This is a genomic window from Achromobacter sp. CF-sbj1-Ac2-l, assembly GCF_052698165.1.
The window spans coordinates 6184169-6299138 of record NZ_CP199855.1 but is presented as its reverse complement, the minus strand read 5'-3'; the positions used below and the strand labels follow the sequence as shown (position 1 = coordinate 6299138).

The following is a 114970-nucleotide window of genomic DNA, read 5'->3' as shown; positions in this document are numbered from 1 at the left end:
ATCGGCGGACGACAGCTCGCGGCCCAGGTCCAGGCCGATGAGCTCGGCGCCCACGGGGCCCGCCAGCGGCCGCAGCTCGAACGCCTGCGCGGCCGGGGGCGGCGGGACGGGGGCGGCCTCTTCGCGCCGCACGGCGTTGCTCTGGGACATCGGTCACTCCGGTTGGCGTGGCGGCGTTGCCGCCGGCGCTGAGATCCATCCGCGGATGGATCAGGAATGACCGATTATGGAAAGCGCGCCTTGTATCTCAAACGAAGTTATCGGCGTTTGAACAAAGCCTGGCGTCATATAGAAAAACCGCCCGGGGCAAGCGGGCGGTTTGTGGCGGCAAGGCGCATAAGCAAATAACCGCAATGCCTGAAGCGCCATGGCGCGCTACTTGTGCTTGGGCAGGTAGGCCTCGACCAGCTTGACCCAATACGTCGCGCCGACCGGCAGGAGCGCGTCATTGAAGTCGTAGTTCGGATTGTGCAACTGGCACGGCCCCATGCCGTGATAGCTCTCCATGCGATGGTCGCCGTCGCCGTTGCCCAGGAACAGATAGGTGCCGGGCAGGGCTTCCAGGAAAAAGGAAAAGTCCTCGGCGCCCATGAAGGGCGGCATGTCGCGCACCACGTTCTCGGCGCCGAAGGTGTCCTCGGCCACCTGCGCGGCAAACGCGGTTTCCTTGTCCCAGTTCACCAGCGGCGGATAGGCGCGCACGAAGTCCAGCGTGCCGGTGCCGCCATACACCTGCGGCAGCGTGGTGGCGATGCGGCGCATGTCTTCCTCGATCTTGTCGAGCACCTCGACCGAATAGGTGCGCACCGTGCCGCGCAGCACCGCTTCGCCGGGAATCACGTTGTAGGCGTCGCCGGCATGGATTTGCGTGATCGACAGCACCGCTTGCTCCAGCGGATTCTTGCTGCGCGAGATCACCGTCTGCAGCGCATGCACCATGTCGGCCGCGACGATGATCGGGTCGACCGACGCATGCGGCTGCGCGGCGTGGCCGCCCACGCCCTTGATGACGATGTCCCAGCGGTTGCTCGACGCCATGGTGGGACCGGCGCGAAAGCCGAACTGGTTGACCGGCATGCCGGGCATGTTGTGGATGCCGAACACCGCGTCACAGGGGAATTTCTCGAACAGTCCATCCTGCATCATGGCGCGCGCGCCGGCGTTGCCGCCTTCCTCGGCCGGCTGGAAGATGAACACCACGGTGCCGTCGAAATCGCGATGCGTGGACAGGTATTGCGCCGCGCCCAGCAGCATCGTGGTGTGGCCATCGTGGCCACAGCCGTGCATGCGGCCGCTGATGGTGGACTTGTGCGCGAAGCGGTTGTGCTCGGGCATGGGCAGCGCGTCCATGTCGGCGCGCAGGCCGATGGTCTTGCCGCCGCTGCCGCCGCGCAGCACGCCGACCACGCCGGTTTTCCCCAGCCCCGTGTGGACTTCCAGCCCCCATTGGCGCAGGCGCTCGGCTACCAGGTTGGAGGTGCGCGTTTCCTGGAAGGCCAGTTCGGGATGGGCGTGGATGTCACGGCGCAGTTCGGTCAGTTCACCGTGGGCGCGTTCGATTTCGGCTAGGGTTTTCATGGCGGTGGATAGGCGGAAGGGAGAGAAGAGAACGGATGTCGTATGACAGGGTATCGGAAAATTCTCGCGCCCGTCGCCGGCCGCGTCCAGCGTTGTTACGGATTGGCGCTAGCGCGCGTCGTTCAGGTGGCAGGCGCTGAACTGCATTGGCGCCACCTCGCGCAGCAGCGGCCGTTCGGTCTTGCAGCGCGGCATCGCCTGGGGACAACGCGGATGGAAGGCGCAGCCGCCCGGCGGATCCAGCGGCGACGGCAGCTCGCCCTTGATCGGCTGGTAGCTGCGGCGCCCCGGCGTGAGCGTCGGCAATTCCTTGAGCAGCGCCTGCGTGTAAGGATGGTTGGCGCGCTGGAACACGGTGTCGGTCGGCGCCAGCTCGACCACGCGGCCCAGGTACATAATGGCGACGCGATCCGAGATGTGGCTGACCACGCTCAGGTTGTGGCTGATGAACAGATACGTCAGGTCCAGCTCGTCGCGCAGTTGCTCGAACAGGTTCAGCACCTGCGCCTGGATCGACACGTCCAGCGCCGCCACGGCCTCGTCGCACACGATCACCGAAGGCTTGAGCGCCAGCGCCCGCGCGATGCCGATGCGCTGGCGCTGGCCGCCCGAGAACTGGTGTGGATAACGCTGCGCGAACGCCGGGTCCAGCCCCACCTGGCGCATCAGGCCGGCGACGTACTCGGCCTTGTCGCGCGCGCGGATCAGGCCGTGCGCCACCGGCGCCTCGCCGATGATCTCGCGCACCCGCATGCGCGGATTTAGTGAGGCGTAAGGGTCCTGGAAGATCATCTGCACGCCCAGCTCGTAAGCGCGCCGCTGCGGGCCCGCCATGGCCTTCACCGCCTGGCCCTGGTAGTGCACCTCACCGGAAGAGGGCGGCAGGATGCCCGAGACGATGCGACCCAGCGTCGATTTGCCGCAGCCGGATTCGCCGACAATGCCGATGACCTCGCCCGGCTGCACGTCCAGGTCCACGCCGGCCACGGCGTGCACCACCTGCGTCTTCAAACCCGCGCCCAGCAGGTTGGCGATGCGGCCGGCCAGGTCCACGTGTTGCGTGAAGCGCAGCTCCACGCCGCGCAGCGACAGGATGGGGGCGGCGTTGCGATCGGCGGCGTTCATTGGACCTCCGGCGCGCCGGCATGCCAGCAGCGCACCCATTGCGACGGGCGCACTTCCACGGGCTGCGGTTCGGTCAGACAGGCCTCGCTGGCGCGCGGGCAACGCCCGCGGAACGCACAGCCCTGCGGCAGATTGAGCAACGACGGCGTCATGCCGGGAATCGGCACCAGCGGCCGGCCGCGCGATTCCGGCGTCGGAATCGAGGCAATCAGGCCGTGGGTGTAGGGATGCATCGGATGGCTGATGACGTCGCGCGTGCTGCCGGTCTCGACCACGCGGCCGGCGTACATCACCGACACGCGGTCGGCCAGGCCCGCCACCACCGCCAGGTCGTGGGTGATCCACACCAGGCCGGTGCCGGTCTCGCGGCACAGCTTCTGCACTTCGAACAGGATCTGCCCCTGGATGGTCACGTCCAGCGCCGTGGTGGGCTCATCGGCGATGATGACGCGCGGCGAATTCAGCAGCGCGATCGCGATCGCCACGCGTTGCCGCATGCCGCCGGACAACTGATGCGGATAGGTGCGCAGGCGTTCCTGCGGCGACGGAATGCCGACCATCGTCAACGTCTGCAGGGCGCGTTCACGCGCCTGTTCGCGCGATACCTTGCGATGCGCCTGTACCGCTTCGATCATCTGCGTATCGACGCGCAGCACCGGGTTCAGCGTCATCATCGGGTCCTGGAAGATCATGGCGATCTCCTGGCCCCGCAGTTGCCGCCAGCGCGCCGGCGACGCGCCGCGCAGGTCCTCGCCGTTCAGGCGCAGTTCGCCCTCGACGATGCGGCCGGGCTCGTCCAGCAGGCCCATCAGCGAGAAGCCGGTGATGCTCTTGCCCGAGCCGGATTCACCCACCAGTCCCAGGATCTCGCCCTCGGCCAGCGTCAGGTCGACGCCATCGACTGCCTTGACCACGCCGTTGCGGGTGAAGAAATGCGTCTTCAGTCCGCGCACATCGAGGACCGGCGACTTTTCCACAGCTTGTATCTGCATCGCGTCCGCCCTCAGTTCGCGTGGCGCGGGTTGAGCACATCGCGCAGGTGGTCCCCCACCAGGTTGATGGCGATGATGGCCAGCGCCAGCGCGATGCCGGGGAAGAACGAGATCCAGTACTGGCCCGACAGCAGGTACTCGAAGCCGTTGTAGATCAGCATGCCGAGCGACGGCTCGGTCACCGGCACGCCCACGCCCAGGAACGATAGCGTGGCTTCCAGCGCGATGGCGTGCGCCAGGTCGATGGTGGCGATCACGATCAGCGGCGGCATGCAGTTGGGCAGCACGTGGCGGAACAGTACCCGCCCCCACGACAGCGACATGCAGCGCGCCGCCTCGACGTATTCCTTGCCGCGTTCGACCAATGCGGCGCCGCGCGCGGCGCGGGCGAAATAGGCCCACTGCACCACGATCAGCGCGATGATCACCTTATCCACACCCTTGCCCAGGATCGCCAGCAGCATCAACGCCACCAGGATCGCCGGGAACGACAACTGGATATCCACAATGCGCATCAGCAGCGCATCGATGCGCCCGCCGAAGTACGCCGCGATCAGCCCGACGGTGGCGCCGATGCCGAACGCCGCCAGCACCGACACGGTGGCCACCAGCAGGCTGGTGCGCATGCCGTACAGGATCGCCGACAACAGGTCGCGCGCCTGGCCATCGGTGCCCAGCCAGTAATGCATGCTGCCGTCGCCGCTTTCGCTGCCGGGCTTGAGCTTGGAATCCATGATGTCCAGCGATGCCAGGTCATACGGATTCTGCGGCGCGATCCACGGCGCCAGCAAGGCGGCGCCGACGATCAGCACCAGCATCACCAGGCCCAGCGTGGCCAGCTTGCTGGCGAAGAAATCGCCCACGAAACGGCGCCACGGCGTCTGTTCCCTGGCGGCGGCGGGTACGGCAGCAGTCACGGGGGCGGTCATCGGCGGCTATCCAGGCGTACGCGGGGATCCAGCACCGTATAGATGATGTCCACCACGAGGTTCAGCATCACAAGGAAGAACACGATCAGCAGCAGGTACGCCACCACCACCGGCCGGTCCAGGTTGATGATGGAATCGATCAGCAGCTTGCCCATGCCGGGCCACGAGAACACCGTCTCGGTCACCACCGCGAAGGCCATCACCTGGCCGAACTCCAGGCCCGCCACTGTCACCACGGGGATCAGGATGTTCTTGAGCAGGTGCACCCCCAGCACGCGCTTTTCCGACAGGCCCTTGGCGCGCGCGAACTTGATGTAGTCCATCGGCAGCGCCTCGCGCGTGGCGGCGCGGGTCACGCGGATGATCATGGCGCACTTGGCGAAGGCGATGGTGGCGGCCGGCAGCGCCAGGCTCAGCCAGCCGTCCAGCGTCAGCACGCTCAACTGCAGCGAACCGATGCTGACGGTCTGGCCGCGGCCGCCGGCAGGCACCCAGCCCAGCATCACCGCGAACACCATGATGAGCATCAGGCCCACCCAGAAATTGGGCAGCGAGAATCCCAGCACCGATCCCGTCATGATGGCGCGCGAGCCGGCCGCCTTGGGCTTGAGTCCTGCGATGATGCCCAGCGGCACCCCGATCAGCACCGACAGCAGCATGGCCACACAGGCCAGCTCGACGGTGGCCGGCATGCGCTCCAGGATCAGGCGCATGGCCGGCTCGCCGGTCAGGAAGCTATTGCCGAAATCGCCGCGCACCGCCTGGCCCATGAAGATCAGGTACTGCCGCCACAGCGGCAGGTCCAGGCCAAGCGAGGCGCGGATGGCCGCGCGCTGCGCCTCGGTGGCCTCCGGACTGGCCAGCATCGATACCGGATCGCCGACCATGTAGATGCCGGCGAAGACCAGCGCCGACATGACCAGCATGACGACGATGGTTTGCAGCAGTCTTCGTACGATTGTCGCTAGCACTGGATACCGCCCGCGACGCGCGTCACTTCTTCAGCGTTGCGAACTGAGCCAGCGTGACCTGGTCGGGACGGCCCTGGTAGCGAATGTCGTTCTTCATCGCCCACACCGACAGCTCGAAGTGCACCGGCAGCATCGCGAAATCATCCATGGCGATGTTGCTGGCCTTGGACAGCAGTTCGGCGCGCTTGGCGTCATCCATGGTGGACGAGGCTTCCTTGACCAGCTCGTCCATCTTGGGATTCGAGTAGCGGCTGCGGTTGGTGGTGCCCAGGCCGGCTTCCGGATTGCGCGTCACCAGGAGCGAAGTCAGCGCGTTCGACATCTCGCCGCTGGTCACCGACCAGCCGGCGAGATAGGCCGAGAACGCATAGCTGTCGCGGTTCTTGAAGAACACCGGCGGCGCCATGGCGTCGACGCTGGTCTTCACGCCCACGCGCGTCCACATCGAGGCGATCGCCTGCGCCACCTTGGAGTCGTTGACGTAGCGGCCCGAGGGCGAGCCCAGCGTGATCGAGAAACCGTTGGGATAGCCCGCTTCCTTCAACAGCGCCTTGGCCTTTTCGACATCGGCCTTGGGCGCCTTGGAGTGTTCCTTGCTGGAACCGAACATGGGGTAGGGCAGCAGGTTGCCGGCGGGCAGCGCCACGCCTCCCATCACGCGCTCGACCAGCGCATCGCGGTTGATCGCCAGCGACAGCGCTTCGCGCACGCGCTTGTCTTTCAACGGATTCTTGTCGGTGCCCTGGATGCCGGGCGAGGGCTCCGCGTACTGGTCCAGCGCCACGTACACCACGCGCACCGACGGCGTCTCTTCGACGTACAGCTTCTTGTCGCCCTTGAGCTTGGGCAGGTCATCGGTCGGGGGATCCTCGATCATGTCGACATCGCCGGCCAGCAGGGCGGCCACACGCGCCGCGGCATTGCTGATCGGGCGATAGATCACCTTGTCCCACACGGGCTTCTTGCCCCAGTAGTTTTCATTGCGCGCCAGCACGAATTCGGCGCCGCGCTTCCACGACACGAACTTGTAGGGACCGGTGCCGATGAGGCCGTCGCCACTGTTCAATTCGGTGGTGGTCTTGCCTTCGGCCGCGGGGCCGGAGGCCGCCTTCTTCGACATGATGGGCAGTTGCGCCAGGTTCACCAGCAGGTTCGGCGCCACTTCCTTGGTGGTGATGCGCAGGGTCATCGGATCCACCGCCTCGGCCTTGGCTACCGAGCCCAGATACAGCGTGAACGGCGAGGGGCTGTTCGGCACCTTGGGCACGCGGTCGTAGGTGAAGACCACGTCGTCGGCCGTGAACGGCGACCCATCGGAGAACTTGACGCCAGGCCGCAGCTTGAAGGTCCACACCTTGCCATCGACGGTCCAGGATTCGGCCAGCGCCGGCACCGGCTTGAGCTGCGCGTCGGTGGCCACCAGCGTATCGAAGATGGTCTGGGAGATCTGGGTGTTCGGCGTCAGCGCGTGATACTGCGGATCCATCGACGATGGCTCGGTCTTCAGCCCGATCACCAGATCGCGCGCCAGCGCCGAATTGAGGGTGCCGAAGGCCAATAGAACCGCTACCGAACCACAGGCCAACGCACGCGAAAACCGAGATGCCATCATGATCTCCCAGGGATGTTTCGGGTTTTAAACCTCTGGCGCACCTTAACCAGCAAACAAGGCCCCGCGCAACAGTTATATTCCCCTATTGTCCTTGCTTCGCGTTATCCCCGATATGTCCACCCACGCCCCCATCGCCGCCATTGCCACCGCCCCCGGAAGAGGCGGCATCGGCGTCGTGCGCGTTTCTGGTGCGGACCTGTCCGAATTGGTGCGTCGCCTGTTCCAGCGCGAACTCACGCCGCGCCATGCGCACTATCTGCCGTTCAAGGCGGTCGATGGCGAGCTGCTCGACGAAGGCATCGCGCTGTACTTCAAGGGGCCGCATTCCTACACCGGCGAAGACGTGCTCGAACTGCAAGGCCACGGCGGCCCCGCGGTGCTGCGACGCGTGCTCGACAGTTGCCTGGCGGCGGGCCGCGACCTCGGGCTGCGGCTGGCCGAACCGGGTGAGTTCACCCGCCGCGCGTTCCTCAATGACCGCATGGATCTGGCGCAGGCCGAAGCGGTCGCCGACCTGATCGAGGCCTCTTCGGTGGCGGCCGCGCGCGGCGCCATGGCCTCGTTGTCGGGCGACTTCTCGGCGCGCGTCAACGACCTGTCCGACCGCATCATCCACCTGCGCATGCTGGTCGAGGCCACGCTCGATTTCCCCGAAGAGGAAATCGACTTTCTCGAGAAATACCAGGCGCGCCCCACGCTGGAAAAGCTGGCCGGCGACCTCGGTCATCTCATCGCCCAGGCACGCCAGGGCGTGATCCTGCGCGAAGGCCTGCACGTGGTGCTGGCGGGCCAGCCCAACGTCGGCAAGTCGAGCCTGCTGAACGCGCTGGCCGGCGACGATGTCGCCATCGTCACGCCGATTGCGGGCACCACGCGCGACAAAGTGGTGCAGCAGATCCATATCGACGGCGTGCCGCTGCACATCGTCGACACCGCCGGCCTGCGCGAAACCGAAGACACGGTGGAGAGCATCGGCATCGCCCGCAGTTGGCAGGAAATCGAACGCGCCGACGTCATCCTGCACCTGCAGGACGCCACCCAGCCGGGCGACGAACTGGACGCGCAGATCACCGCGCGCCTGCCGCCGCGCACGCCGGTGTTGAAGGTTTTCAACAAGGTGGACCTGTTATCCACAGCATTTACCGCGGGCCCCGGCGAACTCGGCATTTCCGCCAAGCGCGGCGCCGGCCTGGACGCGCTGCGCGCCGAATTGCTGCGCATCGCCGGCTGGAACCCCGGCGCCGAATCGCCCTGGCTGGCGCGCGAACGGCACCTGCACGCGCTGCAGGACGCCGCCGATCACCTGGCGCTGGCGGCCGAGCACGCCGAACAGGACGACCGCGTGCTGGACCTGTTCGCCGAGGAATTGCGGCTGGCGCATGACAGCCTGTCGAGCATCACCGGGAAGTTCACCAGCGACGATTTGCTGGGCGAGATCTTCTCGAGCTTCTGCATCGGGAAGTAGCGCTCATGGCCGCTCCCGCCAGCACACCTCACCGGATCCGCCTGGCGACGGTCGATGATCTGGCGGCGGTCGAACGCATCGTCCACGACGCCTACCGTCATTACGTGGCGCGCATCGGCGCCACGCCGGGACCGATGCGCGACGATTACCACCTGCGCATCGCGCAGGGCCAGACGCAGGTGCTGGAAGACGAGACCGGCATCCAGGCCGTGCTGGTCCTGGTGCGCGAAGCGGATTGCCTGTTGCTCGACAATGTGGCGGTGTCGCCTGGCGCGCAAGGGCGCGGCTATGGCCGCGCGTTGATGCAATGGGCGGAAATCGCGGCGCGGCGGGCCGGGTATCGCCGCATCCGGCTCTACACGCAGGAGGCGATGAGCGAGAACATCGCCATCTATCACCGCTACGGCTATGTCGAAACGCATCGCGCCGAAGAGATCGGCCTGAAGCGCGTATTCATGACTAAAAGCCTGGATTGACCGATCCACAATAAGCGAGCAATAGCTCACTTATTTGAAAAATCCCAACCCGCCTCTCGCGATCAATCCGGGCCCCTTCCTTCCCGACTGGTCGAAGCCGTTCCTCACGGCCATTCCTTTCGATTTCAATGACATCCAGGCAAACCAGCTTCCTTCAAGAACGCCACTCCGCACGTCATTGAAGAACATCGATAAAAAACATGAGCTTTTGCTCACCCCTTATTTCCAAGGGGTTTTTGTCGAAAATTCCGGTCAGGAATCCCGCGCATTGTCCGCCGTCGGCACCGGCGCCGCCTTCAACGTCTCGCGCGCAATGCGATTGCTGGCCAGCGATTTCGCGTACACCGAATCCGGCCGGATGCGTTGCGCGATCACGAAGCCGGTGATGCACGCCAGCATCAACGGCAACATCACCTCGTAGCTCAACGTCATCTCGAAGATCATCAATATCGACATCAGCGGCGCGTAGGTCGTGGCCGCCAGCAGCGCCCCCATGCCCACCACCGCGTAGCTGGACACGGCCGACAGATCGCCGGCGGGAAACAGCGCGTGCAGGCCGGACCCATACAACGCGCCCACTGCCGCGCCCACAAACAAGGTCGGCGTGAACACGCCGCCGATCGCGCCGGAACCGACGCTGGCGCCGGTGGCCACGATCTTGAACAGCAGGATCGCCGCCACGGCCTGCCAGGCCCATTCCGTGTGCAACATGCTGTTGACCACGCTGTAGCCATTGCCCCAGACCTCGGGTTTGAAGACCGACAGGGCGCCGACCACCAGTCCGCCCAGCGCCATTTTGGCCCACAACGGCAGGGCCTGGCGGCGGAACAACGCCTTCGACCCGTCGAGAAACCGCAGGAACTGCGGCGCCACCACCCCGGCGATCAGGCCCAGCCCCAGGTAATTGGCCACCTCCCAGCCGGACACGAACTCGAACGGCGGCATGTGGAACACCGCGTCGTAGTGCAGGATCTGGCGCGTCACGATATTGGCGACCACCGACGACACCACCAGGGGCACCAGCGTCGCCGAGGAAATGGCGCCGTACACGATCTCGGAAATGAACAGCGCGCCGGCGATCGGCGCGTTGTAGGCGGCGGTGATCCCGGCGGTGGCGCCGCAGGCCACCAGCAGCCGCAGATGGCGAGGCGGCAGGACGAGATAGCGGCCCGACAGCGACGAGAACATCGCCGCCAACTGCACCATCGGTCCCTCGCGGCCAATCGATGCGCCCGAACCGATTGAAAACAAAGAAGAAATGCTGCGCGCCACGGTCTGGCGAAAGCCGATCACGCCGCGGCCGATGGCGATCGCTTCCATATAGTCGGCTGCCCCGCGCGGCGGCAGGCGCCGGGCAGCCGCCTGCAGAATCAACCCCGCGATCGCGCCTCCGGCCGCCGGCAGCAGCAGCCGTTCCCAGGGCGACATTCCGCGCGCCAGCGAGACCATCCCGTGCGGTGAATCGACCCCGCCCAGGACCATCTGGATCCCGCCGAGCAGTTCGCGAAAGATCACCGTCGCCAGCGCGCCGGCCAGTCCCATCAGCGCGGCCGCGCACAAGGTCGCGGGCAGGTTGTCGGCCAGCAAACGGCCCCTCAGCCAGGTCGCCCAGGCCGGTTTCTTGATTCTGAGTTGTCGTGCCATGGGCGGGATTCTACGGCGGAAATCTGCTCACTTTTTGTTCAGCCCAACGTCAACCGCACGGGGACGCCACCCCTCACATGGCCGATTCCCGCAACGCCTCCAAAGGCCTTTACGCGCCTGGAAAGGGGCGAAAACCAGGGTAGGCAAGGGGCGTTTTTTCGGGGTAAAAGTGCCGCTTCCCGACCCGGTTGGGCAGAAAAGGGCTGTGGATAACTCCTAGGGCGGCAGGTTGTGCACATTGTGTGGAGGCAAGTTGAACAAGCGGGGGTTTTTGGTCCACTCCCAAATCTTGTCCAACTTCGGCTCTTTTTCCACACAGAGTTCTTGCACAGCCAAAAACGCTCGCAACCTGATGAAAAAAAACAGGTTTCCAAGGTTAAGGTAGTTATCCACAGGCCTTATTAATCATTAGTCTTTATATAAAGAGAAATACAGGGAAAAGACAAACATGCTTTCTCTCACCTCCCAGCCACGCCCCCCCGGACTCCGTCCATGCGCATCCTTCTCATAGAAGACGAAGCCGAACTTGCTCGCTGGCTCTCCAGAAGCCTGGCCCGGCACGCGGGCTTCGTGGTCGACTGGGCTGATGACGGTCTGGTCGCCGAAAGAAGACTGGCGGTCGAAGAATTCGATGCGGTCATCCTCGACCTGGGACTGCCCGGCATGGATGGCCATACCTTGCTGGCGAAGATCCGCGCGCGCGACGACCGTACGCCGGTGCTGGTCTTGACCGCGCGCGATTCGCTGGCCGAAAAAATCGGGACACTTCACGAAGGCGCGGACGATTTCCTGCCGAAACCGTTTGTCGTGGAAGAATTGGAAGCGCGCTTGATCGCACTGGTACGCCGCAGCCGTGGCCGCGACCATCCGCGACTCACCCTGGGAAACCTGGTTTTCGAGACTTCCGCGCAAAAATTCACGGTCTCCGGACAGGCTTTGCAGTTATCCCCACGGGAACACGCGGTCCTGCGAGTGTTGATCCAGAAAAGCGGCGAACCGATCAACAAGCAGCAGATCCTGGATCGCATCGTGACCGACGATGCCGACATCAACCTCGAAGCCATCGAGGTGCTGGTGCACCGGTTGCGCAAAAAATTGGCGGAAACCGGCGTCCAGATCACCACCATGCGCGGCATGGGCTACTGCCTGGAGAACGCTGTTGACAACTAGTTTTCCGGAAAAAACCCCGGTTTCCAGGAAAAAAAACCGCAACCGGACCCTGAAAACGCAGTTGCTCTGGTGGTTGATCCCGACCCTGGTACTGGTGATGGTCGGCGCGCTCTGGCTGTCCAACCACCAGTTGCGCAACCAGGTCGATATCGCCTATGACCGATCGCTCGCTGGCGCGCTGCGCGCGATCGACCACAACATATCCACAGCCAGCGGTGGATTAGCCATGGAGCAGCCATACCTGATGCTGGAATTTTTCGAGCTGACGGCCAATGGCAGCGTGTTCTACCGCGTGGCCACCGAGGATGGGCTGGCCGAAATCGGTCATCCCGGGCTGCCGATGCCGCCCCAGCCGCTGGAATCCGGCGAAGCCCAGTTTTTCTACGCGACCTACCTGGGCACCCCTGTACGGGTCGCCGCCCTGGCCAGGCCGATGAACCCGCCGCTCTACGCGAACAAAGGGGGACGGGTTATAGTCCAGGTCGCCGAAGGCCTGGAGAGCCGCCAGGCCTTCCTGCACCAGGTGCTGGTGCGCTCCGTCGAGCGGGATCTGGCCGTGATCCTGATCAGCGTCCTGGTGATCGTCCTGGGGGTTTTCATGGCCTTGCGCCCCCTGCAGCGCCTGAAGCAGGAAGTGGAGAGGCGTTCCGCGGACGATTTAAGCCCCGTCAGCGCGTCGGAGATGCCAGGTGAGGTCCTACCCCTGGTGGCGGCCGTAAACCTCCACATGGCCCGCTACGCGGCTCAGGCGAGGGTCCAGAGCCAGTTCCTGGACGACGCCTCGCACCAGTTGCGCACGCCTTTGTCGGTTTTGCGCACCCAGACGGCTTATGCCTTGCGCGAAACATGCCCCCAGGAGGTCCGTACAGCCCTTCTGGCGATGCAGGACGGGTTGGACAGGGCGGTACGCACCACCAACCAGATGCTCGCCCTGGCGCGCGCCAAAGACGCCTCGCTGGCCGAAGGCGGCCTGGCGGCCGAGCCGGTCGACCTGGTGGGACTGGCCCATGGCGTCATCCGGGCCCTGCTGCCGACCGCCCGATCGCGGCAGATCGACATCGGCCTGGACGCCGCCGACGACCCGGTCGTGGTCCAGGGCGTGGACTGGCTGTTGCGCGAGGCGGTCAGCAACCTGGTCGACAATGCCATCCGCTACACCGCCCCCGGCGGCGTGGTCACGGTGGTGGTGCGCGGCGATTCCGGCCAGGCCAGCCTGGCCGTGGAAGACAGCGGTCCCGGCATGTCAGCCGAAGACATCGCCCGGGCCGGCATCCGCTTTCGCCGCGGCGCGGCCGGCAAGAACAAGCCCGGCGCCGGCCTCGGACTGGCCATCGTCGACACCATTGCCGGGCTGCTGGGGGCCCGCCTGGTGCTGGAGAACCGGACGCCCTTGCCCGGCCTGCGCGCCGCGTTGGTGTTTTCCCTGGAAATGGCGTCTGATGTTGCGCCGCACCAGGAAAATAGCGGTTTTTGAAAGGTATTGGAAAGCTTCGATTTTGTACGGTTGCATCCGCTGGAGTCCGACCAGGCGGCAGACCGCCCCGATCGCCAGCCATGCCTAGACCTATAAATTCGGAGACGCAAGAATGCAGACCAGCCTCAAGCTGCGCCTGGCCGCCGTCGCGGCGCTCGGCGCGATCACCCTTTCACTGGGCGCCGCCCATGCCGCCGACGAACCGCGCCGCCCCGAGTGCATTGCGCCGGCCCAGCCCGGCGGCGGCTTCGACCTGACCTGCCGCCTGGCCACCGAGGGCCTCAAGCAGAGCGGGGCGCTCAAGAGCGCCATGCGCATCGTCTACATGCCGGGTGGCATCGGCGCCGTGGCCTACAACAACATCGTGGCCCAGCATCCCAACGAGCCCGGCACCATCGTGGCGTTCTCGGGCGGTTCGTTGCTGAACCTGGCGCAAGGCAAGTTCGGCAAGTACAACGTCGACGACGTGCGCTGGCTGGCGGCTATCGGCACCGATTACGGCGTGGCCGTGGTGCGCAACGATTCGCCGTACACCGACCTCAAGAGCCTGATGGACGCCTTCAAGCAGGATCCAACCAAGATCGTGCTGGGCGCCGGCGGCACCGTGGGCAGCCAGGACTGGATGAAGGCCGCGCTGACCGCCAAGGCGGCCGGGGTCGATTTCAAAAAGATGCGCTTCGTGGCCTTTGAAGGCGGCGGCGAGGCCGTGACGGCGCTGCGTGGCGGCCATATCCAGGCTTACATGGGCGATGCCGCGGAAGCCTTCACCATGCTCGAGGGCGGCGCACCGATCCGCGTGCTGGCTGTGTTCAACGATCAGCGCCTGCCGGGCAAGCTCGGCACGGTGCCGACCGCGAAGGAGCAGGGCTACGACATCGTCTGGCCCATCATCCGCGGTTTCTACGTCGGCCCGAAGGTGTCGGATGCCGACTACCAGTTCTGGGTCAACGCCTTCAACCGCGTCACCGAAGCGCCCGAGTTCGCCAAGCTGCGCGAACAGCAGGGCCTGTTCCCCTTCAACAAGACCGGCGCCGACCTGGACGCCTACGTGAAACAGCAGGTCAAGCAGTACGCCGAACTGGCCGGCTCCTTCGGCCTGGTCAAGAAGTAAGCCGCAGGGCGTTCTCCCATCCCGCCGCGCGCATCCAGCGCGCCCGCAGCGCCGCCGGCCTGGAGCCGGCGGCCAGGGCGGGCTCGCGCCGCGCGGTCCTTCAACCAACGGAAAGCTGATCATGAACGATCGAATCCTGGGCATCGCGGCGTTGCTGCTGGCGGCCTTCATGACCTGGGCGGGGTGGGGCATCGAAGCCCCATTCGCCTACGAACCCGTGGGACCACGCGCCTTCCCGCTGCTGCTGGCGTTGATCATCGGCCTGTGCGGATTGCGGCTGGCCTACAAGGGCGGCAACCCGGTCGAACCCAATCCCGCCGGCGCCAATGGCCGTATTGCGCTGATGGTGGTGTTCGCCGCCGCCTACGCCTTTCTGTTCCAGTGGCTCGGTTTCGTCATCGCGACGGCGTTGATGACGGTCTTCGTCGGCCGCCTGTTCGGCGGCGGCTGGGCCAAGTGCGCGCTTGGCGGCGTGGTCATGAGCGTTTTCTTTTTCGTGCTGTTCGACAAGGTGCTGGATGTCGTCCTGCCCGGTGGCTTGCTGGAGAACCTGATATGAGCGGAATCCTCGATCATCTGTCGATCGGCTTTGGCGTTGCGTTCTCATGGACCAACATCCTGGTGGCCGCGATCGGCTCGTTCTTCGGCACCATGGTGGGCGTGCTGCCGGGCCTGGGGCCCATCAACGGCGTGGCGATGCTGATTCCGATCGCGTTCGCCATGAACCTGCCGCCCGAGACCGCGCTGATCCTGCTGGCGGCGGTTTACGTGGGCGCGGAATATGGCGGCCGCATTACCTCGATCCTGCTCAACGTGCCGGGCGAGGCCAGCGCCATCATGACGACGCTGGACGGTTATCCATTGGCGCGCCAGGGCCTGGCCAACGTCGCGTTGTCGCTGTCGGCGTGGTCCGCCTTCTTCGGCGCGATCGTGTCGGTAGTGGGCATCATCCTGCTGGCGCCGCTGCTGGCCAAATGGGCATTGGCGTTCGGTCCGGCCGAGTATTTCGTGCTGATGATCTTCGCCTTCTGCTGCCTCACCAGCCTGCTCGGCAAGCAACCCATCAAGGGCGTGCTGGCGGCCATGATCGGCCTGTCGATCTCGGTCATCGGTGTGGATGCGAACTCGGGCGTATACCGCTATACCTTCGACTCCGTGCACCTGGCCGATGGCATCGATTTCGTGGTGGTCGTGATTGCGCTGTTCGCGGTCAGCGAGATGCTGGAAATGCTCGAGAAGGTGATGGCGGGCCACAGCGTCGAGGTCAAGCCCAGCGGCCGCAAGCTGTTCAACCTGCAGGAGCTGGCGTTCACCTGGTGGAGCGTGGTGCGCAGCGCGCTGGTGGGCTTCGGCGTCGGCGTGCTGCCGGGCGCTGGAGCCAGCGTGGCCGCGGCCGTCGCCTACTCGCAGGAAAAGCGCATCATCGAAGCCAAGGATCCGAACGCCAAGTTCGGCAAGGGCGACATGCGCGGCCTGGTTGCGCCGGAAGCCGCCGCCACCTCGTCGGCGATCGGCTCGTTCGTGCCGATGCTGACGCTGGGCGTGCCGGGCTCGGGCACCACCGCGGTGATGATGGGGGCGCTGACGCTCTACAACATCACGCCCGGTCCGGTGCTGTTCGACACCAAGCCGGAACTGGTGTGGGGGCTGATCGCTTCGCTGTTCGTGGCCAACGTGCTGCTGTTCGTCATGAACGTGCCGATGGTGCGGCTGTTCTCGAAAGTGCTGTCGGTGCCGGGCTGGCTGATGGTGCCGGGCATCCTGTGCATCAGCTATATCGGCGTGTATGCCATCAACGCCGGCACGTTCGATCTGCTGCTGGTGACGGGCATTGGTGCGCTCGGCTATTTCCTGCGCAAGTTCGGCGTGCCGATGGCGCCGCTGGTGCTCGGCGTGGTGCTGGGCAACATGATGGAGCAGAACCTGCGCCGGGCCTTGTCGATGACCGATGGCAACGTGTCGGTGCTGTTCGCCAGCCCTGTCGCCATCACGTTATGGACCGCCGCCATCGCCGTGGTGGTGGTGCCGCAGATCCTGCGCCGCGTGCGCCGGGCCAGGAAGGTTGCCGCCGAACCGGTGTGACGGGTTCCGCGCCGCGGCCCCGCCGGCACGGGGCCGCGCGGCGTCGGAGCGGGTCACGCCGGAGGTAGTTCAGGAGCGCCGCGGCGCTCCTTTTTTTCATCTCTACATTTGTGGTCGAGACAAAAGGAAAGCGCCCCAAGGGGGCGCTTCGTCTTGATGCGCGCGGCGCGTCTTCAGACCCGCGCCAGGCGCTCCAGCGCGGCATCGAGCGTGGCGTCTTTCTTGGCGAAGCAGAAGCGCACGATGCGATGGTTCGACTCAGCCGCGTCGGGCTTCTGGTAGAACGCCGAAACGGGAATCACCGTGACGCCGTGGCGCACCGTCAGGTCGCGCGCGAAGTCCGCCTCGTTCTGCCTGGAGATCTCGCTGTAGTCGGCCAGCAGGAAGAACGTGCCGGGGCTGGGCAGCGGCTTGAAACGTGTCTTGGCCAAGCCTTGCGACAGGCGGTCGCGCTTGGCCTGGTAGAACGCGGGCAGGTCCAGGTAGGGCTTGGGATCGCGCATGAATTCGGCCAGCGCGAACTGCATCGGCGATGGCACCGTGAACACCATGAACTGGTGCACTTTGCGCAGCTCGGCGCTGAGCTGGCGCGGCGCGCAGCAGTAGCCGATCTTCCAGCCGGTGGTGTGATAGGTCTTGCCGAACGACGAGATCACGAACGCATGTTCGGCCAGCAGTGGGCGGCGCGCGATGCTGGAATGAGGCTTGCCATCGAACACGATGTGTTCATAGACCTCGTCCGACACCAACAGCACGCCGGTGTCGCGCACGATGGCCTCGAGCGCATCGAGATCGCTGTCGTCCAGCACGGCCCCGGTGGGGTTGTGCGGGAAGTTCAGCATCAGCAGGCGGGTCTTGGACGTGATGGCGTCGCGTACGCGCTGCCAGTCGATGCGGTAGTAAGGATCCTCGGCGGTGGGGGCGCGCAGCGGCACCGGCACCGCGGTGCCGCCGGCCAGGCGGATGGCCGGCAGGTAGGAGTCGTAGCAGGGCTCGATGACGACGACTTCGTCGCCGCTGTTGACCGCGGCCAGCACGGTGGCCATCAGCGCCTCGGTGGCGCCGCTGGTGACGGTGATCTCGGTTTCCGGGTCGTAGGCGCGGCCATACAGGGCCTGGGTCTTGGCGGCGATGGCTTCGCGCAGCGGCGCCACGCCGGGCATGTAGGGGTATTGGTTATGGCCGTCGGCCATGGCCTTGCTGACCAGCGCGCACAGCGCGGGATCGGGATCGAAATCCGGAAAGCCCTGGCCCAGGTTGATGGCCTTGTGCTCAATGGCCAGGCGGCTCATGACGGTAAAGATGGTGGTGCCGACGTCGGGAAGTTTGGATCGGATCATGGTGGACGCGAAGTGGAACGCTGGGTGTGCAAGAGAGTTTTCGTAAGTATCCCACTAACTCATAATTCGGGTTTCTCATGAGCTTATAGGCGCGGGCGGTATCGTGGTTCAAAACATGTTGTGGAGGGTCCTCGGCGGCCTGGCGATCGCGTTGACCGGCGCCTTGCTGGCGCTGTGGATGCATTTGCCGTTGCCATGGATGCTGGGGGCCTTGCTGTTGACAGCGGCGGTGCGCATCGCGGGCGGCGGCACCGTATGCCCGCGGCCGGCGCGCAACGCCGGCCAATGGGTCATCGGCACGTCGCTAGGCCTGTATTTCACGCCGCAGGTGATCGGACACATAGGCAGCAATGCCGGCCCCATCATCGTCGGCATGCTGTTCGCGTTGGGGCTGGCGTTCATCGGCACCGCCATTTTGCGGCGCTACACCGATGCTGATTTCAAGACGGCGTGGTTTTCGTCGGCCATGGGCGGGGCCAGCGAAATGGCGAGCCTGGCGGAGCGACACGGCGCCCGCATCGACCGCGTGGCGACCGCGCATAGCGTGCGCGTGCTGCTGGTCGTGGTCACAGTGCCGTTCATTTTCCAGTGGTGGGGGGTGGCCGGTATCGACCCCACCGTGCCCGGGCCCAGGACCGTGCATGGCGCCGGCCTGGCCGCGCTGGTGGCGCTGACCTGCGTTGGCGGGCTGTGTTTCATGAAGCTGCGCCTGCCGAATCCATGGGTGCTGGGGCCGATGCTGGTGGCGATGATCCTGACGGCAAGTAGCATCGAGTTGTCCGCGTTGCCGGATTTCGTGCCCAAGATCGGACAGCTCTTCATCGGCTGGTCGCTGGGGGATCGTTATCGCCCGGATTTCTTCCGCGCGGCGCCGCGATTTATCGCAGCGGTGGCGGTGTTCACGGTCATCGCGTTGGCACTGGCGTTCGGCCTGGGGGCGTTATTGTCATTGTGGTCCGCGGCGCCGGTGCCGACGTTGATCCTGGGCACCACGCCGGGGGGCATCGCCGAGATGGCGATTACCGCCAAGGTGCTGCAGTTGGGCGTGCCGGTGGTGACCGCATTCCATGTCTCGCGGATGGTGTTCGTGGTGATCGTGACCGGTCCGATGTACGCGTTCCTGGCGCGGCGGCAGGCAAATTCCGCGTAGCGGTATTGGCGTTCCAGTCAGAAAAATACGACATTGGGGAAAACAACTATATGAGTCTGTAATGCGGGGTGGGTATGCTGGTTCCGCAGTTGATTCAAGCAGCGCGCGGACTTGTTCTGCCGCTTTTGCGGCAAGCGAGAACGCAGCAGCAACGCAGGTATCCCTACCGGTCGTTCAGTTCTCACGGCGTCCTTGATTCATTGCATTTCGTTAATTACAGGACGCTAGGAAAATGGCTCAGAAGGGCAAAGTCAAGTGGTTCAACGCTGACAAGGGTTACGGTTTCATTACGCCGGATGCCGGTGGCACCGATGTTTTCGCACACTTTTCCGCCATCCAGGGCCGCGGCTATCGCAGCCTGAACGAAGGGCAGGAAGTCGAATTCGAAGTCAAGGATGGTCCGAAAGGACCTCAAGCGGCCGAAATTCGCCCGCTCTAAATCGGGAAATCCCAATTTCCCGTCCGCCAGGCCTGGCCTGGCTGCAACGCCCCAGAACCTCGCGGTCTGGGGCGTTGTTTCATTTGCGGCAGCCGTGTCCGCAGCCTGCTCATACCGTGATGTTAGTGGTTACTAACATATCCTCGAGCGTTGGATAAGTTTGTGGATAATTATTCCCGGGCATGTGCATTGCGCTGCGCAGTAATGAAGCACACCGCCTTTTCGCGCCGTAGTTTTGCACAATTCCTGGAAAGATCTGTCGAGGCGGAAGGGCGATTTTCCCATTGGCTGCGCCGCTGCGCCGGACCGGGCGGGCGTCGAGGGAAATAGTGCATTTCCCTAGGAAAAGCGGGCATTTACGGCTTTTTTTGCCTGTCTCGCGGCATGGCATTCGTCGTTGCCAGGCCATCAGTGATGCCCGCCACGACCCTTTTTTTGTCCATCCGCGCCGCGGTTGTGCACAAAGATATCCCCATCCGGGTTATGCACAGAATGACACCTCGAATAGCCAAAAGGTGGGGGTTCAGCCTGTGGATAGAAATGGGGATAGTGGATCAAAAATCGTCTTCCACGATTGGCCGGTGGCCTGCTGCCGTCCGGTTTTGCATCGCGACCCCGTACTTGTGGATTTCATGTGAAGGAAAATTCAGGCGGAAATTTTCGCCAATGAGTTTTCCACAGTTAGCGCCCAGATTGGCCATTGCGGGAACACGTGTCAGCCGAAAGGATGATGGCGCGAAACTCCGCGGACGGGCAAGATGATTGTGCGATCGAGCGTCCTGCATGAGTTGCGCACCGCCCGCCGATGCGGTCCAGCGGCGTGGGATAAATATGTGAATAAGATGCTGGCGCCAGCTTAAGGCGCGGTTGGACTTTTGACCGGGTGTGAAGTTCCCCGTGAAGTCGAAGGCGATATCTCAACTGCGCGGCCGGAGCGGGACCAACTTGTTTTCCGCAGCGGGGGCCTATTTTGGCAACGCTTATCGCGCCGATAGCGGCGGCTTATCCACAATCTTTTCCACTGCTGTTTTCCCGTCTCGCCGTATCGTCCCGGGTATACCTGCAGGCCGGATCGCAGACGTTGCAGGCATGGCAATTTTGCGCTTGTAGCCAGGTTTTCCGCCGGGTGGCGCGTTGCGAATTTGTGCGCTTTCCGCAATCTGGGTAATTCTCCTTCGATCGCTTCAGGTCCGCGTTGTCGACTTCTTGCTGTGGCGCATCTTCGAGTTATCCCCAAAGTTGTTCCACGTGAAACCAAGGTCCCGGGAGCATTCCTGGCTGTGGATGGGTTTGTGCACAACGCGCCGGCGGCGTTGCGTCGGTTTTCCGGTTTAGCCCAAGAATCCACTCACGCCATTTCCGGACGATGTGCTTCGGCGCGTCGGCTTGTGGCATTGTCGTTCGGCTGTTGAAGAAGCGAACGGTGCCGGGCGTCCGCTCCCGGTGTGGCGGATTTGTCATAGGGCCTTGGTGTTTCAGATGAATGACGAGAGACATTCAAGATGAATGACCGCGAATGCGATGGTGAAGATTGTGAGATTCGGGGCGCCCACGTTGGACGGACTGGACTTGCTGTTCCACGTGAAACACTAGAAAAGATGATTTTTTAGGGGTAGGGGTGGGATAGGGGAAGATAAAACGCTTTTTTTCTTTAGATGCCCGACTGCCCGATCACTAAGCGAGGAACCGTTGTTCCTGCATTATTTGTTTGGCTTGTAGGGACGCTGGAGCCATGAAGCGCCCGGGCTCGTCGCATTGTCAATGCGACAGGCGCTCAGGGGTCGATGTGCTTTTCTCTATGTTCCACGTGGAACAACTATTCAGTGGTGATCGACTAGCGGATTGCCGCCCCAACTCCAACCGCAAGGTGCGGCATGTTTCACGTGAAACATCAAACGCAGGCATCTGCAATTGATGAGGAATATTTATCGGCTGGCAGTACGGCTTGGGTGGATCCGTGGTGAATGGCCCCATGTACGGCGATGTTCCACGTGAAACATCGGTGTCCAGTATCGGTGAAACGGGTTGGCCGATACGTCTGGGTTATCGATATATTGACGGTGGCCAGGTCGGAATCGATGTGGAGGTCGATCCGGAAAACTCCTTCTATCGCTGGATCCACTACATGTTCCACGTGAAACATCGGCCGGCCATAACGCGAGGCGTAGAGGAGGGGAGTCGCTGGCGGGGAAGGCCGATCTCTGCCTCATGCCGCGATGCCAGCGATGAACAGTATTGGACACTCCGTTGTCCTCCGCAGCACCCCATGTTTCACGTGAAACATCGCCTCGTTTCACGGCGGGCACAAGATGTTCCCATGGAGCCTCACCGCTCTAACAGCGGCAGATGCCGACATATTCAAACGCCGATCGACGGTTTCTCGTTGTCAATCTGCACACGAGTAGCAGTGTTACTGCCTCCATTGCTGCAGCGAACCATGTTTCACGTGAAACATGCACCCCCTGCCTCTATAATGAGCACCGAACGCTCTCTTATCTCCCCATCATGGATTATCCCCGCGAATTCGATGTCATCGTCGTCGGTGGCGGCCACGCCGGTACCGAAGCGGCGCTGGCTGCGGCACGCACCGGTGCCCAGACGCTGCTGCTGACTCACAACATCGAGACCCTAGGCCAAATGTCCTGCAATCCCTCCATCGGCGGGATTGGCAAGGGTCATCTCGTCAAAGAAGTCGACGCCCTCGGCGGCGCCATGGCGCTGGCGACGGACGAGGCGGGGATTCAATTCCGTATCCTGAATGGCTCCAAGGGGCCGGCCGTGCGCGCTACCCGCGCGCAGGCGGACCGGGTGCTGTACCGCAAGGCCATCCGGGGCCGCCTGGAAAACCAGCCCAATCTCTGGTTGTTCCAGCAAGCCGTGGAAGACCTGATGGTGGAGGGCGACCGCGTGGTCGGCGCCGTTACCCAGGTCGGCCTGAAGTTCCGGGCGAAGACGGTGGTCCTGACCGCCGGCACGTTCCTGAATGGCCTGATCCACGTGGGACTGCAGAACTATTCGGGCGGCCGCGCTGGTGACCCCCCGGCAATTTCCCTGGGACAACGCCTCAAGGAACTGCAACTGCCGCAAGGCCGCTTGAAGACCGGCACGCCGCCGCGCATCGACGGTCGCAGCATCAACTACAGCATCCTGGAAGAGCAGCCGGGCGACCTGGATCCGATCCCTGTGTTTTCTTACATGGGTAACGTGGCCATGCACCCGCGGCAACTGCCGTGCTGGATCACTCATACCAATGCCCGGACCCACGACATCATCCGCGGCGGCCTGGACCGCTCGCCGATGTATAGCGGCGTCATCGAAGGCGTCGGCCCGCGCTACTGCCCGTCGATCGAAGACAAGATCCACCGCTTCGCCGACAAGGAATCGCACCAGGTTTTCCTGGAACCCGAAGGGCTGGACACGCACGAGGTCTATCCGAACGGCGTCTCCACCAGCCTGCCGTTCGATGTGCAGTTGGACCTGATCCATTCCTTGCCCGGCCTGGAGAACGCGCACATCCTGCGCCCCGGCTACGCCATCGAATACGACTACTTCGATCCACGTGGATTGAAGAGCACGCTGGAAACCAAGGCAATTGCTGGCCTGTATTTCGCGGGCCAGATCAATGGCACCACCGGCTACGAAGAAGCCGCCGCCCAAGGCCTGCTGGCTGGCGTCAACGCCGCCCTGTCCGCACTGGATCGCGAGCAGTGGACGCCGCGCCGCGACGAGGCCTATCTCGGCGTGCTGGTAGACGATCTGGTCACGCGCGGCGTGACCGAGCCCTATCGCATGTTCACCTCGCGTGCGGAATATCGCTTGAGCCTGCGCGAAGACAACGCCGACCTGCGCCTGACCGAAATCGGGCGCCAGCTCGGCATCGTCGACGATGTCCGCTGGGACGCATTCAACCGCAAGCGCGACGCCGTCGCCGCCGAAGTCGAACGCCTGAAGTCGTCGTGGGTCAATCCCCGCGTGCTGCCGCAGGAAGTGGCGGAACCGCTGCTGGGCAAGGCAATTGAACGTGAGTACTCACTAGCAGACCTGCTGAAAAGGCCCAACGTTTCCTATGAAGCGCTGATGACCGCCCGGAATGTCGACGGCACGCTGCTGGCCGGCCCGGGGGTGGTTGAGGACGAAGTCCTGGCCGAGCAGGTCGAGATCCAGGTGAAGTACGCCGGCTACATCGCCCGCCAGCAGGACGAAGTACAGAAGCAGATCGCGCACGAACAACAGCCCATTCCGGCCGACGTCGACTACGACGCCGTGACCAGCCTGTCGTTCGAAGTGCGCCAGAAACTCAAGACGCATCGCCCCGAGACCATCGGCCAGGCCGGCCGTATTTCGGGCGTGACGCCGGCGGCGATCTCGCTGCTGCTGATTCACCTGAAGCGCCTGCACTACGGCTCGCGCAAGCAAGCCGCATGAGCGCCCATCCCCACCCGGCCGGCGCGGACATGGCCGGCCGCCTCGCGCATGCCTTCGAGCAGCTCGGACTGCAGGCGGACGCCGCGGCGTCCGCCAAGCTGCTCGACTACCTGGCGCAGATGCAGCGCTGGAACCGGACCTACAACCTGACCGCCATTCGCGATCCGCAGCAGATGCTGGTGCAGCACCTGTTCGACAGCCTCGCTGCCGTGGGACCGTTCAGCGACATCCTGGGCGCGCCCGGCACGCCGGCCAAGGTCTACGATGTCGGCTCGGGCGGCGGGCTGCCGGGTGTCGTCCTGGCGGTAATGCGGCCCGAATGGTCGGTGACCTGCATCGACGCCGTTGAAAAGAAAACCGCATTCGTCCGGCAGATGAGCGGCGCGCTGGCGCTGCCGAACCTGCAGGCGCGCCACGCGCGCATCGAAACGCTGGAACCCGCCGGCTGCAACATTGTGACGTCGCGCGCCTTCGCATCCTTGGAGGATTTTGCGATGCTCGCGGGCAGACATGTGGGCAACGGTGGTACCCTCGTCGCCATGAAGGGCAAGGTCCCGGATGATGAGATCCAGGCGCTGCACGCGCGTGGGGAATGGCAAGTCGACCATATTCAGCCGCTCCGGGTGCCGGAGCTGCAAGCAGAACGCTGCCTGATCTGGATGCGCCGCAGTCAAGGAACCCTATGAAGAACTTACCCCCCAGCTCGACCGCCCGCGTTTTCTGCATCGCCAACCAGAAGGGCGGTGTCGGCAAGACGACCACCGCCATCAACCTGGCGGCCGGGCTGGCCACGCACAAGCAACGTGTGCTGCTGGTGGACCTGGACCCGCAGGGCAACGCCACCATGGGCAGCGGCATCGACAAGAATTCGCTCGAGTCGAATCTGTACCAGGTGTTGATCGGCGAAGCCACCATCGAGCAGGCGCGCGTGCGCTCGGAATCGGGCGGCTACGACGTGCTGCCCGCCAACCGCGAGCTGTCCGGCGCCGAGATCGACCTGGTGCAGATGGATGAACGCGAGCGCCAGCTCAAGGCCGCCATCGACACCGTCGCCAGCCAGTACGACTTCGTCCTGATCGACTGCCCGCCGACGCTGTCGCTGCTGACGCTGAACGGCCTGGCCGCGGCGCATGGCGTCATCATCCCGATGCAATGCGAGTACTTCGCGCTCGAAGGCCTGTCGGATCTGGTCAACACCATCAAGCGCGTGCATCGCAACATCAACGACGACCTGCGGGTCATCGGCCTGCTGCGCGTGATGTTCGATCCGCGCATGACGCTGCAACAACAGGTGTCGGCGCAGCTCGAATCGCACTTCGGCGACAAGGTCTTCAAGACCGTGGTGCCGCGCAACGTGCGCCTGGCCGAAGCGCCCAGCTACGGTATGCCCGGGGTGGTGTACGACCGTGCCTCGCGTGGCGCGCAGGCGTACATCTCTTTTGGCGCCGAGATGATCGAGCGCGTCCGCGAACTCAACAAATAAGCTGTCCGCATCATGTCCGCCGTCATCCGCCTGTCCCCGGACGCCACCCACACGCCGCCTGCCGACGTGCGGGACGGGCTGCGCGTGCGGCTGGAAGAGGCCGCGCTCAACGCCACGGCAGTGCGCGCGCAGGTGCTCTACGATGGCTGGCTGGTGCGCTTTGCGCCGTCGTCCGCCAAACGGGTACGCAGCATCAATGTGCTGGGGTTATCCACACGTCCGCTCGATGAGCGGCTGGCGTATTGTTCAACGTTGTACGCGCGTCATGGCCTGCCCATGGTGGTGCGCCTGACCTCCATCGGCCCCGATTTCGCCCTGGATGCCGAACTGGCGTCGCGGGGCTTCCTCCTTACCGAAGAGACCCGAGTCATGAGCATGCCGCTCGCCCCCAGGCTGGCCGCCCGGGGCGATCTGCTTTTCAGGACAGTGGACGCCACCCGTTTCGCGGCGGCGGTCGGACGCATGCGCGATTCCCGGCCAGAGCACATCGCCGAGCATCAGGCGCGCCTGGAAGGACTGGCTGTGGATATCTTGCCGGTGCTGGCGTTCGACGCCGCCGGCGCATGCGTGGCGGGGGGCATGGCCGTGCGGGATGGCGACCTCGCGGGACTGTTCGATATCGTGACGGACCCCGCGCAGCGGCGCAAGGGACATGCCGCGATGTTGGTTGAGCATCTGCTGGCCGCATGCGTCGAAGACGGCGCCACCACGGCCTATCTGCAGGTGGAGCCGCAAAACACCGCCGCGCGCGCTTTGTATGGCCGCTACGGTTTCAAAGACTGTTACGCGTATTGGTACCGCCTGCCCGCCGAGCAGGCGGCCGCCTGAGCCCGGCTCGGGATACCAAGAACAGAAGGAAAGAGGATTTAACTATGGCCACCAAGAAACCCAAGGGATTGGGTCGCGGACTTGACGCTTTGCTGGGCGCCGACGCGCCTGCCATCGACAATATCGGCAAGGCCCCGGCCAAGCCCGAGGGTCTGCCGTCCACCTTGCCTGTTTCGAAGATGCGGGCCGGCAAGTACCAGCCGCGAACCCGCATGGACGAGGGCGCGTTGGGCGAGCTGGCCGAGTCGATTCGCACACAAGGCATCATGCAACCCATTCTTGTGCGCGCGCTGAGCGATGCGCCCGGCCACTACGAGATCATCGCGGGCGAACGCCGGTTCCGCGCCGCGCAACTGGCCGGCCTCAAGGAAGTGCCGGTGCTGGTGCGCGATGTCGCCGACGAGAACGCGGCCGTCATGGCGCTGATTGAGAACATCCAGCGCGAAGACCTCAATCCGCTCGAAGAGGCGCATGGCGTGCGCCGCCTGCTGGACGAATTCGGCCTGACCCACGAGCAGGCCGCCCAGGCCATCGGCCGCTCGCGTTCGGCCACCAGCAACCTGCTGCGCCTGTTGAACCTGGCTTCCGCGGTGCAGACCATGCTGCTGGCCGGCGATGTCGACATGGGCCATGCGCGCGCGCTGCTGGCGGTCGACGCGGCCACGCAGATCCAACTGGCCAACCAGATCATCGCGCGTCGCCTGTCGGTGCGCGAAGCCGAAAAGCTGGTCGCAAAGACCGCCAAGGAAGCCGAGAGCGCCGCCTCGCCCAAGAAAAAGGCCAACGGCGCGTCGCGCGACCTGACGCGCCTGGAAGAAGCGCTGTCCGACCATCTGGGCACGCGCGTGGCGCTCAAGGTCGGCGCCAAGGAAAAAGGCCAGATCGTCATCGACTTCCATGGCTGGGAACACCTGAATTCGCTGCTGGAACGGCAAGGCCTGTCGGGAGTCGTCGATGCCTGAGCAGGCATTGCCCGTCGTCGCAGTCCTGGCCACCGGCGGCACCATCGCCGGCGCGCAGGCCGATGCCACCTCCGCCGGCTACAAGGCGGGATCCTTCTCGGTGGGCGACCTGCTGGCCGCCGTGCCGCAACTGTCCACGCTGGCCGATATCCGCGCCGAACAGGTCGCCAATGTCGGCAGCCAGAACATGACGCACGACGTCTGGCGCGCGCTGGCGCTCCGTGTCGATGCGCTGTGCGCCGATCCGTCGGTGGCCGGCATCGTCATTACGCACGGCACCGATACGCTTGAAGAGACTGCGTACTTCCTCAGCCTGGTGATCCGGCACGACAAGCCGGTGGTGCTGGTGGGCGCGATGCGTCCGGCGACCGCCCTGGGCGCCGAAGGCCCGGCGAACCTGTACAACGCCGTCGCGTTGGCGCGCCATCCCGATGCCCGCGGTCGCGGTCCGCTGGTCGTCATGAACGAGGACGTGCACTACGCCCGCGAACTGCAAAAAATCGCCAGCGCCGGCATCAACGCCTTCGCCTCGCCCAACCGCGGCCGCGCCGGCGTCATGCACGGCGGCACGCCGTGCTTCTATTCGCGCAACACCACCACGCACAGCACGCAAAGCGAGTTTTCACTTGCATTGTTGGAAAAGGCAGGCTGGCCGCGCGTGGACATCGTTTATGCGCACGCCGACCTGCAGGGCGACGTCATCGATTTCGTCGCGCGCCAGGCCGACGGCATCGTGCTGGCGGGCGTGGGCGACGGCAACGCCACCGATCTGGCTATCGAAGCCCTGACCCGCGCCGCCGCCAACGGCGTCGCGGTGGCGCGATCCAGTCGCACCGGCAGCGGTTTCGTCGCGCGCGACGTCGAACTGGATGACGCGGCGCTGGGGTTCGTCGCCGCCGGCGACTTGAATCCGCAGAAGGCCCGCGTGCTGCTGATGCTGGCGTTATGCGTCACGCGTGAGCCCGCGGCGTTGCAGCGCTGCTTCGATCGCTACTGAGCGACGCCTGCGGCGGCGCGCGGCGGGCCATTGCGTTGACCGCCGCTGTCAGGGATTGGGTGGCGCGTCGGCGCCATGCGCCAATCCCAGGCTGGTGCGCAGCATGTCGTAGACTTGCCGCGTCAGCGGATTGATCAGGTCGCGCCTTATCCACAGGAAGTACGTCACGTCCGGCAACGGCGGCAGGCCTTCCTTTTCGCCCAGCACCCGCATCTCCGGCGCCAGCAGTTCGACGCTGCGCGCCGTCACGCCCAGGCCGGCCCGCAACGCGGCCTTGATGCCGACCAGGTTGGGCGCCACGTAGTTGGTGTGCCAACGCACCTGCGCCTGCTCCAGCGCGGTCAATGCCAGGCGGCGAAAGATGCTGGGCTCGTCGGCCAGCACCAGCGGCACCGGCGCGCTGACGTCATGCACATAGTCGGCCGAGGCCAGCCATACCGTGGGCGAGGTGCGCAGCGCCACGCCCTCGAATTCCTGGTCGAAGCGGGTCGAGATGGTCAGGTCCAGTTCGCCGGCGCGCAACGCGTCCATCAGGAACGGGCTCCGATCGGTGCGGATCTCCAGTTTCACGCGCGGAGCCGACCGCGCGATATGGGTCAGCAGGGTCGGCAGAATGGTGTCGGCCACGTCCAGCGGCGCGCCCAGCCGCAGGTCGCCTTCCAGCGGCGCATCCTGCAGCGCGCGCAGCGCTTCATCGTTGATGGCCAGCATGTGGCGCGCGTATTCGACCAGGCGCCGTCCATGTGTGGACAGCGCCTTGTTGCGCCCCTGTTTCTCGAACAGCGGCAAACCGATGGCCGCTTCCAGCCGCTGCATCTGCTGCGTCACCGCCGATTGGGTCTTGTGCAGCCGGTTGGCCGCTTCGGAAAATGTTTCGTAACGCGCGATCGCGGTCAGCGTGCGTAGCAGGTCCAGATCGAGATTGCGCATGGGGGCGGTGGGTCTAAAGTATTAGCAGTGCTTATGGAATATTAAGGCAATTTAAATTGTTGGCGCCCCGGCGCGGCGATACAGTGACCGTAATAACTCATGAAAAACGAGGGAAAGTCACTGTGAGCACCACGCACCCCCAGCAACAGGGCATCGATAGCGCCATCGGAAATATTAAAAATACTTTAGGAAATAAGGGCCTGAACCGCGACAGCCTGAAGGCCGTGCTGGACGAGCTGATCGGCCTGGCCAGCCACACCGACTGGTGGGCCCAGGACCGCTATCCGGCGCCGGAAGAGGGCGAGCGCCAGGCGCGCTACCTGATCGGCGAAGACGCCGACAAGAGCTACGCGCTCTACCTGAACGTGATGCGCCCCGGCAAGCAGATCGTGCCGCACAACCACACCACCTGGGCCTGTATCGCCGCCGTGGAAGGCGTGGAATACAACTACGTCTACGACCGCACCGACGACGGGTCGGTGCCGGGCGTGGGCCGCCTGGAAAAGACCGGCACCGTGGTGGTGGGACCCGGCAGCGGCATCGCGCTGATGCCCGATGACATCCACGCCGTGGAGATCCAGGGCGACAGCGTCATCCGCCACCTGCACATGTATGGCCGCGCCCTGGAGACGCTGACCGAACGACTCGCTTTCGACCTGGCGGCAGGCACCTGCAAGGTCATGCCGATCGGCGTGCAGACCCGCCGCTGAACATCATGAACAAGCCCCTGCGGCCCGCGACGCGCCTGCTGCGCGCCGGGCGTCCCCATGCCGGCTGGGTCAATACCCCGGTCACGCGCGCCAGCACCTATGTGTTCGACAGCGTCGCGGCCTGGCGTGACACCCGCGCGCGCCGCGAACAGGAACGCCTGCCGTCATACGGCGCGCGCGGCACCGACAGCACGCACGCGCTGGAAGACGCGCTGGTCGAGCTGGAGCAGGGTCATCGCGCCCAGCTCTATCCGACGGGCCAGGCCGCGATCGCCGTCGTGCTGCTGGCCTATCTGCGCGCCGGCGACCATGTGCTGGTGACCGACGCGGTCTATGAGCCGGTGCGCCGCTTCTGCGCCGAGCACCTGGCGCGGCTGGGCATCGAATTCACCTTCTATCGGCCGGACGGCGCCGGCCTGGCGCAGTTGCTGCGTCCCAACACGCGCATGATCTATGCCGAGTCGCCCGGCTCGCTGACCTACGAGATGCCGGACCTGCGGCAACTGGCCGAGTTGGCGCGGCGCCACGATTGCTGGCTGGCTGTGGATAACACCTGGGCCTCGGGATTGCTGTGCCAGCCGCTGGCGCTGGGCGCGGATATCTCGATCCTCGCCGCCACCAAATACCTGGGCGGCCATGCCGACGTGATGATGGGGGCGGTGGTGACCAATGCCCGCGCCTGGCGCGCGTTGGAACGCGCCAGCATCGACTTCGGCCAGACCGTCGGCGCCGACGACGCCTTCCTGGTGCTGCGCGGCATGCGCTCGCTGCCGCTGCGCATGGCGCAGCACGCCCGCAGCGCCCTGCGCGTGGCCCAGTGGCTGCAGGGCAGGGCGGAAGTGGCGCGCGTGCTGTGCCCGGCCTTGCCCGACGATCCCGCGCATGCGGTCTGGCGGCGCGAATGCTCGGGCGCCAACGGCCTGCTGACGCTTGAGTTCGCCGCCGGCATCACCGACGCCGACATGGAACGCGCCATCGACGCGCTACGCCTGTTCGGCATCGGCGCTTCCTGGGGCGGCTTCGAAAGCCTGGTGATTCCCGTCAATCTGTCCAAAGCGCGTTCCCTGCCCGTCGCCCCGCACGGCGCCATGCTGCGCCTGCATATCGGTCTGGAGGAGCCGGACGACCTGATCGCCGACCTCGACCAGGCATTCGGCCAATTGCGGCCCGGCCTGCAGACCCAGAACGCCCCTTCCTCCGATTCCCTGCGGATTTAACGATGCATTCCCATTCCCACCTGACACTGGCCGATATCGACTCGCACACCCTCAAAGGCTGGCTGCATGACGGCGGCGAGATTGCGCTGCTGGACGTGCGCGAGCATGGCCAGTACGGCGAGTCCCATCTGTTCTATGCGGCGCCCGTGCCGTTCAGCCGGCTCGAGGCCGACATCGCGCGCCTGGCGCCGCGTCGCGACGTGCGCCTGGTGGTTTATGACGAAGGTGGCGACGACGACGTCGCCGCGCGTTCGGCGACAGCGTTGCGCGCCCTGGGCTACACGCGGGTCTATCGCCTCGCCGGCGGCATCGCGCAATGGCAGCGCGACGGCTATGCCGCCTTCGCCGGGGTCAACGTGCCGAGCAAGACCTTTGGCGAACTGGCCGAAGAGGTTTTCCACACCCCGCGCATCAGCGCCGCCGACCTGGCCGAGCGCCAGCGCCGCGGCGACGACCTGATCGTGCTGGACGGCCGGCCCTACAGCGAATACCAGAAGATGAGCATTCCCGGCGGCATCTGCTGCCCCAACGGCGAGCTGGCCCTGCGCGCCCACACGCTGGCGCGCGACCCGAGCACCACCATCGTGGTCAATTGCGCCGGCCGCACGCGCAGCATCATCGGCGCACAGACGCTTATCAATCTGGGCGTGCCCAACCCGGTCTATGCACTGGAGAACGGCACGCAGGGCTGGTATCTCGCTGATTTCAAGTTGGAGCATGGCGCCAGCCGCCGCTACGACGACACGGTGGCCGCCGCGGACCTGCCCGACCTGGCGCAGCGCTCGGCTGGCCTGGCCCGCCGTCACGGCGTGCCGGAAGTGAACGCCGCGCAGGTGCGCGCCTGGCTGAACGACGCCAGCCGCAGCACCTTCCTGTGCGACGTGCGCAGCGCCGAGGAATTCGCGCGCGGCTCGCTGCCGGGCGCCCAGCACACGCCCGGCGGCCAGTTGATCCAGGCCACCGACCAGTACCTGGCGGTGCGCGGCGCGCGCATCGTGGTGTTCGATGGCGAAGGCGTGCGCGCGCCGGTGGTGGCCAGTTGGCTGCGCCAGATGGGCTGGGACGCGAGCGTGTTGCGGGAAGGCGTGGCCGCCGACCTGCAAGCGCCTCTCGCCCCGGCGGCGGAGCCCGCGTTGACGCTGCTCGACGACGCGGCCCTGGCCGCCGCGCAGGCGCAAGGCGCCCAATTGCTCGACATACGTCCCAGCATGCGCTATCGCGCGCAGCACATCGACGGGGCGCGCTGGTCGGTGCGGCCGCGTTTCACCGACCTGGCGCTGGATCCCTCGCGTCCGCTGGTGCTGCTGGCCGAAGAACGCGCGGTGGCCGCCTGGGCCGCGGCGGACCTGCGCGCGCTCGGCGTGCGCGACGTCAAGGCCAACCTGGGCACGCCCGCGGGTTGGTCGGCTGCCGGCCTGGCGCTGGTGTCTACGCCGGCCGAGCCGGCCGACGCCGATTGCATCGACTACCTGTTCTTTGTGCACGACCGCCACGACGGCAACAAGGCCGCCGCGCGCCAGTACCTCGCCTGGGAGACCAACCTGGTCAAGCAGATCGACGCGCGCGAACGCGCCGCCTACCGCTTCCCGGCCGGGTGACCGCCGTGACTGCATGATCCTCGCGGCCGCCGTGGCGGCCGCGCCCAACGCTTCATCCGATCAGCACGCCCCGACGCTTTCGACGGCGGGGCGCGGACGGTTCATGGCGAACCGAAATGCAATGGACGGCCGAGCATCCGGCCGCCAACCACAAGGGGAAATACCGATGATCAAGCTCAATCTGCAGCATGCCTGCAAGACCGCCGCGGCCCTGGCCTGCCTCGCCTGGGGGATGAATGCCCACGCCCAGGCGCCGGCGCCATTGGCCGACTATCCCAAGCAGCCCATCACCGTGGTCTCGCCGTTCCCGCCGGGGGGCGGCAACGATGGCGTCGCGCGTCTCCTCGCGCAGGAACTGGGCGCCATCACCGGCCAGAGCGTGGTGGTGGAAAACCGCTCGGGCGCGGGCGGCAACGTTGGCACTTCGCAGGTCTCGCGCGCCAAGCCCGACGGCTATACGCTGGTGATGTCGCAGACCAGCGTGATGGCGGTCAACCCGCGCCTGTACAAGAACGTGGGCTTCGATCCGCTCAAGGATTTCGTGCCGATCTCGCAGATCACCTCGGCGCCGCTGGTGCTGGTGGCGCGCAGCGAAAGCGCCTACAAGTCGCTGGGCGACTACCTGGACGCCGCGCGCAAGCAGCCCGGCGTCATCACCTACGCCACGCCCGGCAACGGCACCATGAGCCACCTGATGGGGGCGCTGCTGTCGCAGAAGGCCAACGTCAAGCTGGTGCACGTGCCGTACCGTGGCGCCGCGCCCGCGATCACCGACCTGATGGGCGGCACGGTCGACATGCTGATCACCTCGCCGGCCTCGGCCGAGCCGATGGTGGCGGCCGGCAAGCTGCGCATCCTGGCGCTGAGCCATGAGAACGGCATCGGCATCTTCAAGGGCGCGCCCACGCTTGGCCAATCCGGCATGGACGGCATCACGGCCGACGATTGGTACGGCCTGTTCGCGCCGGCCGGCACGCCGCCCGAACGCGTCGCCTACCTGGCGCAGGCGGTGGCGCAGGCCATGAAGTCGCCTAACGTCATCGCCAAGATCCAGGCGGGCGGCAGCCAGCCCGTCGGCAGCGCGCCCGATGCGTTCGGCAAGCGGCTGCAACAGGACACCGCGTACTGGGCAGACATGGTGAAGGTGGCGGGGGTGTCGGTGGATTGAGGCGGCGCTACACCACCAGCATCTTGCCGACCGCGCTCTTCAGGGCCGCGAAGGCCGGCTGCTTCTGCGCATTGGTGTTGGTGACGAGGTGATCGATGCGGTTCACCTCGCAGTACGACACCCGGCTGCACAGGCCGATCTTGCTGAAGTCGGCCAGCAGGATGCGCTGCTTGGCGTTGGCCGCCATGGCGCGCGCCACCTCGGCTTCGCGCAGGTCGTAGCTGGTGGCGCCGCATTCGGCATCCACGCCCACGGGCGACAGCAACGCCACGTCGGCGCGGTAGCGATGGATCTCGGCGATGGTGATGTCGCCGGCGGTGGCGCACACCGGCCCGCCCACCGATCCGCCCAGCATGATGAGTTCATTGGCGCCGCTACCGGCGGCGCCGACCTTGAGCGCCACGTCGAACGAATTGGTGATGAGGGTCAGGCCGCTCAGCTTGGCCAGTTCGTCCGCCAGCATGCTGGTGGTGCTGCCGGCGTCCAGGAACAGCGTCTGGCCGCTCGTCACCAGGCCGGCGGCGGCGCGCGCGATGGCGCGCTTGTACTTGACGCGGGTGTGCACGCGCTCGGTGATCGGCGGCTCGCTGTGCACCGGCACCGCGCCGCCATGCACGCGGCGCAATTCGCCCATCGCCTCCAGTTCCAGCAGATCGCGCCGGACGGTCTCCCGCGATACCCCCAACTCGCCGACGATACGGTCGGTCGATACCTGCTGCAGCGAAGACAGCAGGGCGCGGATTCTCTGATACCGCTCTTCTTGCCACATATCGGATGCTTCCTAATCTATTTGCGGCGTCGCGCCGGCAGCGCGATCAACGCGCGCATCGCCAGCAGCGAACCGCCCACGACCAGCATGATAAGCGTCGAATAGGCCGCCGCCTGCGAGACGAACCCCGCTTCGTCCAGCCGCAGTACGGAAACCGGCGCGACGCTGACCGACGGCGTGACCAGGAAGATCACCGCCGACAGCGTCACCATGGAACGCATGAACAGGAAAAAGAACACGCCCAGCACCGTTGGGGCGATCTGCGGCAGCACCGCGTCGCGCAGCACCTGCAGGGTGCCGCCGCCCAGGCAGTTCACCGCCTCCTCCAGCGCCTGCGGCACCGCGCGCATGCCGGTCATCATCGTCAGGAAGCCCTGTGTGTGATAGTGGTAGAAGTTGCACAGCGCGATCAGCGCGGCGCTGCCATACAGCGCGTAGAGCGGATTGGCGGGCGAGTTGAAGGCGAAGATGTAGGACAGCCCCAGCACCAGCCCCGGCACGCCCACCGGCAGCACCGACACCAGGTACACCAGCTTGGCCCAGGCGCGCGGGATGCGGCAGACACCGAAGGTCAGGAAGAACAGCAGCAGCACCCCGCCGGCCGCGGCCGCCAGCGACAGGTACAGCGAGGTCCACAACGGCGCATAACCGCCGCTGACGGTGATGTCGTAGTGCTTCAGGGTCCACTCCATGCGGTAGGGCCACAGCCGCATGAAGCTCGCGAACACCACCGTGCCCACCGTCACCACGATGGCGCTGGCGCACAGCAATACGCCGGCCGTGAACGCCAGGTCGCGGCCGCGCGCCGGTTGCGGCGTGACGCGCAATCCGCTGGGCGAGGCGGCGCCGAACTGGCGCTGCGACGCCACCCGTTCGATCTGCACCGAGATCAGCGACGGCAGCAGCAGCAAAATGCCCACCACCGAGCCCATGCCGAAATTCATCTGCCCCGATACCTGGCTGTAGATCTCGGTGGCCAGCACGCGATAGTTGCCGCCGATCACCGCGGCGTTGCCGAAGTCGGTGATGGTGATGACGAACACGACGAACGCCGCGCTCAGCAGCCCGAATTTGCAGTTGGGCAGCGTGATGTCGAAGAACTGCCGCGCGCTCGACGCGCCCATCACCTCGGCCGCGTCGTAATAGCGCGCATCCGTGTTGCGCAGCGCCGCCTGCAGGATCAGCACGGCCTGGGGCAGGGCGTAGAACACGTTGGAGATCAGCAGGCCCCAGAACCCGTAGATATCGAATTCCCAGCCCGTCCAGCGATGCACCAGGCCGTTGCGTCCAAGGATGAAGATCAGCCCCAGCCCCTGCACCAGCGACGGCGCCAGCAGCGGCAGCACCAGCGCCAGCTTCACCAGCGCCTTGCCGCGCATGCGGCTGCGGTCCAGCCCGAAAGCGATGGCAAAGCCCAGCAGCAGGCTGACGGCGGTGGTGGCCGCGCTCATCGTCAGGCTGTTGGCGGTGGCGGTCAGGATGCCGCGGGTGGCGAACACCTCGGCGTAATTGCCCAGGCCGATAGCGCCGTCCTTTTCCACCAGGCTGCGCCAGCCGACCGTGGCCAATGGATACAGGAAGAACAATGCCAGCCCGGCCATCGGGATGCCGACGCAGGTCCAGAGCAACACCCGGTCCAGCGACACGGACGCGCGGCCGGCGCGGGACGACGCGGCGGCGCCGATACGAACCGTATTCATGCTCGGACTCCCGCGCGTGCCGGCGTGGCGGACTCAGTCATACGCGAACCCAGGCGCATTGTTCCGGCGCCATGTCCAGCCGCACGGGCGCGCCCTGCGACAAGCCCGCCGCACCCTGTTGTTCGACCAGCAACTCGCGGCCTCGCCAGTCCACCCGCACGCGCGTCAGGTTGCCCATGAAGGTCATTTCGCGCACCCGGCCCGGCCCGCGCTCGTCGGCGGCGATGCGCAGGCTTTCCGGCCGCAGGCAGGCCTCGAAACGCTCGCTGGCGCCATCGGGCCGGGTCGCCAGCAACGCCGGCATGGCCTCGCGCACCCAGTCGGTCGGCAGCAGGTTGCTCAGGCCGACGAAGTTGGCGACGAAGCGTGTGCTCGGCCGCAGATACAGATCGGAAGGCGAGCCCACCTGCTCGACGCGGCCGTCATTCATGCACACGATCTTGTCCGCCAGCGTCAGCGCTTCCTCCTGGTCGTGCGTCACCATGATGGTCGGAATCCGCAGGCGGCGCTGCACCTCGTGGATCTCGGCGCGCATGTCGGTGCGCACGCGCGCATCCAGCGCCGACAAGGGTTCGTCCAGCAGGATCAGCGCCGGGTCCACCGCCAGCGCCCGTGCCAGTGCCACGCGCTGTTGCTGGCCGCCGGACAACTGGTGGGGATAACGCTGTGCATAATCCGGCAGCTTGATCAGCGCCAGCAATTCACGCACTCGCGCGTCGATGCGCTCGCGGCTCTCGCCACGGATGCGCAAGCCGTAGCCGACGTTCTCGGCCACGGTCATGTTGGGAAACAGTGAATACGACTGGAACACGATGCCAAAGCCGCGCTTGCGCGCCGGCAGCGCCGACAGGTCGCGTCCGCCCAGCGTGATGGTGCCGCTGTCGAACGGCAGCAACCCGGCGACGATGCGCAGCAGGGTCGTCTTGCCGCAGCCGCTGGGTCCCAGCAGGCAGACGAATTCATGTTCGCCCACCGACAGGTCGATGCCTTCCAGCGCCACCGCGCCGTCGAAGGTCTTGCGGATCCCGCGCAATTCCAGGTACATGGCCGCTCCAGGCGGTGGCGTGGCGGCCGGCGGCGCCGGCCGCGCGCGCCGTCAGCGTTTGATGGTGTCCTGCCAGGTCTTGATGGTGGCGTCGCGTTCCGCCGCCGATTTCTGGAAGTCCACCGGATACAGCACGGCGGTCAGGTCCTTGGGCAAGCCCGCGGCTTCGGCCGCCTTGTTGGGGGCGGCGCCGGGAATCGTCACCAGTTCCTTGTACTTGCTGTACAGCCCGCCTGCCTGCGCCGACAGCGTCCAGTCGAGGAAGCGCTTGGCGTCCGCGGGATTCTTCGACGTCTTCATCAGGCCGGAGGCTTCGAGTTCGTAGCCCACCCATTTCGACGGGATCACCATCTTCACCGGAAAGCCTTCCTCGATCGATTGCATCGCCGGGAACGCGAACGACACGCCGATCGCATACTCGCCGGCGCGCGCCATCTTGCAGGGGCGGGAACCCGACGGCGTGTACTGCGCCACGTTCTTGTCCAGGTCCTTGAGCAGCGCCCAGCCTTTCTCGGCGCCCAGGCCCTGCAGCAGCGCCACGATCTGCAGATAACCGGTGCCGGATGCGGCCGGGCTGGGGATGACGATCTCGCCCTTGTAGACCGGCTTGGTCAGGTCTTCCCATGAGGTCGGCATCGGCAGGTTCTTGGACTTGAGCCGGTCGGTGTTGACACAGAACGCGGCCACGTAGCCGGTGGCGGCGAACCACTTGTTGTCGGCGGCCTTGTATTGCGCTGGCAGGGCGTCGATGCCCTTGGCCGCATAGGGCTCCAGCAGCTTCTGCAGGCGCGGATCCAGCATGTTGCTGACGGCAAATCCCCAGATCACGTCCTGCTGCGGATTGCCGGCCTCGGCGATCAGGCGCGCGCCCAGGTCGCCGGTGGACAGCCGCAGCACGTTCACCTTCACGTCCGGCAGCGCGGCATTGGCGGCCTTCAGGTAGGCGGCGATCTCGTCTTCCTCCAGCGCGGTGTAGACGGTGATGGCGCCAGCGTGGACGGCCTGGGTCAAACCTAGGGAAATCACTGCAACCACGAGACCAAGCTTCTTCTTACATTGCATGATGGGACTCCGGAAAGGAATACACGGCAACGGCGATGAGCTGCTTTTCTGCGAACGGCGACCTGCGGGGCGGGGCGGTAGGGTTGCGCGAGGAAACGTTGCGTTTCCCGAGTTGCGTTTTTAGGTATATTTGCAAATTTGTGGCAACGTGTCTAGACTGGAAAAACCCGAATCGCATGGGTCTTTCCGCGCCGCGTTACGCCTCGGAGCTCGTCATGCAAACTTCGCCGCCGCTTACCGCGCAGCAATTGGCCGCGTTTTCCTCGTTCGCCCAGACGCTGGCGGACCAGGTCCGGCCCTTGTCGCGCCAGTGGTTCCGCCACCCCCTGATGGTCGAAACCAAAGCGGATGAAAGTCCCGTCACCCGTGCCGACCGCGAGGTCGAGCAGGCGCTGCGCGAAGCCATCGCCCGCCAGTATCCGGATCACGGCATCTTCGGCGAGGAATACGGCGCCAGCCATGCGGAGGCCGAGTGGGTGTGGTCGCTCGATCCCATCGACGGCACCCGCGCCTTCATCTCCGGCAATCCCCTGTGGGGCACGCTGCTGGGCCTGCTGCACCGCGGCCGCCCGGTGCTGGGCCTGATCGACATTCCCATGATGGCCGAACGCTGGCTGGGCGTTGCCGGTTCGCCCGCGCGCCTGAATGGCGAACCCTGCCGCGCGCGCCCCTGCACCGAACTGGGCCAGGCGATTCTCTACGCCACCTCGCCCGACATCTTCGAAGGCGCCGACCTGGACGCGTTCGAGGCGCTGGCGCGCTCGGTGCGCATGCGCCGCTATGGCGGCGATTGCTACAGCTATGGCCTGCTGGCCAGCGGCCATGTCGACCTGGTGGTCGAGGCCGGCCTGCAGCCGTATGACTATCTGGCGCTGATGCCCGTGATCGAAGGCGCGGGCGGCGTCATTACCGATTGGTCGGGGCAGCCGTTAGGCCTCGCGTCGCAGGGCCGCGTGATCGCGGCCGCCACGCCGCAACTGCATCGCGAGGCGATGCGGATGCTGGGGGCGGCCGTGACCTGAAACACCGCGCCCCGCGACCCCGCACGTCAACGCAACGCTTCAGCCACGACAAGGTGAACGAGCCATGCATGCACTAGGGGTAGCAACGGTGGAAGACGCGGAGCGGCTGGTCCAGGCCAGCACGCTCTCGCATATCAAGATCGGCCTGTCCGACGTCGATGGCGTCATGCTGGGCAAGTATGTCAGGCGCGACAAATTCCTGGCCGCGCTGCGCGGCGGGCTGGCGTTCTGCGACGTGGTGTTCGGCTGGGACCTGGACGACCAGCTCTACGACAACACCAAGTACACCGGCTGGCACACGGCCTATCCCGATGCCAAGCTGCGCATCGTGCCCAGCACCTGCCGCCGGTTGCCGCTGGAGCAGGGCCCCGGGGGCGAGGACATGTTGCTGTTCCTGGCCGAGTTCGAAGGCCCCGCCGCCGACATCTGCCCGCGCCGCCTGCTGCACCGCACGCTGGACCGCGCCGCCGACATGGGCTTCGAGGTCTACGCCGCGCTCGAATACGAGTTCTTCATGTTCCGCGAAACGCCGCACTCGGTGCGCGCCAAGCACTACCGCGACATGGAGAACTGGACCCCAGGCAACTTCGGCTACTCGGTGCTGCGCAGCACGGTGCAGGGCGATTTCTACCGCAAGCTGCTCGACATGTGCGAGCGCATGGACATGCCGATCGAGGGCCTGCATACCGAGACCGGTCCCGGCGTGCTGGAGGCGGCCATCGCGGTCGACCAGGCCGCCGCCGCCGGCGACAAGGCCTTCCTCTTCAAGACCTTCACCAAGGCGCTGGCGCAGCAGAACGGCCTGATGGCCACCTTCATGGCGAAGTGGTCGCACGATCATCCCGGTCAGAGCGGTCACATCCACCTGTCGCTGCGCGACCGCACTAGCGGCCGCTCGGCGTTCCACGACGAGTCGCGCCCGCACGGCATGAGCGTGACGCAGGAAGCCTTCATGGCCGGCGTGCAACGCTACCTGCCCGAATTCATGGCGCTATACGCGCAGACCATCAACAGCTATTCGCGCCTGGTGCCGGGTTACTGGGCGCCGCTGGACGCGACCTGGGGCATGGAGAACCGCACCACCGCGCTGCGTCTCATCCCGGGCAGCGACAAGTCGCAGCGTGTCGAAGTGCGTATCGGCTCGGCCGACGCCAATCCGTATCTGGCGCTGTCGGCCGCGCTGGCGTCGGGCCTGCGCGGCATCGAACAGGGCCTGCAACCCGAACCGATGGTGCAGGGCAACGCCTACACGCAGCAGTTTCCCGAGCACCTGCGCCTGCCCACGACGTTGTGGGAAGCGGCGCAGCGCCTGCGCCAGTCCGAAGCCGCGCGCGAGCTGTTCGGCAATGCCTTCGTCGAGCATTACGCCGCCACGCGCGAATGGGAAGAACGCCAGTTCCGCCGTCACGTCACCGATTGGGAACTGGCTCGTTATTTCGAGATCATCTGAACGCCGCCGCTTCATCTTTTCACCACGCATGCACAGGGTCGCCATGACGCAGGAACTCATCACCATCAGTCCCATCGACGGCCGCGAAGTCGTGCGCCGTCCCTACGCCAGCGAGGCGCAGGTCGCGCAGGCGCTGGCCGACGCGCAGGCCGCGCAGGGCGCCTGGCACGCGCTCGGCATCGAGCAGCGCGGCCGCATCCTGTCCGATGCGGTGACGCGCTTCGTCGCGGGCAAGGCCGAGATCGCGCGGGCCATCACGATCCAGATGGGCCGTCCGCTGCGCTACACGCCGGGTGAGGTCGATGGCTTCGAGGCGCGCGCGCGCCACATGATCGGCATCGCCGCCGAAGCGCTGGCGCCGATCCAGGTGCCCGAGATCGCCGGCTTCACGCGCTTCATCAGCCGCGAGCCGATCGGCGTGGCGTTGACGATCGCGCCGTGGAACTATCCGCTGCTGACGGCCGTGAACAGCATCGTGCCGGCGCTGATGGCCGGCAACACTGTCATCCTCAAGCACTCCGACCAGACCCCGCTGTGCGCCGAACTCATCGGCCGCGCCTTCAGCGAAGCGGGCGTGCCGCATGGCGTGTTCCAGTACCTGCACGCGAACCACGACATCGCGCAACGCCTGATCCGCGCGCCCGAGATCGGCTATGTCTCCTTCACCGGTTCGGTGCGCGGCGGCCAGAGCGTGGAGCAGGCCGCCGCCGGCCGCTTCATCGGCGTGGGCCTGGAGCTGGGCGGCAACGACCCCGCGTATGTGCGCGCCGACGCCAACCTGGCGCACGCGGTCGAGACGCTGGTGGACGGCGCCTTCTTCAATTCCGGCCAGTCCTGCTGCGGCATCCAGCGCATCTACGTGGCGCGCGACCGCTACCAGGATTTCATCGATCGCGCCGCGGCGCTGACCCAGGAGTACGTGCTGGGCGATCCCCTGCAGCCGGACACCACGCTCGGTCCGGTGGTGCGCACGCGCGCCGCCGACGAGGTGCGCGAGGTGATCGCCGAAGCCGAAGCGCGCGGCGCCCGCAATCTGGTCGATGCCGCGCGTTTCGACGCCGCGCGCGCCGGCACGCCTTATGTGGCGCCGACGCTGCTGACGCAGGTGGATCACCGCATGCGCGTCATGAACGATGAATGCTTCGGCCCCGTGGTCGGCGTGATGCCGGTCGACAGCGACGAAGAGGCCGTCGCCTTGATGAACGACAGCCCCTATGGCCTGACCGCCGCCATCTTCACGCAGGATGAAGAGGCCGCATTGCATCTCGGCCGCCAGTTGCGCACGGGCACCGTCTTCATGAACCGCTGCGACTACCTCGATCCCGCGCTGGCGTGGACCGGCGTCAAGCACACCGGCCGCGGCGTTTCGTTGTCGCGCGTCGGCTACGAACAGCTCACCCAAGCCAAATCCTTCCATCTGCGCCGCAACGCCTGAGCGCGCGACCAGGAGCCGACATGACCGTCCCCAGCGTCAACTGGAACTATCCCACCGCCATCAAGGCCGGCCCCGGCCGCATCAAGGAGTTGCCCGACTGGTGCCGCGAACTCGGCATGGCGCGCCCCTTGTTGGTCACCGATCCCGGCCTGGCCGCGCTGCCCATGATCGCCGACGCGGTGCGCGGCTGCCGCCAGGCCGGACTCGAATGCGGCCTGTTCCACGAAGTGAAGGGCAACCCCACCGGCAGGAACGTGGACGATGGCGTGGCGCGCTATCGCGAAGGCCGCCACGACGGCGTGATCGCGTTCGGCGGCGGCTCGGCGCTGGACGCGGCCAAGGCCATCGCGCTGATGGCCGGACAGAAACGCCCGCTGTGGGATTTCGAAGACGTGGGCGACAACTACCTGCGCGTGAACGTGGCCGGCATGGCGCCAGTCGTCGCGGTGCCGACCACCGCGGGCACGGGCTCGGAAGTGGGGCGCGCCTCCGTCATCACCGACGAGGCGGCGCAGGTCAAGCGCATCATCTTCCACGCGCGCATGCTGCCCGCGATCGTCATCCTCGATCCCGAGCTTACCGTCGGCCTGCCGCCGCGCATCACCGCGGCCACCGGCATGGATGCGCTGTCGCACAACCTCGAAGCCTACTGTTCGCCGTTCTTCCATCCGATGGCCGCCGGCATCGCGCTGGAAGGCATGCGAATGATCAAGGAATACCTGCCGCAGGCCGTGGCCGATGGCGCCGACCTGCAGGCGCGCCAGCAGATGCTGGTGGCCTCCAGCATGGGCGCCACCGCATTCCAGCGCGGGCTCGGCGCGATGCACGCGCTGGCGCATCCGCTGGGGGCGTTGTACGACGCCCACCACGGCATGCTCAACGCCATCCTCATGCCCTACGTGCTCAAGGCCAACCAGCACGCGGTCGCGCCGCGGCTGCAGGCGCTGGCGCGCTATCTGGCGCTGCCGGACGACAGTCCCGGCGCCGTGCTCGACTGGGTCCTGGCGTTGCGCGAGACCGTCGGCATCCCGCACACCCTGGCCGACATCGGCATCGACGACGCGCAAGCCGAGCGGGTAGGGCGCATGGCCAGCGAGGATCCGTCCGGCGGCACCAACCCCGTCGTCTATACGTCAGACCAGTACGCCGAACTTTTTCGTGCAGCCGTTCGCGGAATCTTGTAAGCTTCGCCCCCTCTGCGCGGAAACGCGGCAGGCAGAACGAAAGTTTTGAATATTTTTCGTCCCAGGCGTTTGACAGCGGATTTGAAAGTGTTCATAATCTCAAGTTCTCCGCTGGAGGGGTGCCCGAGTGGTTAAAGGGGGCAGACTGTAAATCTGTTGGCCTTGCGCCTACGTTGGTTCGAATCCAACCTCCTCCACCAGAGACCCAAACCTGAATCCAGGCGATGTTTGCCTGGATTTTAAAATGTAGGCCTAGGGAACTGGGCGGCCTTCGCAACGAAGGTGGCTGGTTCTCCAAGGCCTTAGTTTTGAAAGTCTGGGATGGATAGTGAGGTGGTGAAAGGACAGCCGCGGGTGTAGCTCAATGGTAGAGCAGAAGCCTTCCAAGCTTACGACGAGGGTTCGATTCCCTTCACCCGCTCCAAGCAGTACACATGCCCATGTGGCTCAGTGGTAGAGCACTCCCTTGGTAAGGGAGAGGTCGCGCGTTCGATCCGCGCCATGGGCACCACAAATTCCAAAGTCTTATCTTCAGTCAGCAGCTTCAGTCAAAAGCGCAATCCAGGTCAGGAGTCAGCCATGGCAAAAGGCAAGTTTGAACGTACCAAGCCGCACGTGAACGTGGGTACGATTGGTCACGTTGACCACGGCAAAACGACGTTGACGGCGGCCATCACGACCGTTCTGTCGACCAAGTTCGGCGGCGAAGCCAAGGGCTACGACCAGATCGACGCGGCACCTGAAGAAAAGGCTCGCGGCATCACGATCAACACGGCCCACGTCGAGTACGAAACGGAAACGCGTCACTACGCGCACGTTGACTGCCCGGGCCACGCTGACTACGTCAAGAACATGATCACGGGCGCCGCCCAGATGGACGGCGCGATCCTGGTCGTGTCGGCCGCTGACGGCCCGATGCCGCAAACGCGCGAACACATCCTGCTGAGCCGCCAGGTTGGCGTGCCGTACATCATCGTCTTCCTGAACAAGGCCGACATGGTTGACGACGCCGAGCTGCTCGAGCTGGTGGAAATGGAAGTTCGCGAACTGCTGAGCAAGTACGACTTCCCGGGCGACGACACCCCGATCGTGAAGGGTTCGGCCAAGCTGGCGCTGGAAGGCGACAAGGGCGAACTGGGCGAGCAAGCGATCCTGTCGCTGGCCCAAGCCCTGGACACCTACATCCCGACGCCCGAGCGTGCCGTTGACGGCGCGTTCCTGATGCCGGTCGAAGACGTGTTCTCGATCTCGGGTCGCGGCACCGTGGTGACCGGCCGTATCGAGCGCGGCGTGATCAAGGTTGGCGAAGAAATCGAAATCGTCGGTATCACCCCGACGGTCAAGACGACCTGCACCGGCGTGGAAATGTTCCGCAAGCTGCTGGACCAAGGTCAAGCCGGCGACAACGTGGGCATCCTGCTGCGCGGCACCAAGCGTGAAGACGTCCAGCGCGGCCAGGTTCTGGCCAAGCCGGGCTCGATCACCCCGCACACGGACTTCACCTCCGAGGTGTACATCCTGTCCAAGGAAGAAGGCGGCCGCCACACCCCGTTCTTCAACGGCTATCGTCCCCAGTTCTACTTCCGCACGACGGACGTGACCGGCACGATCGACCTGCCGGCCGACAAGGAAATGGTCCTGCCGGGCGACAACGTGACGATGACCGTCAAGCTGCTGGCCCCGATCGCCATGGAAGAAGGCCTGCGTTTCGCCATCCGTGAAGGCGGTCGTACCGTCGGCGCCGGCGTCGTCGCCAAGATCCTGAAGTAAGCAATACCCGGATGGGTAGAGTGGGCTCTCAAGCCCCTCTATCCATCTTTGCTGTAAAAGTAGTATGATGTATGGTTCCGCAAGCCGCTACACATGGTAGTGGCTTGATAGATGAAGCGGAACGATGAAAGTGCAGTGCACGTGAGTGCGAATGTGAGTGTTTTAGGGGCATAGCTCAATTGGCAGAGCGTCGGTCTCCAAAACCGAAGGTTGTAGGTTCGATTCCTACTGCCCCTGCCACCGCCAGGATAAACCCGCGGGAGATCATCGCGAGTTACGCATTCACGGCGGCTCGCGTCGCAATATGTCTAATACCAGCGTAGAAACCGTAACCAGTACCGCCGACCGGGTCAAGCTCGGGCTGGCGGTTCTTGTCGTTATTGCTGGCATCGTCGGGTTTTCCGTGCTCAGCGCACAACCGATGCCTGCTCGTATCGGCGTCTTTGTCGGCGGCCTCGTGATCGCGGCCGTGATCGCCTGGTTCAGCGAGCCGGGGCGTCGCACGCTGAGCTTTGCCAGCGAGTCCTACAACGAAGTCAAGCGTGTCTCGTGGCCCACCCGCAAGGAAACGACCCAGATGACGGGCATCGTTTTCGCGTTCGTGGCGGTCATGGGCATTTTCATGTGGGTGCTCGACAAGGGCATCGAATGGATTCTCTACGGCCTGTTGTTGGGCTGGAAATAAGGACGGCGAATGAGTAAGCGTTGGTATGTCGTCCATGTGTACTCCGGCATGGAAAAAAGCGTACACAAGGCCCTGAACGAGCGTATCGAGCGCGCGGGCCTGCAAACGTCTTTTGGCCGCATTCTTGTGCCCTCCGAGGAAGTCGTCGAGGTCAAGGGTGGCCAGAAGTCGATCACCGAGCGCCGCATTTTCCCCGGTTACGTCCTGGTTGAAATGGACCTGACCGACGAAACGTGGCACCTGGTCAAGAACACCAACCGCGTCACCGGCTTTTTGGGTGGCTCGGGCAATCGTCCGACCCCGATTTCCGAAAAGGAAGTCGAAAAGATCCTCTCCCAGATGGAAGAGGGCGTCGAGAAACCCCGCCCCAAGATCCTGTTCGAAGTGGGCGAGATGGTTCGGGTCAAGGAAGGTCCGTTTGCGGACTTCAACGGCAACGTCGAAGAAGTCAACTACGAAAAGAGCAAGGTTCGCGTGTCTGTCACGATCTTCGGTCGTGCCACCCCCGTCGAACTGGATTTCAGCCAGGTCGAAAAGACCTGATTTCAACCCCCGGGGAGCCCTGGCCGCGCGCTAGGGCGATATAACCCGCAAGGAGCAAAGCATGGCGAAGAAGATCGTCGGCTTTATCAAGCTGCAAGTGCCGGCTGGTAAGGCTAACCCCTCCCCCCCGATTGGCCCGGCCCTGGGTCAGCGTGGCCTGAACATCATGGAATTCTGCAAGGCGTTCAACGCCAAGACCCAAGGCATGGAGCCTGGTCTGCCGATTCCGGTGGTGATCACCGCTTTCGCCGACAAGAGCTTCACCTTCATCATGAAGACCCCGCCCGCGACGGTCCTCATCAAGAAGGCCGCCGGCGTGCAGAAGGGTTCGTCCAAGCCGCATACCGACAAGGTCGGCACGCTGACCCGCGCGCAAGCTGAAGAAATCGCCAAGGCCAAGGGCCCCGATCTGACCGCCGCTGATCTGGACGCCGCCGTCCGCACGATCGCTGGCAGCGCCCGCAGCATGGGCATCACGGTTGAGGGGATCTAATCATGGCAAAACTGAGCAAGCGCGCCGCCGCCATTGCGCAAAAGATCGACCGCACCAAGCTGTACCCGGTCGCCGAAGCCCTGACCCTGGTCAAGGAAACCGCTGTCGCCAAGTTCAACGAATCGATTGACGTGGCCGTGCAACTGGGCATCGACCCGAAGAAGTCGGACCAACTGGTCCGCGGCTCGGTCGTGCTGCCCGCCGGTACCGGCAAGTCGGTCCGCGTCGCCGTGTTCGCCCAAGGCGACAAGGCTGAGGCCGCCAAGGCCGCTGGCGCCGACATCGTCGGCCTGGACGACCTGGCCGACCAGATCAAGGCCGGTCAGATGGACTTCGACGTGGTCATCGCCTCGCCCGACACGATGCGTGTTGTCGGCGCCCTGGGTCAGATCCTGGGCCCGCGTGGCCTGATGCCGAACCCGAAGGTCGGCACCGTGACCCCCGACGTCGCCACCGCCGTCAAGAACGCCAAGGCCGGTCAGGTTCAGTACCGCACCGACAAGGCCGGCATCATCCACGCCACGATCGGCCGCGCGTCGTTCGGCGTGGAACAGCTGCAAACCAACCTGGCCGCGCTGGTCGACGCCCTGCAAAAGGCTCGTCCCGCCGCTGCCAAGGGCATCTACCTGCGCAAGCTGGCCGTTTCGTCCACGATGGGCGGCGGTGCGCGCGTGGAAATTGCCTCGCTGTCGGCTACCAACTAAGCCAACAGTTGTAAACGTACTTTGGGCCGCATCCGGATTCCTCCGGATGCTGCTGTCAAAGACCGCTGGAGCAGGTCAGCGCGAAGGTTCTCCTTCCGCTGGAAGCAGTACCCTCGCTGCCCCGCTTAATCCCGAAGCTCGCAAAGTTCGGATCCAGCGTAGACGGCGTCCCCAGGAAGATTTCTTTACCCGAAGAACTCGACCAGGCGCCGCATTCGGTTGACGCGCAAGGCTCCGGCCCCAGGCGTCTTTTGATGGAGTGTTCAAACCGTGAGTCTCAATCGTCAAGAGAAAGCGGTGGTAATCGAGGAAGTCTCGGCCGAAGTGGCCAAGGCGCAATCGATTGTTATCGCCGAGTACCGTGGTCTGGACGTCGCCTCTGTCACCGTACTGCGCAAAACTGCGCGTGAATCGGGCGTGTATCTGCGAGTTCTGAAGAACTCGCTGGCCCGTCGTGCTGTTGCCGGCACGGCTTTCGAGCCGTTGGCCGAGCAACTGACCGGTCCGCTGATCTATGGCATCAGCGCTGATCCGGTTACGGCGGCCAAGGTCCTCGCAGGTTTCGCGAAAAGCAACGACAAGCTGGTCATCAAGGCGGGCGCTCTGCCCAACAGCCTGCTGAACCAAGAAGGCGTGAAGGCTCTGGCCACCATGCCCTCGCGCGAAGAGTTGCTGTCGAAACTGCTGGGCACCATGCAAGCCCCCATCGCGCAATTCGTGCGTACGCTCAACGAAGTTCCGACCAAGTTCGCCCGTGGCCTCGCCGCCGTGCGCGACCAGAAGGCCGCGGCTTAATCCCCGCCCTTCACGGAAATTCGCTGAACGACCGAGCGACACCCAAACCCTGGCATTACCCAATATTTGGAGTTCTTAAAAATGGCACTTAACAAAGCTGAAATCCTTGACGCCATCGCTGGCATGACCGTGCTCGAACTGTCCGAGCTGATCAAGGAAATGGAAGAGAAGTTCGGCGTGTCGGCTGCTGCCGCCGCTGTGGCCGTGGCCGCTCCGGCCGCCGGTGGCGCTGCCGCCGCTGCTGAAGAGCAGACCGAGTTCACCGTTGTCCTGGCTGAAGCCGGCGCCAACAAGGTTTCCGTCATCAAGGCCGTGCGCGAGCTGACCGGTCTGGGCCTGAAGGAAGCCAAGGACCTGGTCGACGGCGCGCCGAAGCCCGTCAAGGAAGGCGTTGCCAAGGCTGACGCCGAAGCCGCCAAGAAGAAGCTGGAAGAAGCTGGCGCCAAGGTCGAAGTCAAGTAAGACCTGCGTCAATTTGCCCGGGGACAGCGCAATTTGCCGTCCCCGGGCTTTTGCGTTTCCAGGAAACCCCTGCTGGGGTCATGCCCTTTCCAGAGGGGTTTCCTGGAGTCGTATCACCTGGGGCCGTGGTTGACGGCCCATGCAACCTCGAGTCGGAGTGCTCATGCCTTACTCGTACACCGAAAAAAAGCGCATCCGCAAAAGCTTCGCCAAGCGTGAAGACGTTCAAAACGTTCCCTTCCTTTTGGCGACTCAGCTTCAATCCTACCTAACTTTCCTGCAGGCGGATACCGCCCCGTCCGATCGCGTAGCCGACGGTTTGCAGGCGGCGTTTTCGTCGATTTTCCCGATCGTTAGTCACAACGGTATGGCGCGCTTGGAGTTCGTGAGCTATGTGCTCGGCGAACCGGTGTTCGATGTCAAGGAATGTCAGCAACGTGGCCTGACCTATGCCTCGCCCCTGCGAGCCAAGGTCCGCCTGGTGCTGCTTGACCGCGAAGTTAGCAAGCCCACCGTCAAGGAAGTGAAGGAACAGGAAGTCTACATGGGCGAAATTCCGCTCATGACGGGCACCGGTTCGTTCGTCATCAACGGCACCGAGCGTGTCATCGTCTCGCAGCTGCACCGCTCGCCTGGCGTGTTCTTCGAACACGACCGCGGCAAGACGCACAGCTCGGGCAAGCTGCTGTTCTCGGCCCGCGTGATTCCCTACCGCGGCTCGTGGCTGGACTTCGAATTCGACCCCAAGGACATCCTGTTCTTCCGCGTCGACCGTCGCCGCAAGATGCCTGTCACGATCCTGTGCAAGGCCATCGGCATGACGCCGGAGTCGATCCTGGCGAACTTCTTCGACTTCGACAACTTCGAGTTGAAGAGCGAAGGCGCCATGATGGAATTCGTGCCCGAGCGCTGGAAGGGCGAAATGGCCCGCTTCGACATCGCGGACCGCTCCGGCAAGGTCATCGTCGAAAAAGACAAGCGTATCAACGCCAAGCATCTGCGCGACCTGGCTGCCGGCGGCATCCAGCGCATCTCCGTGCCGGAAGACTTCCTGTACGGCCGCGTGCTGGCCAAGAACATCGTTGACGCCGATACCGGCGAAGTCATCGCCAACGCCAACGACGAGATCACCGAAAGCGTGCTGGGCGCCCTGCGCGCCGCCAACGTGCACGACATCCAGACGCTCTACACGAACGACCTGGATCGCGGCCCGTACATCTCGCAGACGCTGCGCACCGATGAAACCGCCGACCAGATGGCCGCGCGCGTTGCCATCTACCGCATGATGCGTCCTGGCGAACCGCCCACCGAAGAAGCGGTGGAAGCGCTGTTCCAGCGCCTGTTCTACAGCGAAGAAACGTACGATCTGTCGCGCGTCGGCCGCATGAAGGTCAACAGCCGTCTGGGCCGTGGTGAAGACATCACCGGTCCGATGACGCTGACCAACGAAGACATCCTTGAAACCATCAAGGTGCTGGTCGAGCTGCGTAACGGCCGTGGCCAGATCGACGACATCGATCACCTGGGCAACCGCCGCGTGCGTTGCGTCGGCGAACTGGCCGAGAACCAGTTCCGCGCCGGCCTCGTGCGCGTCGAACGCGCCGTCAAGGAACGTCTGGGCCAGGCCGAGACCGAAAACCTGATGCCGCACGACCTGATCAACTCCAAGCCGATCTCGGCCGCCATCAAGGAGTTCTTCGGTTCGAGCCAGCTTTCGCAGTTCATGGACCAGACCAACCCGCTGTCGGAAATCACGCACAAGCGTCGTGTTTCCGCACTGGGCCCGGGCGGTCTGACCCGCGAGCGCGCCGGCTTCGAAGTCCGTGACGTGCACCCGACCCACTACGGCCGCGTCTGCCCGATCGAAACGCCGGAAGGCCCGAACATCGGCCTGATCAACTCCATGGCGCTGTACGCTCGCCTGAACGAGTACGGCTTCCTGGAAACGCCTTACCGCAAGATCGTCGACGGCCGCGTCAGCGACCAGATCGACTACCTGTCGGCCATCGAAGAAAGCCACTACGTGATCGCGCAGGCCAACGCCGCGCTCGATGACGAAGGCAAGTTCGTGGACGACCTGGTGGCTTGCCGTGAAGCCGGCGAAACCATGCTGACCGCTCCGGCCAACGTGCACTACATGGACGTGGCCCCGTCGCAGATCGTGTCGGTCGCCGCTTCGCTGATTCCGTTCCTGGAGCACGACGACGCGAACCGCGCGCTGATGGGCGCCAACATGCAACGTCAGGCCGTGCCTTGCCTGCGTCCGGAAAAGCCGGTCGTGGGCACGGGTATCGAGCGCACCGTGGCCGTTGACTCGGGCACCACCGTGCAGGCGCTGCGTGGCGGCCTGGTCGACCACGTCGACGCCGAGCGCGTGGTTATTCGCGTGAACGACGAAGAAAACGTCGCCGGCGAAGTCGGTGTCGATATCTACAACCTGATCAAGTACACGCGTTCCAACCAGAACACGAACATCAACCAGCGTCCCATCGTCAAGCGCGGCGACCGTGTCGCCAAGGGTGACGTGCTGGCCGACGGCGCATCGACGGACCTGGGCGAACTCGCCCTGGGCCAGAACATGCTGATCGCGTTCATGCCCTGGAACGGCTACAACTTCGAAGACTCGATCCTGATCTCCGAAAAGGTCGTGGCCGATGACCGCTACACCTCGGTGCACATCGAGGAACTGACGGTCGTGGCCCGTGACACCAAGCTGGGTCCGGAAGAAATCACGCGCGACATCAGCAACCTGGCCGAGACGCAACTGAACCGCCTGGACGATTCCGGCATCACCTACATCGGCGCCGAAGTCAGCGCCGACGACGTGCTGGTCGGCAAGGTCACGCCCAAGGGCGAGACCCAACTGACGCCGGAAGAAAAGCTGCTGCGCGCCATTTTCGGTGAAAAGGCGTCCGACGTTAAGGACACCTCGCTGCGCGTGCCTTCGGGCATGACCGGCACCGTCATCGACGTGCAGGTGTTCACCCGCGAAGGCATCGTGCGCGACAAGCGCGCCCAGTCCATCATCGACGATGAACTGCGCCGCTATCGCCAGGACCTGAACGACCAGTTGCGCATCGTTGAAAACGACCAGTTCGACCGTATCGAGAAGATGCTGGTCGGCAAGACCGTCAACGGCGGCCCGCGCAAGCTGGCCAAGGGCGCGACGATCACCAAGGCCTACCTGGCCGACCTGGATCGCTGGCAGTGGTTCGACATCCGCCTGGCCGACGAGCCCCACGCCGTGGTGCTGGAGCAGGCCAAGGAATCGCTCGAGCAGAAGCGTCACCAGTTCGACCTGGCCTTCGAAGAGAAGCGCAAGAAGCTGACGCAGGGCGACGAGCTGCCCCCGGGCGTGCTGAAGATGATCAAGGTCTACCTGGCCGTGAAGCGTCGTCTGCAGCCTGGCGACAAGATGGCAGGCCGTCACGGCAACAAGGGCGTGGTCTCGCGCATCACCCCGGTGGAAGACATGCCGCACATGGCTGACGGCACGCCGGCCGACATCGTTCTGAACCCGCTGGGCGTGCCCTCGCGGATGAACGTGGGCCAGGTGCTGGAAGTGCACTTGGGCTGGGCTGCCAAGGGCGTGGGTCACCGCATCGCCGACATGCTGCGCGACGAGCGCACCGCGCAGGTCAAGAACGTCCGTGCTTACCTGGACAAGGTCTACAACACGACCGGCACCGGCGCGCGCATCGACGAGCTGACCGACGAAGAAGTCATGGAAATGGCCCAGAACCTCAAGAACGGCGTGCCGTTCGCGACGCCCGTCTTCGACGGCGCGACCGAAGAGGAAATCACCAAGATGCTGGAACTGGCCTATCCGGACGACGTCGCCAAGCGCATGGCCCTGACGCCCTCGCGCACGCAGGCGTGGCTGTACGACGGCCGCACCGGCGAGAAGTTCGAGCGTCCGGTCACCGTCGGCTACATGCACTACCTGAAGCTGCACCACTTGGTCGACGACAAGATGCACGCGCGTTCGACCGGCCCGTACTCGCTCGTGACCCAGCAGCCGCTGGGCGGCAAGGCGCAGTTCGGTGGCCAGCGTTTCGGGGAAATGGAAGTGTGGGCGCTGGAAGCCTACGGCGCCGCCTACACCCTGCAGGAAATGCTGACGGTGAAGTCCGACGACATCACCGGCCGCACCAAGGTATACGAAAACATCGTCAAGGGCGATCACGTCATCGATGCCGGCATGCCGGAATCGTTCAACGTGCTGGTCAAGGAAATCCGCTCGTTGGCCCTGGACATGGATTTGGAGCGTAACTAATGAAAGCGCTACTCGACCTCTTTAAGCAAGTCTCGCAAGACGAGCAATTCGATGCCATCAAGATCGGCATCGCCTCGCCCGAGAAGATCCGTTCGTGGTCCTACGGCGAAGTTCGCAAGCCCGAGACCATCAACTACCGCACGTTCAAGCCCGAGCGTGACGGTCTGTTCTGCTCCAAGATCTTCGGCCCGATCAAGGACTACGAGTGCCTGTGCGGCAAGTACAAGCGCCTGAAGCACCGTGGCGTGATCTGCGAGAAGTGCGGCGTTGAAGTTACCGTTGCCAAGGTTCGCCGTGAACGCATGGGCCACATCGAGCTGGCCAGCCCCGTCGCGCACATCTGGTTCCTGAAGAGCCTGCCGTCGCGTCTGGGCATGGTGCTCGACATGACCCTGCGCGACATCGAACGCGTCCTGTACTTCGAAGCCTGGTGCGTGATCGAACCCGGCATGACGCCGCTCAAGCGCGGCCAGATCATGTCGGATGACGATTTCCTGGCCAAGACCGAGGAATACGGCGACGACTTCCGTGCCCTGATGGGCGCCGAGGCCGTGCGCGAACTGCTGCGCACCATCGACATCGACCGCGAAGTGGAAACGCTGCGCGGCGAACTGAAGGCCACCAGCTCGGAAGCCAAGATCAAGAAGATCTCCAAGCGCCTGAAGGTGCTGGAAGGCTTCCAGAAGTCCGGCATCAAGGCCGAGTGGATGGTCATGGAAGTGCTGCCCGTGCTGCCGCCGGACCTGCGTCCGCTGGTGCCGCTGGACGGCGGCCGCTTCGCGACCTCCGACCTGAACGACCTGTACCGCCGCGTCATCAACCGCAACAATCGTCTGAAGCGCCTGCTGGAGCTGAAGGCTCCTGAAATCATCCTGCGCAACGAAAAGCGCATGCTGCAGGAAGCGGTCGACTCGCTGCTGGATAACGGTCGCCGCGGCAAGGCCATGACCGGCGCCAACAAGCGCCAGCTCAAGTCCCTGGCCGACATGATCAAGGGCAAGAGCGGTCGTTTCCGTCAGAACCTGCTGGGCAAGCGCGTCGACTACTCGGGCCGTTCGGTCATCGTGGTGGGTCCGCAGCTCAAGCTGCACCAGTGCGGCCTGCCCAAGCTGATGGCCCTGGAACTGTTCAAGCCGTTCATCTTCAATCGCCTGGAGATGATGGGCCTGGCCACGACCATCAAGGCCGCCAAGAAGCTGGTGGAAAGCCAGGAACCGGTGGTCTGGGACATCCTGGAAGAAGTCATCCGCGAACACCCGGTCATGCTGAACCGTGCGCCCACGCTGCACCGTTTGGGCATCCAGGCGTTCGAGCCGGTCCTGATCGAAGGCAAGGCCATCCAGTTGCACCCGCTGGTCTGCGCGGCGTTCAACGCCGACTTCGACGGTGACCAGATGGCCGTCCACGTGCCGCTGTCGCTGGAAGCCCAGCTCGAAGCGCGCACGCTGATGCTGGCGTCGAACAACGTGCTGTTCCCGGCCAACGGCGAACCGTCGATCGTGCCGTCCCAGGACATCGTGCTGGGTCTGTACTACACGACGCGCGAGCGCATCAACGGCAAGGGCGAAGGCATCTTCTTCACCGACGTCGCTGAAGTGCAACGCGCTTACGACAACGGCGAAGTGGAGCTGCAAAGCCGCATCACCGTGCGCCTGAAGGAACACGAGCGTGACGAGAATGGCGAATGGCAGCCGGTGATCCGCCGCCACGAAACCACCGTCGGCCGCGCGCTGCTGTCCGAGATCCTGCCCAAGGGCCTGCCCTTCACCGTGCTGAACAAGGCGCTGAAGAAGAAGGAAATCTCGCGCCTGATCAACCAGTCGTTCCGCCGTTGCGGCCTGCGCGACACGGTGATCTTCGCCGACAAGCTGATGCAGTCGGGCTTCCGCCTGGCCACCCGCGGCGGTATCTCCATCGCCATGGGCGACATGCTGATCCCGTCGGCCAAGGAAGGCATCCTGGCCGAAGCCAGCCGTGAAGTGAAGGAAATCGACAAGCAGTACTCGTCGGGTCTGGTCACGTCCCAGGAACGCTACAACAACGTGGTGGACATCTGGGGCAAGGCCGGCGACAAGGTCGGCAAGGCGATGATGGAGCAACTGGCCACCGAACCCGTGATCAACCGTCACGGCGAGGAAGTACGCCAGGAATCGTTCAACTCCATCTACATGATGGCTGACTCGGGCGCCCGCGGTTCGGCCGCCCAGATCCGCCAGTTGGCCGGCATGCGCGGCCTGATGGCCAAGCCGGACGGCTCGATCATCGAGACGCCCATTACCGCGAACTTCCGTGAAGGCCTGAACGTGCTTCAGTACTTCATCTCGACTCACGGCGCGCGTAAGGGTCTGGCCGACACGGCACTGAAGACCGCGAACTCGGGTTACCTGACCCGTCGTCTGGTCGACGTGACGCAGGACCTGGTGATCACCGAGGACGATTGCGGCACCTCGCAGGGCTACAACATGAAGGCCCTGGTGGAAGGCGGTGAAGTCATCGAGCCGCTGCGCGACCGCATCCTGGGCCGCGTGGCCGCCATCGACATCGTCAATCCGGACACGCAGGAAACGGCGATCACCGCCGGCACCCTGCTGGACGAAGACATGGTCGACATGATCGACCGCATCGGTGTGGACGAAGTCAAGGTCCGCACGCCGCTGACGTGCGAAACGCGCCATGGCCTGTGCGCGCACTGCTACGGCCGTGACCTCGGCCGCGGCACGCCGGTCAACCAGGGCGAAGCGGTCGGCGTCATCGCCGCCCAGTCCATCGGTGAACCGGGCACGCAGCTGACGATGCGTACGTTCCACATCGGTGGCGCGGCGTCGCGTTCGGCCCTGGCCAGCGCGGTGGAAACCAAGTCCAGCGGCGTGGTCGGCTTTGCCAGCACCATGCGCTACGTCACCAACGCCAAGGGCGAACGCGTCGCGATTTCGCGCTCGGGCGAACTGGCGATCTTCGACGACAACGGCCGCGAACGCGAACGCCACAAGATCCCGTACGGCGCGACCGTGCTGGTGGGCGATGGCGAGGCCGTGAAGGCCGGCGCGCGCCTGGCGACGTGGGATCCGCTGACCCGTCCGATCGTGTCGGAATACGGTGGCGCCGTCCGCTTCGAGAACATCGAAGAAGGCGTAACCGTGGCCAAGCAGGTGGACGAAGTCACCGGCCTGTCGACGCTCGTCGTCATCACGCCCAAGACCCGTGGCGGCAAGATCGTCATGCGTCCGCAGATCAAGCTGGTCAACGAGAACGGCGAAGACGTCAAGATCGCCGGCACCGATCACTCGGTGAACATCTCGTTCCCGGTCGGCGCGCTGATCACCGTGCGTGACGGCCAGCAGGTTGCCGTGGGTGAAGTCCTGGCGCGTATCCCGCAGGAATCGCAAAAGACCCGCGACATTACCGGCGGTCTGCCGCGCGTGGCCGAGCTGTTCGAAGCCCGTTCGCCCAAGGATGCCGGCATGCTCGCCGACGTCACCGGCACGGTCTCGTTCGGCAAGGACACCAAGGGCAAGCAGCGCCTGGTCATCACCGACCTGGAAGGCGTCAGCCACGAGTTCCTGATTCCGAAGGAAAAGCAGGTGCTGGTGCACGACGGCCAGGTGGTGAACAAGGGCGAAATGATCGTGGACGGCCCGGCCGATCCCCACGACATCCTGCGCCTGCAGGGCATCGAGAAGCTGGCGACCTACATCGTCGACGAAGTGCAGGACGTGTACCGTCTGCAGGGCGTGAAGATCAACGACAAGCACATCGAAGTGATTGTTCGTCAGATGCTGCGCCGTGTGAACATCGTCGATGCGGGCGATACCGAGTTCATCCCGGGCGAGCAGGTCGAGCGCTCCGAGCTGTTGAACGAGAACGACCGCGTCAACGCTGAAGACAAGCGTCCGGCCACGTACGAAAACGTGCTGCTGGGTATCACCAAGGCCTCGCTGTCGACCGACTCGTTCATCTCGGCCGCCTCGTTCCAGGAAACCACGCGTGTCCTGACCGAAGCCGCCATCATGGGCAAGCGCGACGACCTGCGTGGCCTGAAGGAAAACGTCATCGTCGGCCGCCTGATCCCGGCCGGTACCGGCCTGGCGTACCACCATGCCCGCAAGGACAAGGAAGCCCTGGAGGCCGCGGAACGCGAAGCCGCCCGCCAGTTGGCCAACCCGTTCGAAGACTCGCCGGTCACGGTGGGCTTGGACGCCGATGCCCCGTCGTCCGACCTGGGCAGCGAGGACGCCGCCGAATAAGGGCGACGTCCGGCGCACCCCCCCGCGCAGGCCCGGCGGGGGAGGCCAGAAGCAAAAAGGCCGCTGATGCGAATCAGCGGCCTTTTTTTGTCTGCGCGGCGGGGCGCTGACGCTACCTGGCGGCCTGGTTCTTGGCGCGCTGGAATACCGGGCCCCAGACCGGATGGCCGGCTTCGTTCGGCGCCAGTTCGAAGGCGGGATCCAGTTGCAGGATGCGGCTGAAGCTGTCTTCGCAAAGTTGCGGATACTTGCTGACGCAGTAGCTGAACGCCTGCAGCTTGTAGGCCTCGATGCGCACGGCCTTGCTGGAGCCGGCCAGCTCGTCGGACCTGGCCACCCGGCGGATGACCTCGCCGTAGTGCCCGGCGCTATATTGGTCACGAACCTGTTGCAACTGTTCCAGCGCCTCGGGCGTGGGCGGATGGTCGGGCTGGGCGACCGGAAGGCCGGAACAGCCGGCCAGGGCGAACGATAATCCGAGCAAACTGCCAAGCAGGCGAATTTTCATGGGCTTTCATCTAGGTGGGGGAATTTGACGATACGCTATCGTGCCACAGCCTGATGCGCTCCGACATTTTCGGCAATGTCCTGGCGTAACGGATTGGATAATATTCCGCCTATCTGCCCTTAACCCGTTTTCGCGCCCCTTGCGCAGTATGTTGAACATGTCCTCACCCGCCGGCCTGCACACGCCGCGCAGCCCTTTTTCAGGTGCCGCGCCGCTCGCGTTGCGCCCCTTGAGCGCCATCGCCGCCAGTGCGGCGGGCGGAGTGCCGGAAACCCGCATCAAGCGGTTGTTGTCGGATCTGCTGCCTTCGCTGATGGGCCTGCATGCACAAGGGGAAATATGCGGCGACATCTCGCTGGATACGGTGGGCATGGACGAAGGCGCGCGTGCGCACCTGTTGCCGGAGCTGTCGGTGCCCCGCTCGCGCCGCTCGGGGCTGACGCCCGTGCCGGGCTTTGCCCCGTTCGAGCTGTACACGGATTCGGCCGAATGGCCGCGCGGCCCGTGGACAGACGTCTACGCGCTCTGTGCGGTGATGCACGCACTGGTGATCGGGCTGCGCCCGCCGCCGGCGCCGGAGCGCCGCGCCACGGACAGTTACGAGCCCCTGGCATCGCTGGGCCTGACGAAATACAGCCCGGCGTTCCTGAACGCGATCGATCGTGGCCTGGCCATGCTGCCGGCCGACCGACCGCAGACCCTGGGGGAGCTGGCCGCCCTGCTGGACATCGCGGTCTACGTGGACGAGTCGCCCGCCGCGCCGGAAACGGCCGCGGCCGAGGTGGTGGCCGTGCTGGCCGCGCCTGCGGCAGTGGCCGCCAAGCCGCGCGGCGGCGGCCGGCCGCTGCTGTTTCTGCTGTTGTTGGTGGCGCTGATCGGGGCCGGCGCCTACGCCTGGATCCGCTCGGGGCTCGGCACCGGCAATGCCCTCATTACCCGTTCCGAAGTGGTGCAGCCGAATCCGCCGGCGGCGCCTGTTGCGCCACCCGCAGCCAGCCCCGCGGCTCCCGCCGCCGAACCGACGCCGCCACAGTCGGCTGCGCCCGCGCCGCAGGCCGTCCTGCCCGATACGCCCGCACCGGACGCGGGCGGCCCGGCGGCGACGCCGTCCGCCGTCCCACCGGCCGGACTTGGGGCGGCCGCGCCCTCCGCGCCGCCCGCCGCGTCGGAGCCGGACGCCAATGCCGCGCCACGCGTGCAGGAACCCGCCGCGTCGGCCGCGGCGCCGCAGGACGACGCGCCCAAACCCAAGCCCGTGCCCGTGCTGGTGCGCCTGGACATCCGGCCGTGGGGAGAAGTGTGGATCAATGGCGTGGCGCGCGGCATCAGTCCGCCGGTCAAGGAATTGCGGCTGATTCCCGGCAAATACCAAGTATTGCTTCGCAACGCCGACCTGCCGCCCTATCGGGCGACTCTGGAAGTCAAGCCGGGCAAGCCGGCCGTCATTTCGCACACCTTCCAGTGATGTGAACGCCGCCAGGTCCTAATGGGTCGTGGTGTCCTCGGGCGCCACCGGCAGGCACAGCGTAAACACCGAGCCGACGCCCGCCTGGCTGTTCACCTCGACCTCGCCGCCGTGGCGTTGCGCCACGGTGCGCACGAAGGCCAATCCCAATCCCGCGCCGCCTACGTCCCCGCGGGTGGCGACCCCGACGCGCGCGAACGGTTCGAACAGCCGCGCCAGATCCTGCGCCGCGATGCCTTGCCCCTGGTCGCGGATGTGCACGCGCCAGTAGCCGGCTGCCTGGTCGATGTCGCAGGTGATGCGGGTGTCGGGTGGGCTGTACTTGATGGCGTTGTCGATCAGGTTGCTCAAGGCCCGCATCAGCAGCGTCTGGTCGCCGAGTACGTAGGCGACCGGCAGCGAGGGCGCGACCGCCAGCGTGATGCCGCGCTTGTGCGCGGCCGCCCAGAATTCATCGACGCCGTCCTGCAGCAGGCTGCCCAGGTCGAGCTCGACCGCGTTGATGGCCATCGATTCGGCCCGCGTCAGGTGCACGAAGTCGTCGACCAGGTGCAGCGTGCGATTGGCCAGCGCGGCGATGCGGGTGAGGGTCTCGTCGCGGCCGTCCTGAGGCACGCCATCCTGCTTCATTTCCACCAGCGCCAGGATCGAGCTTTGCGGCGCGCGCATGTCGTGCGAGATGAAGCGCAGCGTTTCTTCGCGCTGCCGTTCGGCCTGGCGTATGCCGGAGATGTCGGTCAGGGTGGCGACGGTGCCGGCGAAGTTGCCCTCGGCCGTATGGATCGGCGCGCATTTCAGAATCAGGTCGCGGCCGGCGTGGTCGCGCACTTCCAGGTCGGCGCTCCAGGGCGATTGCTCGGCCGTGTGTCCCTGGCCGCTCAATACCTGCGCCACGCGTTGTCGCGTGGCGTCGTCGCCGATGGTCTTTTCCAGCAGGTGGATGGCCGGATGGCCGACCCGCGGCGGCCGCATGCCCAGCCGCTGGAAGTACATCACGGCGGCCTGGTTGCGAAATTGCATGCGGCCGTCCTGGTCGAACACCAGCGTTGCGTCGGGCATGCCATCCAGCCCGTCGGCCAGGAAGCGCCGCAGGTTGCGCACCCGCGCCAGCGCGCGCCGCAGTTCGCCGACGCGGCTTTCCAGCGAGGCGCTGGGGCCGCCCGATTGCGCCCGGGCTTCGTTCAGCACGGGCGGGTATTCGCGCTGCAGGCGGCGCAATTCGTTGTCCATGTAGCGCAGCGCGGCCTCCTGGCTGCGCCAGCTCCACAGGGGATAACACAGCGCCACGCCCACCAGCGCGGCGGTCGGCGCGAACCATTGATAACTGTGCCCCAGCAGCAGCAGGCTGGCCAGCAGCACCAGCGCCAGCAGCCCGATGTTGACGAGCAGCGCGAGGTTGGGCGACAGGCGCCACAGCGCCAGGCAGGCCAGCAGCACCGGCAGGGCCGAGAACAGGGCATTGAGCCAGGGCACGGGCGGCCGGAAGGCGATGTCGTCGTTGGCCGCCTGCAGCAGGTTGGCGATGATCTCCACGCCCGGCATGCCGCTCACCTCGTGCGAGACCGGGGTGGTGTAGGCGTCGCCCAGGCCCGTGGCCCAGGCGCCCACCAGCACATACTTGCCGCGCAACTGCTCGGGCGGCACGTCGCCGCGCAGGACCGACAGGTAGGACACCGCACGGGTGTGCGCCGCGGGGCCGGCGTAGGGGATCAGGATGCCGCCGTCCTTGCCCGCGCGGCGCAGTAGTCGCTCGGCCATCGCCGCCTGGCCGCCCACGTCCAGCATGCTCAACGCGAAATGCTGCCAGCGCTCGCCAGCGAAACGCGCCGTCAGTACCGCCGACCGCAGCACGCCGTCGGCATCGAGGTTGGCGTTGATGAAGCCGCTGCCCGCCGCGGCTTGCGCCAGGATCGGGATGGGCGTGCTGATGGAGGAGGGGTAGGCCAGGCGGTCCAACACCACCGGCAACACGGTGCGGCCGTTGCGGCGCAAGCTGTCGGCGAGGATCGCGTCGTCACCGGGATGAGTGGTGTCGGGCTCGGCGAAGATCAGGTCCAGGCCGACCGCGCGCGCGCCCTGCAGGCGGTCCAGCAACGCCGCGTGCACTGCTCGGCGCCAGGGCCAGCGGCCGAGCGCATCGATACTGGTATCGTCGATCGCCACGATCACGATGTCGGGCGACATGTCGCGCCCTGTCAGCGCGACGGCGCGGTCATACAGGATCTGATCGACGCGCCCCAGGCCATTGAAGGATCCGAGCAGCGCGGCCAGCAGCGCCAGCGCCACCGTCAACCACAGGCCTGATCGCGAGGCCCGGTCGTTGGGGTCGGCGGCATCTGCCATGGGCGTGGATCTAGTAATCGTTCAGTGTCACGAATCCGCCGAAGCCGGTGGCGACGCCCAGGCCGCTGTTGGTCATCAGCTGGTTCACCCCGGTGAAGGTGGCCGTGGCGTCCTGGCCGCCCAGGCCCAGTTCGTCGATGGCCCGCACCGAAACGTAGAAAGTGCCGGGACCGGGAGCGCTGAAGCGGATGTCCGGACCGGGAAAACGGGTGGAGGACACCGGTTGCGTGCCGTCGGCGTCGCGCGCCACGCGCACGACGTAGGCCTGTGCGCCAGGCACGGGGGGGAACGCGCTGGTCCAACTGCCACCGCCGGCGCGCACCGGCTCGCCGAGCTGGGGCGCGGCCAGCAAGGGCCGCACGCCCGCCACGCTGCCGTCGGCGCCGATGGCGGCGCCGTAGCCCCGGGCCACCGCCACCGGTTGCGCCGGGGCGGCGCCGGGGGCGTGCGGCTGCAGCCGCACACTGCCTTCCAGCACTTCGCTGCGCACGCCCTGGCTGCCGCTCTGCACACGGAAACGCGTGCCGCGCACGCCCGTCACGGCCACCGGCGTGCGGACCTCGAAACGGCCCACGCCCTGGCCGCCGGGCGCGACGCTGGATTCGACGCTGCCGCGTTCGACATGGATGACCGAGTCGGTCAGGTCGGTGCCTTCGAATTGTCGCAGTCGCGTCAGCTCGACGGCGCCGTCGGCCGGCAGCGTGAGCTTGGAGCCATCGGCCAGCTCGAGGGTCACGAAGCCGTTGGGGGCGGTCACGACCTTGCTGCCTTCTGCCACGTTGGCGCCCGGCTTGAGGGCCTGGCCGTCCAGGTTCGCCTGGCCGCTGACGTGGACCACGCGCGCATCGGCGGCGCGCTCCGGAATCATCGACAGGGGGATGCGCAGTTCAAGCCCGATGGGCAGGCGTTCGGGCGTGGCGACCTGGTTAAGCGATTGCAACGGGCTCCAGTTGGCCTGGTTGCGCGTGTAGGTCGCGGCGATGTTGATCAGCGTGTCGCCCTGGCGCACGCGGTAGATGAAGTTCTCTCCCAGCGCGCCCGCGGGTTGGCTGTGGGAGGAGGTTGCGAGCAGCAGGCCGGAAAGCAGGGCAAGCAAAGAAAGCGCGCGGCAGCGGCTCATGTCGTTCAAATCTCCAGGTAATGCCGCCGGGCGCTAGGGCGCGGGGGGCGGGCTATCTTCGGACGCGGATATCAATTCCAGCCGGTAGCCGAGCGCATAGGACGAGCTCAGGCGCACGCCGTGTTCCGGGCGCAGTTGCAGCTTCTGCCGGATGTTCGACAGGTGCGTGTCGAGCGTGCGCGAGGTGGCGGGGATCTCGCGGTTCCAGACGCATTCGGCCAGCACGTCGCGCGACATGAGGCGGCCGAGGTTGCGGAAAAAGAGCAGCGCCAGTTCGAATTCCTTGGGCGCCAGCGTGACCGCCGCGCCCTTGAGCAGGATCGTGCGCGCGGCGGGCTCGATGCGGTAGTCGGCCACGTCGAACGATTCATCGGCGGGCTCGGCGATCTGGCTGCGGCGCAGCAGCGCCGCGACGCGCGCCAGCAGCTCCAGCGGCCGCAGCGGCTTGACGATGTAATCGTCGGCGCCGGCGCGCAGGCCCTCGACCAGGTCGTCCTCGCTGGAACGGTTGGTCAGGAAGATGACCGGAATGCGCGGGCCGATGTTGGCGCGCAGCCAGCGCACCACATCGTCGCCATCGATATCGGGCAGGTGCCAGTCCAGCAGCACCAGGTCGAACGTTTCAGTGCGCAAAGCGGCAAGCAGGTCGCGGCTTTGCTGATAGCTGGTGCAGGTATATCCGGCGGCAGTCAGGACTTGCTGGATACGTTTCGCCTGGTCCAGGTCGTCTTCCAGCGACGCGATTTTCATCAGACGTGGTCTCGCGAAGGTTGGCTGCGCAAGCGCGCCCTGTGGCGCCCTACTGCAAGAAGAAGAAAGGATTGTGTAATGGAATGATAACTCGCGTGGCGTCACTGTTGGCTACGTTGTGCCAAGAACTGTCAAACATTGCAAACTTAACGAATCTTGACTGGAGTTGTTGCACAACAACGCGCCACACTGTCCCGACCCCTCCCGTCAACCGGCGCAGTCTGCCGGGCGCGGGCGGGGCAGATGGGATGGAAAGAACTATGAATCAATTGCGCGTACTGATGATGTCGCCGGACGAGGCCGCACGTAATACCGCTGTGTCCGCGCTGCTTCAAGCTGGAATTTCGGCCCGCGGCTGCTCGACTTCCCTGGAATTGTTCGGCCTGCTCAGCAACAGTCCCTATGACGCCGTGGTGCTGAATGTGGGCACCCTCGGTGAAATCGGCTATGCCCTGGTGGCCCGCCTGCACGGCTCGTCGCCGCTGGGTATCGTGGTGATGGGCAACAATCTGTCCCTGGATACCCGCCTGCGTTGCCTGCAGAGCGGCGCGGACGCCTGCCTGCCGCCGCCGCACGACCCTCGCGAATTGGCCTGCATCCTGCTGGCGCTGGCGCGACGCCTGCCCGCCGTACAGGACAATCTGGCGACCGAGGAGCCCACCCTTGGCCAGTGGGAACTGCGCGACCAGGGCTGGACCCTGGCGGCGCCGTCCGGCACCACGATTTCGCTGTCGGCCAACGAACGCCTGATCGTGCGCTCGCTGCTCGAGGTGGCGGGCAGGGCGGTCGGCCGCGACGAATTGGGCGAAGAGTTGCGCCAGGAGGGCGGCGGCGCGCGCGCCAGCGGCACGCGCAGCATCGATGTGATCGTCAGCCGTCTGCGCCGCAAGGCGGAAATGGCGGGGTTGATGTTGCCGATCCGCACCGTCTACGGCAGCGGCTACCTGTTCGCCGACCAATAAAGCCGCGCGGCCAAGACCCGCGCCTTTGCGTCGCCAATTTGGCCCCAATTTTCCCGACCTGGGCCGGACCTGCGCCTAACTGGCCGTCTTTTTGCCGCCAACGTGTCCCCACGCAACGCTTACAAAAGATTTTGACAGTGCGCCGGAATCTAAGCTATGCTAAAGGGCTTACTGCTTTAATCGCGCGCAAAGTCGATGCCAGGACTGGCATTTGAGGCGCCAGGAAGACAGGTCCGGCCATATCCCAAGCAAAGCCTTCGCGCCCAGCTTGGCGGCCCAAGGCCACAGGGGTGCGTCACGAGCCCCCGTCAACCGACGCCGCCATCTCCGAAGCATCCGGTTTGTGCGTTTGTCATGGTTTGTTGGCAAGCCCGCTCTTTTACGTATCTGAACGTTTGAGGCGGATTTGCGCGAGCCGCCTTCTCCGAGAGTCATCACTCGAAGAGACGAGTACGTAAGTACTTACCAGTGGTACGTAAAAGGGATTTCAAAGGTCATGCCTACCATTAGCCAACTCGTGCGCAAGCCGCGCGAAGTCAGCATCATCAAAAGCAAGAGCCCCGCGCTCGAAAACTGCCCGCAACGCCGCGGCGTGTGCACTCGCGTGTACACCACCACCCCCAAGAAGCCGAACTCCGCTCTGCGTAAGGTTGCCAAAGTGCGTCTGACCAACGGTTACGAAGTCATTTCGTACATCGGCGGTGAAGGCCACAACCTGCAAGAGCACTCGGTGGTTCTGGTGCGTGGCGGTCGTGTGAAGGACTTGCCCGGTGTGCGTTATCACATCGTGCGCGGTTCCCTCGACCTGCAAGGCGTCAAGGATCGCAAGCAAGCCCGCTCGAAGTACGGCGCCAAGCGCCCGAAGAAGGCCTAAGGGTTCGCAACGCGAATCAGCAGTACCCCCGCGTGGCGGCCATCCGTCATTAGGGAAGTGCAACCGCGCCGTCCGCAATACAGGAAGGTGCGCGGCACGTAAGGGGTCGTCTTATTGGACGGCCATGGCCGTGTAATGAAACACGGTTCAACTGAACAGACACAAGGAAGCAACAATGCCCCGTCGTCGCGAAGTACCCAAGCGCGAGATTCTGCCCGATCCCAAGTTCGGCAGCGTCGAACTCGCCAAGTTCATGAACGTCGTCATGCTGGACGGCAAGAAGGCCGTCGCCGAGCGCATCGTCTACGGTGCCCTCGAGCAAGTCGCCACCAAGACCGGCAAGGAGCCGATCGAGGTGTTCAGCCTGGCGATCAACAACATCAAGCCGATCGTCGAAGTGAAGAGCCGCCGCGTTGGCGGTGCCAACTACCAAGTGCCGGTTGAAGTGCGCCCCGTGCGCCGCCTGGCCCTGGCTATGCGTTGGCTCCGTGAAGCCGCCAAGAAGCGTGGCGAGAAGTCGATGGATCTACGTCTTGCTGGCGAACTGATCGACGCCTCCGAAGGTCGTGGCGCCGCGATGAAGAAGCGCGAAGACACGCACAAGATGGCCGAGGCCAACAAGGCCTTCAGCCATTTCCGCTGGTAATTTAAGGACTAACCCACCATGGCCCGCAAAACCCCGATCGAGCGCTATCGCAACATTGGCATCTCTGCGCACATCGATGCAGGGAAAACCACCACGACCGAACGTATCCTGTTCTACACCGGCGTCAATCACAAGATTGGCGAAGTGCATGATGGCGCCGCCACCATGGACTGGATGGAACAAGAGCAAGAGCGTGGCATCACCATTACGTCGGCTGCTACGACGGCGTTTTGGCGTGGCATGGCCGGCAACTACCCCGAGCACCGCATCAACATCATCGACACCCCGGGGCACGTGGACTTCACCATCGAGGTGGAACGTTCCATGCGCGTCCTGGACGGTGCCTGCATGGTCTACTGCGCGGTGGGTGGTGTTCAGCCCCAGTCCGAAACCGTGTGGCGCCAAGCCAACAAGTACGGCGTGCCGCGTCTGGCGTTCGTCAACAAGATGGACCGTACCGGCGCGAACTTCTTCAAGGTCTATGACCAGCTGAAGACGCGTCTGCGCGCGAACCCCGTGCCCATCGTGATCCCCATCGGCGCCGAAGACACGTTCCAAGGCGTGATCGACCTGGTCAAGATGAAGGCGATCATCTGGGACGAAGCCAGCCAAGGCACCAAGTTCGACTACAAGGACATTCCGGCCGAGCTGGAAGGCGCCGCCGCCGAATGGCGCGAAAAGCTGGTTGAAGCCGCCGCCGAATCGTCGGAAGAGCTGATGAACAAGTACCTGGAAACGGGTTCCTTGGACGAAGCCGAAATCAACCTGGCCATCCGTCAACGCACCATCGCTGGCGAAATCCAGCCGATGCTGTGCGGCACCGCCTTCAAGAACAAGGGCGTGCAGCGCATGCTGGACGCGGTCATCGACTACCTGCCTTCGCCCGTGGACATTCCCCCGGTTGACGGCCAGGACGACGATGGCAACGCCATCAACCGCAAGGCTGACGACAACGAGAAGTTCTCGGCGCTGGCGTTCAAGCTGATGAGCGATCCGTTCGTGGGTCAGCTGACCTTCGTGCGCGTCTACTCGGGCGTTCTGAAGTCGGGCGACACGGTCTACAACCCCATCAAGGGCAAGAAGGAACGTATCGGCCGCATCCTGCAGATGCACGCGAACAACCGCGAGGAAATCAAGGAAGTTCTGGCCGGCGACATCGCCGCCGTGGTGGGCCTGAAGGACGTGACGACCGGCGAAACGCTGTGCGACGTCGATTCGCACATCCTGCTGGAGCGCATGGAGTTCCCCGAGCCCGTGATTTCGCAGGCCGTCGAACCCAAGTCGAAGGCTGACCAGGAAAAGATGGGCCTGGCGCTGTCGCGCCTAGCGCAGGAAGATCCGTCGTTCCGCGTGCGCAGCGACGAAGAATCCGGCCAGACCATCATTTCCGGCATGGGCGAGCTGCACCTGGAAATTCTGGTCGACCGCATGAAGCGCGAATTCGGCGTGGAAGCGAACGTCGGCAAGCCCCAGGTGGCCTACCGCGAAACGATCCGCAAGACCTGCGAAGAAGTCGAAGGCAAGTTCGTCAAGCAGTCGGGCGGTCGTGGTCAGTACGGTCACGTGGTCCTGAAGGTCGAGCCGCTCGAGCCGGGCGGTGGCTACGAATTCGTCGACGCCATCAAGGGCGGTGTGGTGCCTCGCGAATTCATCCCCGCGGTGGACAAGGGCATCCAGGAAACGCTGCCTGCCGGCATCCTGGCCGGTTACCCGGTCGTGGACGTCAAGGTCACGCTGTTCTTCGGTTCGTACCACGATGTGGACTCGAACGAAAACGCGTTCAAGATGGCCGGCTCGATGGCGTTCAAGGAAGGCATGCGCAAGGCAAGCCCCGTGCTGCTGGAACCGATGATGGCCGTTGAAGTCGAAACGCCTGAAGACTACGCCGGTACCGTGATGGGCGATCTGTCCTCGCGTCGCGGCATGGTCCAGGGCATGGACGACATGGTCGGTGGTGGCAAGACCATCAAGGCCGAAGTCCCGCTGGCCGAGATGTTCGGTTACGCCACGAACCTGCGTTCGCTGACGCAAGGTCGTGCCACGTACACGATGGAATTCAAGCATTACTCCGAGGCCCCCAAGAACGTCGCTGACGAAGTCATCGCCGCTCGGGCCAAGTAAATAACCCTCGCCGCGACCGCCCAGAAGGCGGCGCGGCAAATATCGAAATTTCCTTGAAAGTCAAAGGATAGAGATCATGGCAAAAGGCAAGTTTGAACGCACCAAGCCGCACGTGAACGTCGGCACCATCGGTCACGTCGACCACGGCAAGACCACCCTGACGGCGGCCATCACGACCGTTCTGTCGACCAAGTTCGGTGGCGAAGCCAAGGGCTACGACCAGATCGACGCGGCACCTGAAGAAAAGGCTCGCGGCATCACGATCAACACGGCGCACGTCGAGTACGAAACGGAAACGCGTCACTACGCGCACGTTGACTGCCCGGGCCACGCTGACTACGTCAAGAACATGATCACGGGCGCCGCGCAGATGGACGGCGCGATCCTGGTCGTGTCGGCCGCTGACGGCCCGATGCCGCAAACGCGTGAACACATCCTGCTGAGCCGCCAGGTTGGCGTGCCGTACATCATCGTCTTCCTGAACAAGGCTGACATGGTTGACGACGCCGAGCTGCTCGAGCTGGTGGAAATGGAAGTTCGCGAACTGCTGAGCAAGTACGACTTCCCGGGCGACGACACCCCGATCGTGAAGGGTTCGGCCAAGCTGGCGCTGGAAGGCGACAAGGGCGAACTGGGCGAGCAAGCGATCCTGTCGCTGGCCCAAGCCCTGGACACGTACATCCCGACGCCCGAGCGTGCCGTTGACGGCGCGTTCCTGATGCCGGTCGAAGACGTGTTCTCGATCTCGGGTCGCGGCACCGTGGTGACCGGCCGTATCGAGCGCGGCGTGATCAAGGTCGGCGAAGAAATCGAAATCGTCGGTATCACCCCGACGGTCAAGACGACCTGCACCGGCGTGGAAATGTTCCGCAAGCTGCTGGACCAAGGTCAAGCCGGCGACAACGTGGGCATCCTGCTGCGCGGCACCAAGCGTGAAGACGTCCAGCGCGGCCAGGTTCTGGCCAAGCCGGGCTCGATCACCCCGCACACGGACTTCACCTCCGAGGTGTACATCCTGTCCAAGGAAGAAGGCGGCCGCCACACCCCGTTCTTCAACGGCTATCGTCCCCAGTTCTACTTCCGCACGACGGACGTGACCGGCACGATCGACCTGCCGGCCGACAAGGAAATGGTCCTGCCGGGCGACAACGTGACGATGACCGTCAAGCTGCTGGCCCCGATCGCCATGGAAGAAGGCCTGCGTTTCGCCATCCGTGAAGGCGGTCGTACCGTCGGCGCCGGCGTCGTCGCCAAGATCCTGAAGTAATCCGGATCACGTAAGCAGCACACAACCAGCGGGGGCGAATCAAAGCCCTCGCCTCTCGTTCTTTAGGAAACGCCATGAAAAACCAAAAGATCCGTATCCGCTTGAAGGCTTTCGATTACAAGCTGATCGATCAATCGGCCGCTGAAATCGTCGACACCGCCAAGCGCACGGGCGCCGTTGTCCGCGGCCCGGTGCCGCTGCCCACGCGTATTCGCCGTTACGACGTGCTGCGTTCGCCGCACGTCAACAAGACGTCGCGCGACCAGTTCGAAATCCGTACCCATCAGCGCCTGATGGACATCGTTGATCCCACCGACAAGACCGTTGACGCCCTGATGCGTCTGGACCTGCCGGCTGGCGTCGACGTCGAAATCGCGCTGCAGTAAGGCGTATCGCGAGTCCGCTACCTTCGCCAGTGGACTTGTGCAGAATGGCCGCAATCCTTCGGGACTGCGGCCATTTGTTTTTGCGCCACAGCCTGGCGCGCCGGGGGCAGGGCAGGCGCCTTTTCACGCTAAGTGCTTGTGCTGCCTGAAAAAAACGTGCTAATATGCCAAGCTTGCCATTTTGTGGCAGGTCTAACTATGGTGAGGCGCGCGCAAGTCCGGGATTTTCCGGGCCGGCAACCCCAAGCCAGGTTGAACATAGTCGTAGGGCAAAGGCCGTTACCTTTTGCCTGATTAGCCCCGACCAATCGCAGTCGGGAATGGAGAAAACGATGTCGAATTCGACACCCACGCCCGCCGCTCACCGGCTGGGGCTGGTGGGTCGCAAGGTCGGCATGACCCGCATTTTTACCGAGGAAGGTGAATCCATCCCGGTGACCGTGCTGGACGTGTCGAACAACCGCGTGACCCAAGTTAAGTCGCTGGAAACCGACGGCTACGCCGCGATCCAGGTGGCTTATGGCGCTCGTCGCGCCTCGCGCGTGCCGCAAGCACAAACGGGCCACTACGCCAAGGCCGGCGTTGAAGCCGGTAGCATCCTCAAAGAATTCCGCCTTGATCCCGCCCGCGCCGCTGAATTTGCGGCGGGTTCCGTGATCGCCGTGGAATCGGTGTTCGAAGCCGGCCAACAGGTCGACGTCACGGGCACCACCATTGGTAAGGGCTTTGCCGGTACCATCAAGCGCCACAACTTCGGCTCGCAACGCGCCTCGCACGGTAACTCCCGTTCGCACCGCGTTCCCGGCTCGATCGGCCAAGCTCAAGATCCGGGCCGTATTTTCCCGGGTAAGCGCATGGCGGGTCACCTGGGTGATGTCACCCGCACCGTTCAAAACCTCGACGTCGTTCGCGTTGACGTGGAGCGCGGCCTGCTGCTGGTCAAGGGCGCTGTCCCCGGCCACGCTGGCGCCGATATCGTCGTGCGTCCGGCCATCAAGGCCCCGGCCAAGAAGGGAGCGTAAGTAAATGGATCTCAAGCTCCTGAACGACCAAGGTCAGGCCGCGACTTTCAGCGCGCCCGACACGATCTTCGGCCGTGACTTCAACGAAGCGCTGATTCATCAGATCGTGGTGGCTTTCCAAGCCAACGCCCGTGCCGGCAACCGCGCTCAGAAGGATCGCTCGGAAGTCAAGCACTCGACCAAGAAGCCCTGGCGCCAGAAGGGTACCGGCCGCGCTCGCGCCGGTATGACCTCGTCGCCGCTGTGGCGTGGCGGTGGTCGGATTTTCCCGAACTCGCCGGAAGAGAACTTCAGCCAGAAGGTCAACAAGAAGATGTACCGCGCCGGGATCCGCTCGATCCTGTCGCAACTGGCTCGCGAAGACCGCATCGCCGTCGTCGAATCGTTCGATCTGGAATCGCCCAAGACCAAGGCCGCCGCTGCAAAGCTGAAGAGCCTGGGCCTGGATTCGGTCCTGATCATCACCGACAACGTTGATGAAAATGTTTACCTCGCCACCCGCAACCTGCCGCACGTTGCCGTTGTCGAGCCCCGTTATGCCGATCCGTTGTCGCTGGTCCACTACAAGAAAGTGCTGATCACCAAGCCGGCCATCGCTCAACTCGAGGAGATGCTGGGATGAACGCTGAACGCTTGATGCAAGTCATTCTGGCTCCGATCGTGACCGAAAAGGCCACGTTCGTCGCTGAGAAGAATCAGCAAGTCGCTTTCCGTGTCGTGGCTGACGCTACCAAGCCGGAAATCAAGGCTGCCGTCGAACTGCTCTTCAAGGTGCAGGTCGAGTCCGTGCAGGTCCTCAACCGTAAGGGCAAAGTCAAGCGCTTTGGCCGATTCGTTGGCCGCCGCCGCAATGAGCGCAAGGCCTACGTCTCGCTCAAGGACGGCCAGGAAATCGACTTTGCGGAGGTGAAGTAAATGGCCCTCGTAAAAGTTAAGCCGACTTCGGCTGGCCGCCGTGGCATGGTGAAGGTTGTCAGCCCGAACCTGCACAAGGGTGAGCCCTACGCGCCGCTGCTGGAAAAGAAGACCCGTGGTTCGGGCCGTAACAACAACGGTCACATCACGATCCGCCACCGTGGCGGCGGTCACAAGCAACATTACCGTGTCGTCGACTTCCGTCGCGACAAGGATGGCATCCCCGCGAAGGTCGAGCGTCTGGAATACGACCCGAACCGTACGGCGCACATCGCTCTGCTGTGCTACGCCGACGGCGAGCGTCGCTACATCATCGCTCCGCGCGGCCTGGAAGTGGGCGCCACGCTGATCTCGGGCATCGAAGCCCCGATCCGCGCCGGCAACACGCTGCCGATCCGCAACATCCCGGTGGGTACGACGATTCACTGCGTCGAAATGCTGCCCGGCAAGGGTGCCCAGATGGTCCGTTCGGCCGGCGCTTCCGCCGTCCTGCTGGCTCGCGAAGGCACCTACGCTCAAGTGCGTCTGCGCTCGGGTGAAGTCCGCCGTGTGCACATCGAATGCCGTGCCACCATCGGTGAAGTCGGTAACGAAGAACACAGCCTGCGCCAAATCGGCAAGGCCGGTGCAATGCGTTGGCGCGGTGTCCGCCCGACGGTTCGTGGCGTGGCCATGAACCCGGTCGACCACCCGCACGGTGGCGGTGAAGGCCGTACCGGTGAAGCACGCGAACCGGTCAGCCCGTGGGGCACCCCGGCGAAGGGTTACAAGACCCGTCGCAACAAGCGGACGAACAATATGATCGTCCAACGGCGCAAGCGCAAGTAAGAGGCGAACACTATGTCACGTTCGATCAAGAAAGGCCCGTTTGTCGATGCTCACCTGATCAAAAAGGTGGACACGGCCGTCGCGGGCAAAGACAAGAAGCCGATCAAGACCTGGTCGCGTCGCTCGACGATCCTGCCCGAGTTCATCGGTCTGACGATCGCTGTGCACAACGGCAAGCAGCATGTTCCCGTTTACATCAACGAGAACATGGTCGGTCACAAGCTGGGCGAGTTCGCGCTGACCCGTACGTTCAAGGGTCACGCCGCGGACAAGAAGGCGAAGAGGTAAGCGATGGAAACTACTGCCATTATCCGTGGGGTTCACATCTCCGCTCAAAAGACGCGTCTGGTTGCGGATCTGATCCGCGGCCAGAAGGTCGGCCGTGCGCTCGAGATCCTCACCTTCTCGCCGAAGAAGGCCGCCGCCATCCTGAAGAAGGCTGTCGAGTCCGCCATCGCCAACGCCGAGCACAACGACGGCGCCGATATCGACGAACTGAAAGTCACCACGATCTTCGTGGACAAGGCTCAGTCGATGAAGCGCTTCTCCGCTCGCGCCAAGGGCCGCGGCAACCGTATCGAGAAGCAGACCTGCCACATCACGGTCAAGGTCGGAGCTTAAGGAGTCACGATGGGTCAGAAAATTCACCCCACTGGGTTCCGTCTCGCGGTCACCCGTAATTGGTCCTCGCGTTGGTTCGCCGACGACAAGGCCTTCGGCAGCATGCTGGCCGAAGACATCCGCGTCCGCGAGTACCTGAAGAAGAAGCTCAAGAGCGCCTCCGTCGGTCGCGTGATCATCGAGCGTCCCGCCAAGAATGCCCGCATCACCGTCTACTCGGCTCGTCCGGGCGTGGTGATCGGCAAGCGCGGCGAAGACATCGAAAGCCTGAAGGCTGATCTGCAGCGCCTGATGGGCGTGCCCGTGCACGTCAACATCGAAGAAATCCGCAAGCCGGAAACCGATGCTCAACTGATCGCCGACTCGATCTCGCAACAGCTCGAGAAGCGCATCATGTTCCGCCGCGCCATGAAGCGCGCGATGCAGAACGCCATGCGTCTGGGTGCCCAAGGCATCAAGATCATGAGCTCGGGCCGTCTGAACGGTATCGAAATTGCTCGCACCGAGTGGTATCGCGAAGGCCGTGTGCCGCTGCACACCCTCAAGGCCAACATCGACTACGGCACCTCCGAAGCCCACACCACGTACGGCGTGATCGGCATCAAGGTCTGGGTCTACAAGGGCGACATGCTGGCCAACGGCGAACTGCCGCCGGAAACCGCCGCCCCGCGTGAAGAAGAACGTCGTCCGCGCCGCGCTCCGCGTGGTGATCGTCCGGACGGTGCTCGCACCGGTCGTCCGGGTGGTCGTGGCCGTGGTCCCCGCAAGGCGGACGCTGCTCCGGCGCCTGAAGGAGAATAACCATGCTGCAACCCTCTCGCAGAAAGTATCGCAAAGAGCAGAAGGGCCGCAACACCGGTCTGGCGACCCGTGGCACCCACGTGTCGTTCGGCGAATTCGGTCTGAAGGCCACCGGCCGTGGCCGTCTGACCGCTCGCCAGATCGAAGCCGCTCGTCGTGCCATCAACCGTCACATCAAGCGCGGCGGCCGCATCTGGATTCGCATTTTCCCGGACAAGCCCATCTCGCAAAAGCCTGCCGAAGTCCGTATGGGTAACGGTAAGGGCAACCCGGAGTACTGGGTCGCCGAGATTCAGCCCGGCAAGGTGCTCTACGAAATGGAAGGGGTTAGCGAAGAGCTCGCGCGTGAAGCTTTCCGCCTGGCCGCTGCCAAGCTGCCGATTTCGACCACGTTCGTCGCGCGTCATATCGGTGCTTAAGGAGTACTAAGACATGAAAGCCAGCGAACTCCGTTCGAAAGACGCCGCCGAGCTCGGCAAAGAGCTCGAAAGCCTGCTGAAGGCGCAATTCGGTCTGCGTATGCAGAAGGCCACGCAGCAGCTTGCCAACACCAGCCAGCTGCGTAACGTGCGCCGCGACATCGCGCGCGTGCGTACCTTGCTGACCGAGAAGGCAGGGAAATAAAGATGAGCGAAACCCAAAACACCCAAGTGGCCAAGCGCCAGCGTACGCTGGTCGGCAAGGTCGTCAGCAACAAGATGGACAAGACTGTCGTCGTTCTGGTCGAACGCCGCGTCAAGCACCCCATCTTCGGCAAGATCATCATGCGTTCCGCGAAGTACAAGGCGCACGATGAGTCGAACCAGTACAACGAAGGCGATACGGTTGAAATCGCTGAAGGCCGTCCCATCTCGCGCTCGAAGTCGTGGCGCGTGGTGCGTCTGGTTGAAGCCGCACGTATCATCTAAGTGAAAGCTGTTGGAGCGGTCCGCCGTTCCAGGCTAGAAAGGCAAGGGTCCAGGCCCTTGCCTTTTTTTTGCCATAAATACCGTCATCGGGCGTTTTATTTCCGGTATTTTTCCCATCTGGCCCCCAGATCGGACTCTCCGGTAGAATCAGTCATTACGCCACGCTGACTCCAGATCCCGCCGTGACTCCCGAATACAGTCTGCTCTCGTTGAATCAGGTGTGGGCAATGCTGGCCGCCCGCGCGAGGTTGATCGCCCGGGTGACCCTGGCCACGCTGGCGTTGACCTGCCTGCTGCTGCTGGTGCTGCCGCGCGTGTGGACGGCATCGTCGGACGTCTTCATCGACTACCGCGAAAACGACCCAATCAACGGACGCTCGTTTTCGGCGCTGCTCGACGAAAGCTATATGCAGACGCAGATCGACATGATCCGCAGCCAGGCGGTCGCGGACCACGTGATCTCGACCCTGGAGCTGCTGTCGGGACCGGACGCGGCGCAGGGCACCAAGGCGCACAACGACCTTGTGGACTACATCCGCCGCAACCTGGAGGTGGTCAAGCAGCAGAACAGCCGGGTGCTGACGGTGTCGTTCTCCGCCAATACGCCGCAGAAGGCGCGCGAATTCACCAACGCGGTGGTCAATTCCTACCTGGCGGTCAGCCAGAACATCTCGTCGGCGGCTGCCCGCGCGCGCAGCGAACAGTACACGGCGCAGCTCGAGCAGTTGCGCGGCGAAGTCGACGCCATCCAGGACAAGCTGACGCGCTACCAGCAGGAAACCGGCATCGTCGACACGGAACAGACCGGCGGCGATATCGACGTGCGCACGCTCAACGACATGACGACGTCAATGCTGACGCTGGACGCGCAACTGGAGGCGGCAAAGGCGCGCAACGAAACCACAGAACGCCTGCTCAAGAGCGGCATCCGTCCTGAGGATCTGCCCGAGGTGGGGCAGATTGCGCCCATCAACGATCTGCGCAACGGCCTGACGGTGGTGGATCACCAGCTCGGCCAATTGCGCGGCTCGCTGGGGCCGAGGCACCCGACCGTGGCGGGGCTGCTGGCGCAACGCTCGCAGATGCTGGCTGATATCTCGCGCCAGTCCAAGGCCGCCATCGAGGCGCAGCGCGGCGAGCTGGAACGCCTGCAGACGCAGAAGGCGGCGCTGCAGCGCGATATCGATGCGCAGCGCGCCAAGGTCCTGGACCAGATGGCCAAGCGCGATCGCATCGCGGCCTACCGGCGCCAGTTCGCCGGCGTCGAGCAGGTTTACCAGACCGCGCTGCAGAAGTACGACAGTATCCTGATGGCCAGCAATATTTCCCTACCCAACCTGGCGGTGCTGCGCGCGGCCGATGTGCCGACTTCGCCATCGCGCCCGAAGGTGCGCAGCAGCCTGGCGCTGGGCCTGGTGGTGGGCCTGCTGGCGGGCCTGGCGCTGGCGATGCTGCTGGAGCTGAGCCGCCGCCGCATCCGCTGCGCCGAAGACCTGGAGCGCAATACGCGGCAGCCCGTTCTGGGCCGCATCGGCCGCAACCCGACTCCCGCGACGGTGACGTCATGAGCGATTCCACGCTGCGCCCTCTGTTTGACCGCCTCAACCAGCAACAGGCTGGCGAACCCGCTTCGAACCAGGCGCCCGATACCGTGCCGGGCGAGAAGATGGGCGAGCGCTTCGTGCGCCTGGGCCTGCTGACCGAGGACCAGGTGCAGCACGTGGTCCAACTGCAGCAGGCCGAGCGCCTGCGCTTTGGCCAGGCCGCCGTGAAGCTCGGCTTCGTGTCGGAAGCGCGCGTGCAGTCGGTGCTGGCCGAGCAATACCGCTATGACTACGCCTCGGCCCAGCATGGCGACATCCAGCTCGCGATCGCGGCGGCGCCATTCAGCCGGGAGGCCGAGGCGATCCGCCAGGTGCGCGCCGAAATCTCGATCCGCCTGGAAGACCTGCCGCGCATCGCGGTGGCGGTGGTGAGCCCGGATGACAGCGAGGGCCGCGCCTACCTGTCGGCCAGCCTGGCGCTGGCGTTCGCGCAGACCGGCCGCCGCACGCTGCTGGTCAATGCCAACCTGCGCGCCAGCGGCCAGGATGACATTCTGGGCGCCGCCAGCGGCGCGGGCCTGTCCTCGATCCTGGCGGGACGCGCGCCGGCTGGCGACAGCCGCGCCGTGCCGGGTTTTCCGACGTTGGGCGTACTGGACGCCGGGCCCCAACCGCCCAACCCCGCCGAACTGCTGCGCGAGCCGGCGCTGGACCGGCTGCTGGCCGCTTATGCCGACCAGTATGAGATCTTCATCGTGAACACGCCGGCGGCGACCCATTCCTCGGACGCGCAAAGCATCGCGCGCCAGGTGGATGCCTGTGTGCTGGTGGCGCGCAAGGACGTGACGTCGCTGAGCGCCCTGACGCGGACCGCGGAGGTGCTGGAGACGGCCGGCGTGCGCGTGCTGGGCACGGTCTACAACGAATACGAGCCGGATGCGCCGCGTGGCTGGAAGGACCGGCTGCGCGCGCTGCTGCCGGCGCGGCTGCGGCGTTGAGGGGAACGGCCATGGGCGCGCCCGCGGTCGTGGCGGTTGGCGGACAGAGCCGAGGCGATCGCTGGGCCGTCTGGCTGCTGGTGGGGCTGAGCCTGCTGTTCGCCATCGTGCCCGACACGCTGTCGGTCAACGCGGTAGGTCCGGAGGCCAATCACACCATCGAGCAGGGTTCGATGCTGCGCCAGGTGCAGTACGGGTCGCTGTTCCTGGGCGCGTTGTTCGTGCTCTGGCACCACGTCCGCCCGGCGCTCATGAACCTGCGCGCGTCCAATCTGTTCCTGATGCTGCTGGTGCTCTATTGCCTGGTCAGCGCGACCTGGTCGCCCTATCCGGACATCACGATCAAGCGCACCATCATTTTCGCGGGGCTGGTGCTGATCGGGCTGACCGTGGCGCCGCCCTTCAGCAATCCGCGCCAGTTCCTGCGCGTCATCCTGGGCACGTACACGATCGTGCTGGTGCTGTCGTGCCTGGTGGCGGTGTTCATCCCGAGCATGGGGGTGGACACCCTGCTGGGCAACGCCTGGCGCGGCATCACGTGGCAGAAGAACATGCTGGGCTCGATTGCCGGCTTCGCCGTGCTGCTGTGGTTGCGCGAATGGCTGATGACGCCGTCGATCCGGCGCCTGAGCGCGGTGGGGCTGCTGTTCAGCGTGTTCATGCTGGTGATGGCCAAGAGCGCGACGGCCATGCTGGTGACGGGGTTGGGCGCCGGGGTCTACCTGCTGACGCGCAAGCGGTTTTTCGGCGGCCGCCATACCGGGCAGATCCTGATGCTGGCCGCGCTGCTGGTGGCGCTGTACTTCCTGCTGATGTTCTACGTGGCGGTGGGCCGCATGCCGCGTATCGACGATCTGGTGCTGGTGGTCACGTCGCTGTTCAACAAGAGCAATGACCTGACGGGCCGCGGCGAGATCTGGGCGCTGGTGGACCTGGCCATCCAGCGGCATCCCGTCTGGGGCATCGGCTACAGCGCCTTCTGGGTGGGCGAAGGCGGTCCGGCGCAGTTCATCGCCGACAAGCTGGGCTGGCTGCCGGGACAGGCGCACAACGGCTATATCGATATCCTGCTGGACCTGGGCCAGGTCGGCATGGGGCTGTTCCTGGGGTGCCTGCTGTGGCACGTGGTCAGCATCATGCGCCTGTTCAAGATCGACCGCGAGGACGCGGCGATGCACCTGGGCATCTGCGTGACGATCATGGTCAGTAATTTCTCGGAAAGCCAGATTCTGCGGGACACCAATTTCCAGAACATCATGTTCATCTATTCGTCGCTGGCTATCAGCGGCCGTCTGGCGATGGAACGCTGGCGGCAGCGCGCGGCGGCGGCGTCCAAGCCGGCGCCACCGCCTGTCCGCGCCGCCGCCGCGCGGTCCTATGCCGTCCGCCGGGAGCGCGAGGCATGAAGCGCTGGCGCGCCGTGCTGGCCCCGGCCCTGGCGCTGGCGTGGGTGATGAGCGCCGCGGCGGCGGCGCCCGGCGGCTGGTTCGGGTTCGAGATGAACCCGGCGGCGCTGTCCGGCGCGCCGGATGTGTCGGCGCTGAATCGGCCGCTGGACGCGGCCTCGCGCATTGTCGTGCGCGACGGGCATTTCTATCGCGTCGGCGCCGACGGCCTGCCTGGAACGGCCGACGATGCGCGGGTGCGCTTGTTCGGCGTGAACCTGACGTTCGGCGCCAACTTCCCCGATCCGGTCGAGGCCGCCGTGCTGGCGCGGCAACTGCGCAAGCTGGGTTTCAACGCGGTGCGCCTGCATCATCTGGATTCGCTGCCGTCGGACTACCCGGACGCACCGATCAGCATCCTGACGACGGGGCCGTTTCCGACGTTCAGCCCGACGGCGGTGGCGCGGCTGCGCGGACTGATCGAGGCGCTGGCGCGCGAGGGCATCTACGTCAACCTGAACCTGCACGTGGGCTATCGCTTCCGCCCGCGGGTGGATGGGTTGCCGGCGCTGGATGGCGGCGCGGAGATGCCACCGCTGACAGCGCCGATCCATGTGTACGACCCGCGCCTGATCGCGATGCAGGAAGACTATGCGCGACGGCTGATCCAGGCGCTGGGCCTGAAAGACAATCCGGCGCTCGCCATGGTCGAGCTCAATAATGAGTCGTCGCTGCTGGCGGCCTGGCTGGGACCGGATTGGCTCGCGGCGATTCCGTCGGCCTATGCGCCTGAATTGCGCAGGCAGTGGCGCGCCTGGCTTATGCTGCGCCATGGGTCGCTGGCGCAGGCCTGCGCGGCCTGGGGCGGCTGCGCGGGCGGCAACGACAACGCGGTCGAATTCCCGGTGCCGGGCCAGCAGCAGCCGCTCTACGAGAGTGGCCTGGCGCAGTTGCGTTCGGGGATCGCGCGGCGCGTCAACGCGCTGTTCGGCAGCGATGCCAAGGTGGATCTGCGGGAACGCGATTTCCTGTCGTTCCTGGCGGCGACCGACCAGGCCTATTTCGAGCGCCTGCGCCGCGTGGTGCATGAGAGCGCCGATCCGCGGGTGCCGGTGACCGGCACGCAGATGGGCTATGGCGGCCTGCTGAATTTCGATTCCCAGGTCGCCATGGACTATATCGATGAGCACTTCTACGTCGGGCATCCTGACATCCGCGCCGATAATGACTGGCGCATCCCGGACCTGAGCGCCAGCGGCAACGAGTTCGACCGCGTGCTGGCCCTGTCGCTGCGGCGCGATGCCAAGCGGCCCTTCGTGGTCAGCGAATTCAACCAGCCCTTCCCCAACCCCCGCGGCGCCGAGATCCTGCCGCTGATGAGCGCGGTCGGCGCCCTTCAGGACTGGGATGGCCTGTTCTATTTCGATTACAGCGACGCCCAGCGGCTGCCGCAATCGCCGTCGCGCTTCGCCCTGAGCGGCGACTGGGGACGCATGGCGCTGGCGGGCCAGAGCGCGCGGTTGTTCCGTCAGCCGCTGTTGGCCGCGCTGCCAGACGCGATCACCCTGCCGATGGGGCCACGGCAGCGCCTGCAGCTCGGCGCCGACCGGCGCTTCGATGCAATCACCACCGGGCTGGCCGATGGCCTGGGCGTAAAGCCGCAATGGGCGTTGCGGGGCCGCGTGGGACTGGACCTGGCCGCGGCCCCCGATGCGGCGCTGCCGAGCCTGGCGAACGCGACGCCCTTGCTGAGCCACGACGCGTCGGCGGGCCGCATCGTGATCGACGCGCCGGCCCTGTGGGCCGTGTTCGGCACGGTGGGCAGCGGCCGCATCGGCGGTTCGTCCGTCTGGATGCAGTTCGACGCGGCGGGCGCGGCCAGCGCCATGCTTACGCCGCTGGACGGCCAGCCGCTGGCGCGGTCGCGGCATATGCTGCTGGGCCTGGGCAACGACACCACCGGCACGCAGCCGGGGTCGATGCCGGCCCGGCCCAAGCTGCGGGTGCCCTATCGCGGCCAGGGCGCCTGGTCGACGCTGGAGCCGGACGCCGGTTCGCCGGGGCCGTCCGGCAGCTACGCCACACGCTCGCCAGCCTGGCTGCACCGTACGCCGGCCATGCTGGGCCTGGCGCCGCGCACCGGCCGGTTGTCGGTCTATCCGCTGGATGGCGAAGGCCGGCGCCGGGCGGCGCTGCCTGCCGCCGATGCGACCTCGGGCACCGATGGCGTGCGCGTGCGGGTGCAGACCCGCGATGACGGCGCCAGCCCCTGGTATGAACTGGTTTTCGAGGAAACGCCATGAGCACCGGCCCCATCAGTGTGTGCATCGCCACCTACCGCCGTCCGGTGATGCTGGACCTGCTGCTGGGCGATATGGCGGCGCAGACCTTGAGGCCCGCGCAGATCGTGGTGGTGGACAACGATGCCGAGGGCAGCGCGCGCGCCGTGGTCGAGGCTCGGCGCGCGGCCTTCGCGGCCCAGGGCGTCGCGCTGGACTACGCCATCCAGCCCGAGAAGAATATTTCGTTGACCCGCAATATGACGGTCTCGTTGGCGCGCGGCGACTGGCTGGCGATGATCGACGATGACGAGCGCGCGCCGGCCCAGTGGCTGGCACTGCTGGCCGCGGCGGCCCGCGATCATGGCGCCGACGTGGTGCAGGCGCCAGTCGTGCCGGAGATTCCGCCAACCGCGCCGGCCTGGATACGGCGAGGCCGCTTCTACGACTGGCCACGCTTTCGTACCGGCGAAGTCTTGCCGCGCAACGCGGTGCGTACCGGCAATTGCTTCATTGCCGCCACGTGGCTGCGGCGCCAGGAGCAGGTCTTCAATCCCGCCTACGGCCTGACCGGTGGCGAGGATGGCGACCTGTTGATGCGCCTGATGGGCCAGGGCGCGCGCGTGATCTGGTGCGACGAGGCGTATGTGACGGAGCCCGTGCCCGAGAGCCGGATGCGCACCGGCTGGATCCTGAAGCGCGCCCTGCGCGGCGGCCAGGATTTCGCCATCCACTTCGAGGCCGGCCGCCTGCGCGACCGTCGCCCCGCGATCATGCGCCGCGTGGCGTTCTATGCGCGGGCGCTGGCGCAGATGGCGGTCGCGGGCATCCTGGCGCTGGTATCGTGGCCGCTGGGCCGGCATCACGCGGTGCACTGGCTGGGCCGCGCCTGTGCCAACTATGGAAAACTGTCCGTGCTGTGGGGCGGGCATTACCAAGAGTACGCTTGAGCACATGGCCGGCTTCCTGCACCTGATCCTGTTCATCATCGCCTTGCCCGTCACGGCGGCCACCGCCTATCTGGGCCTGCTGACGCTGCTGTCGGCGCGCCTGCCGCGGCCACAGCCGCAACGGCGCGACATGCGCTTCGACATCCTGGTGCCGGCGCACAACGAGACCGCGGTGATCGAGCGCACGGTGCGCAGCCTGGCGGCCATCGACTGGCCGCGCGAGCATTACCGCGTCATCGTCATCGCCGACAATTGCACCGACGACACGGCGGCGCTGGCGCGCGCCGCGGGCGCCGAGGTGATCGAGCGCCATGACGACCAGCATCGCGGCAAGGGCTACGCGCTGGAGTACGGCATCGCGCGCAGCGCGGCCGACGGCTTCGCGCATGCGGTCGCGGTGATCGACGCCGACACCGAGGTCACGCCCAACCTGCTGGCCGCCTACGCCGCGCGCATCGAGCAGGGGGCGGCGGTGATGCAGGTGCATTATGGGGTGCTCAATCCGGACGAGTCGTGGCGCACGCGCATCATCACCATCGCCTATGGCGCCTTTCATGCGGTGCGGGGCCGCGCGCGTGAACGGTTGCGCGCCTCCAACGGCCTGCGCGGCAATGGCATGTGCATGACGCACGCGTTGCTGCGCGAGGTGCCGTTCAATATCCATTCGATGGCGGAAGATCTGGAGTATGGCGTGGTGCTGGGCCTGCACGGCCACCGCGTGGTCTATGTCGACGAGGCCAGCGCCGACGCGGAACTGGTGGCGTCCGAGCGCGGTTCGCGCACGCAGCGCCAGCGCTGGGAGGGAGGCCGCCTGGCGGTGATGCGGACCTATGTCGGCCGCCTCTTGCGCCAGGCCCTCATGCGGCCGAGCTGGATCTGCCTGGAGCTGGCGATTGACCTGCTGACCATGCCGCTGGGCTACATCGCGCTGCAGATCGGCGCGTTGCTGGTGCTGGGCGGGCTGGCCGCGTGGCTGCTGCCCGGCGCCGGGCTGGCCACATGGCCGCTGCTGGCGCTGGTCCTGCTGGGCGTGCTGGCGCTGCACGCGTTGCGCGGCTGGCAACTGTCGCCGCTGGGGCCGCGAGCGCTGCTGGACCTGCTGCGCGTGCCGTTTTTCGTGCTGTGGAAACTGTACGTGCTGTTGCGCAACCGCCGCAACAAGCATTGGATCAGAACCGATCGGGATTCCAAGTGACGCGGACACGCTTTTCGGCCTCGGGCCTGGCGCGCCTGTTCGGCAGCTCGATTGCCGACCAGGCCATGCTGTCGGCCGCCAACTTCGGCGTCGGCCTGATCCTGATCCGCTACGCGCCCGAGGCGCAGTACGGCTATTACATCCTGGCCTTCAACACCATGATGTTGCTGACGACGCTGCAGGGCACCTTCATTGGCACGCCGATGGTGATCCGCCTGCCCGCCCTGGACGAGGCGGCGCGGCGCCAGTGGATGGGCAGCCTGCTGCGGGACCAGAAATGGCTGGGGGCGCTGGGCGGTGCGCTGGCGCTGGCCGTGGCGCTGGCCGGCTGGGCGATGGGACTGTTCGACGGCGGATCGACGCTGGTGGTGGTGGCGGCCATCGGCCTGGTGCTGGCGGCGCTGTACCGCGAATACCTGCGCGGCATCCTGTTGATGTACCACCGTCCACAACAGGTGCTGGGCGCGGACGCGATCTACGTGGCGGTGCTGCTGGCCGGCTGCGCGCTCGCGGTCAGGACGCCGGCGGCGGCGGCCGGCGCCCTGCTTGCAGGCACGATGGCGGCGCTGGCCTGCGCCGGGGCGCTGCGCCGGGTGCTGGCCAACGATATCGAGCGCGACGCGGCGCCCGGCCGCCTGCGCGAGATCGCCCGCATGGGGTTCTGGGCTGCCTCGGGCGGCGTCATCTATTGGTTGTTCAACCAGGGCTACAACTTCCTGACCGCGGCCACGCTGGACCTGGCGGCCGTGGCGGCGCTGGCCGCCTCGCGCCTGACGCTGATGCCGATCAACCTGCTGCTGGCCGGCATGCAGAAGCAGTTGACGCCGCTGGCGTCCGACTGGATGCACGGCATGGGCGCGCGCCGTACGCTGCGCCGCCTGATGCTGTTCTCGCTGGCGCTGGCGCTGTTCACGCTGCTGTACGGGGCGGTGATCTGGCTGCTGCGCGACTGGATCTTCCTGGACCTGATGCGCAAGGATTTTCCGCAGCGCGACCTGCTGCTGGTGCTGTGGATCGGGCTGTTCGTGCTGATGGTGATCCGCGAGCCGATCATGATGGTGCCGCTGCTGCGCCAGCGCTTTCGCGCGCTGAGCGCGGCCACCCTGGTCTGTGCGCTGATCGCATTGGCGATAAGCTATGTCGGCATGCTGCAGTTGGGTCCCATTGGCGCGGTCATCGGCATCCTGGTCGGCGAAGCCTGCTATGGGCTGGCGGTGCTCGTCATGGCATGGCGCGAAGTGCGGCGCGATGACGGCTACGCCATCCGGGAGGCGCGGTCATGACTCCTTGCCATCCGGCGGCGCGCATGCCCGCTTTCCATTCTTACCGTACCAGGTAAATCGTTCATGGACATTCTTTCGATTCAGTACCTGCGCGGCGTCGCGGCCATGATGGTGGTGCTGGTCCACCTGTATCCGCAGCTCGAGCGCATGGGCTACCAGGGCTACTGGCCGCATTGGCTGGCCGCCGGCGTGGACATCTTTTTCGTCCTGAGCGGCTTCCTGATGTGGATCACGACGCGCGGCAAGAAAGTCGGCGTGCTGGAGTTCTACCGCCGTCGCGCGGTGCGCATCGTTCCGCTTTACTGGGTGCTGACCTCAGTGGCGGTGGCGGTGATGTTGATCGCGCCGCACCTGCTGCAGACTACCCGCTTCGGCCTGTTCCATGTGATTGCCTCGTATCTGTTCGTGATGGTGCCGAATCCGGCGGGCCTGATCGAACCTGTGCTGACGGTGGGGTGGACGCTTAATTACGAGATGCTCTATTACGTCATTTTCGGCCTGACGCTGGTGCTGCCGACGGCGTGGCGCTTCGCGACCACGACCCTCGTGCTGCTCGGCCTGAGCATGCTGGGATGGTTTGTGGTGGGCGACGACACGCCCATTCTCAAGGTCTATACGTCGGACATCGTGCTCGAGTTCGTGCTGGGCATGAGCGTGGGCTGGTGGTTCTCGCGGCCGCACAAGGGCGGCTCGGCGGGGCTGGGCTGGACGCTGGTGCTCGGCGGCTTCGTGGTGATCGGGCTGATGTCGGTGCTGGCGCCAAACGCCTCGCGGCCCTTGGCGCAGGGCGTGCCGGCGGCGGCGATCGTGGTGGGCGCGATTCTGCTGGAACGCTTCCAGGCGCTGCCGCGCCTGAATTTCCTGCACAAGCTGGGCGACGCCTCGTACTCGCTGTACCTGTCTCACGCCTTCGTGCTGTCGGCCGTCAGCCAGGGCTGGCGCAAGCTGCACCTGGACAGCCTGCCGGGCGGGCAGGTGGCGTTCTGCGTCGTCGGTATCCTGGCCTGCACGGTGGTGGGGCTGCTGGTCTACCAGTTGATGGAGCGGCCGCTGATCAACCTCTTCAAGAAGCCGCGCGAGCAGGAGGCCTCCAAGGCCGCTACCCGCCGATCCGTAGCCGGTCTTTGAGCAGGCGCAGCCAGCGCTTGTGGCGGCGCGCCGCGGCGCGCTGCGGCGTCCAGTCGATCATGCTGTCGTGGATGTCGTAATGACCGCGCTGGGCGTCCGGCACCTGGCCCGATTCGACCGCGGCGATCAGTTCCGGCAGCCTGCGGTAGAACTCCGCGCCGCGATAGGGCGGGTGCAGTGACCACAGCCCGGGCGCCGAACCCAGCAGATCGACGCGGTGCAGGCCGTTGGCGCGCAGCACCTCGCTCAGGATGACTTCGGCCTCGCGCACGTCCGGCGGGTTGCCCAGCAGATGCGATTTGGTCCGCTGTACGGCGCTTGGCCGCAGCAGCGGCAGGTGGCCGAGCGTGGCGCGCAGCCGTTCCATATCGAGCATGAAGATACGCGTGCTGGCGTTCTGGAAGCGATAGGCGGGGGCGCCGGCGATATCGACGCGTTCGGGTTCCGGCAGGCCGTGGCCATGGACCGCCGCGTTGGCGCGCGGCGGGCCGGGGAACGGGCCGGTCAGCAACACGGTGGGATCCTGCTCGGTGTAGGCGATGGCCTCTTCTACCCAGGTGCGGCTGCCGCCGCCGAACAGCATGTCGCCATCGAAGTGCACGATGTGGCGCGCCTGGCTGTGGTGCATGCCGTAGAAGTAGGCGTAGAACGGGCCGCCGTCCCATGCCTTGACCGGGATGTCGTCGACGCCGAAGAACGATTGCGCCACCTCGCGCCGGGCAGCCGGGGCGTAATCGACCTCGATGACGTCGAGCTGGGGCGTGTCGCGGCGCAGGTCTTGCGCCAGGGCCAGCAGCTTGGCGCGGTATTCGTCGAAGTGCGTGCCGCGATAGCGGCCCGATCGGCTGCGGTGCGTGTCGATGGTGACGAGGATGCGGTCGACCATGGGCGCCCAGACACGGATCTGGTGCGGCAGCAGCAGCGCCGCATGGGGATAGTCCATGGGGTACATGCTGATCTGGGCGGCGACGCGATAGGGGTAGGCCACGGCCGGTTCTCCTGGTTCTGGCGGCATCATGTCCGGGCGGTGGCGACGGTCGCCGCCAGACCCTGCTGCAGGGAGGTCCAGCGCAGCCCGAGCTGCTGCTCGGCGCGCGTCGAGACCAGCCGGATGGGCTGGCGCCAGAGGCGCGCCAGCGACGGTGGAATCGGCGGCGGCAGGCGCAGGCCCACGCGTCGCAGGCCGATCTCGGCGATCTTCAGCACCGGCGCCAGCAGATGCGTTTCGATCTTCAGGCGGCGCGGGCCGATGCGCTTGACCGGCACGGCGTCGAGCGCGCGCGCATAGGCCAGGAAGTAGCCGTTCCAGTCGGGCGCTTCGGCCATGGCGAGGTTGTAGGCCGCAGCCGCGGTCGGCGTGCGCAGGCCGGCCAGCACTGCCGCTACGACGTCGTCGATGTAGACGAGGTTGCTGCAGCCGTCGCCGGCCGCGCCCAGGTCGCCGATGCGGTGCGCGCGCAGCAGGTCGGCGATGCGCAGGCTCCATTGTGGACTGTCGGGTCCGTAGATGCAGCCCGGCCGCAAGGTGACGACGGCCTCGCGCGCGGCCAGCAGCCGTTCGGCTTCGACCTTGGCGCCGGCATAGCCTTGCAGGTTCGCGGCCACGGGATGGTCTTCGCCAATGTCGCCGCGCGCCGCGCCATAGACCGCCATGGAACTGAAATGCACCAGGCGCGCTTCGCGCGCGTCGAGCGCGGTCGCCAGGGCGCGGGCGCCGGCCGTCATGGCGTCGGGAGAGCCGGCCACGCAATTGACCACGGCGTCGACTTCGCCCAAGGCGCGCGTGACCGCGGCGGGGTCGGTGGCGTCGAGAACGATCTCGCGGCCCTGCTGCCGGGCGCGGCGCACGCTCGCCACCGGGTCGGCCCAGTCGCTGGCGGCCAGCGCCGACACCACGCGCCGGCCGACATAGCCATTGGCGCCCAGGACCAGAATGCGTTGTTTCATGTGCGGGTCTCCGTGGCTGCGCCGCTTGACGCGTGAACGCGGCGCAGGTGATCGGCCAGGCGCAGGGCCAGCGCGACGATGGTCAGGGTCGGGTTGGCCTGGCCGGAGGTCGGGAAGACCGCCGAGCCGGCGACGTACAGATTGGGGGTTTCGTGCACGCGGCAGTCGGCGTTGACGACGCTGTCGCGCGGATCGTTCCCCATGCGCGCCGTGCCGATATGGTGACCGCCGTAGGCGCCATAGCGCGTCATCTCGGCCTCGACCTGCCCAGGGTCGTAGTCGAAGCGGCCCACGCCGCTGGCGGCCAGGGCCTCGGCCAGCGCCGCCAGCGCGGTCTGCACGGTGGCAACATCGCGGGGCGTGTAGCGCCAGTCGATGTGCAGGCGGCGCATTCCGAGCGCGTCGACGTCATTGCCCAGCGTGACGCGGCTGTCGGGGTTGGGCTCTTGTTCGGCGTGGAAATCGAGGCTGTAGCGGCGGTTGCGCGGGTGGACGATGATGGACGGAAACTTGCGCGCGGCCAGCTTGCGTTCAGTCAGCATGTGCCACATGAAGCGCGCGGTGGCCGGGGCGCCCAGCAACACGTTGCGCAGGTGGCTGAGCCACAGGCCGAGCGAACCTGGCGTGTCGCCATACAGGCGCTTGGCGTATTCGTAGGGAACGACGGGCCGGGCCAGGTACAGCGCCGACAGGACGCCGCTGCCGTGTCCGGGGTCCGGAATGCGCGGATGGTGCAGGCGCGCGATGAAGTTGCCCGCGTGCAGGCGGCGCTGCGCCTCGGGTTGCAGCGCCAGGCGCCGGCGGCAATAGATGCCTTCGTCGGAAACCTCGTAGCCGTGCCAGACGGAACGGGCGCCGGCCAGGTCGACGTTGCCGATGGTGCCGGCGATGTGGCACATGTAGTAGCGGCCCACCACGTCGTGCGCGTTGCCCAGTCCGCGGCCGCTGGCGCCGGGGTTGGCGAGCAGCAGCCGCGCGGTTTCCAGTCCGCCGGTGGCGAGCACGTAGGCGCGCGCCTGGACCGTGAAGACATTGTTGCCGGCCAGCGTGCGGACGCGGGCCGGGCCAACGGGCGCGCCGGCCGCGCCGTTGTCGAGCTTGCACAGGTTGGCATGCTGCAGCACGCGCACCGGTCCCTGGCGCAGCCGCTCGGCATAGCGCCAGCCGAAATCGGTGGGCACGCTGAAGCGTTCCAGGGTATCGGTGGAGAACTCGGGGCTGTCGAAGCCTTCGATCATCGGCCGCACGGGCCGATGGAAGGCGGTCTCGACGGTGTAGGCGAAATCGCCGGCTTCGCACAGTTGGTTGGCGCGCGGGTAGTAGGGCCGCAGGTCGTCCAGGCCGATGGGCCAGCCGCTGTGCGCGATGTAGTCGCGCGGCTCGAAGTCGATGGGATCGAACGGCATGCAGCGGCCACCCCAGATGGTGGTGGAGCCGCCCATGCGGCGCTGGCGGTAGCGCTCGGGCTCGGGGTGCATGCGGGCGTCGGCGACACTGCCCGCGTAGAGCGCCTGGGTGGTCTTGTCCTCGGCCGGGCCGCCGCTTTCGAGCAGCACCACGTCCAGGCCGCTGTCCAGCAGGGCCAGGGCCAGCGTGATGCCGGCGGCGCCACCGCCGACAATGCACAGGTCGGCGGTGAGGGTCGAGCCGTTCGGAATGGTGTTGGCGTCCAGGATCATCATGTCGCTCCGGGCAGGCGCCGCAAGCCTGGTGCCGCGCGTGCGCGGACCAAGGGCATCAGTATCGCACGGCGGCGCCCGCCGGCAGCTTCAGCGTTTCGTGGATGTAGCCGGCGAAGGCGGTATAGCCGGCGATGTTCGGATGCACGCCGTCGGCGAACATGCCCGGCGCCAGCTTGAGGAAATCGTTGGTGCCGCCGCTGGACCAGTACAGGTAGTCCACGACCCGCACATGCGGATACTGGCGCGGCAGGTCTTGTAGCAGCCAGTCGTTGAAGGCGCGGGTCAGCTCGATCATGGGCGGCGTCATGCCGAGGTAGGCGCCGACGTTGTCCACGACCAGCGGGATGCCCAGTTTCGCCGTGGTCTGCGCGAAGTAGGTGAAGTTGTCCTGCAGGGTCTGCAGCGGCACCATGCCGACGGCGACATCGTTGATGCCGACATGCAGATACGCCAGGCTCGGTCGCGAGCCGGCGGGCAGGGTGCGCGCGCCGCGGCCATCGCCAGGATCGTATTCCTCGGCCAGCACGTCGCGGCGCCAGCGGGCGCGGACCTGCGCCGACATCTGGCCGCCGATGCCATGGTTGAAATGGAACACGCCGGAATAGCGCGCCAGGTCGTAGGAGAGCTGGCCCGGATTGGACGGATAGTCCGGCACGAACTGGCCCTGCACGTTCAGGCGGCCCTTGCGCTGGATCTCGCCTTCGGCGATGGAGTCGCCGACCACCACGGCGTAGATGCGCTGGTCGCGCGCCCATGCGGGCAGCGCGGCGCATCCCGGGGCCAGCAGCAGGGCCGAGAGCAGGCTGCGGCGGTTCATCAGAAGAAGCGCTCGTTGACGTGGATGACGTCGCCGGGCTGGACCGCGTCGGTCAGCTTGGCGCGCCGGTCGGTGATCTCGCCGGTCAGCGCGTCCGTGCGGTTGAGGTCGATGCGGCTGTCGGACGCGCGCGGCGTCAGGCCGCCGGCGACCGCCAGGGCGCGCATGACGTTCAGGCCCTGTTCCAACGGATAGGCGCCGGGCTTGCCGACTTCGCCGTAGACGTAGAAGCGCGGCGCTTCCGGCACGAACACCACGTCGCCCGGTTGCAGTTCGGTGTCCTGCAGGCTTTGCGAGGGCGATTGGCGATTGCCCACGTAGAGATTGATGCGGTCGTTGCCGCCGCCGGCGCGGCGCACCAGGGTGGCAACGTCGCCAGCGCCGCCCGTGGCGCCGCCGGCCATGGCCAATAGTTCCAGCACCGACAGCTTGCCTTCGATGGGGTAGCGGCCCGGCCTCGCGACCTGTCCCAGCACCGACACGATGCGGCTGCGCAGTGTGACGACCTCGACGGCGACCTGCGGATCGGTCATGTAGCCCTTGCTGCGCAGGTCCTGTTCGATGCGTTTGCCGATGGCCGCGGGCGTCAGGCCCGAGGCGCGGACGTTGCCCAGCATCGGCACCACGATCTGGCCGTCGGCATCGACCGTGGCGCGGGCCTGGGTGCCGCCGGTGCCAAGGATGTTGATGTTGAGCGTGTCGCCCGGCCCGACCGCGCCGATGGCGCTGCCGATGGCCTGCTCCAGGGCCGGGTCGGCCGGCGCCACGGCGGCCTGGCGCGGGGTGGGCACGACGCCGTTTTCCGGCAACCGGTTGCCGGCCATGTGGCGGTCGGTGCCGCGATCACCGCTGCCGCTCTTGACCGCGGGCGGCACGGCCGGCGGCGTGTAGGCGGCGGGCGGCGCGGGCGGAGCGGCGACCGGCGTGGTCGGCTGCGGGCGCACGGGTGCGCCAATGGGGGCGGGCGGGGTGTAGGCGGGGGACTCGTAGGGCGCGTTGTAGCGCTTGAAGTCGTTGTCGGGCGAGGGCGCCGCCGGACGGGACGGGGACACGGGGTCGGGGATCGGCAGGTCCTGCGCGCCCGCCGCATGCGCACAGGCCAGCAGCGCCGCCAACATCGCTTTCCGCCATATCGTCGTCAGACACGCCACGTTATTCTCCGATCCTTTGGTTAAAGGTTGCGCGCGTCCAATAGTAGCCGAAGCAAAACGCCACACTATGGGTATTTTAAATACAATACGCGCGTGCCGGCTCGATGGATGTGGTTTTCTCAAACGCAAACGTGAGACCATTGTTCCCGAGCTTACCGCCCTTCGTAGCGAGATCCTCCTTGCACAGTTCAGAGCACGTATCCGACCCCCGCGGAACTGCGAACGACGATATCCCCGTCATGCCCGTCGTGCGGCTGTTCGACCTCGATATCGCGGCAGTTTCCTTCGATGAGGCCGTCGAGGGCCTGGCGCAGGCGGCCGTGCGCCGCGACGGTCGCGCCCGCATCGTGGTCACGCCCAATGTCGATCATGTGGTGCGCCTGGATGCCTCGCCGGAATTCCGCGAGCGCTACGCCAAGGCCGATTTCATCTTCGCCGACGGCATGCCCGTGGTGTGGGCCAGCCGTTTCCTGGGCCAGCCGCTGCCCGAGCGCATCACCGGTTCCGACCTGTTCGTCGCGCTGTGCCAGCGCGCCCAGCGCGAGGGCTGGCAAGTGATGCTGCTGGGCGGCATGCCTGGCTCCGAGCCCGACCTGCTCGCGCGTTTCGCGCAGTATTACCCGGGTTTGAACATCGATATCGTCAGCCCCTCGATGCGCTTCGATCCCCTCGGACCCGAGGGGCAGGCCTATGCCGACCGTGTGCGCGAACGCCGGCCCGACGTGGTCTTCCTGTGCGTGGGCATGCCCAAGCAGGAACACTGGGTGCTGCATCACGCCGGCGAGTTGCCCGGGGGGATCCTGCTTTGCGTGGGCGCGGCCATGGAATTCGCCATCGGCCTGCAACGCCGGGCGCCCATGTGGATGCAGCGCATCGGCCTGGAATGGCTGTGGCGCCTGGCCAGCAACCCGCGCCGCCTGTGGCGCCGTTATCTGGTCGACGATCCACGCTTCCTGGGACTTTGCTGGCGGCAATGGCGCAAGCGGCGCGGCTCGGCGCCGTGATCTTGCGCCCCGGCGCCAGCCTTGCCTTGGATGGCGGGGCCAAGCGAGGCACGGTCACGATCGGACGCAAGCTGGCCGCGGCCAGCCTGATGATGTGCGGCGTCCAGGCCATGGGCGCGCCGGGGCCGGCCGACTACGCCGTGCAACTGGGCAGTTCCTACCAATACCAGAGCAATCCCGCGCGCCTGCCGCAGTCGTCTTCCGACATCCGGGGCGCGGGCGTCTGGGTCAATTCGGTCGGCCTGGGGCTGCGCATGCCGCTGCTGTCCGACGACACCCGGCTGGACGTGGGCGGCACGCTGGCCGATGCCCGCTACAGCAATAACCGGCAGCTCGACCACCAGCCCGGCAACATGCTGTCGACGCTGCATTGGCGCGCCGGCCGGCTGTTCGCCGGGCGCTTCGATTACGGCTACCAGAGCCAGCTCAATCCCAACATGGCGCGCACCTGGCCCGATCGCGACCTGCAGACGCGCGACAACAAGTCTGCCGAGCTGGGCCTGCGCATCTCGGAGCGGCTGACGCTGCCGGTGTTCGGCGTCTTCACCAATGGCACGCGCTACGACCAGGACATCAACCGCACCCTGTATGACCGCAAGGACCAGGGCTGGCAACTGTCGGCGCGCTATGCCGGGTTCGGCCGCTCCTTCGCGCAGACGGGCCTGCGCCATACCCAGGTCGATTACTACGGCCGCACGCCGGACCTGGTCGCGACCATCGACGACCGCTACACGGACAACGAGGCTTTCGTCGCGGCGCGCTGGGACTACAGCCCCAAGACGCTGCTGCAGGCGCGCGTCGGCCTTCTCAAGCGCAGCTACGTGCACCTGGGCGATCGCGACACCAATCTGTTCACCTTCGCCGGTCGCGCGACCTGGGACTATTCGCCCAAGACGCGCCTGGACCTGCAGCTTTGGCGCCGTCCCTACGCCTATGACGATGACCCCACGGTGCTGTATTCGATCCAGACCGGCGGCCTGGCTTCGGTGACGTGGCGACCCACGGTCAAGACCGCGTTCCAGTTGGGCGCCGAGCTGACCCGCCAGCGCAACACCGCCTTCACCGGCGGCAACGACCAGACCCTGCAGATCCGCCGCTTCGGCGCGCGCGTGCAATGGCAGCAGGAAGACAACCTGCGCTGGATCGTGGACGTGTACCGCGACCGGCAGATGGGCGAATCCGCCGGCGACAGCTACAACCAGAATTTCGTGCGCGTCGGGCTGGAATACACCTTCGGCAGCCGCGGCAAGGAGAACCTGCGGCTGATGATGCAGCCGACCGACTGTCAATGGCGTCGGCCGGAGCTGGCGATGTGCGATCCGATGGGCGAGGAGCCCTGAGCGCTCAGTAGGCGTTACGGTCCCAGAAGATCACGAGCACGGTCCGGAACAGGATCTTCAGATCCAGCATCAGCGACCAGTTGGCGATGTAGTAGCGGTCGTAGCGCACGCGCTGCAGCATCTTGTCGGTGGTGTCGGTCTCGCCGCGCAGGCCGTGGATCTGGGCCCATCCGGTGATGCCAGGCTTGACGCTGTGTCGCAGCATGTAGCCCTGGATCATGCGACGGTAGATCTCGTTGTGCTCGGCCGCGTGCGGGCGCGGGCCGACCAGGCTCATGGTGCCGGCCATCACGTTGAACAACTGCGGCAGCTCATCCAGCGAACTCTTGCGCAGGAAGCGGCCGATGCGTGTCACGCGCGAATCGCCCTGCTGCGCCTGGCGCAGGCTGCCGTCGGCTTCCGTGCCGGCGTTGGCGCGCATGGAACGGAACTTGAACACCGTGATCGGCATGCCGCGTTCGCCATAGCGCATCTGGCGGAAGATGACGGGCCCCGGCGAGTCGAGCTTGATGGCCAGCGCGATCACCAGCATGGCCGGCGAAGCCAGCAGCAGCATCAGCCCGCCCAGCGCCAAATCCATGGCGCGCTTGAGGCTGCGCGACAGGCCCTGCATGTGCGTTTCGTGCAACGCCAGCAACGGCACGCCCGCGATTTCGGCGCTGCTGGCCGTCAGTTCGCCCAGGAACGGCGACTCTGGCATCAGATAGATGGCGGCCGTCGAGTCATACAGCCGGTTCATGAGGTTGAGCACGACCGGGTTGTCCTTCGTGTCGTCCAGCGTGACGAAGGCCATGCCGTACTCGCCCGCCTCGATGCGGCTGAGGGCGTCCGGGTAGCGGCCGAGGTAGGGCGGCGGCGTCGGTTCGCCCTTGCGCGTGCGCACCTGTTCCTCGGCGTAGTAGCCGGCGGTGTGGATGCCCAGGATGGGCGAGCGCTGCAGGCGCATGGCGAGCTTGCGCGCTTCGGGGCCCATGCCGAAGAACACCGCCGAACGGCGGCTGGCGGACGCATTGTTCAGGCGATAGGCGGTGCGGCGCAGGCCGTACAGGGCGAGAACCTGCAGCGGCAGGGCGATAGCCGTCCATTGCAGCAGCAGCACGCGCAGCGATTCGGTGTCGGTGGCGCTGCCGGGCAGGAAGAACAGCGTGACCAGCGCCAGGAACAGCACGCTGAACCAGCGCATCACGCCGCGGCTCAGCATCCACCAGACGCTGCGGGCGCTGATCAGCAGCGTGAAGCGGGCGAAGGCGACAAAGGCGCCCGTGGCGAGAATGACCGGAATCCAGCCGCGGAAGATGGGCGACGCCATCTCCTCGGCCAGTGTCAGGCCAAGAAAGGTGCCGGCGTTGATCAGCGCGCAGATCAGGCCCGTTAGGGCCATGAAGGAGCGCTGAGGGTGGCTGGGCGTCGCGTAGGTGAGCATGGAAAAGGTGGTGGGGGGATCAGCGACCGTAGACATCATCAAACCGCACAATATCGTCCTCGCCCAGATACGGGCCGGACTGCACTTCTATCAGCTCCAGGTCAATGGAACCCGGATTCTCCAGGCGGTGTTTTACACCCAGAGGAATGTAAGTGGACTGGTTTTCCGTCAGCAGGAATACCTCGTCGCCGCGCGTGACGCGCGCCGTGCCGGTGACGACGATCCAGTGTTCGGCCCGGTGGTGGTGCATCTGCAGCGAGAGCCGACCGCCGGGCGCCACGCGGATGCGCTTGACCTGGAACCGGTCGCCGTTGTCGATGGCGTCGTAGCTGCCCCACGGCCGATAGGTCAGGCGATGGGCCGTGGCCTGCGGACGGTTGGCCTGGTTCAGGCGGGCGACGATGCGGCGCACGTCCTGCACCTTGTCGCGCGCGGCGACCAGGACGGCGTCGGCGGTCTCGACCACCACGGTGTCCTCCAGCCCCAGCAGCGTCACGAGGCGGTGGCTGGAATAGGCGTAGACGCCATGGCAGTCCTCGGCCACCACGTCGCCGCGCAGGGCGTTGCCATCGGCGTCCTGCGGCGCCAGTTGCCACAGCGAGGCGAACGAGCCGATATCGCTCCAGCCGGCGTCCAGCGGCACCATGGCCACGTCCGGATCGCGCTCCATGACGGCGTAGTCGATCGAGTCGGACGGGCAGGCGGCGAAGGCGGCCTCGTCGATCCGCAGGAAATCGCCATCCTGGCGCGGCGCGGCCATGGCCTGGCGGCAGGCCGCCAGGATGTCGGGACGATGCGCCTGCAGGGCCTGCAGGTAGCGTGAGGCGCGGAACAGGAACATGCCGCTGTTCCAGAAATACTGTCCGCTGGCCAGATATTGCGCTGCCGTGGCCGCGTCGGGTTTCTCGACAAAAGCCTCGACGTCGGCTGCGCCGTCGCGGGCAGCGCCGGCGCGAATGTAGCCGTAGCCGGTCTCGGCGTAGGTGGGCTTGATGCCGAAGGTGACCAGGCGGCCGGCGTGGGCGGCCGGCAGCGCCTGGCGCACGGCGTCGTGGAAACGCTCGACGTCAGGCACCGCGTGGTCGGAAGGCAGCACCAGCAGCACGGGGTCGGCGCCGTCGGCCTGCGCCAGCAGGGCGGCCAGGGCGATGGCCGGCGCCGTGTTGCGGCCGACGGGTTCGAGCAGGACGGTGGGTTGTTGCTGGCCGATCTGGCGCAGTTGTTCGGCGACGATGAAGCGGTGTTCCTCGTTGGCCACGAAGATCGGCGCCTGGCTGCCAAGGCCGGCCACGCGCTCACAGGTGGCTTGCAGCGGGGAAAGGTCGCCGAGCAGGGGGAGGAACTGTTTGGGGTAGCTGCCGCGGGACAGCGGCCACAGGCGGCTGCCGGTGCCGCCTACCAGCAGAACGGAACGCAGTTGCGGCGTGGTACTCGACATCGGAAGTCCCTTGCATTCTGTCGCTGACGGCGCATGGCGCCGCGGGGGCGGGGGTACTTATCGGGCGCGGCACACGGTCTACGTCCTGCCAACGGCCTCAACTATAAAGGTTGCGCAATCGGCTGTGGCAAAGTGTTTGCAAATCTTTAAGATCTTTAAGATGTGTATGTCTTTAATTTGATTGTTGTCTTCACTATACTAAAAGACTGTGCCGCAGCGCAGGTTGGATGCATATATATCGATGCATTTTGCTATTATCGGCAATATAAGTCAGCACGCGTTAATACTGCCCGAAACAAAACGTTTACGAGCATTCGTGAAAAGACTTCAAACCGATGACACCGCGCGCTGCCGTCTAAGACGCAAGGTCATGCTCCAAGAATGCGGCCTAAAGTACCGCAGTTCCGCCTTGCCAACTCGCGGATGCAGGCTATGCAAAGCCTGAAAACCAGGATGTTCCTCGTGTCGTCCTCGCGTCGAATGTCGCGCGGGTTTCCGCGCGCGACCTCGTTTTTCGTCGGCGCCTGTACGAAACAACCCGGCATGGCGGCCTCTGCCTGGCTCGTCGCTTGCCCGCCGGCCTTGCCTTTCAACACTTGTCCTGGTCCCGTGGCGCGTCGCGCTGACGCTTGCGGGCCAAGTCCTGTCGCCTGTCCATGACGAAGGAACGACGTGCAAAGCGCCATCCTCTCCCACCTCGATGATCGACTCTGTGCCAGCCAGTGGCGCGATGTGCTGGCGGCCTTCGCCCAGGAGTTGTCGCAGGATCTGACGGTGCAGCGCTTGCGCGCGCTGATGCGGCGCGCCGGCGAGACATTCGCCGACAGGCATGCGCTGTCGGGCGCCGTGTCGATCGCCGAGATGCAGTCTGCCATCAACCAGGTCTGGCGTCCGCTGGACTGGGGCTGGGTGGAGATCGAAGAGGCCGAGGATCACCTGGCCCTGGCGCACTACTGCGCGCCGCTGCGCGCGGCGTTCGGCGCCGCGCACCTGGACTGGAGCGCGGGGTTCCTGGAGGGTGCCTACGAATCGTGGATGCGCCTGCTGGGCGCCGATGCGCAGTTGAAGGTCTCGCAGCAGCGCGCGTCCGATGAATCCGGCGTCATTCTCTACCGGTTCGGCCGCTAGGATGCGGGACCACGGATGAGAGACGACAACGACATCACCAGCCTGTATCGCGAGTTCGGGGGCGATCCCCGCAACTATCGCGAGATCGGCCGCGAGGACCGGGCCCGCGCCGCGCGCGGCCGCTGGCCGCTGCTGAGCCGCATCCGGCCGGGGCAGCCTGGCGTGCCGCCCGCCGCCGGCGATTCGCCCGCCGACCGCCCCGCGCGGGCCGCGGCCTGGCCGCTGGCGCCGGGCGCGGCCGTGGCGGCGCTGCCGTTGTCCCGATTCTCGCCCGTGCGTCGTGGCGCAGCGGTGGATGCGGCCAAGGTGGCCGCGTTGATCCATGGCGCGCGCGTGCAGCGTCCGCCGCTGGATGCGCTGGAAATTCCGCGGCAGTCCTCGCGGGAAGCCCCGCCGGCGCCTGCGGCCGCGCCGGTTGTCGCCGCGCCCGTCGCCGTCGAGCCTGCTGCCGTCGAGCCACCCGCCACGGAGCCGCGCGCCGCCGAGCCGCTCGCCGCCGAGCCGCCCGCGCGTCCCGCGCCGAAAGTCCTCATCGAACCCACCCTCGCGCCCGAGCGGCCGGCGGCGACGGCCCCCGAGTCCGAGCCGGCCAGCGCCGCGACGCCGTTGCAAGGCGTCTTCGCGCGCCTGGCGCGGACGCCGCGTGTGGACGCGGCCCAGGATCCGCCATCTTCGAAAGCGGCGAAAAAATGAAAACCATCGCGATTGTTTCCGCCAAGGGCGGGGTAGGAAAGACCACGATAGCCGCCACGCTGGGCTTGGCCCTGAGCCGGGCGGGCCATCCCGCCCTGCTGGTTGACCTGGATCCGCAGAACGCGTTGCGCTTTCACCTGGGCGCCGAATCGCAGGCCGCCGAGGCCGGACTGGCGCGCGCCAGCCTGGCCAGCATTCCCTGGCGTGAAACGGTGGTGCGGGGCGACGCCGGCCCCTACCTGTTGCCATTCGGCCAGATCAACGAGGCGGACCGCATGGCGCTGGAACAGCAGATGCGGCAGGACGACGCCTGGCTGGCGAACCACCTGCGGGCGCTCGATCTCGAGCCCGATACCGTGGTGCTGGTGGACACGCCGCCGGGACCGTCGATCTATCTCAGCCAGGCGCTGCGCTGCGCCGACCTGGTGCTGGTCGTGACGCTGCCGGACGCCGCCTCGTACGCGACGCTGCCGCAGGTTGAAAACCTGATCGCGCAGTACTGCGAAGGACGCCCGGAATTCATGGGCCATGCCTTCGTGGTCAACCAGGCGGACAGCGCCTCCCCGCTGGCCAAGGACACGCTGCAGGTGATGCGCGGCATCCTGGCCGACCGCCTGGCCGGCGTGATCCACCGCGACGCCACCGTCAGCGAGGCGCTGGCCTTCGGCACCACCGTGATCGACCACGCCCCGCACAGCCAGGCCAGCAATGACATCGGCATCAGCGCGCAATGGCTGCTGCGGCAATTGCGCGAGCCCCGGGAGGACCAGCCATGAAGTCGGTGACCAACGAGACCGCGGCGCAGAATCCGCGTCTCTCGCGCATGGGCAACAGTCTGTTGTCCTGGCGCATCTGGAAGATGGGCTGGGTTCGGGCGCTGTCGTTGATGTTGGCCGGCGTGCTGTCGGTGCTGGCGGTGGCCGTCGAGATGGGCCTGCCGCAACAGATGATGTTCGCGGCGTTCTGTGTGATCGTGGCGCTGTTGCTGCACCGCGTGGGCGGACGGCTGGCGACGCTGACGCTGGTGATGCTGTCGGTCATCACGTCGTTGCGCTACATGTATTGGCGCATCACCGACACCATCGGCTTTCACAATGTCTTGGACGCGTTTTTCGGCTACGGGCTGCTGCTGGCCGAGATCTACGCCCTGACGGTCATGCTGCTGAGCTACTTCCAGACGGCTTGGCCGCTGCGGCGCAAGCCCACGCCGTTGCCGGTTGACCGATCCCTCTGGCCGACCGTGGATGTCTACATTCCCACCTACAACGAACCGCTGGACGTGGTGCGCCAGTCGGTGCTGGCTGCGCAGTCGCTGGACTGGCCGGCGGAAAAGCTGCGTGTCTACGTGCTCGATGACGGCCGTCGGCAGGAGTTCCGCGAGTTCAGCGAGCTGGCTGGCGTGGGTTACCTGACGCGCCCGGACAACAAGCACGCCAAGGCAGGCAACATCAACGCCGCGCTGACCAAGACCGACGGCGAATTCATCGCGGTGTTCGATTGCGACCACGTCACGGTGCGCTCGTTCCTGCAGATCTGCATGGGCTGGTTCCTGAAGGACAAACGGCTGGCGCTGCTGCAGACGCCGCACGTCTTCTTCTCGCCCGACCCCTTCGAGCGCAACCTGGGCACCTTTCGCAACGTGCCCAACGAGGGCGAACTGTTCTACGGCGTGATCCAGGACGGCAACGACCTGTGGAACGCCACGTTCTTCTGCGGCTCGTGCGCGGTGATGCGCCGCTCGGCGCTGGACGCGGTCGGCGGCGTGGCGGTCGAGAGCGTGACCGAGGACGCGCTGACCGCCCTGAAGATGAACCGCCTGGGCTTCAATACCGCCTACCTGGCGGTGCCGCAGGCCGCGGGGCTGGCCACCGAGAACCTGTCGCGCCACATCGGCCAGCGCACGCGCTGGGCGCGCGGCATGGCGCAGATCATCCGCACCAACAATCCGCTGCTGGGCAAGGGCCTGAAGATCGGGCAGCGGCTTTGCTACCTGAGCGCGATGCTGCACTTCTTCTTCGGCCTGCCGCGGGTGGTGTTCCTGACGGCGCCGCTGGCCTATCTGTTCTTCCATGCCAACGTGTTCCAGGCGTCGGCCATCATGGTGGCGGCCTACGCCTTGCCGCACATCGTTCTGTCCAACCTGACCGGGTCACGCATCCAGGGGCGCTTTCGCCATTCGTTCTGGAACGAGGTCTACGAGTCGGTGCTGGCCTGGTACATCATGCGCCCGGCGCTGGTGACGCTGATCAGCCCGAAGACGGCGCTGTTCAACGTGACGGCCAAGGGCGGCATCATCCGGGAATCGTATTTCGACTGGACGCTGGCGCGGCCCTACGTGGTGCTGCTGGGGCTGAACCTGGCCGGCTTCATCGTTGGCGTGGTCAGCCTGGTCACCGGGTACGGGGGCGTGGACGCACGCCTGACCATCGTGCTGAACCTGATCTGGACCGTCTACAACATCGTGATGACCAGCGCCAGCGTGGCCGTGGCCGGCGAAGTGCGGCAACTGCGCAACACGCCGCGGGTGGCCATCTCGCTGGCCGCCATGCTGCTGCTGCCGGACGGGCGCACGGTCGCCTGCCGCACCAGCGACTACTCGCAGGGCGGCCTCGGCCTGGTGCTGCCGCCCGGGGTGCTGGTGCCCAACGGCATGCCGCTGAGCGTGTCGCTGTTCCGCAATGACGAGGAAGCCATGTTCCCGGCGCTGGTCACGTTCAGCCGCGGCGACCGCCTGGGGATCAGCTTCCAGTCCCTGACGCTGGAGCAGGAACGCGAGCTGGCGCAGATGACCTTCGGCCGCGCCGACACCTGGGCCAGCACCTGGGGCAATAACGCGCCCGATTCGCCGTGGGTCGCATGGCGACAGATCTCGAGCATCGGCGTACGCGGTTTTTCGTTGCTGCTGCGCCAGTTGCGCGATCGCAGCCTTGCGGCCGTGCGCCGTCCCACGTCCGTGTCCACCAAAAACTAGAGGACGACAGAGCGATGATTCCCAGGCTTGATGCTTGGCCGCCCCGGCCTTGCCTGTCCCCCGCGCAGTCGGTCCCGCGTCGGGCGCTGCTATCGGCGTTGTTGGTCCTCGGGGCGGTCATGCCGGCCCTGGCCGAGCCCGTCGCTGCCGATCCGGTCGCCGCGACCGCGTCCGCGGCGACCCTGCCGCCGGGCGCGCGTATCTACTCGGTACCCCTGTCGCGCCTGAGCGGCCAGAGCGCGCTGCCGTTGCGCGGCGTGGACGGCATCAACGGACTGGGCTTCAGCGCGCGCCGCGACCAGCAGGTCATCGGGGCGCGCGTGAATCTGGATTACAGCTATTCGCCCGCGCTGCTGCCCGACCTGTCGCACTTGAAGGTGCTGCTCAACGGCGAAGTGGCGGGCAGCGTAGCGCTGCCGAAGGAAGCCGCGGCCACGCCGACCCGCCAGACGGTCGAGCTGCCGGTGCCGGCGCTGGCCGACTACAACCGGCTCGACGTGCAACTGATCGGCCATTACACGCTGGGTTGCGAAGACCCGGTGCATTCCAGCCTGTGGGCCGACGTCGCTGGCCGCAGCACGCTGGAACTGACCGTGATGCCGGTCGACCTGCCCAATGACCTGGCGCTGCTGCCTGTGCCGTTCTTCGACAGTCGAGACATTCGCCAACTGGCGCTGCCGATCGTGCTGGGAGCTAGTCCGGATGCGGCGCGGCTGGAGAGCGCCGGCATCCTGACCTCGTGGTTCGGCGCCCTGGCGGGATATCGCGGCGCCAGGTTCGACGCCCATTTGCAGGACCTGCCGGCGACCGGCAACGCAGTCGTGCTGCTGCTGCCGGGCGACACGGTCGCCGGATTGCAGACGCCCGCGATCGATGGCCCGTCGGTGGCAATGCAGACCAACCCGCGCGATCCGCATGGCAAGTTGCTGCTGGTGATGGGGCGCGACGCCAAGGAGCTGAGGCAGGCCGCCGCCGCGCTGGCGCTGGGCAGCGAAGCGTTGTCCGGCTCGCAGGCGCGCATCACGCGCCTGGAGACGCCGCGGCCGCGCAAGCCGTTCGACGCGCCCAACTGGCTGCGCAGCGACCGGCCGGTGGCATTCGGCGAGCTGGTGCCGACCCGCGACCTGAACGTCTCGGGCCATCGGCCGCCGCCGGTGCAGGTCAACCTGCGCGTGCCGCCGGGCCTGTTCGGCTGGCATAGCGATGGCGTGCCGGTGAACCTGATCTACCGCTATTCGCCGCGTCCCGGCGCCAGGCAGTCGGTGATGGAGATGATGGCCGGCAACCAGTTGGTCCGCAGTTTCGCGCTGCACGAAGGACCGGGCGTCTACAACCGCCTGACCGGCATGCCGGCCTCGGAAGGCAAGGCGCGGGTGATGGTGCCGACCTATCTGCTGCCGCCGCAGACGGCGCTGCAGTTCAATTACGTCTACGAGTACGCCAAGCTGGGCGAGTGCCAGAACAGCATCCTGGACAACGTGCGCAGCGCGATCGATCCGGGTTCCACCATCGATATTTCCGGCCTGCCCAAGTATGCCGCCATGCCGGACCTGTCGCTGTTTGCCGACGCCGGCTTCCCGTTCACACGCATGGCCGACCTGTCGGAAACCGCGGTGGTCATGCCCGAGGGCGCCGGCGTGTCGGACTTCTCGGCCTATCTGACCTTGATGGGCGTGATGGGGCAGGCGACGGGCTATCCCGCCACTGGCGTCACCGTCACCCAGGGCGCGCAGGTCGCGGCGCAGCGCGACAAGGACCTGCTGGTGCTGGCTTCCGGCGACAACCAGCCGCTGCTGGCGCAATGGGGCGACGCGCTGCCGAGCGGCTTCAATGGCAAGGAGGAGCGCCGCTTCAGCCTGTCGAGCTGGGTCGATGGCGTCGCGTCCTGGTTTGGCAACGATCCGCGCGACCGCAAGCGCCAGGCCGACATCCAACTGGCCTTCTCCAGCGGCGGCGTCACGGCCACGCTGGCTGGCCTGCAATCGCCGCTGCAGTCAGGCCGCAGCGCCGTGGTGGTGTCGGGCACCAGCGCCGATGGCCTGGCCAGCGCCGTTCAGGCGCTGCTGGCCAGCCGCGACGCCGAGAGCAAGGCCGACAATCCTCAGGACCGGATCGGCGGAAGCCTGTCGGTGATCAGCGGCGGGCAGGCCTATACCCTGCAGGATGAGCAGAGCTATTACGTGGGTTCATTGCCGACCTGGCTGGGCCTGCAGTGGTTCTTCGCACGCCATCCGCTCACGCTCGTGGGGGCGTTGCTCCTGAGCGCGCTAGTCATTGCCGTGTTGCTCTACCTGTCGCTGCGCGCCCGCGCTCAGCGCCGCCTGGGATCGTGATCATGCATAAGAAAATCCGTTCGACCCAACCGCCGATCGCGCAAGCGGCGCCGTTCCGTTCGCCGCGCCGCCCCGGGCATGCGCTGGGCCGCCTTTCGCTGGCGTTGCTGGCCGGCTGCTCGTTGCTGGCCAGCGCGGCCGAGGCGCCGGGCACCGTGCCTGCCGCCACGCCGGCCCCGGCGCCGTTCGTGGCCGACCAGACCTACACCTTCAAGCAGCTCGGCGCGCAGTATCCCCTCAACCTGCGCGGCGTGGACGGCAGCAACACGCTGAACTTCAGCGTGCGCAACGATCGCGTGGTGACCGGCGCGCGGGTCGACCTGCGCTATGCCTATTCGCCCGCGCTGCTGCCCGACCTGTCGCACATCAACGTGCTGGTCAACGACGAGGTGGCCGCCACCATTGCCGTGCCGCGCGAGACGGCCGGCAGCAATCTGCGGCAGACCATCGAGATCCCGCCCTACCTGATCACGCCCTACAACGATCTGCGCCTGCAACTGATCGGCCACTACACGCTGAATTGCGAGGATCCGCTGCATTCCAGCCTGTGGGCCAACATCAGCAACCTGAGCACGCTGGACCTGGCCACCGCCGCGCTGCCGTTGCCCAACGAGCTGGCCAACCTGCCGCTGCCGTTCTTCGACCGCCGCGACATGCGCAAGCTGGTGCTGCCGTTCGTGTTCCAGGCCGAGCCGGACAACGCCACGCTGGAAGCCGCGGGGGCGCTGTCTTCATGGTTTGGCGGGCTGGCGGGTTATCGCGGCTCGGATTTCCCGGCCTCGGTGGCGCAGTTGCCCAACCGCGGCAATGCGGTGGTGTTCGCGATGGGCGCGGCCAGCGCCGGGCTGACCCAGGCCACCGTGAACGGTCCGACGCTGGCCATCGTCGCCAACCCCAACGATCCCGAAGGCAAGCTGCTGCTGGTGCTGGGCCGCGACGGCAAGGACCTCAAGCAGGCAGCCGCCGCGCTGGCGCTGGGCAGCCAGACGCTGGCCGGCCAATCGGCCGCCATCACCCGCCTGGCCGACGTCAAGCCGCGCCAGCCCTACGACGCGCCGCGCTGGCTGCGAACGGACCGTCCGGTGCGTTTCGGCGACCTGATCGACCCCAAGCGCCTGAACGTGTCGGGCTTCAGCCCGGATACCATCCGCATCGACGTGCGCGTGCCGCCCGACCTGTTCGGCTGGCAGGAAAAGAAGGTGCCGATCGACCTGCGCTATCGCTATACGCCGCAGCCGACGTCGCTCAATTCCTCGCTGCTGTTCGGCGTCAACGGCGAGTTCGTCAAGTCGATGCCGCTGTTCGCGCTGGAGCGCATCGAGGGCGGCGACAAGCTGCGCGCCGAGGTGCTGCCCGACGAGAGCCTGCCGATGCGCGCCCAGTTGGACGTGCCGCTGGACCTGTTGAAGTCGGACGGCCAGTTGCAGTTCCGCTATATGTACGACTACGTCAAGCAGGGCGAGTGCCGCGACATCATCATCGACAACGTGCGCGGCATGATCGAACCCGAGTCGACCATCGACCTGTCGGGCTATCCGCATTTCATCGAAATGCCGGACCTGCGCGCATTCGCGCAGGCGGGCTTCCCCTTCACGCGCCTGGCCGACCTGTCGGAAACTGCCGTGGTGCTGGATGACCGCGCCAGCGTGGCGGCCTATTCGGCCTACCTGAACGTGCTGGGCCGCCTGGGCGACGCCACGGGCTATCCGGCCATCGGCGTGACCGTGACGCGGGCGCAGCAGGCCGGCGCGCAGGCCGGCAAGGACCTGCTGGTGATCGCGGGCGACACCGCCAATCCGCTGCTCAAGACCTGGGCCCCCCACATCCCGGGCAGCTACGAGTCGGGCGCGCACTTTGGCCTGTCGGACCTGATCTACCGTGTGACCGACTGGTTCCATACCGATCCGCGTCTCGATCGCCGCGAGCCGCGCGTGGCCATGAGCTACACCAGCGAAGGCGTCAGCGCGATCGTGGCCGGCTTCGAGTCGCCGCTGGCCGCCAAGCGCAGCGTGGTGCTGCTGGCCAGCAGCAAGCCCGACGGGCTGGACGCGGCCGTGGCCGCGCTGCGCGGCGGCGAAGGCTTCGACAAGAGCGTACAGGGCAGCCTGGCAGTGATCCGCGGCAAGCAGATCGACGCGCTGGTCGGCGACCAGACCTATACGCTGGGCCAGTTGCCCTTGCTCAAGCGCATCGACTGGTGGGTGTCGTCACAGTTGCCGGGCTACACCCTGCTGCGCCTGGTGGTGATGGGGCTGCTCTGGCTGGTCGGCATCGCCGTGGCGCTGGCCGTGCTGCGCTCGCTGTTACGCCGCCTGCGCAAGAAGGACGCCTGATGCATCCGGCCCGACCTGCTCGCCGCCGATCCGCCTGGCGCCAGCGCGTCCGGCGGGCGCTGCTTGCGCTCGGCCTGGCCCTGGCGGCATCGGGCGTGGCGCGGGCCGCGCCGGTATGCACGGCGGTGGCCTGGCCGGAGTGGTCGGCCTTCGTCAAACATTTCGTGCAGCCCGACGGGCGTGTCGTGGATGCAAGCACGCCGCGCAAGATGAGCACCTCTGAAGGACAGTCGTACGCCATGTTCTTCGCCCTGGTCGCCAATGACCGCGAGACCTTCGAGCGGTTGTGGCGCTGGAGCGTGGCCAACCTGGCCGGCGGCGACACCGCGCAGCGTCTGCCGGCCTGGTCCTGGGGCCGGCGCGACGACGGCGCCTGGGGCGTGCTCGACAGCAACGCGGCATCGGACGCCGACCTGTGGTTCGCTTATGCTTTGCTCGAGGCCGGCAGGCTCTGGCGCCAGCCGGCCTACACCCGTGACGCGCAGGCGTTGCTGGCCTTGATCGAGGGGCGCGAAGTGGCGCAATTACCGGGCCTGGGCAGCATGCTGTTGCCGGCGCCCGAGGGCTTTTCGCAGCCCGGCCTATGGCGCCTGAATCCGAGCTACCTGCCGGTTCCCGTGCTGCGGCGGCTGGCGCAGGCTTCGGCGAAGGGGCCGTGGACCCAGGTGGCCAACAATACGGTGCGGGTGATCCAGGCGACCACGCCCAAGGGCTACGCGGCCGACTGGGTGGCCTACCGCGATGTGTCTCGCGAGGGGGGCGCGCTGGGGCGTTACGAAAATGATCCGGCGCATGGCGCCAAGGGCAGCTACGATGCGATCCGCACGTATCTGTGGGCTGGCATGACGCCGGCCGAAGATCCCGCCGCCCGGCCGCTACTGGCTGCGCTGTCAGGCATGGCCACCGCCGTCGGCGCCACGGGCGTGCCGCCCGAGTCAGTGGACGTGGACAGCGGCCAAGTCCAGGGCCAGGGGCCGTTCGGTTTCTCGGCCGCCCTGTTGCCGTATTTCCAGGCGCGCGGGCAGAATGACCTGCTGCAGGGACAGTTGCGGCGCGTGCGCGAGGCCTGGGCTGCCAGCCAGGCCCCTGCGCGGCTGGCGGTTCAGCAGCCGCCTTATTACGATTACGTACTCAGCCTGTTCGGGATGGGCTGGTTCGAGCAGCGGTACCGGTTCGGTGCCACCGGCCGTGTGTCATTGGAGTGGGAGAAGAAATGTCCTTGAACCGCCACAAGCTGGCCATCGGCGTTCTGGCCGCCCTGATGCACCAGAGTGGCTGGGCCCAACCGGCCGCCACCGCTTCGCTGCTGGAGCAGGGACGCTACTGGCAGAACCAGGGCGACTCCAAGCGCGCCGCGCAGGCCTGGGAAAAGCTGCTCCTGTCCGATCCCTCGCAGCAGGAGGCGATGTACGGCCTTGGGCTGGCGGCGGTGCGCGAAAAGCGCCTGGACGATGCCCAGGGCTACCTGACCCGGCTCAAGCAGCTCAACGCCAACGGCACCTTCACCAAGCGCCTGCAGCAGGATATTGGCCTGGCCGGCGGCGCCGCCGCGGCCGACCTCGACCGCGCGCGCATGCTGGCGGCCTCGGGCGAGATCGACAAGGCGATGCAGGCCTACGACCAGGCCCTGCAGGGCCGCGAGCCGCAGGGCGAGATCGCGCTCGAGTACTACAGTTTCCTCGGCTATTCGGACAAGGGCCTGTCGCGCGCCATCACCGGCCTGCAGCGGCTCTCGCGCGAGACGCCCGGCAATCCGAACGTCCAGTTGGCGCTGGCCAAGCACCTGATCCGCGACGAAGACCGGCGCGCCGACGGCGTGCGCATGCTGGCGCAGTTGGCGCAACGCAAGGACGTCGGCGCCGACGCCACCGAAAGCTGGCGCGCCGGCCTGATCTGGCTGGGCGCGCCGAACGCCAGCGAGAAGCCGCTGTTCGAGGCCTATCTGGCGGCGCATCCGGACGACAAGGAAGTGCGCGCGGTGCTCGACAATCCGTCGGCCAAACGCGGCGCGCCGGCGCCGGTCTGGCGCCAGGATGCGCGCCTGGCGCGCGGCTTCGCGGCGTTGAAGAACGGCGACCTGGCCGCGGCCGAAGCCGCGTTCCAGGAAAAGCTGCGCGCCACCCCCAACGATCCGGACGCGCTGGGCGGCCTGGGACTGGTGCGCATGCAGCAGGACCGCAACGCCGAGGCCCAGGAACTGCTGTCGCGCGCGGCGGCCCGTCCCGGTGCCGGGCGCAACTGGACCCGCGCCCTCGCGGGGGTGCGCTACTGGAACCTGCTGGACCAGGCCGAGGCGGCACGCCAGCGGGGCGACGGCGACGGCGCGCGCAAGCTGCTCGAACAGGCCATCCGGCTGGACGGCAATGCCACCGGCGCCTACAACGCCATCGGCCGGGCCTATGCCAGCGTCGGCGACATGGCCAACGCCGAGAAGACCTATCGCTACGTGCTTGCCCGGCACAAGAATGATCCCGAGGCGGTGCGCGGCCTGGCCGACGTGCTGGCCCAGACCGGCCGCGCCGAAGAAGCCCTGCGGCTGGTCGATGCGCTGCCGGCGGGCCAGGCGGGCGACGTCAGTCGCCTGCGCGCGGCCGTCATGGCGGGCCAGGCGCGCGAGGCGGAAAAGCGCGGCGACACGGCCGGCGCGCGTCGCATGCTGGAAGACGCGCGCAGGACGGACCCGCGCAATCCCTGGACCACCTACGAGTTGGCGCGGCTGCTGTTGCGCAGCGGTGAATCGGTCCGCGCGCAACAGATCATGGACGAGACGTTGCGCGTGCAACCGGACTCGGCCGACGCGCTGCACGCCAACGCGCTGTTCGCGTCCGAGCGCGGTGAATGGGGCCATGCCTACGACATCCTGGCGCGCATCCCGGAGAACCGCCGCACCCCGGAAATCACGCGCTTTCAGCGCAACGTGTGGGTGCACGAGCAGGCGGCCCAGGCCTCGCGCCTGGCGCAGTCGGGCGACGCGGCGCAGGCGCGCCAGCGCCTGGCCGGCTTGCAGGCCGCGGCGGGCAACGATCCCGAGTTGCTTGGCGCCATCGCCCAGGCCTATATCGACGCGGGCGACACGCCGCAGGCGCTCGCCGTGATGCGGCCGCTGGTGGATGGAAGCCGGCCGGCCGGCCCGGATGTGTTGATCCCGTACGCCAGCGTGCTGCTCAAGAGCGGCGATGACGCCGGCACCGCGGCCGTGCTGCGCCAGGTGCAGAAGCTGCCGATGGACGCCGACCAGCATCGCAGTTTCCAGGACCTGGTCAGCCTGTATACCGTGCGCCAGGCCGAGGCCATGCGCCAGCGCGGCGACCTGGTGGCTGCCTACGACATCCTGCAGCCGGTGCTCAAGCGCCGGCCTGACGATCCCCTGGCCCAGGGCGCGCTGGCGCGCATGTATGTCGCCGCCGGCGACCGCGACAAGGCCCTGGCCATCTATCGTGGCCTGCAGGCGCGCGATCCCGACAACGCGCAGTTGCAGATCGCCGTCGCCGGCATCGCCGCCGAGGCCGATGACTGGCGCTCGGCCGAAGCCTCGATGGACAAGGCGCTGGTGCTGGCGCCGAACGATCCCGACGTGCTGGCCGGCGCGGCGCGCATCTACCGTTCGCGCGGCAAGACCGGGCGCGCCGCCGAGCTGTACCAGCAGGCCATCGCCGCCCAGCAGGCGCGCGGCGGCGGCACCATGGTGGCCAGCGGCGCGGCGCCCGCCAACTATGCCGACGGCAACCCCTTCGTCGGCCTGCCGGGCCAGCGTTCGCGGTCCACCCGCGTGACGCAGGTCATGGGAGAGGCCCTCAACGACCCGCAGGTCCCCACCTATGGCGCCGGCTACGGCACGGGCTATGCCGCAGGGTACGGCGCCAGCTATGACGGCGCGCCCATGGTGTCGCGCCAGGAACCCTATGTCATTGCCGGCGCGCAGGATTCGCGCGGGGCCGCCAACCCGCCCGCGGCCTATGGCGGCGGCGCGGCGTCGCCCACCCTGCAACGGGAACTCGACGAGGTCATGCAGGAGCGCAGCGCCGAGGTCCGCGTGGGCGGCTTCGTCCGGTCAAACAACGGTGAAGCCGGCATGAGCAAGATGACCGAGATCGACGCGCCCATCGAGGCCCTGATTCCGGCGGGCGATGGCAAGATCTCGCTGCGCGCGACGCCAGTGACCCTGGACGCTGGCCGCCTTGGCGACGACTATTCCAGCAACAGCCGCTTTGGCGGCGGTCCGGTGGCGGCCACGGCGCAGCAGGCGGGATTGGTGGGCGGAGCCGGCAAGCAGCGCGACTCGGGCGTGGGCCTGTCGGTCGGCTACACCATGCAGGGCCTGAGCGCCGACATCGGCACCACGCCGCTGGGCTTCGAGTATTCGAACGTGGTCGGTGGCGTGCGCCTGAACGGCCCCATCGACCGCGGCGCGGGCACCTGGTACAGCGTGGACCTGTCGCGCCGCGCGGTGACCGACAGCCTGGTGTCCTTCGCCGGCGCGCGCGACGACCGCACCGGCCAGCGCTGGGGCGCGGTCACGGCCACCGGCGTGGGCGGCCAGATCGGCATGGACAACAAGGACTACGGCGTCTACGCCTACGGTTCGTGGCGCAGCCTGGACGGCCACAATGTCGAGTCCAACAGCCGCACCGAGGTCGGCACCGGCATCTATTGGAACCTGACGCGCGAAACCAACCGCATGCTGACGGCCGGCCTGAACCTGGGCGCCATCTTCTACGACAACAACCAGCGCTTCTTCACCTACGGCCACGGCGGCTATTTCAGCCCGCAGCAGTTCTACGCGCTGAGCGTCCCCGTGACCTGGGCGCAGCGCGATGGCCGCTTCACCTACAAGCTGCAAGGTTCGGTCGGCCTGCGCCATTTCAAGGAAGACGGCGCCGACTATTTCCCGACCAGCGGCGGCATGCAGGCGGCGGCCAACGCGGCGAACCGCGCCGTCTATGGCGCCCCGGCGACCTACGAAGGGCAGTCGCGCACCGGCGTGGGCTACAACCTGGCGGCGGCGGGCGAGTACCAGTTGTCGCCCAATCTGTTCCTGGGCGGCACCATGGCCATGGACAACGCCACCGATTACCGCCAATACGTGGGCGGGCTCTATCTGCGCTACGCGTTCTATCCGCAGACGCGTCCGCTGGACCTGCCGGTCAATCCCTATCAGTCGCCGTACGCCCGCTAGGGACGTCTCATCAAGGAGTATTGCCATGCTGACCTCCCTTTTTGCCGGAATGAGCATCCTGTTGATCGGCGACAGCCATCTGGCCGCGCCCGGTTACCTGATCACGACTCTGCAGGACGACCTGGTCAAGCAGGGCGCGGTGGTGCAGACCATCGGCGTGTGCGGCAGCAATGCCGGTGACTGGCTCAAGACCACGCCCAGCACCTGCGGCGGCGCCGAGCGCCTCAACGACGGCCAGATCGTGCTCAAGGGCAAGGATGCCCGCACCACCCCGGTCACCGACCTGATCGCGGCCAAAAAGCCCAACCTGGTGGTGATCGTGCTCGGCGACACCATGGCCGGCTACACCAATCCATCCTTTCCCAAGACCTGGGCCTGGCAGCAGACGACCGCATTGACCAAGGCCATCTCGGGCACCGGCACGGCCTGCGTCTGGATCGGTCCCAGCTGGGGCACCGAGGGCGGCAAATACAACAAGAATTTCGCGCGGGTCAAGCAGGTGTCGGCCTTCCTGGGCAGCAACGTGGCGCCCTGCGCGTACATCGATTCGACCCAGTTCTCGACGCCCGGCCAGTGGCCCACCACCGACGGCCAGCACTACACCAACACCGGCTACAAGGCCTGGGGCGACGCCATTGCCAAGCAATTGGGCGAGCTGCCGCAGGTCAAGGCGCTGCAGAAGAAATGACGCGCGCGATCCCCGCTTCCAAAGGACAACGGATGAGCATCCTCCTGTCGCGCGGCCTGGCCGCCCTGTCGTTCGCCCTGGCCGCCGGCGTTGCCGGCGCGGCGCAGATCCAGCTCTATGACACCGGCCCGGCCGAGGACGCGTCGTTCGTGCGCTTCGTCAACGGCGGCGCCGGGCCGATGGCGGTGAGCGCCAAGGGATCGCAGGCGCGCATCCAGCTCGACGACGCCCATCCCGCGTCGGATTTCATGCCGGTCAAGGCGGGCGCGAAGATGCAGGGCCTGCTCGAAAGCGGCGGCCGCAAGCAGGAGGTGGCCATCTCGGTGCAGCCCGGCGAATTCGCCTCGGTGGTCGGCCTGCCCGGCAAGGACGGCCTGCAGGCGCGCATCGTGCGCGAGCAGCCCGAGGACTTCAACGCGCTCAAGGTCTCGGTGGGGTTCTACAACCTCGATCCGTCATGCGCCGACGCCGGCCTGCTGGCCGTGCCGCGCAACCTGGCGATGTTCGAGCACGTGGCCGATGGCGGCGCCGCGCGGCGACTGGTCAATCCCGTATCCCTGAAGGTGCGAGCCAGTTGCGGGGGCCAGCCCGCGGGGCCGGAGCTGGATCTGGGCGCGCTGCAGGCCGGCGAACGCCACACCGTGTTCCTGCTGCCGTCGGCGCAGGGTCCCCGCCTGCTGCACGCGCCGGACCAGACGGCCCGCTGATCCGGCCCCTAACGGCGGGGGCGCGGCCCCCGCTTCGATAACAATATCTCCGGCCACCCTCCGCCATGGTCTTCGCGTCCCTCGAATTCCTGACGCTGTTCCTGCCGCTGTTCCTCGTCGTCTACGCGCTGACGCCGCAGCCCGCGCGCAATTTCGTGCTGCTGGTCGGTAGCTGGATTTTCTATAGCTGGCTCAAGCCAATCTACCTGTTGCTGCTGGTCGCGGTCACCGTCGTGGCATGGGCCGGCGGCCTGATGCTGGAGCAGTTGCGCGCCGGCCATCGCCGCAAGGTGCTCCTGACCCTGCTGTTGACGGCCAATGTGGCGGCGCTGTGCTGGTACAAGTACGCCAACATCCTGGTGTCGACGTTGAACGACGTCGCCGCCATGGCGGGCGCCGTGCCGCTGGCCTGGGAGCGGGTGGCGCTGCCGGCGGGCCTGTCCTTCTTCGTGCTGCAGGCCATCTCCTACCTGGTGGACGTCTATCGCCAGGACGTGCGCGCCGAACGCAACTTCATCGACTTCGCCGCCTACAAGGCCATGTTCGGCCAGTTGATCGCCGGCCCCATCATCCGCTGGGCCTGGGTCGAGAAGGAGATCGCCCATCGGACCATGGATTGGCGCAATTTCTGCCTGGGGGCGCGCCGCTTCATGATCGGCATGAGCATGAAGGTGCTGGTGGCCGATACGCTGGCGCCCGTGGTCGATGCCGCCTTCGCCCTGCGTACGCCCTCGTTGGCCGACGCCTGGATCGGCTGCGGCGCCTACACCCTGCAACTGTTCTTCGACTTCGCCGGCTATAGCGCGATGGCCATCGGCCTGGGCCTGATGATGGGCTTTCACCTGCCGGAGAACTTCAACAACCCCTACCTGGCGCGCAGCATCCAGGACTTCTGGCGGCGCTGGCACCTGTCGCTGTCGAGCTGGATCCGCGACTACCTGTACATTCCCATGGGCGGCAATCGCCTGGGCGTGTGGAAGACCTATCGCAACCTGCTGCTGACCATGGGCATCGCCGGTCTCTGGCATGGCGGCGAGAGCTGGAACTTCCTGCTGTGGGGCCTGGCGCATGGCGCCGCGCTGGCCGTGGCGCGCGCCTGGAGCGGCAATAGCCTGCCGGCGCTGCCGGGCTGGCTGTCGCGCGTCGCCACGCTGTTGTTCGTGATGCTGGCCTGGACCATCTTCCGCGCGGTCGACTTTCATGCCGCGCTGGCCATGTATCGGGGCCAGTTCGGCCTGAATGGCATCGGCCTGGGCGATTCGATGTTGTATGTGCTGCGGCCGACCCACTGGCTGGCCGCCGCGCTGGGCATCATGTGCGTCATCCTGCCCGCCTGGCAGCCGTGGTGGTCGGCGCGGCCGGCCGGCATGTTGCGCACGGCCTGGAGCGCGGTGTGGCCGGTGGCCGGCTTCCTGCTGGCCTACGCGCTGATCGCGGCGCGCGGCGCCGTGCCTTTCCTCTACTTCCAATTCTGAGGCCGGAGACGATGAGCGCCCATCACGATACCCCGGCCCCGCCGCCCATAGCCCATGCCTCCGTGGCCAACCGCCGCGCCAGCCAGCTCGCCGGCGTGGCGCTGGTGCTCTTCATGGCCGGCGCCATGCTGAGCAACATCTGGTGGAGCCTGGACCACGACGTGCTGCCGGACGACACCCCGCTGCCGCGCGTGCTGGATGGCGGCGTTACGCACGACCTGTCGTTGCGCCTGGCCGACATGACATTCAGCAGCGAGGCCGCGCGCCTGCAACGTGGCCTGGGCTGGCTGACGCTGGGCGACCTGGGCCCGCGCGTGCGGCGGGGCTGCGACGGTTGGCTGTTCCTGGGCGATGAACTGCAGCCCCATCCCGCCGCGCGCGAGAACCAGGCCGAGCGGGCCCGCATCGTCGTGTCGCTGCGCGACGCGCTGGCTGCCCGCGGCATCCGGCTGCTGGTGGCCGTGGTGCCGGACAAGAGCCGCATCGAGTCCGCGCGCCTGTGCGGCCTGCACCGTTCGGCGGGCTTCGAGGACCGGCTGTCGAGCTGGGTCGGCGTGCTGCGCGCGCAGGGCGTGGCGACGGTCGACCTGAGCGCCGCGCTGCGCGGCGTGCCGCAGGACGCCTATTACCGCAACGACTCGCACTGGACCGAGGCCGGCGCCGGCGCCGCCGCGCGCGCCGTCGCCGAGCAGGTGCGCGCCAGCGGCGTCGCGCTGCAGGCGCCGCAGCGCTGGCGCGTCACTGCCCAGCCTCCCGCGCCACGGCCTGGCGACCTGGTGCGGCTGGCCGGGGTCGATTGGCTGCCGCTGGCCTGGCAGCCGCGCGCCGAAGTGGTCGCGCTGCATACCTA

96 protein-coding genes and 4 tRNA genes (2 of these 100 cut by a window edge) are annotated in these 114970 nt (G+C 66.1%); 75 read left to right on the top strand and 25 right to left on the bottom strand.

Translation table 11 applies throughout. From position 1 onward, the window contains the following. The 7 genes from ACUDCK_RS28940 to ACUDCK_RS28910 all read right to left on the bottom strand — a co-directional run. On the bottom strand, positions 1–150 hold the beginning of the coding sequence (locus ACUDCK_RS28940) for a TauD/TfdA dioxygenase family protein (RefSeq protein ID WP_175167336.1). It extends 765 nt beyond the left edge of the window; 150 of the gene's 915 nt are visible here — the first part of the coding sequence; the start codon lies at positions 148–150; its stop codon lies off the left edge, out of view. Between the two features lie 225 nt (positions 151–375). Beyond that, a complete protein-coding gene (locus tag ACUDCK_RS28935; RefSeq protein WP_054504528.1) occupies positions 376–1578 on the bottom strand; it encodes a M20 aminoacylase family protein in 1203 nt (400 codons plus the stop codon). 108 nt (positions 1579–1686) lie between these two features. Beyond that, positions 1687–2703 (bottom strand): ABC transporter ATP-binding protein, encoded by a 1017-nt coding sequence (locus tag ACUDCK_RS28930; protein ID WP_081273599.1) that lies wholly within the window; start codon positions 2701–2703, stop codon positions 1687–1689. Next, positions 2700–3695, bottom strand: a complete 996-nt coding sequence (locus tag ACUDCK_RS28925) for an ABC transporter ATP-binding protein (protein ID WP_175167884.1) — start codon at positions 3693–3695, stop codon at positions 2700–2702. The genes ACUDCK_RS28930 and ACUDCK_RS28925 overlap by 4 nt, the downstream gene beginning before the upstream one ends. An 11-nt stretch (positions 3696–3706) precedes the next feature. Next, positions 3707–4624, bottom strand: a complete 918-nt coding sequence (locus tag ACUDCK_RS28920; RefSeq protein ID WP_006389547.1) for an ABC transporter permease — start codon at positions 4622–4624, stop codon at positions 3707–3709. After that, positions 4621–5595, bottom strand: a complete 975-nt coding sequence (locus ACUDCK_RS28915) for an ABC transporter permease (protein ID WP_006389548.1) — start codon at positions 5593–5595, stop codon at positions 4621–4623. The genes ACUDCK_RS28920 and ACUDCK_RS28915 overlap by 4 nt, the downstream gene beginning before the upstream one ends. 22 nt (positions 5596–5617) lie before the next feature. After that, positions 5618–7204, bottom strand: coding sequence for an ABC transporter substrate-binding protein (locus tag ACUDCK_RS28910; RefSeq protein WP_049077332.1), 1587 nt, complete (start codon positions 7202–7204; stop codon positions 5618–5620). Between the two features lie 115 nt (positions 7205–7319). On the opposite strand from ACUDCK_RS28910, the gene mnmE reads away from it, so the two are divergent. Then, positions 7320–8672, top strand: coding sequence for a tRNA uridine-5-carboxymethylaminomethyl(34) synthesis GTPase MnmE (gene mnmE / locus ACUDCK_RS28905; protein WP_064527392.1), 1353 nt, complete (start codon positions 7320–7322; stop codon positions 8670–8672). A gap of 5 nt (positions 8673–8677) precedes the next feature. After that, entirely contained in the window at positions 8678–9148 is a 471-nt protein-coding gene (locus ACUDCK_RS28900) for a GNAT family N-acetyltransferase (RefSeq protein ID WP_064527393.1), read from the top strand. A gap of 252 nt (positions 9149–9400) precedes the next feature. On the opposite strand, the gene ACUDCK_RS28895 is transcribed toward ACUDCK_RS28900, so the two are convergent. Then, positions 9401–10792 carry a ClcB-like voltage-gated chloride channel protein gene (locus tag ACUDCK_RS28895; RefSeq protein WP_064527394.1) on the bottom strand — a complete coding sequence of 464 codons (1392 nt, stop codon included), beginning with the start codon at positions 10790–10792 and terminating at the stop codon, positions 9401–9403. 492 nt (positions 10793–11284) lie between these two features. Between ACUDCK_RS28895 and ACUDCK_RS28890 the strand changes: the two genes are divergently transcribed. The 5 genes from ACUDCK_RS28890 (at position 11285) to ACUDCK_RS28870 (ending at position 16629) form a co-directional block, all read left to right on the top strand. After that, entirely contained in the window at positions 11285–11962 is a 678-nt protein-coding gene (locus ACUDCK_RS28890) for a response regulator (RefSeq protein ID WP_054504523.1), read from the top strand. A 97-nt stretch (positions 11963–12059) separates the two neighbouring features. Continuing rightward, complete coding sequence (locus ACUDCK_RS28885) at positions 12060–13436, top strand: sensor histidine kinase (protein ID WP_244976940.1); 1377 nt, start codon at positions 12060–12062, stop codon at positions 13434–13436. Between the two features lie 112 nt (positions 13437–13548). Beyond that, on the top strand, positions 13549–14547 hold the full coding sequence (locus ACUDCK_RS28880) for a Bug family tripartite tricarboxylate transporter substrate binding protein (protein ID WP_054504522.1): 999 nt from the start codon (positions 13549–13551) through the stop codon (positions 14545–14547). Between the two features lie 121 nt (positions 14548–14668). After that, positions 14669–15106, top strand: coding sequence for a tripartite tricarboxylate transporter TctB family protein (locus tag ACUDCK_RS28875; protein WP_054504521.1), 438 nt, complete (start codon positions 14669–14671; stop codon positions 15104–15106). Next, entirely contained in the window at positions 15103–16629 is a 1527-nt protein-coding gene (locus tag ACUDCK_RS28870) for a tripartite tricarboxylate transporter permease (protein WP_175167886.1), read from the top strand. The genes ACUDCK_RS28875 and ACUDCK_RS28870 overlap by 4 nt, the downstream gene beginning before the upstream one ends. A gap of 173 nt (positions 16630–16802) precedes the next feature. Here the strand turns inward: ACUDCK_RS28870 and ACUDCK_RS28865 are convergent, their stop codons facing one another. Continuing rightward, positions 16803–17969 (bottom strand): pyridoxal phosphate-dependent aminotransferase, encoded by a 1167-nt coding sequence (locus ACUDCK_RS28865; RefSeq protein WP_144656230.1) that lies wholly within the window; start codon positions 17967–17969, stop codon positions 16803–16805. A gap of 115 nt (positions 17970–18084) precedes the next feature. Here ACUDCK_RS28865 and ACUDCK_RS28860 point away from each other — a divergent pair, with 115 nt between their 5' ends. The 8 genes from ACUDCK_RS28860 (at position 18085) to ACUDCK_RS28825 (ending at position 28253) form a co-directional block, all read left to right on the top strand. Further along, entirely contained in the window at positions 18085–19119 is a 1035-nt protein-coding gene (locus ACUDCK_RS28860) for an AbrB family transcriptional regulator (RefSeq protein ID WP_116791278.1), read from the top strand. 232 nt (positions 19120–19351) lie between these two features. Further along, complete coding sequence (locus tag ACUDCK_RS28855; RefSeq protein WP_006389561.1) at positions 19352–19558, top strand: cold-shock protein; 207 nt, start codon at positions 19352–19354, stop codon at positions 19556–19558. Between the two features lie 2505 nt (positions 19559–22063). Next, positions 22064–23983: a tRNA uridine-5-carboxymethylaminomethyl(34) synthesis enzyme MnmG gene (gene mnmG, locus ACUDCK_RS28850; RefSeq protein WP_054504517.1), complete on the top strand. Its 1920-nt coding sequence runs from the start codon at positions 22064–22066 to the stop codon at positions 23981–23983. Continuing rightward, the gene (rsmG, locus tag ACUDCK_RS28845; RefSeq protein WP_116791280.1) at positions 23980–24669 is read left to right on the top strand and encodes a 16S rRNA (guanine(527)-N(7))-methyltransferase RsmG; all 690 of its coding nucleotides are present in this window, start codon (positions 23980–23982) and stop codon (positions 24667–24669) included. The genes mnmG and rsmG overlap by 4 nt, the downstream gene beginning before the upstream one ends. Then, a complete protein-coding gene (locus ACUDCK_RS28840) occupies positions 24666–25466 on the top strand; it encodes a ParA family protein (protein ID WP_054504515.1) in 801 nt (266 codons plus the stop codon). Before rsmG ends, ACUDCK_RS28840 begins: the two co-directional genes overlap by 4 nt. A 12-nt stretch (positions 25467–25478) precedes the next feature. After that, positions 25479–26294, top strand: a complete 816-nt coding sequence (locus ACUDCK_RS28835) for a GNAT family N-acetyltransferase (protein WP_054504514.1) — start codon at positions 25479–25481, stop codon at positions 26292–26294. A gap of 44 nt (positions 26295–26338) precedes the next feature. Then, the gene (locus ACUDCK_RS28830; protein ID WP_175167887.1) at positions 26339–27256 is read left to right on the top strand and encodes a ParB/RepB/Spo0J family partition protein; all 918 of its coding nucleotides are present in this window, start codon (positions 26339–26341) and stop codon (positions 27254–27256) included. Then, positions 27249–28253 (top strand): asparaginase, encoded by a 1005-nt coding sequence (locus ACUDCK_RS28825; RefSeq protein ID WP_175143565.1) that lies wholly within the window; start codon positions 27249–27251, stop codon positions 28251–28253. Before ACUDCK_RS28830 ends, ACUDCK_RS28825 begins: the two co-directional genes overlap by 8 nt. A gap of 48 nt (positions 28254–28301) precedes the next feature. Here ACUDCK_RS28825 and ACUDCK_RS28820 read toward each other — a convergent pair whose 3' ends face one another. Then, on the bottom strand, positions 28302–29183 hold the full coding sequence (locus ACUDCK_RS28820; RefSeq protein ID WP_064527406.1) for a LysR substrate-binding domain-containing protein: 882 nt from the start codon (positions 29181–29183) through the stop codon (positions 28302–28304). A gap of 122 nt (positions 29184–29305) precedes the next feature. Here ACUDCK_RS28820 and ACUDCK_RS28815 point away from each other — a divergent pair, with 122 nt between their 5' ends. The 4 genes from ACUDCK_RS28815 to ACUDCK_RS28800 all read left to right on the top strand — a co-directional run bounded on the left by ACUDCK_RS28815 (position 29306) and on the right by ACUDCK_RS28800 (position 33876). Then, positions 29306–29893 (top strand): cysteine dioxygenase family protein, encoded by a 588-nt coding sequence (locus tag ACUDCK_RS28815; RefSeq protein ID WP_054504511.1) that lies wholly within the window; start codon positions 29306–29308, stop codon positions 29891–29893. Positions 29894–29898: 5 nt separating this feature from the next. Beyond that, positions 29899–31110 (top strand): cystathionine beta-lyase, encoded by a 1212-nt coding sequence (gene metC, locus ACUDCK_RS28810; RefSeq protein WP_054504510.1) that lies wholly within the window; start codon positions 29899–29901, stop codon positions 31108–31110. A gap of 2 nt (positions 31111–31112) precedes the next feature. Next, a complete protein-coding gene (locus tag ACUDCK_RS28805; protein WP_175167888.1) occupies positions 31113–32708 on the top strand; it encodes a rhodanese-like domain-containing protein in 1596 nt (531 codons plus the stop codon). A gap of 166 nt (positions 32709–32874) precedes the next feature. Further along, entirely contained in the window at positions 32875–33876 is a 1002-nt protein-coding gene (locus tag ACUDCK_RS28800) for a Bug family tripartite tricarboxylate transporter substrate binding protein (RefSeq protein ID WP_175167889.1), read from the top strand. 7 nt (positions 33877–33883) lie between these two features. Here the strand turns inward: ACUDCK_RS28800 and ACUDCK_RS28795 are convergent, their stop codons facing one another. Genes ACUDCK_RS28795 through ACUDCK_RS28780 form a run of 4 tightly spaced genes read right to left on the bottom strand, consistent with a single transcriptional unit; the run spans position 33884 to position 38452 of the window. After that, positions 33884–34645, bottom strand: a complete 762-nt coding sequence (locus tag ACUDCK_RS28795; protein ID WP_063584705.1) for a DeoR/GlpR family DNA-binding transcription regulator — start codon at positions 34643–34645, stop codon at positions 33884–33886. A 17-nt stretch (positions 34646–34662) separates the two neighbouring features. Next, positions 34663–36345 (bottom strand): ABC transporter permease subunit, encoded by a 1683-nt coding sequence (locus ACUDCK_RS28790; RefSeq protein ID WP_063580195.1) that lies wholly within the window; start codon positions 36343–36345, stop codon positions 34663–34665. A gap of 37 nt (positions 36346–36382) precedes the next feature. Then, positions 36383–37390: an ABC transporter ATP-binding protein gene (locus tag ACUDCK_RS28785; protein WP_020925800.1), complete on the bottom strand. Its 1008-nt coding sequence runs from the start codon at positions 37388–37390 to the stop codon at positions 36383–36385. Between the two features lie 51 nt (positions 37391–37441). Further along, on the bottom strand, positions 37442–38452 hold the full coding sequence (locus tag ACUDCK_RS28780) for an ABC transporter substrate-binding protein (protein WP_053086031.1): 1011 nt from the start codon (positions 38450–38452) through the stop codon (positions 37442–37444). Positions 38453–38667: 215 nt separating this feature from the next. On the opposite strand from ACUDCK_RS28780, the gene hisN reads away from it, so the two are divergent. From hisN to rpoC, 17 genes are all read left to right on the top strand, one after another. After that, a complete protein-coding gene (gene hisN / locus ACUDCK_RS28775) occupies positions 38668–39474 on the top strand; it encodes a histidinol-phosphatase (RefSeq protein WP_175167890.1) in 807 nt (268 codons plus the stop codon). Positions 39475–39538: 64 nt separating this feature from the next. Further along, complete coding sequence (locus tag ACUDCK_RS28770; protein WP_175167891.1) at positions 39539–40924, top strand: glutamine synthetase family protein; 1386 nt, start codon at positions 39539–39541, stop codon at positions 40922–40924. Positions 40925–40967: 43 nt separating this feature from the next. Continuing rightward, entirely contained in the window at positions 40968–42359 is a 1392-nt protein-coding gene (locus ACUDCK_RS28765) for an aldehyde dehydrogenase family protein (RefSeq protein ID WP_054504503.1), read from the top strand. 20 nt (positions 42360–42379) lie between these two features. Then, positions 42380–43543 (top strand): iron-containing alcohol dehydrogenase, encoded by a 1164-nt coding sequence (locus ACUDCK_RS28760; protein ID WP_064527423.1) that lies wholly within the window; start codon positions 42380–42382, stop codon positions 43541–43543. A 113-nt stretch (positions 43544–43656) separates the two neighbouring features. Next, a tRNA-Tyr gene (locus tag ACUDCK_RS28755) sits at positions 43657–43743 on the top strand. Between the two features lie 150 nt (positions 43744–43893). Beyond that, positions 43894–43967: transfer RNA gene (locus tag ACUDCK_RS28750), tRNA-Gly, on the top strand. A 12-nt stretch (positions 43968–43979) separates the two neighbouring features. Then, positions 43980–44054: transfer RNA gene (locus tag ACUDCK_RS28745), tRNA-Thr, on the top strand. A gap of 68 nt (positions 44055–44122) precedes the next feature. Then, positions 44123–45313 (top strand): elongation factor Tu, encoded by a 1191-nt coding sequence (tuf, locus tag ACUDCK_RS28740; protein WP_020925806.1) that lies wholly within the window; start codon positions 44123–44125, stop codon positions 45311–45313. Between the two features lie 164 nt (positions 45314–45477). Continuing rightward, a tRNA-Trp gene (locus tag ACUDCK_RS28735) sits at positions 45478–45553 on the top strand. Between the two features lie 64 nt (positions 45554–45617). Further along, positions 45618–45998, top strand: a complete 381-nt coding sequence (secE, locus tag ACUDCK_RS28730; protein ID WP_006389585.1) for a preprotein translocase subunit SecE — start codon at positions 45618–45620, stop codon at positions 45996–45998. 9 nt (positions 45999–46007) lie between these two features. Beyond that, a complete protein-coding gene (gene nusG, locus ACUDCK_RS28725; RefSeq protein ID WP_006389586.1) occupies positions 46008–46541 on the top strand; it encodes a transcription termination/antitermination protein NusG in 534 nt (177 codons plus the stop codon). Between the two features lie 61 nt (positions 46542–46602). Continuing rightward, the gene (gene rplK, locus ACUDCK_RS28720) at positions 46603–47034 is read left to right on the top strand and encodes a 50S ribosomal protein L11 (RefSeq protein WP_006389587.1); all 432 of its coding nucleotides are present in this window, start codon (positions 46603–46605) and stop codon (positions 47032–47034) included. A gap of 2 nt (positions 47035–47036) precedes the next feature. Beyond that, positions 47037–47738 (top strand): 50S ribosomal protein L1, encoded by a 702-nt coding sequence (gene rplA / locus ACUDCK_RS28715; RefSeq protein ID WP_006389588.1) that lies wholly within the window; start codon positions 47037–47039, stop codon positions 47736–47738. A 270-nt stretch (positions 47739–48008) separates the two neighbouring features. Beyond that, a complete protein-coding gene (gene rplJ / locus ACUDCK_RS28710; RefSeq protein ID WP_006389589.1) occupies positions 48009–48533 on the top strand; it encodes a 50S ribosomal protein L10 in 525 nt (174 codons plus the stop codon). Between the two features lie 81 nt (positions 48534–48614). Further along, positions 48615–48995 (top strand): 50S ribosomal protein L7/L12, encoded by a 381-nt coding sequence (rplL, locus tag ACUDCK_RS28705; RefSeq protein WP_006389590.1) that lies wholly within the window; start codon positions 48615–48617, stop codon positions 48993–48995. 163 nt (positions 48996–49158) lie between these two features. Continuing rightward, positions 49159–53271, top strand: a complete 4113-nt coding sequence (rpoB, locus tag ACUDCK_RS28700) for a DNA-directed RNA polymerase subunit beta (protein WP_020925808.1) — start codon at positions 49159–49161, stop codon at positions 53269–53271. Next, positions 53271–57515 (top strand): DNA-directed RNA polymerase subunit beta', encoded by a 4245-nt coding sequence (gene rpoC / locus ACUDCK_RS28695; RefSeq protein ID WP_054504550.1) that lies wholly within the window; start codon positions 53271–53273, stop codon positions 57513–57515. Before rpoB ends, rpoC begins: the two co-directional genes overlap by 1 nt. A gap of 112 nt (positions 57516–57627) precedes the next feature. On the opposite strand, the gene ACUDCK_RS28690 is transcribed toward rpoC, so the two are convergent. Continuing rightward, complete coding sequence (locus ACUDCK_RS28690) at positions 57628–58023, bottom strand: TssQ family T6SS-associated lipoprotein (protein WP_064527425.1); 396 nt, start codon at positions 58021–58023, stop codon at positions 57628–57630. Between the two features lie 157 nt (positions 58024–58180). Here ACUDCK_RS28690 and ACUDCK_RS28685 point away from each other — a divergent pair, with 157 nt between their 5' ends. After that, the gene (locus ACUDCK_RS28685; protein WP_175167892.1) at positions 58181–59488 is read left to right on the top strand and encodes a serine/threonine protein kinase; all 1308 of its coding nucleotides are present in this window, start codon (positions 58181–58183) and stop codon (positions 59486–59488) included. 18 nt (positions 59489–59506) lie between these two features. On the opposite strand, the gene ACUDCK_RS28680 is transcribed toward ACUDCK_RS28685, so the two are convergent. The 3 genes from ACUDCK_RS28680 to ACUDCK_RS28670 are packed head-to-tail and all read right to left on the bottom strand — an operon-like array spanning position 59507 to position 63701. Next, complete coding sequence (locus tag ACUDCK_RS28680; protein WP_175167893.1) at positions 59507–61831, bottom strand: CHASE2 domain-containing protein; 2325 nt, start codon at positions 61829–61831, stop codon at positions 59507–59509. A 10-nt stretch (positions 61832–61841) separates the two neighbouring features. Further along, positions 61842–62951: a FecR domain-containing protein gene (locus ACUDCK_RS28675; RefSeq protein ID WP_054504553.1), complete on the bottom strand. Its 1110-nt coding sequence runs from the start codon at positions 62949–62951 to the stop codon at positions 61842–61844. Between the two features lie 33 nt (positions 62952–62984). Beyond that, a complete protein-coding gene (locus ACUDCK_RS28670) occupies positions 62985–63701 on the bottom strand; it encodes a response regulator transcription factor (protein ID WP_054504554.1) in 717 nt (238 codons plus the stop codon). 260 nt (positions 63702–63961) lie between these two features. Here ACUDCK_RS28670 and ACUDCK_RS28665 point away from each other — a divergent pair, with 260 nt between their 5' ends. The 24 genes from ACUDCK_RS28665 to ACUDCK_RS28550 all read left to right on the top strand — a co-directional run bounded on the left by ACUDCK_RS28665 (position 63962) and on the right by ACUDCK_RS28550 (position 85814). After that, entirely contained in the window at positions 63962–64663 is a 702-nt protein-coding gene (locus ACUDCK_RS28665) for a response regulator transcription factor (protein WP_054504555.1), read from the top strand. Between the two features lie 496 nt (positions 64664–65159). Continuing rightward, the gene (rpsL, locus tag ACUDCK_RS28660) at positions 65160–65537 is read left to right on the top strand and encodes a 30S ribosomal protein S12 (protein WP_005017264.1); all 378 of its coding nucleotides are present in this window, start codon (positions 65160–65162) and stop codon (positions 65535–65537) included. A 175-nt stretch (positions 65538–65712) separates the two neighbouring features. Further along, positions 65713–66183, top strand: coding sequence for a 30S ribosomal protein S7 (gene rpsG / locus ACUDCK_RS28655; RefSeq protein WP_006389600.1), 471 nt, complete (start codon positions 65713–65715; stop codon positions 66181–66183). A gap of 18 nt (positions 66184–66201) precedes the next feature. Continuing rightward, positions 66202–68304 (top strand): elongation factor G, encoded by a 2103-nt coding sequence (fusA, locus tag ACUDCK_RS28650; RefSeq protein WP_049077256.1) that lies wholly within the window; start codon positions 66202–66204, stop codon positions 68302–68304. A 76-nt stretch (positions 68305–68380) separates the two neighbouring features. Then, positions 68381–69571: an elongation factor Tu gene (gene tuf / locus ACUDCK_RS28645; RefSeq protein WP_020925806.1), complete on the top strand. Its 1191-nt coding sequence runs from the start codon at positions 68381–68383 to the stop codon at positions 69569–69571. A 74-nt stretch (positions 69572–69645) separates the two neighbouring features. Continuing rightward, positions 69646–69957 carry a 30S ribosomal protein S10 gene (gene rpsJ, locus ACUDCK_RS28640; RefSeq protein WP_003806903.1) on the top strand — a complete coding sequence of 104 codons (312 nt, stop codon included), beginning with the start codon at positions 69646–69648 and terminating at the stop codon, positions 69955–69957. Positions 69958–70289: 332 nt separating this feature from the next. Further along, a complete protein-coding gene (gene rplC / locus ACUDCK_RS28635) occupies positions 70290–70979 on the top strand; it encodes a 50S ribosomal protein L3 (protein WP_006392074.1) in 690 nt (229 codons plus the stop codon). Positions 70980–70983: 4 nt separating this feature from the next. After that, a complete protein-coding gene (gene rplD / locus ACUDCK_RS28630; protein ID WP_006389605.1) occupies positions 70984–71601 on the top strand; it encodes a 50S ribosomal protein L4 in 618 nt (205 codons plus the stop codon). Further along, positions 71598–71894 carry a 50S ribosomal protein L23 gene (rplW, locus tag ACUDCK_RS28625; RefSeq protein ID WP_006216557.1) on the top strand — a complete coding sequence of 99 codons (297 nt, stop codon included), beginning with the start codon at positions 71598–71600 and terminating at the stop codon, positions 71892–71894. The genes rplD and rplW overlap by 4 nt, the downstream gene beginning before the upstream one ends. Next, positions 71895–72722 (top strand): 50S ribosomal protein L2, encoded by an 828-nt coding sequence (gene rplB, locus ACUDCK_RS28620; RefSeq protein WP_006389607.1) that lies wholly within the window; start codon positions 71895–71897, stop codon positions 72720–72722. A gap of 12 nt (positions 72723–72734) precedes the next feature. Beyond that, positions 72735–73010 carry a 30S ribosomal protein S19 gene (gene rpsS, locus ACUDCK_RS28615; RefSeq protein ID WP_006216555.1) on the top strand — a complete coding sequence of 92 codons (276 nt, stop codon included), beginning with the start codon at positions 72735–72737 and terminating at the stop codon, positions 73008–73010. 3 nt (positions 73011–73013) lie between these two features. Then, entirely contained in the window at positions 73014–73343 is a 330-nt protein-coding gene (gene rplV, locus ACUDCK_RS28610) for a 50S ribosomal protein L22 (RefSeq protein WP_006389608.1), read from the top strand. A 9-nt stretch (positions 73344–73352) separates the two neighbouring features. Continuing rightward, the gene (gene rpsC / locus ACUDCK_RS28605) at positions 73353–74144 is read left to right on the top strand and encodes a 30S ribosomal protein S3 (protein ID WP_006389609.1); all 792 of its coding nucleotides are present in this window, start codon (positions 73353–73355) and stop codon (positions 74142–74144) included. A gap of 2 nt (positions 74145–74146) precedes the next feature. Beyond that, positions 74147–74563, top strand: coding sequence for a 50S ribosomal protein L16 (gene rplP / locus ACUDCK_RS28600; RefSeq protein ID WP_006389610.1), 417 nt, complete (start codon positions 74147–74149; stop codon positions 74561–74563). 13 nt (positions 74564–74576) lie between these two features. Next, positions 74577–74768: a 50S ribosomal protein L29 gene (gene rpmC / locus ACUDCK_RS28595; RefSeq protein WP_003806912.1), complete on the top strand. Its 192-nt coding sequence runs from the start codon at positions 74577–74579 to the stop codon at positions 74766–74768. Between the two features lie 2 nt (positions 74769–74770). Next, complete coding sequence (gene rpsQ / locus ACUDCK_RS28590) at positions 74771–75052, top strand: 30S ribosomal protein S17 (RefSeq protein ID WP_006216549.1); 282 nt, start codon at positions 74771–74773, stop codon at positions 75050–75052. Positions 75053–75279: 227 nt separating this feature from the next. After that, positions 75280–76620, top strand: coding sequence for a GumC family protein (locus tag ACUDCK_RS28585; protein ID WP_054500210.1), 1341 nt, complete (start codon positions 75280–75282; stop codon positions 76618–76620). Then, positions 76617–77594: a CpsD/CapB family tyrosine-protein kinase gene (locus tag ACUDCK_RS28580; RefSeq protein WP_064527432.1), complete on the top strand. Its 978-nt coding sequence runs from the start codon at positions 76617–76619 to the stop codon at positions 77592–77594. The genes ACUDCK_RS28585 and ACUDCK_RS28580 overlap by 4 nt, the downstream gene beginning before the upstream one ends. An 11-nt stretch (positions 77595–77605) precedes the next feature. Then, positions 77606–79000 carry an O-antigen ligase family protein gene (locus ACUDCK_RS28575; RefSeq protein ID WP_054500212.1) on the top strand — a complete coding sequence of 465 codons (1395 nt, stop codon included), beginning with the start codon at positions 77606–77608 and terminating at the stop codon, positions 78998–79000. Beyond that, positions 78997–81282 carry a capsular biosynthesis protein gene (locus tag ACUDCK_RS28570; protein ID WP_175167894.1) on the top strand — a complete coding sequence of 762 codons (2286 nt, stop codon included), beginning with the start codon at positions 78997–78999 and terminating at the stop codon, positions 81280–81282. Before ACUDCK_RS28575 ends, ACUDCK_RS28570 begins: the two co-directional genes overlap by 4 nt. After that, positions 81279–82208: a glycosyltransferase family 2 protein gene (locus ACUDCK_RS28565; protein WP_054500214.1), complete on the top strand. Its 930-nt coding sequence runs from the start codon at positions 81279–81281 to the stop codon at positions 82206–82208. Before ACUDCK_RS28570 ends, ACUDCK_RS28565 begins: the two co-directional genes overlap by 4 nt. Before the next feature lie 4 nt (positions 82209–82212). Next, entirely contained in the window at positions 82213–83403 is a 1191-nt protein-coding gene (locus ACUDCK_RS28560) for a glycosyltransferase family 2 protein (RefSeq protein ID WP_175167895.1), read from the top strand. Then, a complete protein-coding gene (locus ACUDCK_RS28555) occupies positions 83400–84686 on the top strand; it encodes a lipopolysaccharide biosynthesis protein (protein ID WP_054500216.1) in 1287 nt (428 codons plus the stop codon). Before ACUDCK_RS28560 ends, ACUDCK_RS28555 begins: the two co-directional genes overlap by 4 nt. Before the next feature lie 63 nt (positions 84687–84749). Then, a complete protein-coding gene (locus tag ACUDCK_RS28550) occupies positions 84750–85814 on the top strand; it encodes an acyltransferase family protein (protein ID WP_054500217.1) in 1065 nt (354 codons plus the stop codon). Here the strand turns inward: ACUDCK_RS28550 and ACUDCK_RS28545 are convergent. The 5 genes from ACUDCK_RS28545 to ACUDCK_RS28525 are packed head-to-tail and all read right to left on the bottom strand — an operon-like array spanning position 85786 to position 91378. Further along, a complete protein-coding gene (locus ACUDCK_RS28545) occupies positions 85786–86802 on the bottom strand; it encodes a capsular biosynthesis protein (RefSeq protein WP_175167896.1) in 1017 nt (338 codons plus the stop codon). The two genes, ACUDCK_RS28550 and ACUDCK_RS28545, sit on opposite strands and share 29 nt — an antisense overlap. A gap of 26 nt (positions 86803–86828) precedes the next feature. Then, entirely contained in the window at positions 86829–87761 is a 933-nt protein-coding gene (locus ACUDCK_RS28540; RefSeq protein ID WP_175167897.1) for an NAD-dependent epimerase/dehydratase family protein, read from the bottom strand. Further along, positions 87758–89443, bottom strand: a complete 1686-nt coding sequence (locus ACUDCK_RS28535) for an FAD-dependent oxidoreductase (RefSeq protein WP_240317234.1) — start codon at positions 89441–89443, stop codon at positions 87758–87760. Before ACUDCK_RS28535 ends, ACUDCK_RS28540 begins: the two co-directional genes overlap by 4 nt. 55 nt (positions 89444–89498) lie before the next feature. Beyond that, on the bottom strand, positions 89499–90260 hold the full coding sequence (locus ACUDCK_RS28530; RefSeq protein ID WP_054500220.1) for an SGNH/GDSL hydrolase family protein: 762 nt from the start codon (positions 90258–90260) through the stop codon (positions 89499–89501). Then, a complete protein-coding gene (locus tag ACUDCK_RS28525; protein ID WP_175167898.1) occupies positions 90260–91378 on the bottom strand; it encodes an SLBB domain-containing protein in 1119 nt (372 codons plus the stop codon). Before ACUDCK_RS28525 ends, ACUDCK_RS28530 begins: the two co-directional genes overlap by 1 nt. 272 nt (positions 91379–91650) lie before the next feature. Between ACUDCK_RS28525 and ACUDCK_RS28520 the strand changes: the two genes are divergently transcribed. Both ACUDCK_RS28520 and ACUDCK_RS28515 read left to right on the top strand, forming a co-directional pair. Next, a complete protein-coding gene (locus tag ACUDCK_RS28520; protein WP_054500222.1) occupies positions 91651–92415 on the top strand; it encodes a WecB/TagA/CpsF family glycosyltransferase in 765 nt (254 codons plus the stop codon). Next, positions 92412–93755, top strand: a complete 1344-nt coding sequence (locus ACUDCK_RS28515; protein ID WP_144656166.1) for a hypothetical protein — start codon at positions 92412–92414, stop codon at positions 93753–93755. The genes ACUDCK_RS28520 and ACUDCK_RS28515 overlap by 4 nt, the downstream gene beginning before the upstream one ends. A 4-nt stretch (positions 93756–93759) precedes the next feature. Here ACUDCK_RS28515 and ACUDCK_RS28510 read toward each other — a convergent pair whose 3' ends face one another. Both ACUDCK_RS28510 and ACUDCK_RS28505 read right to left on the bottom strand, forming a co-directional pair. Then, the gene (locus ACUDCK_RS28510) at positions 93760–95136 is read right to left on the bottom strand and encodes an undecaprenyl-phosphate glucose phosphotransferase (protein WP_054501168.1); all 1377 of its coding nucleotides are present in this window, start codon (positions 95134–95136) and stop codon (positions 93760–93762) included. Positions 95137–95197: 61 nt separating this feature from the next. Next, complete coding sequence (locus ACUDCK_RS28505; protein WP_054500224.1) at positions 95198–96616, bottom strand: mannose-1-phosphate guanylyltransferase/mannose-6-phosphate isomerase; 1419 nt, start codon at positions 96614–96616, stop codon at positions 95198–95200. A gap of 672 nt (positions 96617–97288) precedes the next feature. Here ACUDCK_RS28505 and bcsD point away from each other — a divergent pair. From bcsD to ACUDCK_RS28445, 12 genes are all read left to right on the top strand, one after another. Further along, on the top strand, positions 97289–97744 hold the full coding sequence (bcsD, locus tag ACUDCK_RS28500) for a cellulose biosynthesis protein BcsD (RefSeq protein ID WP_064523939.1): 456 nt from the start codon (positions 97289–97291) through the stop codon (positions 97742–97744). A 15-nt stretch (positions 97745–97759) separates the two neighbouring features. Next, complete coding sequence (bcsP, locus tag ACUDCK_RS28495) at positions 97760–98437, top strand: cellulose biosynthesis protein BcsP (RefSeq protein ID WP_175167899.1); 678 nt, start codon at positions 97760–97762, stop codon at positions 98435–98437. Beyond that, positions 98434–99213 (top strand): cellulose biosynthesis protein BcsQ, encoded by a 780-nt coding sequence (gene bcsQ, locus ACUDCK_RS28490; RefSeq protein WP_064523943.1) that lies wholly within the window; start codon positions 98434–98436, stop codon positions 99211–99213. Before bcsP ends, bcsQ begins: the two co-directional genes overlap by 4 nt. Continuing rightward, positions 99210–101408: a UDP-forming cellulose synthase catalytic subunit gene (bcsA, locus tag ACUDCK_RS28485; RefSeq protein WP_175167900.1), complete on the top strand. Its 2199-nt coding sequence runs from the start codon at positions 99210–99212 to the stop codon at positions 101406–101408. Before bcsQ ends, bcsA begins: the two co-directional genes overlap by 4 nt. 119 nt (positions 101409–101527) lie before the next feature. After that, positions 101528–103741 (top strand): cellulose biosynthesis cyclic di-GMP-binding regulatory protein BcsB, encoded by a 2214-nt coding sequence (bcsB, locus tag ACUDCK_RS28480; RefSeq protein WP_244976937.1) that lies wholly within the window; start codon positions 101528–101530, stop codon positions 103739–103741. 2 nt (positions 103742–103743) lie between these two features. Further along, complete coding sequence (gene bcsB, locus ACUDCK_RS28475) at positions 103744–106074, top strand: cellulose biosynthesis cyclic di-GMP-binding regulatory protein BcsB (protein WP_175167902.1); 2331 nt, start codon at positions 103744–103746, stop codon at positions 106072–106074. Continuing rightward, positions 106074–107297 carry a cellulose synthase complex periplasmic endoglucanase BcsZ gene (bcsZ, locus tag ACUDCK_RS28470; RefSeq protein WP_054500231.1) on the top strand — a complete coding sequence of 408 codons (1224 nt, stop codon included), beginning with the start codon at positions 106074–106076 and terminating at the stop codon, positions 107295–107297. The genes bcsB (ACUDCK_RS28475) and bcsZ overlap by 1 nt, the downstream gene beginning before the upstream one ends. Next, on the top strand, positions 107288–111250 hold the full coding sequence (locus ACUDCK_RS28465; protein WP_244976938.1) for a cellulose biosynthesis protein BcsC: 3963 nt from the start codon (positions 107288–107290) through the stop codon (positions 111248–111250). Before bcsZ ends, ACUDCK_RS28465 begins: the two co-directional genes overlap by 10 nt. 25 nt (positions 111251–111275) lie before the next feature. Further along, positions 111276–111938 carry an SGNH/GDSL hydrolase family protein gene (locus ACUDCK_RS28460; protein ID WP_081273406.1) on the top strand — a complete coding sequence of 221 codons (663 nt, stop codon included), beginning with the start codon at positions 111276–111278 and terminating at the stop codon, positions 111936–111938. 32 nt (positions 111939–111970) lie between these two features. After that, positions 111971–112645 (top strand): cell division protein FtsQ, encoded by a 675-nt coding sequence (locus ACUDCK_RS28455; RefSeq protein ID WP_175167903.1) that lies wholly within the window; start codon positions 111971–111973, stop codon positions 112643–112645. A gap of 65 nt (positions 112646–112710) precedes the next feature. Next, the gene (locus ACUDCK_RS28450; protein ID WP_175167904.1) at positions 112711–114120 is read left to right on the top strand and encodes an MBOAT family O-acyltransferase; all 1410 of its coding nucleotides are present in this window, start codon (positions 112711–112713) and stop codon (positions 114118–114120) included. An 11-nt stretch (positions 114121–114131) separates the two neighbouring features. Then, positions 114132–114970, top strand: partial view of an alginate O-acetyltransferase AlgX-related protein gene (locus ACUDCK_RS28445; protein WP_175167905.1) — the 5' portion only. It continues 304 nt past the right edge of the window; only the first 839 of its 1143 coding nucleotides appear in the window; it begins with the start codon at positions 114132–114134; its stop codon lies beyond the right edge, outside the window.

Excerpts from the sequence above, each read along its gene's own strand:
- ACUDCK_RS28560 (WP_175167895.1), top strand. The coding sequence starts at position 82,213 with ATGGCCGGCTTCCTGCACCTGATCCTGTTCATCATCGCCTTGCCCGTC.
- rsmG (WP_116791280.1), top strand. The coding sequence starts at position 23,980 with ATGAGCGCCCATCCCCACCCGGCCGGCGCGGACATGGCCGGCCGCCTC.
- ACUDCK_RS28505 (WP_054500224.1), bottom strand. The coding sequence starts at position 96,616 with ATGTCGAGTACCACGCCGCAACTGCGTTCCGTTCTGCTGGTAGGCGGC.
- ACUDCK_RS28665 (WP_054504555.1), top strand. The coding sequence starts at position 63,962 with ATGAATCAATTGCGCGTACTGATGATGTCGCCGGACGAGGCCGCACGT.
- tuf (WP_020925806.1), top strand. The coding sequence starts at position 68,381 with ATGGCAAAAGGCAAGTTTGAACGCACCAAGCCGCACGTGAACGTCGGC.
- ACUDCK_RS28530 (WP_054500220.1), bottom strand. The coding sequence starts at position 90,260 with ATGAACCGCCGCAGCCTGCTCTCGGCCCTGCTGCTGGCCCCGGGATGC.
- rplB (WP_006389607.1), top strand. The coding sequence starts at position 71,895 with ATGGCCCTCGTAAAAGTTAAGCCGACTTCGGCTGGCCGCCGTGGCATG.
- ACUDCK_RS28900 (WP_064527393.1), top strand. The coding sequence starts at position 8,678 with ATGGCCGCTCCCGCCAGCACACCTCACCGGATCCGCCTGGCGACGGTC.
- ACUDCK_RS28680 (WP_175167893.1), bottom strand. The coding sequence starts at position 61,831 with ATGGCAGATGCCGCCGACCCCAACGACCGGGCCTCGCGATCAGGCCTG.
- hisN (WP_175167890.1), top strand. The coding sequence starts at position 38,668 with ATGCAAACTTCGCCGCCGCTTACCGCGCAGCAATTGGCCGCGTTTTCC.
- rpsG (WP_006389600.1), top strand. The coding sequence starts at position 65,713 with ATGCCCCGTCGTCGCGAAGTACCCAAGCGCGAGATTCTGCCCGATCCC.
- ACUDCK_RS28895 (WP_064527394.1), bottom strand. The coding sequence starts at position 10,792 with ATGGCACGACAACTCAGAATCAAGAAACCGGCCTGGGCGACCTGGCTG.
- ACUDCK_RS28885 (WP_244976940.1), top strand. The coding sequence starts at position 12,060 with ATGGTCGGCGCGCTCTGGCTGTCCAACCACCAGTTGCGCAACCAGGTC.
- ACUDCK_RS28800 (WP_175167889.1), top strand. The coding sequence starts at position 32,875 with ATGATCAAGCTCAATCTGCAGCATGCCTGCAAGACCGCCGCGGCCCTG.
- ACUDCK_RS28465 (WP_244976938.1), top strand. The coding sequence starts at position 107,288 with ATGTCCTTGAACCGCCACAAGCTGGCCATCGGCGTTCTGGCCGCCCTG.
- ACUDCK_RS28890 (WP_054504523.1), top strand. The coding sequence starts at position 11,285 with ATGCGCATCCTTCTCATAGAAGACGAAGCCGAACTTGCTCGCTGGCTC.
- rpsJ (WP_003806903.1), top strand. The coding sequence starts at position 69,646 with ATGAAAAACCAAAAGATCCGTATCCGCTTGAAGGCTTTCGATTACAAG.
- ACUDCK_RS28685 (WP_175167892.1), top strand. The coding sequence starts at position 58,181 with ATGTCCTCACCCGCCGGCCTGCACACGCCGCGCAGCCCTTTTTCAGGT.
- ACUDCK_RS28910 (WP_049077332.1), bottom strand. The coding sequence starts at position 7,204 with ATGGCATCTCGGTTTTCGCGTGCGTTGGCCTGTGGTTCGGTAGCGGTT.
- fusA (WP_049077256.1), top strand. The coding sequence starts at position 66,202 with ATGGCCCGCAAAACCCCGATCGAGCGCTATCGCAACATTGGCATCTCT.
- ACUDCK_RS28540 (WP_175167897.1), bottom strand. The coding sequence starts at position 87,761 with ATGAAACAACGCATTCTGGTCCTGGGCGCCAATGGCTATGTCGGCCGG.
- ACUDCK_RS28805 (WP_175167888.1), top strand. The coding sequence starts at position 31,113 with ATGCATTCCCATTCCCACCTGACACTGGCCGATATCGACTCGCACACC.
- ACUDCK_RS28670 (WP_054504554.1), bottom strand. The coding sequence starts at position 63,701 with ATGAAAATCGCGTCGCTGGAAGACGACCTGGACCAGGCGAAACGTATC.
- ACUDCK_RS28790 (WP_063580195.1), bottom strand. The coding sequence starts at position 36,345 with ATGAATACGGTTCGTATCGGCGCCGCCGCGTCGTCCCGCGCCGGCCGC.
- metC (WP_054504510.1), top strand. The coding sequence starts at position 29,899 with ATGAACAAGCCCCTGCGGCCCGCGACGCGCCTGCTGCGCGCCGGGCGT.
- rplP (WP_006389610.1), top strand. The coding sequence starts at position 74,147 with ATGCTGCAACCCTCTCGCAGAAAGTATCGCAAAGAGCAGAAGGGCCGC.
- mnmG (WP_054504517.1), top strand. The coding sequence starts at position 22,064 with ATGGATTATCCCCGCGAATTCGATGTCATCGTCGTCGGTGGCGGCCAC.
- nusG (WP_006389586.1), top strand. The coding sequence starts at position 46,008 with ATGAGTAAGCGTTGGTATGTCGTCCATGTGTACTCCGGCATGGAAAAA.
- ACUDCK_RS28855 (WP_006389561.1), top strand. The coding sequence starts at position 19,352 with ATGGCTCAGAAGGGCAAAGTCAAGTGGTTCAACGCTGACAAGGGTTAC.
- ACUDCK_RS28865 (WP_144656230.1), bottom strand. The coding sequence starts at position 17,969 with ATGATCCGATCCAAACTTCCCGACGTCGGCACCACCATCTTTACCGTC.
- ACUDCK_RS28930 (WP_081273599.1), bottom strand. The coding sequence starts at position 2,703 with ATGAACGCCGCCGATCGCAACGCCGCCCCCATCCTGTCGCTGCGCGGC.
- ACUDCK_RS28835 (WP_054504514.1), top strand. The coding sequence starts at position 25,479 with ATGTCCGCCGTCATCCGCCTGTCCCCGGACGCCACCCACACGCCGCCT.
- ACUDCK_RS28690 (WP_064527425.1), bottom strand. The coding sequence starts at position 58,023 with ATGAAAATTCGCCTGCTTGGCAGTTTGCTCGGATTATCGTTCGCCCTG.
- ACUDCK_RS28870 (WP_175167886.1), top strand. The coding sequence starts at position 15,103 with ATGAGCGGAATCCTCGATCATCTGTCGATCGGCTTTGGCGTTGCGTTC.
- ACUDCK_RS28770 (WP_175167891.1), top strand. The coding sequence starts at position 39,539 with ATGCATGCACTAGGGGTAGCAACGGTGGAAGACGCGGAGCGGCTGGTC.
- ACUDCK_RS28860 (WP_116791278.1), top strand. The coding sequence starts at position 18,085 with ATGTTGTGGAGGGTCCTCGGCGGCCTGGCGATCGCGTTGACCGGCGCC.
- ACUDCK_RS28585 (WP_054500210.1), top strand. The coding sequence starts at position 75,280 with ATGCTGGCCGCCCGCGCGAGGTTGATCGCCCGGGTGACCCTGGCCACG.
- ACUDCK_RS28525 (WP_175167898.1), bottom strand. The coding sequence starts at position 91,378 with ATGTTGGCGGCGCTGCTGGCCTGTGCGCATGCGGCGGGCGCGCAGGAC.
- rplL (WP_006389590.1), top strand. The coding sequence starts at position 48,615 with ATGGCACTTAACAAAGCTGAAATCCTTGACGCCATCGCTGGCATGACC.
- ACUDCK_RS28925 (WP_175167884.1), bottom strand. The coding sequence starts at position 3,695 with ATGCAGATACAAGCTGTGGAAAAGTCGCCGGTCCTCGATGTGCGCGGA.
- rpsL (WP_005017264.1), top strand. The coding sequence starts at position 65,160 with ATGCCTACCATTAGCCAACTCGTGCGCAAGCCGCGCGAAGTCAGCATC.
- ACUDCK_RS28675 (WP_054504553.1), bottom strand. The coding sequence starts at position 62,951 with ATGAGCCGCTGCCGCGCGCTTTCTTTGCTTGCCCTGCTTTCCGGCCTG.
- ACUDCK_RS28830 (WP_175167887.1), top strand. The coding sequence starts at position 26,339 with ATGGCCACCAAGAAACCCAAGGGATTGGGTCGCGGACTTGACGCTTTG.
- rplD (WP_006389605.1), top strand. The coding sequence starts at position 70,984 with ATGGATCTCAAGCTCCTGAACGACCAAGGTCAGGCCGCGACTTTCAGC.
- bcsP (WP_175167899.1), top strand. The coding sequence starts at position 97,760 with ATGAGAGACGACAACGACATCACCAGCCTGTATCGCGAGTTCGGGGGC.
- bcsA (WP_175167900.1), top strand. The coding sequence starts at position 99,210 with ATGAAGTCGGTGACCAACGAGACCGCGGCGCAGAATCCGCGTCTCTCG.
- ACUDCK_RS28450 (WP_175167904.1), top strand. The coding sequence starts at position 112,711 with ATGGTCTTCGCGTCCCTCGAATTCCTGACGCTGTTCCTGCCGCTGTTC.
- ACUDCK_RS28575 (WP_054500212.1), top strand. The coding sequence starts at position 77,606 with ATGGGCGCGCCCGCGGTCGTGGCGGTTGGCGGACAGAGCCGAGGCGAT.
- rpmC (WP_003806912.1), top strand. The coding sequence starts at position 74,577 with ATGAAAGCCAGCGAACTCCGTTCGAAAGACGCCGCCGAGCTCGGCAAA.
- ACUDCK_RS28820 (WP_064527406.1), bottom strand. The coding sequence starts at position 29,183 with ATGCGCAATCTCGATCTGGACCTGCTACGCACGCTGACCGCGATCGCG.
- bcsB (WP_175167902.1), top strand. The coding sequence starts at position 103,744 with ATGCATAAGAAAATCCGTTCGACCCAACCGCCGATCGCGCAAGCGGCG.
- rplV (WP_006389608.1), top strand. The coding sequence starts at position 73,014 with ATGGAAACTACTGCCATTATCCGTGGGGTTCACATCTCCGCTCAAAAG.
- rpsS (WP_006216555.1), top strand. The coding sequence starts at position 72,735 with ATGTCACGTTCGATCAAGAAAGGCCCGTTTGTCGATGCTCACCTGATC.
- ACUDCK_RS28520 (WP_054500222.1), top strand. The coding sequence starts at position 91,651 with ATGCCCGTCGTGCGGCTGTTCGACCTCGATATCGCGGCAGTTTCCTTC.
- secE (WP_006389585.1), top strand. The coding sequence starts at position 45,618 with ATGTCTAATACCAGCGTAGAAACCGTAACCAGTACCGCCGACCGGGTC.
- ACUDCK_RS28795 (WP_063584705.1), bottom strand. The coding sequence starts at position 34,645 with ATGTGGCAAGAAGAGCGGTATCAGAGAATCCGCGCCCTGCTGTCTTCG.
- rplA (WP_006389588.1), top strand. The coding sequence starts at position 47,037 with ATGGCAAAACTGAGCAAGCGCGCCGCCGCCATTGCGCAAAAGATCGAC.
- ACUDCK_RS28840 (WP_054504515.1), top strand. The coding sequence starts at position 24,666 with ATGAAGAACTTACCCCCCAGCTCGACCGCCCGCGTTTTCTGCATCGCC.
- rplW (WP_006216557.1), top strand. The coding sequence starts at position 71,598 with ATGAACGCTGAACGCTTGATGCAAGTCATTCTGGCTCCGATCGTGACC.
- rpsC (WP_006389609.1), top strand. The coding sequence starts at position 73,353 with ATGGGTCAGAAAATTCACCCCACTGGGTTCCGTCTCGCGGTCACCCGT.
- ACUDCK_RS28825 (WP_175143565.1), top strand. The coding sequence starts at position 27,249 with ATGCCTGAGCAGGCATTGCCCGTCGTCGCAGTCCTGGCCACCGGCGGC.
- ACUDCK_RS28550 (WP_054500217.1), top strand. The coding sequence starts at position 84,750 with ATGGACATTCTTTCGATTCAGTACCTGCGCGGCGTCGCGGCCATGATG.
- ACUDCK_RS28510 (WP_054501168.1), bottom strand. The coding sequence starts at position 95,136 with ATGGCCCTAACGGGCCTGATCTGCGCGCTGATCAACGCCGGCACCTTT.
- rpoC (WP_054504550.1), top strand. The coding sequence starts at position 53,271 with ATGAAAGCGCTACTCGACCTCTTTAAGCAAGTCTCGCAAGACGAGCAA.
- ACUDCK_RS28460 (WP_081273406.1), top strand. The coding sequence starts at position 111,276 with ATGCTGACCTCCCTTTTTGCCGGAATGAGCATCCTGTTGATCGGCGAC.
- rpsQ (WP_006216549.1), top strand. The coding sequence starts at position 74,771 with ATGAGCGAAACCCAAAACACCCAAGTGGCCAAGCGCCAGCGTACGCTG.
- rplK (WP_006389587.1), top strand. The coding sequence starts at position 46,603 with ATGGCGAAGAAGATCGTCGGCTTTATCAAGCTGCAAGTGCCGGCTGGT.
- ACUDCK_RS28455 (WP_175167903.1), top strand. The coding sequence starts at position 111,971 with ATGAGCATCCTCCTGTCGCGCGGCCTGGCCGCCCTGTCGTTCGCCCTG.
- ACUDCK_RS28780 (WP_053086031.1), bottom strand. The coding sequence starts at position 38,452 with ATGCAATGTAAGAAGAAGCTTGGTCTCGTGGTTGCAGTGATTTCCCTA.
- ACUDCK_RS28935 (WP_054504528.1), bottom strand. The coding sequence starts at position 1,578 with ATGAAAACCCTAGCCGAAATCGAACGCGCCCACGGTGAACTGACCGAA.
- mnmE (WP_064527392.1), top strand. The coding sequence starts at position 7,320 with ATGTCCACCCACGCCCCCATCGCCGCCATTGCCACCGCCCCCGGAAGA.
- ACUDCK_RS28760 (WP_064527423.1), top strand. The coding sequence starts at position 42,380 with ATGACCGTCCCCAGCGTCAACTGGAACTATCCCACCGCCATCAAGGCC.
- ACUDCK_RS28875 (WP_054504521.1), top strand. The coding sequence starts at position 14,669 with ATGAACGATCGAATCCTGGGCATCGCGGCGTTGCTGCTGGCGGCCTTC.
- ACUDCK_RS28565 (WP_054500214.1), top strand. The coding sequence starts at position 81,279 with ATGAGCACCGGCCCCATCAGTGTGTGCATCGCCACCTACCGCCGTCCG.
- ACUDCK_RS28785 (WP_020925800.1), bottom strand. The coding sequence starts at position 37,390 with ATGTACCTGGAATTGCGCGGGATCCGCAAGACCTTCGACGGCGCGGTG.
- bcsZ (WP_054500231.1), top strand. The coding sequence starts at position 106,074 with ATGCATCCGGCCCGACCTGCTCGCCGCCGATCCGCCTGGCGCCAGCGC.
- rplC (WP_006392074.1), top strand. The coding sequence starts at position 70,290 with ATGTCGAATTCGACACCCACGCCCGCCGCTCACCGGCTGGGGCTGGTG.
- bcsQ (WP_064523943.1), top strand. The coding sequence starts at position 98,434 with ATGAAAACCATCGCGATTGTTTCCGCCAAGGGCGGGGTAGGAAAGACC.
- ACUDCK_RS28535 (WP_240317234.1), bottom strand. The coding sequence starts at position 89,443 with ATGATGATCCTGGACGCCAACACCATTCCGAACGGCTCGACCCTCACC.
- ACUDCK_RS28580 (WP_064527432.1), top strand. The coding sequence starts at position 76,617 with ATGAGCGATTCCACGCTGCGCCCTCTGTTTGACCGCCTCAACCAGCAA.
- ACUDCK_RS28920 (WP_006389547.1), bottom strand. The coding sequence starts at position 4,624 with ATGACCGCCCCCGTGACTGCTGCCGTACCCGCCGCCGCCAGGGAACAG.
- rpoB (WP_020925808.1), top strand. The coding sequence starts at position 49,159 with ATGCCTTACTCGTACACCGAAAAAAAGCGCATCCGCAAAAGCTTCGCC.
- tuf (WP_020925806.1), top strand. The coding sequence starts at position 44,123 with ATGGCAAAAGGCAAGTTTGAACGTACCAAGCCGCACGTGAACGTGGGT.
- ACUDCK_RS28880 (WP_054504522.1), top strand. The coding sequence starts at position 13,549 with ATGCAGACCAGCCTCAAGCTGCGCCTGGCCGCCGTCGCGGCGCTCGGC.
- ACUDCK_RS28570 (WP_175167894.1), top strand. The coding sequence starts at position 78,997 with ATGAAGCGCTGGCGCGCCGTGCTGGCCCCGGCCCTGGCGCTGGCGTGG.
- ACUDCK_RS28765 (WP_054504503.1), top strand. The coding sequence starts at position 40,968 with ATGACGCAGGAACTCATCACCATCAGTCCCATCGACGGCCGCGAAGTC.
- bcsB (WP_244976937.1), top strand. The coding sequence starts at position 101,528 with ATGCCGGCCCTGGCCGAGCCCGTCGCTGCCGATCCGGTCGCCGCGACC.